Origin of the sequence: Rhizobium sp. F40D2 (genome assembly GCF_051810745.2) — a bacterium.
Lineage (GTDB): Bacteria > Pseudomonadota > Alphaproteobacteria > Rhizobiales > Rhizobiaceae > Rhizobium.
In genome coordinates, this window is record NZ_CM131436.1 from 113,890 (window position 1) to 226,829 (window position 112,940).

Here is a 112,940-nt window from a genome sequence, read left to right on the forward strand (position 1 = left end):
GATGAGCCGGCGTTATCTCGGCGATATCTTCGACATCCATGGCGGCGGGCTGGACCTGATCTTCCCGCACCATGAAAACGAGATCGCCCAGTCGCGTTGCGCCCATGGCACCGAGGTGATGGCGAATGTCTGGATGCACAACGGCTTCGTGCAGGTCGAAGGCCGCAAAATGTCGAAATCCGAAGGCAATTTCGTCACCATTCACGATCTGCTGCACACGCGGATTTTCGGCGGCCGCAAATGGCCGGGCGAGGTGCTGCGCCTTGCCATGCTGATGACGCATTACCGCGAACCGATCGATTTCTCGATCAAGCGGCTGGAAGAGGCCGAACGCCTGATTGCCAAATGGCCGGCGGCGGAAGCCGGCGATGCCACGCCTGATGAAACCGTGCTGAACGCGCTCGCCGACGACCTCAACACGGTCGCGGCGGTGCAGGCCTTGCATGCGCTGGCGCAGGCCGCCCATAACGATCCCGCCGCGGCCGCCCGTTTTGCCGCGACGGCTGCTTTCCTCGGCATATTGCCGAAGAAAGCCGAAATCGACGAAGCCGTCGCAGCGGCGGTCGATGCGCTGGTCGCCATGCGTCTTGAAATGCTGAAGGCGAAAAACTTCGCCGAAGCCGACAAGATCCGCGACGAACTGACGGCGAAGGGCATCCAGCTGAAGGACGGCAAGGATGCAGCGACCGGCGAGCGGGTGACGACCTGGGGGGTCAAGCGGTGAGACCAGTGTCTTCGGATAAGGCCCCTCCCCAGCCCCTCCCCACAAGGAGGAGGGGCTACGACGCCGTACTGCTCCGAAGCGACGCCACCGCAAACGCAAACATTCGAGGCGGGAATGAAGGCGGCGCCACGAGAAAGCCCTCCCTCTTGTGGGGAGGGTTGGGAGGAGTTTTCTTTTTCGCATTCCCATTGTTGCGGAGGGATTGTCCATGACCACCTATACCGGCGGCTGTCAGTGTGGTGCGGTACGTTTTCGCGCGAGCGGCGAACTCAAGGATTCGTCGATCTGTCATTGTCGCATGTGCCAGAAGGCGTTTGGCGCCTATTATGCGCCGCTGGTCTCGGTGCGCGGCGCCGATTTCGCGTGGACGCGCGGCGAGCGGAAAAAGTTCCGCTCTTCCAATTTCGTCGAGCGCGGCTTCTGCGGCGATTGCGGGACGCCGCTCTCCTACGAGGCGCCTGACGGGGTTGCGATTGCCGCAGGCGCCTTCGACGATCCTTCGGCGTTTCCGCCGGTGGTGCAATACGGTATCGAGGGCAAGATCGGCTTCGTCGATCAGTTGCACCAACTGCCGGGGCACCGGACGGAAGAGGATGCGCAAGCCGCCCCCTTCGTGCTCGAACTCGTCTCCTACCAGCATCCCGATCATGAGACACAGGCATGGCCACCCAAGGAGCCCAGATGACAGCGGACGCGGACAAAAACGGCGGGTGCCAGTGCGGGGCGGTGCGTTACCGCGCCGAAGGCGAAGTCGGTTATCCCCATCTTTGCCATTGCCGCATGTGCCAGAAAGCGGCCGGCAATTATTTCATGCCGCTTGGCGGCGTGAAGCACAGCAATTTCACCCTGACGCGCGGCGCGGCGAAATGGTTCCACTCCTCCGACCTCGTACGGCGCGGTTTCTGCGGTGATTGCGGCACGCCGCTGTTCTACGATATTCCGGGGACGGATTTCATCAACATCACGCTCGGCTCGCTGGATGATCCCGACGCGGTCATGCCGGTGATGCAATCGAACACAGGCCGCAAGATGTCCTGGTTTCACGCGCTTGACGGCCTGCCGCTCGAACCAGAGCCTGAAACGCCTGACCGCGAGGATGCGATTGCGGCAAGCAACCATCAGCATCCCGACCACGACACGAAAAGCTGGCCACTCGGAGAAAGCTCATGACGGACACGATAAAAACAGGCGGTTGCCAATGCGGCGCCGTGCGCTTCCGCATCTCAGGCAAGCTGGGACGCCCCTCGATCTGCCATTGCCGCATGTGCCAGAAGCAGTTCGGCGGCTTCTTCTCCGCGCTGGTCACCGCGCCTGAGGAAGGGATGGAATGGACGCGCGGCGCGCCGAGCTACTTCCAGTCCTCGGTCAATATCGACCGCGGCTTCTGCAGCGATTGCGGTACGCCGATGACCTATCGCCATCCGGGCGGCTTGGAGCTTGCGATCGGCACTTTCGACGACCGCAGCGATCTGGCGCCGCTGATCCAGGTAAATTACGAGGCCCGCCTGCCCTGGGTCGAGCAAATCTTCGAGGCGCCGGTGCTGAAGGATCAGGATTTCTACGCACGGCAGGAGGCGATCATTTCCTTCCAGCATCCCGATCACGATACCGAAGTCTGGCCGGCAAAAGGCGTGAAAATATGACCGAGATTCCGCGCACGCTCTATCCCGAAATCGAACCCTATGCCGCAGGCCATCTCGATGTCGGCGATGGTCATGTGATCTATTGGGAGCGCTCGGGAACGCCTGGCGCCAAGCCGGCCGTCTTCCTGCATGGCGGCCCCGGCGGCGGCTTCTCGCCCGCCCATCGCCGGCTTTTCGATCCGGCCCTCTACGACGTCATGCTGTTCGACCAGCGCGGTTGCGGCAGGTCGGCGCCGCATGCGGAGCTCAATGCCAACACGACCTGGCACCTCGTCGCGGATATCGAGCGGCTGCGAGAAATGACCGGCGTCGACAGCTGGCAGGTGTTCGGCGGCTCCTGGGGTTCGACACTGGCGCTCGCCTATGCCGAGGCGCATCCGGCGCGCGTCTCCGAACTCATTCTGCGAGGCATCTATACGCTGACCAAGGCCGAGCTCGACTGGTACTATCAGTTCGGCGTCTCAGAAATGTTCCCGGACAAATGGGAGCGCTTCATCGCTCCCATTCCGCCCGAGGAGCGGCATGAGATGATGCATGCCTATCATCGCCGCCTGACGCATGAGGACAGAAGGTGCGCCTTGCAGCCGCAAAGGCCTGGAGCATCTGGGAAGGCGAAACGATCACGCTGCTGCCCGAGCCTTCGACGAGCGGCAAGTTCGAGGAACCGGAATTCGCCTATGCATTCGCACGCATCGAGAACCATTTCTTCGTCAATGCCGGCTGGATGGACGAGGGACAGCTGATCCGCGATGCCGGCCGGCTGAAGGATATTCCCGGCGTCATTGTCCATGGCCGCTACGACATGCCCTGCCCGGCAAAATATGCCTGGCTCTTGCACAAGGCCTGGCCGAAGGCGGAATTCCACCTGATCGAGGGTGCGGGTCATGCCTATTCGGAGCCCGGCATTCTCGATCGGCTGATCCGAGCGACGGACAAGTTTGCCGGGAAGCCGGACTGATTGTTTCAGGATTGAGGCAGCCCCTCACCCCAGCCGTCTCCCCGCGCGCGGGGAGAGGGGACGTGCCCTGCGATACGGCGCGGCATCCGCACCACAACAACACCCGCTTGCCGGGAGGAAACGACATGAAAGAACGCATCTATCTCTTCGACACGACGCTCCGGGACGGGCAGCAGACGCCCGGGATCGATTTTTCGGTCGAGGACAAGATTGCGATCGCCGCGATGCTGGACGAATTCGGCATCGATTACGTCGAGGGCGGATATCCCGGCGCCAATCCGACCGACACCGCCTTTTTCAGCGAGAAGCGCACCAGCCAGGCCCAGTTCGTCGCCTTCGGCATGACGAAGCGGGCGGGCGTTTCGGTTTCCAACGATCCCGGCATAGCCGGGCTGCTGCAGGCGAAATCCGACGCCATCTGTTTCGTCGCCAAGAGCTGGGATTATCATGTCGCGGTGGCGCTCGGCTGCACCAATGAGGAAAACCTCGAAAGCATCGCCGAAAGCGTCAAGGCGGCGGTCGGCGCCGGCAAGGAAGCTATCGTCGATTGCGAGCATTTCTTCGACGGCTTCAAGGCCAATCCGGCCTATGCGCTCGCCTGTGCCATGACCGCCTATGAGAGCGGTGCCCGCTGGGTCGTGCTCTGCGATACCAATGGCGGCACGCAGCCGCCCGAGGTACGCGCCATCGTCGAGGCGGTGATCGCTTCAGGCATTCCCGGCCGCTGTCTCGGCATCCATGCCCACAACGATACCGGCCAGGCGGTCGCCAATTCGCTGGCTGCCGTCGAAGCCGGCGTCCGGCAGATCCAGGGCACGCTGAACGGCATCGGCGAGCGTTGCGGCAACGCCAATCTGGTGACGCTGATCCCGACCTTGGCGCTGAAGAGCGCCTATAACGCACGTTTCGAAACGGCGATCGACGAGGAGCGGCTGCTCAACCTCACCCGCCTTTCACATGCCTTCGACGAGCTGCTCAACCGTTCGCCCGATCATCAGATGCCCTATGTCGGCGCCTCCGCCTTCGCCACCAAGGCCGGCATCCATGCATCGGCGCTGCTCAAGGATCCGAAGACCTACGAACATGTACCGCCTGAGAGCGTCGGCAATTTCCGCAAGGTCATGGTGTCGGACCAGGGCGGCAAGGCGAACTTCATCAACGCGCTGAAGCGGCGCGGCATCGTGGTCGCCAAGGACGATCCGAAGCTCGATCTGCTGATCTCGATCGTCAAGGACCGTGAATCGATCGGCTATGCCTATGAGGGCGCGGATGCGAGCTTCGAACTGCTGGCGCACCGCACGCTCGGCACGATCCCAGAATTCTTCACCATCGAAGGCTTCCGCGTGATGATCGAGCGCCGCTTCGACAGTCTCGGCCGCGTGAAGATCGTCTCGGAGGCGGTGGTCAAGATCACCATCGACGGCCAGACGCTGATGTCGGTTGCCGACGCCGAAGGGCCGGTCAACGCGCTTGACCTGGCGCTGCGCAAGGATTTCGGCAAATACCAGCACGAGATCGATGACCTAGTGCTCGCCGATTTCAAGGTGCGTATCCTCAATGGCGGCACGGCAGCGATCACCCGCGTGCTGATCGAATCCACCGACAGCGACGGCGTGCGCTGGTGGACGGTCGGCGTTTCCGAGAACATCATCGACGCTTCGTTCCAGGCGCTGATGGATTCCGTCATCTACAAGCTCATGAAGAACCGGCAACTGGCCGGCAAGATCGCGGCGGAATAATCTGTTCCGCCGGTTCGGCTAACCGCGGGCAAACGCCGCCAGCGTCTCGCCCGCCATCCTATAGCGGATCCACTCCTTCTGCGGCTCCGCGCCAATCGCCTCGTAGACACGGATCGAGGGTTCGTTCCAGTCGAGCACGCTCCATTCGAAGCGGCCGCAACCCTTCTCCAGCGCGATCTGCGCCAGACGCCGCAGCAGCGCCTTGCCGGCGCCCGAACCGCGCGCGTCCGGCGTTATGTAGAGATCCTCCAGATAAAGACCGTTCTTCGCTTGCCAGGTCGAATAGCTGAAGAAATAAACCGCCATGCCGATGGCTTGACCGTCGCGTTCGCAGATCAGCGCATCCGTGACTGAACCGTCCCCGAAGATCGCCGCACGCGTGCTCTCCTCGGTCGCCTCGACCTCGTGGATCGCCTTTTCATAATCAGCCAATTCGCGGACAAATCGCAGGATCGTTGCCGCGTCTGAAGGCGTTGCCGGGCGTACGGTGAGGGTCATGTGAGAGGCTCCTGGTCTGGCGCTTGGCGTTCCAGATGAAAGAACCTGCCGGGCCTGTCAACTGAATGCGCAGATCATCAGCGGGGTTTGCGAGTTTGTTCCCTCGATTGGTCCACCTGTCGCCCGCTCGCGGTAGTCTGGAACAGGATTCGGGTTTTTGGAGGCCGATATCAGCCTTTGCCGCTATCATCCGTTCATTCTTCCCCTATCCGCTTCAAATCCTCTTAGCCTTTATTCAACGAAATGAATTGGCCTATTCACGGCGCTTAAGCTAGGCCGGATCAGAAGAAGAACAAAGATGGAAACACCCCGATGTCAACCGATGCATCCGTTCCCTTGGCCAAGAACGAAGACAGTCCGCGCGGTTTTGCCTTCGCGCTGACAGCCTATCTGCTCTGGGGCTTCCTGCCGATCTACATGAAGGCGGTGGCGCATATCTCGCCGGCAGAAGTGATCGCCCACCGCATCGTCTGGTCGCTGCCGCTGGCCGGCATCGTGCTGATCGTGCTCGGGCGCACAGCGGATATCGCCACGGCGCTGCGCTCGCCGCGCATGCTGGCGATGGCGGCGCTGACGGCGTCGCTGATCACCGTCAACTGGGGCACTTATGTCTGGGCGATCGGCGCCGGCCATTCGCTCGACGCGGCACTCGGTTATTTCATCAATCCACTGTTCAGCATCTTCCTCGGCGCGGTGCTGCTGAAGGAGAGGCTGCAGCCGCTGCAGATCGCGGCGATCGCACTGGCAGCACTTGCCGTCGCCATTCTGGCATTCGACAGCGGCGGCATTCCGTGGGTGGCGCTGACGCTGGCGATCAGCTGGGGTTTCTATGCCTTGCTGCGCAAGACGCTGCCGCTCGGGCCAAACCAGGGCTTCTTCCTCGAAGTGCTGATCCTCAGCGGTCCTGCCCTGCTCTATATCCTCTATCTCGAATTCGGCAGCGGCCAGGGCCATCTCTACCGCACCGGCCTTGCCGACACGACGCTGCTGCTCGGCTGCGGCGTCATCACCGCCGTGCCGCTGATGATCTATGCCAACGGCGCCAAGCTGCTGAAGCTGTCGACGATCGGCATCATGCAGTATATCGCGCCGACGATGATCTTCCTGATCGCGGTCTTCATCTTTCACGAGCCTCTCGGCACGGCGCGCATGATCGCCTTCCCGCTGATCTGGGCGGGGCTGTTCCTCTATAGCTGGTCAATGCTGAAGGAAGCCGCGGGCGCTGAAGCCGTAGGAGCCGTTCGCCTACATCTTCGAGATCACCGCGTCTTCGCCGTCACGATCGGCGGCGAGCTGGGCTGCCTGGGCCATGATTGCCGGAATGATGCCGGAGATCTCATCGACGACGAGCGGCTGCACTCGGTGGGCGGTGTGCAGAAAGCCCTCTTCGGTCATGTGACGCATCAGCTCCATCATCGGATCCCAGAATCCGTTGACGTTGGCAAAGACCATCGGCTTTTCGTGGCGACCGAGCTGCGCCCAGGTCATGATCTCGACGATTTCCTCCAGCGTACCGATGCCGCCGGGCAGCGCGACGAAAGCATCGGAACGCTCGAACATCGTATGTTTGCGCGCATGCATGTCAGGGGTTACAATAAGTTCGTTAAGCTGACCGAGCGAGTGGCGGGTGGCTTCCATATCGATCAGGAATTCGGGGATAATGCCCGTGACCTGACCGCCGCCTGAAAGCGCGCCGCTGGCAACCGCGCCCATGATGCCTTTGGTACCCCCGCCATAGACAAGGCGCAGGCCGTATTCGGCGATCTCTCGTCCGAGAGCACGCCCGGCCGCCATGTGGGAGGGATCGCGTCCCGGCCTTGAGCCGCAGTAAACGCAGATGGATCGAATCGATACAGATTGGTCGGTCATAGAGGCAAACAACTATTCCATTTCAATGCAGTCAAGAAAATTGACTGAAAAGCAGCCTACCTAGCTTGCCGAATTGCTTTGAATGCTTGGGAAAAGCAACGGGAATCGCTAGCAATTTCGGTTACTACGGCAAATTGCCGTCTTGGGAGACAGAATGATGAAGAACCGTGCCGGCTTGCTGGCCCTTGCAGTGCTCGTAATCGCAATCCTACTGATGGTTTTTTTCGTCATGCCGCGCATCGGCGGCGATGCAGCCAAGGTCGGCGACGCTATCAATCAGGCAAGCACGGAGCTCAAGGACACGGTTAACGAGTCGGCAAAGACATCGCGCTCGGCTGTGGCCGACGCGGCCGGCGTCGCCGACAAGGTGGGGCGCCTATCGGCCAATGCGAGTGTGTCGCTTAGCGAACTCAAGGCGCTGTTTGCTGACGGCAAGGGCCCCGCCGACGACGTCTTCACCGCTGCCAAGACCAAGGCCGTCGACGCGCTGACCGCGCTTGCCGGTTTCGCAATTCCCGATGGACTTGATCCGGCGACCCAGGCACTTGCCGTCATGGCGAAGGACGGCGGCACGAAGGCGCTCGCCATTGTCCAGTCGCTGCCGGAGAACATTACCGATGCGCTTGCCGCGATCGCTAAGGCCGAGGCTGCGCTGACCGGTGCGCCTGAGCCCGCGGCGAGCACGGCAGCGGCGAATGCCGGCCCGAAGCTTCCCGCCTTCGACGTACTGCGCGTCGAGCCCGACGGCTCGACGGTGATTGCCGGCTCCGCAGAACCGAACGGCAAGCTCGAAGTGCTTGACGGCGAAAAGGTTGTGACGACAGCGAATGTCGATGCCAGCGGCGATTTCGCCGCCGTACTCGACGATCCGCTTCCGGCGGGCGACCACCAGCTGGTGCTCAAGTTTACCGGCAAGGACGGCAAGAGCACGCTTTCCGAAGAAGTCGCGACCATTTCCGTGCCGAAGGACGGCAACGGCGCCAATCTGCTCGCCATGGTTTCCAAACCTGGCGCGGCGAGCCGCATCATCACCGCGCCGAAGGCCGGCACCGAAGTCGCCGATGCCTCCAACCCGATGGCGCCGCCGGCAGACAAGCCGGCAACGGGCGAAGGTTCGGCTGCGCCTGCTGTCACCGCTGCGCCAACCGGCGATCTGGCGCTACAGATGCCTAAGCTCACCGACGCCGCCTCCGGCGACCCGGCGACGGCCATTCCCGGCATCGCCGCAGCCGACAAGTCGAATGCGCCCGATGTGATGGTCAACGCCGTCGAAATCGAGGGCAACAAGATTTTCATTGCCGGCACGGCGCGCGCCAACGCCAAGGTCCTCGGTTACGCCGACGACAGCCTTGTCGGCCAGGACACCGCCGGTTCGGACGGCCATTTCGTCATCGACGGCGTGGTGGCGCTCTCGGTCGGCGACCATAAAATCCGCGTCGACGTCGTCGATCCCACCGGCAAGGTGATCGTGCGTGCAGCGGTGAATTTCAATCGCCCCGCCGGCGACCAGGTCAGGGTCGCGGCGCAATCCGTCCCCGCCGACGCAAACGGTGCCTCCTCGATGGTGCCGCTCGACGAGGGCGAGCTCGGCAAGCGTAAAGCCGAAGTCGGCAAGGCCTTCGGCCTGCTGAAGGGGCTGTTTGCCGATGGCAAGCTGCCCGGCGCCGAACAGCTTGCGGCGGCGCGCTCGGCAACCGAATTCGCCTTGCGCTCGGTCGCAGATTTCCGTCCGGGTTCCGATGCGCCCGACACCTTCAAGCAAGCGTCCGGCGCCGCCTCGCAAACGGCGACCAGCGCATTGAAGATGCTGCAGGGCCTGCCGAAGGATGCAAAATCCGTCGGCGCAGGCCTCGACGGACTAGGGGCGATCGTCGCCGAACTCTCCGCGTCCCCCGCACCGGCGGCACCGGTCGCAAACGACGCGACAGGCAACCAGCCGAAGACGATCGAACAGGCGCCGCTGACGGCAAACAATGCGGCAGTGATTATTCGCCGGGGCGACACGCTGTGGCAGATTTCGCGTCGCACCTATGGGCTCGGCGTGCGTTACACGACGATCTATATGGCCAACGAGGACAAGATCATCGATCCGGATCGTATCCGCCCCGGCCAGATCTTCGGCCTGCCGAAAGATGTGCTGCCGAACGCCGAGGAACTGCACCGCAAGCGCCTTTCCGGCCAACACCTCTAAGCGATAAACAAAATGACGAGGCCGGGCGGGCTCACCGCCCGGCCTGTCTTTTCCTGAACCCCGCATTTGTTGTATTCGTCCGCTCGACACCCTATCTGGCGATGGCGGCTGCGGATTGCGGCAAGTGCTTTCAGGGCACCTACCGGTTCCGTGCTCTTGCCGGCATCGAAGCGCGGCAATCGCCGCAAGCCCATCCGGGCTGGAGACAAGCATGGCAAACGGCAAGACAGTCTCGGAATCCAACCTGCTGCAGACGCTTCTCAACCTCTGGCCCTATATGTGGCCGGCCGGCCGACCCGACCTCAAGATGCGTGTCGTCTGGGCCTCGGTCTTCCTGCTGGTTTCCAAATTCGTGCTGCTGCTCGTCCCCTATTTCTTCAAGTGGTCGACCGATGCGCTGAACGGCAGGATGGATCTGGCCGGCTCGGTGCCGCCGCTGCTCGCCGGCGCGATCGCCCTGGTGATCGCCTATAACATCACCCGCCTGATCCAGCTCGGCCTCAACCAGCTGCGCGACGCGCTGTTTGCCAGCGTCGGGCAGCATGCGGTGCGCCAGCTCGCCTACAGGACCTTCGTGCATATGCATGAACTGTCGCTGCGCTTCCATCTGGAGCGCAAGACCGGCGGCCTGTCGCGCATCATCGAGCGTGGCACCAAGGGCATCGAGACGATCGTGCGTTTCACGATCCTCAATTCGGTCCCGACCGTCATCGAATTCCTGCTGACGGCGGCGATCTTCTGGTGGGGCTACGGCTTCTCCTATCTCGCCGTCACCGCCTTTACGGTCTGGGCCTATATCTGGTTCACGATCCGCGCGTCCGACTGGCGCATCGCCATCCGCCGGTCGATGAACGACAGCGATACCGACGCCAATACCAAGGCGATCGACTTCCTCCTCAATTTCGAGACCGTCAAATATTTCGGCAACGAAGAGATGGAGGCAAAACGCTTCGACAAATCGATGGAACGCTACGAAAAGGCGGCGACCGATGTCTGGACCTCGCTCGGCTGGCTGAACTTCGGCCAGGGCGTTATCTTCGGCATCGGCACGACGATCATGCTGGTGCTGTCGGCACTCGCCGTGCAGCGCGGTGAGCAGACGGTCGGCGATTTCGTATTCGTCAATTCGATGCTGCTGCAGCTTTCCGCGCCGCTCAACTTCATCGGCTTCGTCTACCGCGAAATCCGTCAGGGCTTGACCGATATCGAGCAGATGTTCGACCTGCTGGAGGTCCAGGCCGAGGTCAAAGACGTGCCCGAGGCGGCCGAGCTCCGGATCGGCCAGGGCGCGATCGCCTTCAAGGATGTGCACTTTTCCTACGACCCCGCCCGTCCGATCCTGAAGGGCATTTCCTTTGAAGTGCCGGCCGGCAAGACGGTTGCCGTCGTCGGTCCTTCGGGCGCCGGCAAGTCGACGCTGTCACGGCTGCTCTATCGTTTCTACGATATCCAGAGCGGTGCGATCACCGTCGACGGCCAGGATATCCGCAACGTCACGCAGAAGAGCCTGCGCTCGGTGATCGGTATGGTGCCGCAGGATACCGTGCTCTTCAACGATACGGTCGCCTACAACATCCGTTACGGCCGCACATCGGCGAGCGACGGCGAGGTCTTCGCGGCGGCCGAAGTGGCGCAGATCGCCCATTTCATCGAAATGCTGCCCGAAGGATTCGAAACCAAGGTCGGCGAGCGCGGGCTCAAGCTTTCGGGCGGCGAGAAGCAGCGGGTGGCGATCGCCCGCACCATTCTCAAGGCGCCGCCGATCCTGATCCTCGACGAGGCGACATCGGCGCTCGACACGACGACGGAACGGGAAATCCAGACGGCGCTCGACGTGGTTTCGAAGAACCGCACGACGCTGGTCATCGCCCACCGGCTCTCCACCGTCATCGGCGCCGACGAAATCATCGTTCTAAAAAGCGGCGAGATCGCCGAGCGCGGGACGCATACCGCCCTGCTCGAGCGGAATGGCCTCTATGCCTCGATGTGGAACCGGCAGCGCGAGGCGACACAGGCGGAGGAACATCTGAAGCAGGTGCGCGAAAGCGACGACCTGGGCGTGATCACGCGGCTTGCCCCGGCAAGCTGAGCCGGGAGCGACACGGCCCAAGCTTTTGTTGTTCAGAACTCCGGCGTCGGATCCAGCGCCGGTGCCGCAGCATTGCCCCGGAGACGGTTTTTCGCTAACCAGCAAAAAACGACAACGCAAGGAGACCGGCAGCATGAGCCTGTTCAACACGGTTCGCAACACGATCGTCCCCGTGCATAAGGAGGGTTATCCCTTCGTTGCCGCCTTCTTCGTCGCGTCGCTGATCCTGGGCTGGATCTTCAAGCCGCTCTTCTGGATCGGCATGATCTTCACGCTGTGGTGCGCCTATTTCTTCCGCGATCCCGAACGCGTCACCCCTCAGGACGACGATCTGGTGATCTCTCCCGCCGACGGCAAGGTCTCGGCGATCCAGATGGTGACCCCGCCGGCCGAGCTCGACCTCGGCTCCGAGCCGATGCTGCGCATCTCGGTGTTCATGAACGTCTTCAACTGCCATGTGAACCGGGCGCCGATGCGCGGGCGCATCGTCAGTATCAATTACCGCTCCGGCAGCTTCGTCAATGCCGAACTCGACAAGGCGAGCGAGGACAACGAGCGCAACGGGCTGGTGATCGAAACCCGCCACGGCCAGATCGGCGTTGTCCAGATCGCCGGCCTCGTGGCGCGGCGCATCCTCTGCTGGGCAAACCCCAACGAACCGGTGGATGCCGGCGAGCGCTTCGGGCTGATCCGTTTCGGCTCGCGGCTCGACGTGTTCCTGCCCGCCGGTGCTGCGCCACGCGTCTCGCTCGGCCAGGTGGCAATTGCCGGGGAAACTGTAATTGCCGAATTCGCCTCCGCCAAGGGTCCCATCATCAGCCGCCGCAGCTAAGGCGCGTCGCAATCTTTCAGATTCGCTCCTCGCGCTTTAGCCCTTTGTTTTTACGCATGTCGCTATCGCAAAACCGCTACACAGTTTTGCGCGACATGCTCCAGGTTCAGATTGGAACGCGATATGGAAACGCCCTTTCCGCCTTTCGAGCCCAATGGTCCGGATGATTCCGCCCGTGGCCCGCGCCTGCGCGAAATCCCGCTCCGTCTCGTCTTTCCGAACCTCATCACCATTCTGGCGATCTGCGCCGGGCTGACCGGCATCCGGCTGGCTTTCGAGAACCGTTACGAACTCGCCGTCTCCATGGTGCTGGTCGCCGCCTTTCTCGACGGCATCGATGGGCGCGTGGCCCGGCTGATGAAGGCGACCTCGAAGTTCGGCGCGCAAATGGATTCGCTCGCCGATATCGTCAATTTCGGCGTCGCCCCCGCCCTCGTTGTCTATGTCTTCGCGCTCGACCAGGCGCGCTCGCTCGGCTGGATCGCCGCGCTGATCTATGCGATCGCCGCCGGGCTTCGGCTTGCCCGCTTCAACGTCATGGCTGAACGCGAGAATAAGGCGAGCTGGCAATCGGAATATTTCGTCGGCGTGCCGGCGCCGGCTGGCGCCATGCTGGTGCTGCTGCCGGTCTATCTCGGCTTCCTCGGCCTGGCGACGGACCGCACCTTCGCCTATGTCTCGTCAATTTATACCGTCGTCATCGCCTTCCTGCTGATCAGCCGGCTGCCGGTTTGGTCGGGCAAATCGGAAGGCAACCGGCTGCGGCGCGATCTCGTGCTGCCGATGATGCTCGGCGTCGTGCTCTATGTGGCTCTGCTGATGAGCTACACCTGGGAGGTGATGGTCTTCACCGTTGCCGCCTACCTCATATCGCTTCCCTTCGGCGCGCGGAAATGGCGCCGGAAATATGGGACGCTAACGATCGAGGAACTCGGCGTCGGCGACGACGATATCGGCCGTCACATCTGACGCAAACGCATTTCGTGATTTCTTCGGGTGATGGGATTGCGTCTCTCTTCGTCTCCCGGATCCCCGGGAAAACCGTTGCGCGCTTCTTCCCGGAAAAACGGCCGCGCACTTTTATTGGAACTGCTCGCTTCAGTAAGTATTAGCCAACGTAGGCTTCAGCTAAGCCTCGCGAATTGTGGTGCGCGTTTACAAATCCTGATAGGCTGCGTCCCCGTTTTGGCGTTATTTGTGACCAAACATCAAACGACAAAATACCCTGGGAAGAACCGCGTGAGGAGAGTATCGTGACTTCCAAAAAGAGCAGTAGCGACAAACAGCAGACGGCCAAGCCCGATCTCGCCGCCAACTATCGCCCCGTCGGCCTCAAGGCGGTTGCCGCAGCATCGCTGATGGCGAAGCACAAGCCGACCAGCGTAAAGAAATCCGCTTGAAGCGTCGGCACGACCAAGGAAGAGCGGCGGATAGCGTTCAGAAGAAACTGAGCTGGCCGTCCGCAGGCCGCTTTTCGGGGGCCTTCAGGGGCTTTTCGACGACGACCGGCTGCTGCAGGTCGGGCCCCATATTGGCGACCTTGTTGACTTTGTCGGAGACCGGGACGGCCTCGAAAAAATCGTCCTGAACCGGCCGCATCACGTCGGCCACCTCGCGCGGTTCCTGCATCTTGCAATCCAGCCAGCGCGCAAAATCTTCAGGTTTGATAACGACGGGCATGCGATCGTGGATCGCCGATATGCCTGAATTGGCCGATGTCGTCAGGATCGCGCCGGTGTCGACTTCGGACCCATCCGCCGAGGACCATGTCTCCATCAGCCCGGCAAAAGCAACGACCCCGCCCTGACGCGGCCTGATCCAATAGGCCTGCGGCCGCTCTCCGCTTTCTTTGGACGGGCGACGCCATTCATAAAAGCCGGAGGCCGGGATGAGTATGCGGCGATGACGCATGGCCGCCCGGAAGGAGGCCTTGCCGATCGCGGTTTCGGAGCGGGCGTTGATCAACAGCGGGAAGTCCCTCGGGTCCTTGACCCAGGTCGGAGTGAGACCCCAGCGCACGAGCACGGCGCGGCGGTCGGCCAGGTTGCTGCCCTTCTCCCGGCCCTCGCCTGCTATGACGACAAGGATCGGCTGCGTCGGCGCGATGTTGTAGCGCGCCGGAAACTCATCGAGATCGAGACCGGAGAAAAATTCGCGCAGGTCGGCGCTGGAGCTTGTCAGGGCGAAACGTCCACACATCGGCTTGTCTTTGCACCCGGCTTGAGTCCGGTCAAGGCGCGTCAGCCTCTCGGCCCAAAGAGGATAATGCTCGTTCCCGCAAGGCAGACCAGCGCCCCGCCAATATCATAGCGATCAGGCACGCGGCTTTCGACCAGCCAGAGCCAGAGCAGTGAAGCGGCGATGTAGATGCCGCCATAGGCCGCGAAAGTGCGGCCGGCAGCCTCGCTCGGCACCAGCGTCAGAAGCCAGGCAAAAAGCGCCAGCGAGACCATTCCCGGCGCCAGCCACCAGACGGGCTTTCCAAGTCTCAGCCACGCCCAGAAGGCGAAGCAGCCGGCGATCTCGAAGACGGCGGCAAAGGCATAAATGATGTAGGTCACGGAAGCACCTTTCGCGCCTTCGCATTTCTTCGGCAGTATTCATCGGGTAGGATGGGCCATCACAGCAAGAGCCATTTCATGATCTCCACCGCCAAAGCCGCCTCCTCCGCCATTCTCGAACGCGACGGACGATTCCTTCTGGTGTTGCGGCGCAATCCGCCTTCTGCCGATATGTATGCGTTTCCAGGCGGCCGCGCCGAACCGGGCGAGACACCGGAGCAAACGGCGTTGCGCGAATTCCGTGAGGAAACCGGCATTTCGGTGCGCAATCCGCAGCTGTTTTCGACCTATGACCTGAAAACCCATGCAGCCGATGGCAGCCTCAGCAGCCATTTCTTCCTGTCGGTCTTTCGCGTCGAGGCGGATCGGGAACTGGTGGCTGAGGCCGCCGACGATGCGGCGGCGCTCGGCTGGTATACGGTTGAGGAAATCCGGCGGCTGCCTGTGCCGCAGAGCGTGCTCGAATGCGCAGAGCGGCTAGAACAGGATGATTGAGGCCGGCCTATAATCTGAATCCTGTTCTGAATCAAAGTTAGAGCACGATGTCGTCCGAGAACCGCTGCACTTTTCGGCATGATGCTCTGGCGGGCGGCGAATAGGAGTGGAAACTCTCAAGGCCCGCCTTGTTGCCGTCATGCTCAACGTATCAACTGGGAGCATGATTCCCATTCGACGCGTTCTCCTGTCCCTGCTCGTGCTCGCCGGCCCCACCATGGCGCAGGGCAAGATCACGCCGCCTCCACGGGAGGAGGAGATTGCGCCGCCGCCCGCGGTGACGGTGCCCTATGACGACAAGCTGGCACGGCTCGCCGAGGTGTTGGGCTCAGTGCATTATCTGAGAACGCTCTGCAAGGCGGCAGGCGGCGACGAGTGGCGAAACGGGATGCAGCAACTGCTCGATTCGGAGACCGGCAACGCGCCGCAGCGCAAGGAAAGGCTGACTGCCGCCTTCAATCGCGGCTACCGCGCCTTCGCCTCGGTCTATACGGATTGCACGGCAGCGGCCATCGTGGCAGAAGAGCGCTACCGTAACGAAGGTGCAACACTTGCCACAGAAATTACCTCGCGTTTTGGAAATTGACGTTTAATTAACCTGTTTTCGCATGTGGACGTGTCGTTTTGGGAAAAGGCTGTTAGTGTTGTTAACGGTGCAGTAAGACATGAGAAGTTCTGAGGAAAAGACAATGGAAGCAAGCCTCAACGAGATCGACGACATGATCGTCCACGAGAAGATGCAGGCGGCTCTGGAGTACCAGAACGAGGCTTGGGCCGACGGCATGGCCGACGGAATCGAGCCTGAGATCATCGCTGATGCAGCTATTGGGCATGCCTTGCGCGAGACGATCAGATTGCACGGGGAAAGCAGCGCCGAAGCCTTGCTGGATTCGCTGCGTGAACGCATGCTTGCCGGCGAATTCTCCGCGAACCGCACCCTGCAATAATTGTTATCAGAGAGTTTGATGCATACCGGTAAAGAGAAAATTTCGCGAATTCCGCTCGCGCCGGTGCTGCTTGCGTTCAGCCTTGCCGCCGGCAATATTTTCCTTGCCCCGGCAGCCTACGCGCTTTCCGAACTGCACAAGATCCCCGGCCAGGCTGCCAACGACGCGCCGGCTGCGGCGGGAAGCGCTCAGGGACAGAGCCAGCCGCAGGGCGGGACCGCTCCCAGCGTTCCGATGGCCGATCCGCTGGTCAACAGCCAGAGCAATCAGGGTGTCGACAAGACGCCGGGCGCCCAGGATGCTTCCAAGCCCACCGAAGTGATTTACGACATCAGCAAGGTGCCCGAGCCGGTTCGCAAGATGCGCGAGCAGATCGTCGAGGCGGCTGCCTCCGGCGATCTCGAACGCTTGCGACCGCTGATGGGCACCGGCACCGAGCAGACACAGGTGACTGTGGGCGAGCCCACGGAGGATCCGATCGGCACGCTGAAGGATCTTTCGGGCGATCCCGACGGAGACGAAATCCTCGCCATCATGCTCGACATCGTTTCGACCGGCTTCGTGCATGTCGGCCAGGGTACGGCAGACGAGATGTATGTCTGGCCCTATTTCGCCGAGAAGGACCTAAAGTCGCTGACACCGCCTGAGCGTGTCGAATTGCTGCGCATCGTCACCGCCGGCGATCTTTCCGATATGCAGGAATTCGGCGGCTATAATTTCTACCGCCTCGGCATTACGCCGCAGGGCAAATGGAAATTCTTCACGGCGGGCGATTGACGTCCACCACGCTTGCGCCTTTGGCGTTTCGCCTTTAGGTGGGACGCTTGCGATCCACCTCATGAAGACATACCTCTGAGCGATGACCAACGCGACAGGTTCCGCCATGCCAGCCGTATTCCTGAAAGACCGCTCACTTCTCTCCATCAGCGGCGTGGAAGCTCAATCCTTCCTGCAGAACCTGATCACCACCGATATCATCTCGCTTGAGGCCGGCGAGGCGCGGCCCGGGGCGCTGCTGACGCCGCAGGGCAAGATCCTGTTCGACTTCATGATCTGGCGGGAGGGCGACGGCTATACGATCGAAACTGACGCCGGCCAGCGCGATGGCCTGCTGAAGCGGCTGACGATGTACAAGCTGCGCGCCGCCGTCACGCTCGCGCCGCGCGCCGAAGAGGGTGTCACCGTTTCCTGGGGCGAAGGGGCCATGGGTGGTGAGAACAACCAGGGCGTCCGGGATAGTCGCTTCGCCAAGGCAGGCGTTACGTTGATCCGCCAGCCCGGGAAACACGGCGACGGTGAAGAAGCGCTCTACGATGCGCTGCGCATCGCGCACGGCATCGTCACGTCAGGATCGGACTTCGCCTTGCAGGATGCCTTTCCGCACGACGTGCTGATGGATTTCAATGGCGGCCTCTCCTTCAGGAAAGGCTGCTATGTCGGCCAGGAGGTCGTTTCGCGCATGCAGCACCGCGGCACCGCGCGCCGGCGCGTCGTCACAGTGTCCGCTGCTACGGCTCTGCCGGAGACCGGGACGGAGATCTCCGCCGCCGGCAAGCCTGTCGGGACACTCGGTTCGGTCGAAGGCGACCATGGATTGGCGATCGTTCGCATCGACCGCGCCGGGGCGGCAATGGCCGCCGGCACGCCGCTGCTGGCCGGCGAGACACCCGTTTCCCTCGTCCTGCCGCAATGGTCCGGCCTTGTCTTTCCCACCAGCGCCGACGAGGCCAGTGCGTGACGACGATGAAAGCTCCGCGCGCCTGGCAACGCATGCTATCCGGGCGCAGGCTCGACCTGCTTGACCCCTCGCCGCTCGATGTGGAACTGATCGACATTGCCCACGGGCTGGCGCGTGTTGCCCGCTGGAACGGCCAGACATCGGGTGATCATGCTTTTTCGGTGGCGCAGCACAGCCTCGTCGTCGAAGACATTTTCCGCCGCGTCAATGATGCGTCCCCACAGGACTGCCTGATGGCGCTGCTGCATGATGCGCCCGAATATGTGATCGGCGATATGATCTCGCCGTTCAAATCGGTGGTCGGGGGCGGCTACAAGACGGTGGAAAAGCGTCTGGAGGCCGCCGTGCACCTGCGCTTCGGCCTGCCGCCGCATCCCTCGCGGGACCTCAAGGACCGCATCAAAAAAGCCGATACGATCGCCGCCTATTTCGAGGCGACGGTGCTCGCCGGTTTCACACCCGCCGAGGCACAGAAGTTCTTCGGCCAGCCGCGCGGCATCAGCAGGGAGATGCTGATGATCGAGCCGCTGCCGGCAATCGAAGCGCAGCGGCTGTTCTGCGAGCGCTTCGCGGCGATCGAGACCGCGCGGGAGATGGTCTCGTGAGTTTCATCGTCGTCTCGCCGCTGTCGCGCATCGCGGAGATGGCGGTGCGCCACAAGGCGCGTGACATGATCAGCCTGATCGCCAAGGAGCAGGCCTTTCACCGGCCGGGCGTGATCGTGGCCGACCGCCATCTGACGCTTGCGATGAACGACATCACCTTCAAGGGCACCGGCGGCCTGGTGGCGCCCGACGAAACCCATGTGCAGGGGATTATCGACTTTGCCGCGTCGTGGCGGCAGGAGACGCCGCTGCTCATCCATTGCTGGATGGGCGTCTCGCGCTCGCCGGCAGCAGCCCTGATCGCCGCGCTGTCGCTTGCGCCGGATCAGAGTGAGGAAACGCTTGCGCGCCGGCTGCGGTCGGCCTCGCCTTTCGCGACGCCGAACGCCCGGCTGATCGAGATCGGCGACGCGCTGCTAAATCGCAGCGGCCGGCTTGTTGCGGCAGTGCAGGCGATCGGGCGCGGTGCCGATGCCGACGGCAACGCCCCTTTCGTGCTTGCGATCGGCGAGCCCGCCTGCGGTTGACGCTGCCGCCATCTGCCCCATCTAGGCCCGACCACGTAGAAAAGGCCAGATCATGCAACAACAAGCAGCCGACGTCCTTCTTGCCACGCAAACGGCGCTCAGCCAGGCGAGCGCGCTGGCGGTGCAATATTCCTTTTCCGTCCTTGGGGCCGTGATTCTGCTCGTTCTCGGCTGGGCGCTTGCCGGTTTTGCCAGCCGCTGGGCCTATGAGGGCCTGTCCCGCGTCCATGGCATTGACGAGACGCTGGCGCGCTTCTTCACCAATGTGCTCCGATACGCGCTGCTCATCCTGGTGTTCATCACCGTGCTCGGCCAGTTCGGCGTCCAGACCGCCTCGATCATCGCGACCCTCGGCGCAGCCGGCCTGGCAATCGGACTGGCGCTGCAGGGAACACTGCAGAATATCGCCGCCGGCATCATGCTGCTGATCCTCAGGCCGTTCCGGGTCGGAGAATACATCGAGACCAGCAGCGTGGCCGGTACGGTGCGCGAAATCGGCCTGTTTGCGACCGAACTCAGAACCGCCGACGGGCTCTACCGGTTGGCGCCGAATTCGACGCTATGGAATACGCCGATTACCAATTTCAGCCGCGAGGCGACGCGGCGGAACGAGTTGAAGATCAAGGTGGAGGATGACATCGATCAGTCGATGGAAACATTGATGGGCCTTGCCAAAGCCGATTCCCGGGTGCTGAAGTCACCGGAACCGAGCGTCTTCGTCGACGGCCTCGGTGACGGCGCGATCTTCGTGACGCTGCGCTATTGGGCAAAGACCGGTGACTGGTGGACGGTCAGCCGGGACATGACGAAACGCGTAAAACTCGCCTTCGACGAGAACAATCGGGCCGCGTTGCCGGATGCGCCGAATGCCGCGCCGGCAAAGACGTCCAACGGCAGATCGGCCGCCGAAAAGCCGGCACTGACGCGGCAATGAGACAGTGATCCAGGAACTGATGCAGCAGACTATTGAATGACGCCGCAGGATAGTCTTTCCCCCGCATCTCCCGAGGGCTGGCTGCGATAGTCATCCGAGTTGGCGTGCACCACCAATGCGCGGCCGCGAATGCCGTCGGTCTTGCCATCGAGCGTGACCATGCTGTCGAAGACCTGCGCCCTGAGCACGCCGTCCTGCCCGACATATTGATTGGGCATATCGCCGGCATGCGGTCCCTTGGCGGCAAGGATGCCATGCTCGGCCTTCTCAGGGTTAAAGTGACCGCCGGCCGACTCGTGATGGGTGGCGGCGTCGCATCGGCCTGTCTCATGAACATGGAAGGCCACCCATTTGTTCGCCGGCAGTCCTGATATCTCGACTTCGATCAGCACACCGCCGGTGGCGGCAGCCGTCAGTTGCGCGCGGCCGTCCTCCTTGCCGTCCTTGCCGACGAAATTGGCGACCGCCGTCTGCTTGTCCTGGGCACCCGCCGGCAACGCAACGGCAAGCAGGCTCAGGGCGGCGATGGTGCACATGGCTTTCATGGAGATCTCCTTCCGTCCGGTTGTCCTTCTGAACGTATCAACCTGGAAGCTGTTCCTCATTTAAAGCGCCGCGTGTCCGACAGGAGGCTCTATCACTTGGAAGTGGCGCTATGCGCAGGGAGCGCAGAACTGGAAAAGCCGGCCAAACGGCCGGCTTGCAGATGACCGGATTCGGGAGCGGCTCAGGCGACGGCGCTGAAGTCGAACTGGCCGTAAGTGTTGCGGTAGAGATCGTCCCGTTGATCGTCGGTCGTCGGCGCCGTCTGCTGCAACGGATAAGGGACGGCGATGCTGCTGTCACGCGAGTCCATCATCAGCGCAATCAGGCTGCCGGAAAATTTCGGCTGCGTCTCGCTGGTGTTGTCCTCCTCCAGGAGTTCCTTGATGATGCCGGGCTTCTCATCAGCGGCACGTTCGCCGCGGCTGAGTACACCATCGCCATTGGCATCAAGCCGCGAGAGTGTCGCCAGATATGCATATGACGTATCGGAAACGGATGTGGTGCTGGTCATACAAACCTCCATTCACCGCCTTTTGCCGGTGGTGTTTGTACGCAATACGAACGTGGAAAATCACTGATTGACTCGCTGGTTAAACTGATTTGCGCGGTGCGTCAATAAGTTGTTAACTTCTCATTAACGATGATTGACAACGGTTAACGAGACGGCCCGAGGCTGAACGTCCGCCGGCGCCACGCGAGGAGGCTCTGCGGTATTTCAGCAATTTTTCACATATAAAACAAATGTCTAACGACGCGAAGCCGCTGCTGCACTGCAACCGAATATTAATCCCGCCCGTCCAGAATGAGCGTCACAAGATACCACCTGGACGTTTAGTTTATGAAAAATCAATTTTATGGCCACTTTTGGAAGAGTTTTCAATGCGATGAGGTACGTCCATCAAGTGACGGCGATTGCCTTCGCGGCCGCCCTGCAGAGGCCTCGCCATGAAAGCTGAAGCGCTCTTCTGGCAGCAATGCAGCCAGGCCATCACCGCCGATGGATCGGTGGACGCACAGCGTCTGATGGAGCTTGTCATCGCGACCTATCGTGTCCATGAAAGCGACTATGACGAGATCGAAAGAAGCGCGGAAACGCTGCTGAGGGAGAACCATGCGCTGCGAGGCAATATGTCAGCCCTCAGCCAGGCATTCGACGGCCAGCAGAGACTCTTCGAAATCATCCTCAACAACCTGCCACTCGGTCTCAGCGTCTTCGACGCAGATCAGCGGCTGACGCTTTCCAATATTCGCTTCGGTCAGCTCTTCGGCCTCACCCAGGCCGATGTCACTCCCGGTGCGACAATCGCCGATCTCATCGACAAAATGCGCGGTTCGGAAGGCACTGGCGCCAAGCCCGGCCGGCGAGCCGGCCGACATTCCTCCGCAGCCGCAAAAAGCAGCGGTATCCGTCGGCGCGAATGGCTGATGGACGACGGCCGCGTCATCCAGAGCATGGTGACCATCCTTGCCGACGGCAGCAACATCGCCATTCATGCCGATATTACCGAGGATCGAAAGGCGGCCGAGCGCATCACCTATCTCGCCCACCACGACCCGCTGACCGGTCTTCCAAACCGCATCCATTTCCGCGAGCAGGTCGATTCAGCACTCGCAGAGCGCAGACGGGACGAGCAGCTCGCCCTCATTCACCTCAACCTCGACCGGTTCAAATCGATCAACAACATGATGGGCGTGTCCGCCGGCGACACGATCCTGCAGCAGGTCGCCGCGCGCATCCGGGCCTCGGCCGGTTCGGAGAACACCCTGGCGCGGCTAGGTTCGGACGAATTCGCCATCCTGCAGACAGGCAGACAGCAGCCGTGGAACGTGACGGCGCTGGCCGAGCAGATCCGCCGCGAGCTTTCCTTGCCAATCCTGCACGGCGAAAAACAGATAGAGCTCAGCGTCTCGATGGGGATCGCAGTCGCCCCGGGGGACGGTGATGAAACCGATATCCTGCTGAAGAATGCCGGCGTGGCGCTGTCCCACGCCAAGGCGGACGGGCGCAAGCGCGAGCGTTTCTTCGCCGGCGAGATGGAAGCGCAGATGCAACTGCGCCACGCGCTGGAGGCGGACCTCAGAGCAGCCATCGAGAAGGAAGAATTCGAGCTGCATTACCAGCCGCTCTATGACCTTTCGCAGCGGCGCATCTGCGGCTTCGAGGCCCTGATCCGCTGGAACCATCCGATCCGCGGCCGTGTTGCGCCAATAGATTTCATTCCGCTCGCCGAAGAGGTCGGCCTCATCGTCGATATCGGCCGCTGGGTTTTGCGCCGTGCCTGCAACGATGCAGTAGAATGGCCTGAAGACATCAAGGTCGCGGTTAACGTTTCGGCGATGCAGTTCAGCAGCAGCGACCTGACCAGGGATGTCGGAGAAGCGCTGGCGGCCGCCTCATTGTCGCCGCTGCGGCTGGAGCTCGAAATCACCGAAAGCGTGCTGATGGAAAATCTCGGCGAGGTGCTGCCGATCCTGCATGCGCTGAAGGAGCGCGGCATCCGCATTTCGATGGACGATTTCGGCACCGGCTACTCCTCGCTGAGCTATCTCTCAAGCTTCCCCTTCGACAAGATCAAGATCGACAAATCCTTCGTCAACGACATCGTCGACAACAAGGAAGCGCATGCGATCATGCACGCGATCATTCTGCTCGGTGACGCGCTCGGCATGCGCGTCACCGTCGAAGGCGTCGAGACGGCCGAGCAACTGGCGCTGCTCGAATGCGAGGAATGCGACGAGATCCAGGGCTATCACATCAGCCGGCCGAGACCGGCCTGCGACGTGCCCCACCTTCTCTCCCTGCCGCCGAAGAATGGTGGCGTAATGCATCTTCCAAGGTGCTGAACGGGCTTCAATTGCGACTCGCGCGACAAGCGGCTACACAATCGGCAACGGTCCCCGAGCCTTCGTTGTCGCGTGCTTCGACCGAGATGCCGTATCCGCTTCCGCTCCGATGCCCTATCGACGGAAAAGATCATCCTCTTAACAGGTGGCGCAATGTTCGAGGCTGAAGCCTTCTTTCCTCATGAGACACTCGCTGCGGCGCTGATCGCACACGCGGCCGATGGCGACGACGGCTCGCATGACCTTGCCCATATCCTGCGCGTCTTCCGCAACGCCATGCGCATCCATGCTGGAGAAGGCGGAGACGATCGGGTGCTTGCCGCTTCCGTGCTGTTGCACGACTGCGTCGCCGTCGAGAAAAATTCGCCGCTGCGGTCAAAAGCATCGGCTTTGGCAGCGGAAAAGGCATCGGAGATCCTGGCGGAACTCGGCTGGAGCGAGGCGGATATCGAAGCCGCGGCTCACGCCATCACCGCGCATAGTTTCTCGGCCGGGGTGGCGCCGCAGACGCTGGAGGCAAAGATCCTGCAGGATGCCGACCGGCTGGACGCGATCGGCATGATTGGCGCGGCACGCTGCTTCTATATTGCCGGGCGGCTGGGATCCGGGCTCTACGATCCGTTCGACCCGGCGGCGGCGGAGCGCCCGCTCGACGACAAGCGTTATGCGATTGACCATTTCCGGACGAAGCTTTTCAAACTGGCGGACGGGTTCCAGACCGAGACCGGCCGCAGTCTGGCGGCTTCGCGCGACAAAAGCCTGCGCGATTTCCTCCAGGCATTCATGGACGAGATCTAAAGCGCGTCGCGATCTTTCAGATCTGCTTCTCGCGCTTTAGCTTCTTGTTTTTGCGCATGTCGTTGCCGCAAAAGCGCTTCGCGCTTTGCCTGGGAAAACCGCTGAACACTTTTGCGCGACATGCTTAGGAGAACCGTATGCATATCAGCGACCTCTTCATCTACCCGCTCAAGAGCGCCCGCGGCATTGCCCTGCCTTCGGCCGACATCGATGCCTATGGGCTTCCCGGCGACCGGCGGGCGATGATCACCGACGCACACGGGCACTTCATCACCCAGCGCGAATTGCCGGACCTGGCGCGCATCGAGATCCGGTCGGAGCCCGGCGCCTTCCGGCTGCTGATGCAAGGAAAGCAGGACATATCCGTGCCGCCGCCTCGGCCTGACACCCGCATGGATGTGAGCGTGTGGAAATCGACCGTCAGCGCCGCCGTCGCCGATCGCGAGAGCAACCGGCAGCTTTCCGAATGGCTCGGCTGCGAGGTGCAGTTGGTCTTCTTCGACGGCCAGGCACGGCGGACGGCGAATGCCGAATGGGCCGGCGAAGGCACGCCGGTCACCTTTACCGACGGGTACCAGATCCTGGTGACGACGACCGGCTCGCTGAAGGCTTTGAACACCGATCTCGTCGCCCATGGCGAAGGCCGCGTCGGCATGGAACGTTTCCGTCCGAACATCGTCATCGATATCGACGAGGCCTGGCCGGAGGACCGCTGGGCAGCGATCGAGATTGCCGGCATCCGCTTCGATCTCGTCAAACCATGTTCGCGCTGCATCATGACAACGCAGGACCAACTGACCGGTTCACGCGAGGTGCCGAACCCGATGCCGGCGATGGGCCGCATCCGCATGTCGGCCGACCGGCGTGTACCCGGCCCGCTCTTCGGCTGGAACGTTACGCCGCGCGGCAGCGGCAGGATCACGATCGGTGACACCGTCCGCGTCGTCGAAGAAAGGCCTGAGGGCTGGGCGTTGAAGGTTCGTGCGCGAGCGTAGGTCGAATTGCGGAAGGCTGCTTGACGGGGCTTCTTTACACACGCAGCAACGTTCTCCCTCACCAAGTCAGTTTATGGAGGGAGCAAGAGGAGATGCGACCTGCGCATTGTCGCGGGTGGATGCGGTGGGATGCTCGGCTCAAGGCCGAGCATGACGGAGGGTGGGGCTGCCCACACTAACTCATTCAGCCCCATGACAAGCTGGGGCTGCTGTCTGGACTCTACCATCACGAGATGCCGCCGCACGACGATTGGGAGCGGCGGGGTCGGATCTGACGCCAAGTCTCTGGCGGGTGAGCTGTCTCCAGCGACTTTAGCCCCACTCTCCGTCATGCTCGGCCTTGAGCCGAGCATCCACGTCGCACCCATCGGCAGTCGTGGCATGGATCCCAGGCTCGAGGCCTGGGATGACGGAGAGGGAGGGTGCGTTTAGGCCAAACTCGCCATCAGTGCAGCGGATGAGGCGTCACCGTTCCTGGTCGAAGGCGGTGCCGCGCAGTCCACCTCCTACCCGCGAGCGAGTGCGGCGTCGATCCCCGCCATGACTTCGGCCGGCAGCGGTCCCTTTTCCAGTGCGCCGGCATTTTCCTCCACCTGGGCGACGGTGCGGAACCCTGGAATGGGCAGGGTGCGCAGCGACTTTGCCCAGAGCCAGGCGAGCGCCCCTTGCGTCAGCGTGCGGCCGCCCGAGGTCAGGAGATCGCGAACGGCGTCGAGTCTTGCGGCAAATTCCGGGGCCATGCGCCCGTCCTTGAAGTAAACCATCCAGTCGAGGGCCGCGCCGCGTACATCCTTGGCGCCGACAGCCTTGTCGGCGGTGAACTTGCCGGTCAGGAGCCCCATGGCCAGCGGACCGCGATTGATCGAGATCAGCCCCTGCCTTTCGATCACCGCGATCATCTCCGGCACCGGATCGAAGACGTTCATCGTATGCTGCACCGAGACATAGCCCTGACGGCTGGCATGGCGGGCGGCGCGATCGGGAAAATCGGTGCTCCAGCCGAATGCGCCGATCTTGCCTTCGGCGCGCAGCGCCTCCAGCACGTCGAAGACGGCATCGGACTGTTCCAACGGAAAATCATTGATGTGGAACTGTAAGAGATCGAGACGGTCACGCTTGAGGCGGCGCAGCGAGGTCTCGACCGAACGGCGGATGAAGGCCTCATCGGCGAAGGCGCCGGTTGCCTGCTTGGTGTCCGGGTCGGTGGCAAAGCCGAATTTGGTGGCAACGGTAATATCGTCGCGATTGCCGATTGCCCGGCCGAGAACGTCTTCGGAATGGCCGGCGCCGTAATTCGAGGCGGTATCGAAGAAGCGGATGCCGAGTTCGATGGCGCGGCCGATCGCTTCGACGGATTCATCGTCGTCGACCTCGCCCCAGCCGAGCGGCGTGTCACCGGCAAAGAAGGGGCCGCCGATTGCCCAGCATCCCATGCCGAGACGCGGAATTTCGCGGCCGTTCCAGAGGGTGATCGTCGTCGGTGTTGCGGTCTTGGTCAGCATGGGATCCTCCTTGGCTGGCAGTCTTCCAAGACATAGGAAGGGCTCCCATGCGGGTAAACCGCCAAATCCGGAGGATGTTTTGCACCGGTAAAAAACGGAGGTCAGGCGGAAATATCATTCGGACCGGAAAGCGTCCGCAATGCTGGATTGAGCGCCTTGAGTGCCGCCTGGACGAAGCCGTCGCGGGCTGCCGCGGCTTCGATGCCGCGCGGTTCATAGACATGGCGATGCAGAAAGAACCCCGTCAGGCGGAATGCCGCCGCGAGACTATCGAAGTCGGCCGCGTGATTGCCCTCGATAGCGAGAAACGGTGGCAGGAGCAGCATCTTGTCCGCCCAGGGGGCACCAGCGCTGCGGCTGACGGCGCGGCCGGATTTCGGCGAGACATAAACGAGATCGGAACGGGCGCCGGTCGCAGCGCATTCGGCGAGATCGAGGCCGAAACCGAGATCGTTCAGCACTGCAAGCTCGAAACGCACGAAGAGTTCGCCGGCATCGGCCGGGTTGTGCAGGTGGTCGAGGATAATCTCCAGCGCTTCGAAGAGGTGCGGATGCGGGTCACGCTCCGGCAGCAGCCGCAGCAGCGCACCCATCGCCTGAACGCCGTAGACGGCGGTCGCCGTTTCCATCAGGCGGGCGGCGCGCAACGTCACCGGCTCGACGCGGAATTCGCCGAGATGTTCGTCCAACCTGGCGCGCCAGATGACCTCCACGGCATTGCCGGCCTGCAGGACCGGCTGCATGGCGCGCGACCGGCCGGAGCGCACCAGGCCGAGATGGCGGCCGCGATCGCGCGTCATCACCTCGGCGATGACACTCGTCTCGCCGTGGCGCTTGACGCCCAGGATGATCGCATGATCCTGCCACTGCATCGAAAGAAGTCCTTGCGGCTGACGAATCCATCCTAGAGCATGATGCCGAAAATGGGAAAGGCCTAGCTGCTGTCACGGACCGCGTCAGGCGACAGCCGGGAATAGCCTCAGCAGGAACTGACGCATCGCCGTTTCGTCGAAAGGCTTCACCAGAAGCGGAATGTGCTGCAAGTCCGGCGGGAAATCGCCGGTATCGGAATAACCGCTGACGAAGCCGAAGGGAATGCCGAGATCGAGAAGATGACGGGCAAATCCAAAGCTCATGCCCTCGCCGAGATTGACGTCAAGAAGGGCGAAATCATAAGTCTCCGCAGTGACGGCAGCCCTCGCCTGCTCCACACTGCCGACGATATCGATATTCTCGACGCCGGCCAGGCGCAAAATATCCTCCGCCTCCATCGCGATAATCAGGCTGTCTTCAAGAACCAGAACACGGATTGCGCTCATGATTCCCTGCCCTCCGTCGGGCGCCAGTCGCAGCGCCCCGGCCGTTTCGCCAACATCAATGCCCTCCGGTGCCCCGCATGGCACGCTGTCGGTGAATTCCGCCACCATTTCTGAATGAACCATTTTTCTGCCCGGTCGATAAGAATCAAATCGGAGGAAAGACGACGACCGAGCTTATTTTCCCTGATGCTAATGCGCATTTAAAAAAGACATAAGCCCGGCGCTAGATGAAGGGACGTTTACTCTCTCCGAGCCCTTCCCAGCCGGCAATCGCCATCAATTCCTCGCCGTTCAGAACCTCGCAGCCGCGCTCCTGCCAGCGGATCAACCCGCGTTCACCGAGCTTTTTCAAGGTCTTGTTGGTGTGGACGATGGAAAGGCCGAGCGTATCGGCAATGTGTTGCTGGGTGATGGGGATGAATTGGCGGCCATTGAAGAGATTAAGCTTCCGGCCGCGCTCAAACAGAAAAGCGATCAGATAGGCTGCTCTTTCCAACGCCGTGCGACGGCCGATGCTGAGCAGGTGTTCATCCAAGATTCGCTCCTCGCGCGCCGCGATCCAGGTGATGTCGAAGGCAAGCGAGGGGTGTTTGTTATAGAGCGTCATCAGCCTGTCGCGCTCGAAGACGCAGAGAGAAACCGGTGAAAGCGCTTCGACGGAATGCTGCATCTCGCCGGCGATCGTTCCCTGCAGGCCGATCAGATCGCCCGGCATGATATAATTCAGGATCTGGCGGCGCCCATCCTCCAGCATCTTGTAGCGAAAGCCCCAACCGGCAAGCACGGTGAAAAGATGCGCGCTATGCGCGCCCTCGACGAGGATGGTGGAGCCGGCATCGACGGCAAGTTCACCTCTCTTGAAATTGGAGACGAATTCCAGTTCGTCGCGGCTGAATTCCCGGAAATGCGGCAAGGGCCGCAAAGGACATTGCTGGCAAGGGGTCTTGAAGGAATTGACCGATCTCGACGTCACCATACCCGCCCCTGCCGTCGCAAAACTGGCGCGCCGTCTTTGGCGCGCCGTTCATGAAGGAATGCACAAGTTACCGAATTGTTCCGTGAGCGATGCGGTTTTTTTATTTGGAAACAAGGGGCTGGCAGCCGAATGACCAAACTCTTGTCATCCCTTATTTCGGGAAATCGAGACCCATTTCGCGGAATCGTTCGGGATCATCACCCCAATTCTCGCGAACCTTGACGAACAGGAAGAGGTGGACCGGCTGCTCGAGGATCTCCGACAATTCCTTGCGGGAAGCCGTCGAGATCGCCTTGATGGTCTCACCACCCTTGCCGAGCGCTATCTTCTTCTGGCTGTCGCGCTCGAGATAGATCACCTGCTCGATCCGCACCGAGCCGTCTTTGCGCTCTTCCCACTTCTCCGTTTCGACATGCGAAGCGTAGGGAAGCTCCTGGTGCAGCCGCAGGAACAACTTCTCGCGGGTGATCTCGGCAGCGAGCTGGCGCATTGGCAGATCGGAGATCTGGTCTTCAGGATAATACCACGGCCCCTCCGGCAGCGTCGCGGCCAGATAATCCATGACATCGTCGCAGCCGGAGCCGTTTTCGGCCGAGATCATGAAGGTGCGATCGAAGGCGATCTTCTCATTGGCAGCGGCCGCGAGGGCCAGCAGATCCTCGCGGTTGACGCGGTCGATCTTGTTGAGCAGCAGGATCTTCGGCTGCCGGACTTCCTTGAGGCCTTCGAGGATGGCTTCGGCGTCGCCGCGCAGGCCGCGCTCGCTGTCGATCAGCAGCACGATCAGATCGGCATCCCTCGCGCCGCCCCAGGCGGAGGTCACCATGGCGCGGTCGAGCCGGCGGCGCGGCTTGAAGATACCGGGTGTATCCATGAAGACGATCTGGGCGTTGTCGTGGATCGCGATGCCGCGAACGATGGCACGTGTCGTCTGCACCTTATGGCTGACGATCGAGACCTTGGCGCCGACCAGGCGGTTCACCAGCGTCGACTTGCCGGCATTGGTCGGTCCGATCAGCGCGACGAAGCCCGAATGCGTCGGACCATTGGTTTCTGCAGCAGCTTCGGCCGCGATATCTTCTTCTTGTGTCATTGTCCCGTCAGTTTCCGGCAGGCGATTGCTGCCAAATGCCTTCGCGCTCAAGCATCTTCGTCGCCGCAACCTGTTCGGCGGCGCGCTTCGACCGCTCTACGCCGGTTTCCGGCTTTATGCCAGCAACTTCCACCGTCACCCTGAAACGCGGATCATGATCCGGTCCGCTGCGTTCATCAACCCGGTAGTTTGGTGTGACGCCGAATTTCGCGTGCGACCATTCCTGCAACTCGGTCTTGGCGTCGCGCTTGGCGCCATCGGCCCTGACCGCCCTGCCCTGCCAGTAGCGCAGGATGAAGCGGCGGGCAACTTCGAGGCCGCCGTCGAGATAGATCGCAGCGATCAGGCTTTCGACCACGTCGGCGCGCACGTTCATCATCCGCTTGCCGGTCAACTTCTTCACGTCGGCGCCGGTGCGGATATAAAGATGAAGATTGAGTTCGTCGGCGACCGCAGCGCAGGTTTCGGCGCTGACCAGCTGGTTCAAACGAACCGAGAGCTCGCCTTCCCCCGCCGTGCCGAAGGTGCGGAACAGAAGCTCGGCGATGCAGAGCCCGAGAACCCTGTCGCCGAGGAATTCCAGCCGTTCGTAGTTGCCGCCCTTCTCCGTGCGGGCGCTGGCATGGGTCAGCGCCCGGTCCAGGCGTTCCTTCTCGGCGAAGTCGTGACCGATCAGGCCTTCAAGCTTTGCGCGGTCTGCCGCAGAAAGCGTCTGCGCCTTGCTCATTCAACAACCTTGAAGAGGCGGTCCCAGCGCATGTTCGTCGGCCACTTCCAGATTTCGCGGAAGGAGGTGTCGTTGCCGAGCGAGAAGAAGATGACGCTGGCGCGGCCGACAAGATTTTCCGCAGGCACGAAGCCGACGTCGAAGCGGCTGTCGAGCGAGTTGTCGCGATTGTCGCCCATCATGAAATAATGGCCTTCCGGCACGATGAATTCACGGGTGTTGTCACCGCGCGACACGGGAGACTGATCGAGCGTGTCGTAAGTCTTGCCGTTATCGAGCGTTTCGCGGAAGACCGGCACATCCGCGCCCGGATCGAGCTTGTAATCCGACGTGAAGGTACCATCGGCCACCTTCGGAACCGGTTTGCCGTTGACATAGAGCACGCCGTCGGTGACCTGGATATGGTCGCCCGGCAGGCCGATGCAGCGCTTGATGTAGTCGATCTCGGGGTTCGGCGGGAAGCGGAAGACGACGATATCGCCGCGCTTCGGGTCGGCACCGAACAGGCGGCCGCTGAAGATGTCAGGCGAGAAGGGCAGCGAATATTTCGAATAGCCGTAAGCGAACTTATTGACGAAGATGTAGTCGCCGACGAGCAGCGTCGGCATCATCGAACCGGACGGAATGGTAAAGGGCTGGAACAGCACCGTACGGATCACCATCGCCAAAATCAGCGCCTGGATGATGACTTTGATATTTTCCCAGAGGGCGTTCGGCTTGGCTTCGACTTTTTCGGACACGCAGTCTTATTCCTTCAAGACGCCGCGGCGGCGCAATTCTTTCTGTCGTTCTCTCTAGCGACTTCGGCCGGTTGCGGCAATGGTGACAACGCCAAAAGCGACGAGAGGTCGCGATCGACAGCTCCCGGGACCGCGACGACAGCCCCGAGGTCGCGATCAGAGGCCCTCGGGCAACGCCTCGATAATCACGAAGGCCTGCGCCAAGGGATAATCATCCGTTATTGTCAAATGAATGGCGGGCCTGTGGCCCGCAGGCAGTATCGATTCGAGGATCAGGGCGGCGGCACCCGACAAAACCATGGTCGGCTTGCCGCTCGGCAGGTTGACGACCCCCATATCCTTCCAGAAGACGCCCTGGGCTATGCCGGTGCCGAGCGCTTTGGAACAAGCCTCCTTGGCGGCGAAGCGTTTGGCATAGGAGGCGCCGCGATTTGCCCGGCGGTCGGAACGGGCGCGCTCGATCTCGGTAAAGCAGCGATGGGTGAAGCGCTCGCCGAAGCGCTCGATGGATTTTTCGACGCGGCGAATGTCGATCAGATCGCTGCCAATGCCGATGATCATGCCGGAACCTTCCGTCGCTTAAGATTTCTTGACCAGGTTCATACGCTCGGCATGTCGCCGGCCGGGCCGGCCAGACGCAGACGCGCCCGCTCCAGCAGCCGTGTGTGGCGGCGCGCCTGAAAACCCCTCACGGTGTAGAATGTCAGCGCATAGAGCGCAACGGAGGTGACGATCCCCGGCGGAATGGCGCCGACGAGCATCGGTTCCAACACCGGCCTCCACAATTCGGTGAAGTTCAGCCTGTGAAAGAGGGCGGCCAGATCCACCGCCTGACCAGCCAGATGATCCTCACGGCTCAGCAGCAGATGTCCGATCTCCCAGGTGATGCCCCAGATAAACGGATAGGTCAGCGGATTGCCGAAGGCCGCGCAACCAAGGGCGGCGGCCACCATACTACCGGAGAGAAAATAGGTAATGACGAAGGCCATGACGAAATGCACGCCGATGAACGGCGTCCACGAGACGAAGACACCGGCAGCGACGCCGGCCGCAACCGCATGCGGCGAAGCGCTGAGGCGCAGGATGCGCATTGTCAGGTAACGGAGCGGGCGAAGGAAACCTTTGCGAGGCCATAGAAGCTCTCGCATCTTTTCCTTGAAGCCCGCGGGCTTGCGACGGCGAAACAACATGGCCGGTATTTAGTGCAGCGCACATCACCATGACAAGAGCGGCAAATGATACCGCCGAAAAAACAGCTCAGTCCTCGCAGCAGGGAAGAGCATTGTCATGCCGAGGGGCGTCCGAACGTCCCTCACTCGCCTCAAGTATAAAGTTCAGTATTAGCGCGTGCGGAACAGACCGCGGTCGACCTGGCGCTGACGAAACTCGAGATCAATACGATCGAGCGAGCCGTTGAGATATGCCATTTCACGTTCCTGCGTGGTCGGAGCGCGGAACGCGCGAGCGATTTTCCTGATAGGGTCAAACATTGTTTAGTCTCATCTTCTGTTTACGTTTCGATGACCAGAAGATAGGCCTGGCAGGGGCCAATTACTACAGCCGCAACATGGAGACAGCCATGCGCTCAATGCATTGCTTGCCTTTCTAGCGTACCACTTCACCATAAAACGATCATAAAATGTGCAACTCTGGGCTCAAATTTCTGAGGCTTGGCAAAAGCTCACTCGTAGAGCCGCCGGACCGTGGCGATACAATCCAGTTCCTTCATCTGGGCGAGCAGCTGATTGAGCTGACGCAGGTCCCAGACCTCGACCTCGAGCATCATTTCGGTGAAATCCGCCGCGACCCGCACCGTATTCAGCAAACGGATATTGACGTCGAGGCTGGCGACCGTCTGGGCGACCTTGGCAAGCGTGCCGGGCTCATTCAACCCGTTCACCATGATGCGCGCCATGAAACGCGACTTGTTGGCTTCGTCGAGATCCCAGCGGACGTCGATCCAACGGTCGGGCTGATCGTCGAATCGCTGCAGGCTCGGCGACTGGATCGGATAGATGGTGATGCCCTTGCCTTGGTCCATGATGCCGACGATGCGATCGCCGGGGACGGCGCCTGTCGACGCAAACTTGACGTCGACATTGCCGGACAGGCCGCGGATCGGCCCGATATCGGCGTCGGTGTCGATGTCCGAATGGCCGCCGTCGAGCCCAGGCTTTGTCTTGCCAGGGATCTTGAAGATCATACCAGCCGCACTGCGGACGTTGAACCAGCCGTCGTCGCCTGAGGGTTTCACCGTGACGCGCTCATCCTGATGGTCGGGATAGACGGCGCGCAGCACATCGAGCGAGGACATCTCGCCGCGGCCGACGGCGGCGATCGCATCCTCGACATCCTTCTGGCCGAGACGATGCAGCGCCGGCTTCATCGCCTCGCGTGAGAAGATCTTGCCGGCCCTGTCGAAGGTGCGCTCGAGAATGCGGTGGCCGAGGCCGGCATATTGTTTGCGGATCGCCATGCGGGTGGCGCGGCGGATGGCGGCGCGCGCCTTACCGGTGACGACGATCTCCTCCCAGGCGGCGGGTGGGACCTGCACGCCGGATCGGATGATCTCGACCTCGTCACCGTTGGCAAGCCGCGTCACCAGCGGCATGATGCGGCCATTGATCTTAGCGCCCACCGTGGTATCGCCGATATTGGTGTGCACCGCATAGGCGAAATCGATCGGCGTGGCGCCACGCGGCAGAGCAATCAGCTTGCCCTTCGGCGTGAAGCAGAAGACCTGGTCCTGGAAGAGTTCGAGCTTGGTGTGTTCGAGGAATTCTTCCGGGCTGTCGCCCTCGGCCAGCGCCTCGATCGTATGGCGCAGCCAGGAATAGGCGTTGGATTCACGCGACAGGATGTCGCCGTCGGCATTGGTGGCGCCGTCCTTATAGAGCGTGTGGGCTGCGATGCCGAATTCGGCGATTTCGTGCATGCGTTTGGTGCGGATCTGCAATTCGATGCGCTGGCTGGACGGACCGACGATGGTGGTGTGCAGGGAACGGTAATCGTTCTGCTTCGGCGTCGAGATATAATCCTTGAAACGGCCGGGCACAACGCGCCAGCGGGTGTGGACGATGCCGAGCGCCCGGTAACAGGACGGGATATCTTCGACGATGAGCCGAAAACCGTAGACATCGGAAAGCTGCTCGAAGGAAAGCGACTTCGACTGCATCTTGCGGAAGACCGAATAGGGCTTCTTCTGCCGGCCCTTGACATAGGCGCTCGTCAGGCCGCTGGCGACCAGCAGGTCGCGCAGTTCGGCCTCGATCTTCTTGACGATGCCCTCATTGCGCTTGGAAAGCTCCTCCAGCCTTTTGGTGACGGTCTCGTAGGCCTCGGGGTTCATATGGCGGAAGGAGAGCTCTTCCAGCTCCTCGCGCATATCCTGCATGCCCATGCGGCCGGCGAGCGGCGCATAGATTTCCATCGTCTCCTCGGAGATGCGGGCACGCTTGTCGGCCGACATATGATCCAGGGTACGCATATTGTGCAGGCGATCGGCAAGCTTGACGAGCAGCACGCGCACATCGTCGGAAATGGCGAGCAGCAGCTTGCGCAGGTTTTCCGCCTGCTTGGCCTTCTTGGTGACGAGATCGAGCTTCTTGATCTTGGTCAGACCCTCGACCAGGCGGCCGATATCCTCGCCGAAGAGTTCGTCGATCTCGGCACGCGTCGCCGTCGTATCCTCGATCGTATCGTGGAGCAGCGCGACGGCGATCGTCGATTCATCGAGATGCATGTCGGTGAGGATGGCGGCGACTTCGAGCGGATGGGAGATATAGGGATCGCCGCTGGCGCGCTTTTGCTGGCCATGCTTCTGCATGGCGTAGACATAGGCTTTGTTCAGCAGTGCTTCATTGGCATCGGGCTTGTATTGCTGAACCCGCTCCACGAGCTCGTACTGCCGCATCATTCCAAAGCCACTCCGGTAAAAATAAAAGCGCGCCAATCAACGATTGGCGCACACATGGGCAATAATATGCCTAAGCAATAAAGGCGCAAGATTGACGATTGGTAATCATCGCTCTTTCGCATCGCATGAAACTTTTCCAGTTCGCATGCGACCGGGATCACATACGACCGGGGATCAGCCCGCGCGCTTAGTAGTCGTCGCTCTTTTCCGGCGGCACCAGGCCTTCGATGCCGGCAAGCAGCTCTTCTTCCGACATCTGGTCGAAAGTGATCGTTTCCGGCAGGTCGTCCTGCTCTTCGCTGTCGGCTGCGGCGACACCGCCTGCGGCGATCAAGCTGGCCGGATCGGGCTCTGGCTCGTCGACTTCGACATGCTTCTGCAGCGAATGGATCAGATCTTCCTTGAGATCGTCGGGCGAAAGCGTCTCGTCGGCGATTTCGCGCAGGGCGACGACCGGGTTCTTGTCATTGTCGCGATCGATGGTGATCGAGGCGCCCTGGGAAATCAGCCGGGCGCGGTGGCTGGCGAGCAGAACCAGCTCGAAGCGGTTCTCCACCTTGTCGATGCAATCTTCAACTGTGACACGGGCCATTGCCTGTCCTTTACGGTCGTCATTTCGGGATTAGCACGCCCGATACAATTAAAACCGGGCAAATACAAGTTTTTCATTCCGGCTCCCCTCGTCTTTATAAGGAGCCGATCTAATTTATAAGGAGCCGATCTAAATTTCCATGGAGAATGTCACAATTCCACCTGGGGTTGCTTGGAATATGCCGAATCGTGCCCTAAGTCTTTCATATATGAATAATTGTTAAAGTATGGATCAGAGCAAAAACCAAAACACAAATCATTGATTTTATTGGATTTTTGTCCCGAGGATTTCGATTGCTCTCATTGGATTGGTAAGCGATGTTTGACCCACGCGAAAAAATTGCACTCTTCATTGACGGCGCCAACCTCTACGCTGCATCCAAGAGCCTCGGCTTCGACATCGATTACCGCAAGCTCTTGAAAGCATTTCAGAAACGCGGCTATCTCCTACGGGCCTACTATTATACCGCTCTGATCGAGGATCAGGAATATTCCTCGATCCGGCCGCTAATCGATTGGCTCGACTATAACGGCTATAAAGTCGTCACCAAGCCCGCCAAGGAATTTACGGATTCAATGGGCCGCCGAAAGATCAAGGGCAACATGGACATCGAGCTTGCGATCGACGCCATGGAACAGTCCGAAACGGTCGATCATCTGGTCATATTCTCGGGCGACGGCGACTTCACCAATCTGGTCGAGGCGCTACAGCGCAGAGGCCGCAAGGTCTCGGTGATCTCGACGATGGCGACGCAGCCGCCGATGATTGCTGACGACCTGCGCCGCCAGGCCGATCATTTCATCGATCTCTTGTCTTTGAAGGCTGAAATCGGTCGCGATCCCGCGGAGCGGGCGCCACGCCAGGTCGAAGTCGTCGCCGCCCCGGCCAGCGATTTCGAGGACTGATCCGGGATGATTGCCGCGCGAAACGGCAATCCCAAGCGGCGAGATCAGCCATTATCCTTCAGCAGGCGGCTCTTCTGCCGGTTCCAATCGCGTTCCTTCTCGGACTCGCGCTTGTCGTGCAATTTCTTACCCTTGGCGAGCGCCAGCTCCATCTTCGCCCGACCGCGGTCGTTGAAATAGATCTTCAACGGGATCAGCGTCATGCCCTCGCGGTTGACGGCAGAGCGAAGGCGGTGGATTTCACGCCCCGAGAGCAGGAGCTTGCGGCGCCGGCGCGGCTCGTGATTGAAGCGGTTCGCCTGCAGATATTCCGGCAGATAGGAGTTGATCAGCCAGATCTCGCCGCCCTCATCCGACGCATAGGATTCGGCGATATTGGCCTTTCCCTCACGCAGCGACTTGACCTCCGTGCCCATCAGCACGAGGCCTGCCTCGTAGGTATCGATGATCTCGTAGTTGAAGCGGGCCTTGCGGTTTTCGGCCACGACCTTGTTCACCACGCGCTGGCTGCCTTTGGGGGCCATGACAATATTCCCTTCGAGGCGCGGGAAAAGCCGCGCCCTCATTGCTTGCCCTTTATGTAGGGGAACGACCCGGCCTTGTGAAGACGGCCGGCCTTCTCAGTTCAGCAGTCCGGCATGGCGCAGGGCGGCGTCGATTGCCGCTTCCGTTGCCGGCTCCAGCGTCGACAGCAGCGGCGAGCGGACGTTGCGGCTCATCCGCCCAAGCCGCGACAGGCCGTATTTAGCGCCGCAAAGACCGGGTTCCAGGAAGATCGCCTTGTGCAGCGGCATCAGCCGATCCTGATATTCCAGCGCACCGGCATAGTCGCCTTTCAGCGTCGCCGCCTGGAAATCGGCGCAGAGGCGCGGGGCGACATTGGCCGTGACCGAGATACAGCCGACGCCGCCATGGGCGTTGAAGCCGAGCGCCGTCGCGTCCTCGCCGGACAGTTGCCGGAAATCCTTGCCGCAGGTGATGCGCTGTTCGGAGACGCGCTCGATTTTGCCCGTCGCATCCTTGACGCCGACGATGTTGCCATGCGCCTTGGCAAGCGCACCCATCGTTTCCGGCGTCATGTCGACCACCGAGCGGCCGGGGATATTGTAGATATAGATCGGCAGATCGACGGCCCTGGCAATCGCCGAAAAATGCGCGATCAAACCCTTTTGCGTCGGCTTGTTGTAATAAGGCGTGACGACCAGAACGGCATCCGCACCGACCTTTTCGGCGTGCTGAGCGAGTTCGATCGCCTCACCTGTATTGTTCGAGCCGGCGCCGGCCATGACGGGAACGCGCTTTGCGGCAACCTCGATGCATAATTCCACGACCCGTTTGTGCTCGGCATGCGACAGCGTCGGGGATTCGCCCGTCGTGCCGACAGGAACGAGACCGCTGCTGCCCTCCTTGATCTGCCAGTCGACATGCGCGGCGAAGCTGTCTTCGTCGATCAGTCCGGCATCGGTGAAGGGGGTGACGAGGGCGGGAATGGACCCATTGAACATGCAAAGCTCCTCACGGCCAAATCCTTGCTTCGGCCGCATTCCATGAATATTTTGCGCACCATAGAGCGCCGAAATCATCGCGACAAGCGCGGAGAGTTCGGTTTAGGGCAAATTCCGATAGCAGATGTGAATGAATTTTACCTGGTACGGTAAGGTTTCGTTAAGATGCCTCTAGCCAAATGGCAGGGCGTGTTTTCGTTGCGAGATCCCGGATGAAGAAAGCTGTCCTGATTCTGTCCGCCTTCGGCATTATTGCCGCCGCGTGGAGCAGCGTAGCGTCGCCGCTGCCCGGCGAAAGCACGGCCATGCCCGCCGTGAAGCCACTCGGCTTCATTCCCGAGACAGCCATGCCGGAATCGATCACAACAGGGGCCATTCCGCGCAATCCGGCCGTTGCGCCCGTCAACAGCGACCTGAAAGCCGGCCTCGACGCACTTTCCGACAAAGACCCGCGCCTGGCGCTGTCGATCCGGGACAATATGCGAGACGGTACACTCGATCGCCATATCCTCACCTGGGCGATCGCCGTTTCCGGATTGAAGGGCGTTCCCTCCTATGAAATCGCCAGTGCTGCGCAGGAACTCAAGAGCTGGCCGGGCCTTTCGCGGCTGCGCGCCTATTCCGAGCGCGCGCTCTATGACGAAAACCCCGCCCCATCAGCCGTGCTTGGCGCCTTCGGCGATACCGCGCCTGAGACGATGCAAGGCGCCGTTATCCTCGGCCGGGCGCTGGTTGCAATAGGAAAGCAGGCGCAGGCGGCGAAATATATCCGCAAGGTCTGGCGTGGAGAGGCTCTCGACAAGGCGACCGAGGACAAAATCCTCATCGAATTTTCCGCGTTGTTGACGCCGGCCGACCATAAGGCACGGATGGACTATCTGATGTATCGCGGCCGGGTGGCGCAGGCCAAGCGCTTCGGCGACATGGGCCAGGCGCAGTCGCTCTACAAGGCATGGTCCGCCGTCGATGCCAAAGCCGGCAATGCCGGCGCGCTGCTTAACGCCGTCGATGCGAGATGGCGCAGCGATGCCGGCCTGCTGTTCGCGCGGATCGAATATCTGCGCAAGCAGGACAAATATGCCGAGGCGGCGGCACTGCTGGAACAGATGCCGCCCGAGCGCAGCGAGCTCGTCAATTCCGGCGAGTGGTGGAACGAACAGCGCATCGTCAGCCGTGGCCTCGTCGACCAGGGACAGTTCAAGCCTGCCTATCGCATCGTTTCAAACTACGCCGCAACGAGCCCAACGGATATTGTCGAGGCTGAATTCCATGCCGGATGGTACGCGCTTCGCGGCCTGCAGGATCCGGCAACGGCGGAAAAGCACTTCCGCAAGATCCTCCAGATATCGAACGGGCCGATTTCGGTTTCACGCGCCTGGTATTGGCTGGGACGCGCGGCGGAGGCCGGCGGTCCTGGCAAATCCAGTGAATTCTATGCGAAGGCTGCAACGTTTCCCGGCACCTTCTATGGCCAGCTCGCAGCAGAACGGCTGGGGCGAAAGACGCTGAACGTTACCTATCCCTCGCCGAGCACGGCCGACCGGCAAAACTTCCAGGCACGCGAAGCCGTACAGGCAATCGCCCGACTGGAAGCGGCGGGCCATGGATGGCGGGCCGACATTCTCTATCTCGCTCTCGCCGACCAACTGCAGAGCCCCGGTGAACTGGCCGTGCTTGCGGCACAGGCCGAGCAATCCGGCGATCATCATCTGTCGCTGCAGATCGGCAAGATCGCCTATGGTCGCGGCATCGATGTCGCAGCGCTCGCCTTTCCGGTCGGCGTCATCCCGGCGAATGCGAATATTTCAGGCTCCGGCAAGGCACTCGCCTATGCCATTGCCCGGCAGGAAAGCGCCTTCAATCCCGCCGCGGTTTCGGCGGCGAACGCACGCGGCCTGCTGCAGCTTCTGCCGGGAACCGCCCAGGCGGTGGCCAAGCGCCACAACATCGCCTATTCGAAAGACAAGCTGACGGCCGATGCCGGTTATAACGCCACACTCGGCGCGCATTATCTCGGCGAGCAGATCGATGCCTTCGGGGGCTCCTATATCCTCACCTTCATCGCCTATAATGCCGGGCCGAAGCGCGTACCGGAATGGATAGGCCGCTACGGCGATCCGCGCGGCAAACCAATCGACGAGATCGTCGACTGGATCGAGCGCATCCCCTTCCCCGAAACGCGGAACTACGTCCAGCGGGTGATGGAGAATTACGAGGTCTACAAGGCCCGCCTCGGCCAGTCGACCGATATAGAGCGCGACCTCATCGGCGGCCGCAGCGCCTCCTGACGCTGTTTGGCGCGGCTCGAAAAGCAGGCTACATCTTCGGGATCAACAATTCTCGAGGGATGCGATGCCGGATACGGATGCAGGCGGTTTCCAGGAACGATTTTACACCTCTTTCGACGGGCTGACGCTTTATGCCCGCGACTATCGACCCGGCGAGGCGGCAAGCGAGGGACGACTGCCGGTCGTCTGCCTGCCCGGCCTAACCCGCAATACGCGTGATTTTCATCCGCTTGCGCTACTTCTCTCCCGGGACACGACAGCCGCACGCAGGGTGATCGCGCTCGATTCGCGCGGGCGGGGAAACTCGGCATGGGATGAGAACAAGGCGAACTACAATCTCGCTGTGGAGGCCAGCGACGTCGTTACCGCCTGCGCGGCCCTCGGCGTCGAGCGGGCGATCTTCATCGGCACGTCCCGAGGCGGGCTGATCCTGCATCTGATTGCAGCGACACGGCCGGATCTTCTCGAAGCCATCATCCTTAACGATATCGGGCCCGTGATCGAGCCCGAGGGGCTGGCGCGGATCCGAGATTATCTCAACGCCCGCAGAAGGCCAGCGAACTGGAACGACGCGGCCGATATATTGAACGAAAATCATGGCGCGTCGTTCACCGCGCTTGGAAGAGAGGACTGGCGCGAGATGGCACGTGCCATCTATCGTGACACCGGCGGAGGACCGGTCGCAGATTTCGATCCGGCGATCGCGGAGGCACTGAAATCGGTCGATCTCAGCCAACCGCCACCCGATCTCTGGGGGCAATTCGAAAGCCTGTGTCGATTTCCCCTCATGCTGATACGTGGCGAGAATACGTCTCTACTCTCAAAGGAAACGGCCGATGAAATGGCCCGCCGGCATCCGAACTTGATCTGGCATGCTGCCGAAGGGCAAGGGCATGCCCCCCTCCTGCATCTCAGCAGCATTCCCGCAGCTATTCGAGCTTTTCTCGCCACCTGCGGATAGTCTGATTGACGCCGGACACCCGGCAGCGATCCCTGCCATTTATCAAAAGACAAAAAGCCCGGCTCGAGAGCCGGGCTTTCCTGATTTACCGAAATCAGATCAGATTAGAACGAACGCTGCAGACGGAAGTAGCCCGTCGTGGAGTCGTCTTCATCTTCCGGATCGAGGTACTGAACCGAAGCCTTGGCGTAGAAGTTGTCGACGATCTGGTAATCAACCGTCAGACCAACCTTCCAGGCATCGCCGTCAGCGAAGTCGCTGCCGTCAACACCGTAGTCGCCGTAGTACTGAACAGCCGGGGTGATCTTCAGCTTGTCAGTCGCCTTGATGGCGTATTCAGCAGCGACGGCCCATTCAGCAGCGTTGTAGTAGGCGTTCGGGTTGGTGGAGTACACAGCGGCGAGGCCGAGCGTGCCGGGGCCGATTTCAACCGTACCCATTGCGCGGACGGCGCCTTCTTCGTTGTCGGTGTCATAACCAGCAGTGATCTGGTAGCTGAATGCACCGGCAGTACCACCGAGACCGACGGCAACGCCCCAGTTGTTGGCTTCTTCGCCATCATAGAACGGGCTGTCTTCCAGCTCGTCAAGGCTGATGCCAGCGTAGAAGGTGCCGCTCTCGTACTGATAACGGATGGAGTTATGCAGCGTGACCGGAGAACCGATATCGTCGGTTTCGCCGGAGAGGCCGTCGTCCCACCAGCTGTAGAACAGACCAGCGCGGAAGCCGGCGACGTCGAGGTAAGCGGAGTCGAGCTTGGCTTCCTGATCGGTGGCGTTGTCAGCATTGAACTGCATGACGATCACGCCGGTCAGCGGACCATACTCGGTGTCGCTCTTGGCCGTGAACTGAACCTGACCGCGGGTAACCGCATCCCAATCAGAATCGCCGCCGACATCTTCGCCGATGTTAACCTGGAAACGGATGTAGCCTTCGATCTTGAGGCAGGTTTCGGTGCCCGGGATGTAGAAGTAGCCGGTGCCGTAAGCGTCGCAGACGCGAACATATTCAACCGGTTCCGGCTCGGCAGCAACGATAGCGTCAGCAGCCTGAGCACCGGAAACTACTGCGAGAGCAGCAGCGGAGCCGAGAAGAAGGCTCTTGATGTTCATAAATGACCTCCAATTCAAAGTTTCGATCGGGTTTGGGATCTTTCGCTGAGCAGCGTTCCCTGCCCCATTCCCGTGTTTCAAGAAGTGGACGATCAGTCGCCCTCGCTTCCGATGTTGAAAATACAAGACGGAAGCCGTCACGCAATCACCAACTTACTCGGATGGGGGTTTGAGGGAGCCTTCCCGCCTTTCTGTTGCTCAAAGGACACAAGTCGGGCAGCCGGCCTCGATTTCCTTTATGCTTTGTTAAGAAAACCCTGATTTTGCGGCGCCTTAGGTCGGCTCAACAGTGAGCGACACATGGGCTGCGCGGCACATGTGCGACGCTTTTTTGACAAAATCCGGATGCTGAAGGGATATCGCCACTGCAACAAGCGTAACCGGACATGCACAGATCCGGTTACGCTGCCTGCCGGCGGCATGGGAGCGGGCGGTGATTCCCTGCCGGTGATTCTCCCACTCAAGGCGGCGCGATTTCTCATTGCGCGGCCACGAAGCATGACCGTCCAGCGACCAGCAGACATAACCGCCTAAGCACAGGTGGTTGTCTGGCGCACGATGAGGATTGAACTGAGCTGGGAAAAATCAAAGTGGCGGAGAAGATGGGATTCGAACCCACGATACGCTTTTGACGTATACTCCCTTAGCAGGGGAGCGCCTTCGACCACTCGGCCACCTCTCCGGTGCGGCCTAACTATGGTGACCGGTCTGTGAATGCAAGGGTTTTTTCAGGTTTCACCAGAAGAAATGCAGTGGCTGGCATTTCGGACGGTTGCGTAAACAGACCGCATTTCCAGGCGTGATCGGGAAAATTTGATCGCGCTTCGTTCTTCGACGGTAAAGCTGAGCTTTGCCGTCCAGCGTCCGATAGGATTGGAGATACCAACACGGCGTCCCCGCCGGGGCGATTCCTTGCGGAATCGGCTCCCGGCTCAGCCGAGCAGGCGCTTGAGATCGGCCGAGGGGTCGGCGAGAATCGATCTGTCGGGGTTGGTCCCGGATTCCAGCAGCTTTTTGCCGGTCACATAGGCTTTGGCGTCGTTGATGGCATCGACGGCAATCAGCAAACCTTCTTTGAAATACCAGATAGAATGGGCGCCTTCGCGGGCGCCGGGGCGCTGCAGCGTTTCGTCATAACCGAGATTGAAGCCGGCGATCTGCAGCTTGACATCATACTGGTCGGACCAGAACCATGGCTTCGGATGATAGGGCTCGCTGCCGCCGGCGATGACGGCTGCCGCCGCTTCGGCCTGATCGACGGCGTTCTGCACCGATTCGAGCCTGATGCGGCCACCCTGCCAAGGAAGGGCCGCGCAATCGCCGGCGGCAAAGATCGCCGGATCGGAGGTGCGGGCGAATTCGTCGACGACGATGCCGTTGGCGACTTCGAGGCCGGCTTCCTTGGCGAGCTGGTCATTCGGCACGACGCCAATGCCGACGACGGCAAAGTCGATGTCGATAATCGATCCGTCGGACAGTGCGGCGCCAGTGACGCGTCCGTCCTTGCCGACCAGATGCTTGAGCCCGGTCTTCTCGCGGATCACCACGTCGTGGGACTCATGGATCCCGCGCATGATGTCGGCCGTCTCCTTCGCTGCGACGCGCTGCAGGATGCGGTCGGCCATTTCGATGACGGTGACCTCAAGGCCGAGATGGCGGGCCACGGCTGCCGCCTCCAGGCCGATATAACCGCCGCCGATGATGAGCACGCGCCGGCCGGGACGCATCTCCTCGGCGAGCAGATCGGCATCGCGCTTGTCGCGGGCGACATAGACACCTTCAAGATCGCCGCCGATTGCGGCCGGCAGCCGGCGCGGCGTCGAGCCGGTGGCGAGGGCCAGCGTGCCGTAGTCGAGAACGGAGCCATCCTGCAGCAGAACCTGCTTGCTGTCCGGCTTGATCTGCTCGGCCCATGTGGAAAGGCGAAGGTCGACGTCATTATCGCCATACCAGTGCTCGTCGCGGAACAGCAGGCGGTCGAAACTCATTTCGCCGAGCAGATATTTCTTCGAAAGTGGCGGGCGCTGATAGGGCGCGACGTCTTCGGCGCCAATAAGGGCGATCGGGCGCGTGTCCTTCAAGGCACGTAGCTTGGCCGCCATTGCGAAGCCGGCCTGCCCCGCGCCGATGATAACCAGTCTATCCGTCACGATCTCACTCCTGAAACGAGGCCCGACACCCATGCCAAGGCCTATCCCCTGCCCCATGCGCCGTCAACGGAAAGCGGCTTCTTACCTTCAGCCGATCTCGATCCAGCGACGCTCGTGGAAGGACTGTGCCATGGCATGCACCGACTTCTCTATCCTGAGACCGTCTTTAAATGTCACGATCGACGACGGCTCGCCCGATATTGCCCGGATCAGCTCGCGGCATTCGATGATCTTCAGATCGTTGAAGCCGAGACCGTGGCCGGGCGCCGGGATAAAGCGATCATAAGGCCGATGGGCGGGCGCCGCCAGTATCTTGCGGAAACCCTGTTCGGAGCCGCGACCCTCGGCCTGATAGAGCTCGAATTCGTTCATGCGCTCCTGGTCATAGACGATCGAGCCTTTCGAACCATAAATCTGCAGGGCGATGCGGCCCTTGCGGCCCCAGGCGGCGCGGTTGGCCATCAACACGGCGGAGATGCCGCCGCCAAGCCGCATCAGCACGTTGGCGGCATCGTGATTTTCGACGGCACGGCGGCCACCCTCGCGCAGCGGGCGGTCGGCATAGGGTTTCACCATGTCGGTAATGACGGCCTCGACATGGCCAAAGAGATACCAGAGCAGCGACAGCGGGTGCACGGCGAAATCGTCGAGCGCGCCGTAGCCGGCGGAAAGCTCGCTCTTCCAATAGAAGAAGACATCGGGATCGGCCATGAAATCCTCATCCATCTCGACGCGGATATGATTGACCGTGCCGATGGCGCCCTCGCCGACAAGCGTCTTGATGTGCCGCATGACGGGATTCTGAATGTAATTATAGCCAAGGGCGGCAACCTTGCCGGAACGCTTCGCCGTTTCCAGCATGCGCTCGGCATCGGCATAGGCCGGCGCCATCGGCTTTTCACACCAGACGTGTTTGCCGGCTTCAAGCGCTGCAATGGCCATCTCGGCGTGGAACTGATTGGGTGTGGTGACCGAAACGATATCGACCTCGGGGTCGGCGATCAGCGCCCGCCAGTCGGCCGTCGCCTTCTCGAAGCCAAATTCACCGGCCCGCGCCTCAGCGAGCCCGGCATTGGCTTCGGCCAGATGCACGAGACGCGGACGCTCGACATCGCCGAACACCGTCTTCACCGCATTCCATGCCAGCGCGTGGCACTTGCCCATATAGCCGGTGCCGATCAAACCGATGCCGAGTGGCTTCATTTCCGTCTCCTCCAGAGTTGCGCGCGGATTTTTGGAATATTTGGATCATTTTGACAAGAGACCCATCCACGGTCATCGGCACCATATTTTGGGAGAATCGTCTAAAAGCCTTGAATTACAGGCGATTAAAAACAATTAGGCGTGTCGTTTGAAATCGTCTATGCTCGGCGATATGGAATATTTGTTTCATCTCGTGAGCCGCAAGCATGGATAACGACCCCCAGAGGCAGGCGCGTGTGCCACGCGATTTCGAAAGCCTGCGCAGCACCATCATCGAGCGCAAGGCGAGCATGCCGAAGCGGCTGGCGCAGGTCGCCGCTTTCGCGCTCGGCAATCCCGACGAGATCGCCTTCGGCACGACGGCGAGCATCGCGGCCGCCTCCGACGTCCAGCCCTCGACGCTGGTGCGCCTGGCGCATCATCTGGGTTACGGGGGCTTTTCCGACCTGCAGAGCATCTTCCGCGAAAGATTGCGCGACCGGACGCTGAGCTATGAAGAGCGGCTCGTCACGCTGGAACAGGCAAGCGGCGACGACGAGGACGCCAATCTGCTGTCCGGCTTCATTGCCGCGGCCAGCCAATCGGTCAACCGGCTGGCGGCGACAGTGCAGAGCGACACATTCACGAAAGCGGTGGATATCCTTGCCGCCGCCGAGACGATCTATCTGATTGCCAAACGGCGCTCCTATCCGCTGACGGCGCATATGACCTACGCTTTTTCCAAGCTCAACATCCGCCACCAGATCGTCGCCTCGCCGAACGGCGTCGATCCTGAAATGGTGCAGTTCGCGACACCGAAGGATGCGGCGATCGCCGCGAGCTTCTCGCCCTATGCTGCCGACAGCCTCAACCGGAGCCAGGAACTCGCAGACCGCGGCGTCCCCGTCGTCGCCATTACCGATTCGGCCTTCTCGCCGCTTGCCGCCTGCGCCACGCACTGGTTCGAGGTGGCCGAGGCCGATTTCGCCGGCTTCCGCTCGCTCTCGGCCTCGATGGCGTTGACCATGGCGTTGCCGGTCGCCATCGCCGAACGGCGGCGCAAGCGCCAGCATTCAAAAGCTGGGAAAGCGAAAATGGAATAAACATTCCGAATTGACAAAATATCGGAACCAATGTTTCATTATTCACAAATTCGCAGGCACTGGAAGCCGGGCAAAATCTAGCGGGAGGACATCATGGTACAATCGAATCCGGGTTCACGGCCGGAGCCGGCGCTTGATGTAATCACGATCGGCCGTTCCTCGGTCGATCTTTACGGCCAGCAGATCGGTTCGCGGCTGGAGGATATCGACTCCTTCGCCAAATCCGTCGGCGGCTGCCCGGCCAATATCGCCATCGGCACGGCGCGGCTCGGCCTCAAATCCGGCCTCATCACCCGCGTCGGCGACGAGCAGATGGGGCGCTTCATCCGCGAGCAGTCAGCGCGAGAGGGCGTGGCAACAGATGGCATCGTCACCGACAAGGAGCGGCTGACGGCGTTGGTGCTGCTTGCGGTCGAGGCCGAAGGCGTGTCGCCGATGATCTTTTATCGCTCCGACTGCGCCGACATGGCGCTCGACGAAGGCGATATCGACGAGAATTTCATCCGCTCGTCGCGCGCCGTCCTGGTTTCCGGCACGCATTTCTCCAGGCCGAATACCGAGGCCGCCCAGCGCAAGGCGATCCGCATCGCCAAGGCGAACGGCCGCAAGGTGATCTTCGACATCGACTACCGGCCGAACCTCTGGGGCCTTGCCGGCCATGCCGAAGGTTTCGAGCGCTACGTGAAATCCGACCGTGTTTCCTCGAAGATGAAGGAGACGCTGCCGGATTGCGATCTCATCGTCGGCACCGAAGAGGAAATTCTGATCGCTTCCGGCGCCGACGACGTGCTCGGCGCACTGAAGGAGATTCGCCGCCTGTCGCCGGCGACGATCGTGCTCAAGCGCGGCGCCATGGGCTGCATCGTCTATGACGGGCCGATCGCCGACGACCTCGAAGCCGGCATCGTCGGCGAGGGTTTTCCGATCGAGGTGTTCAACGTGCTCGGCGCCGGCGATGCCTTCATGTCCGGCTTCTTGCGCGGCTTCCTGCGCGACGAGCCGCTGAAGACCTGCGCCACCTGGGCCAATGCCTGCGGCGCCTTCGCCGTCTCCCGGCTGCTCTGCTCGCCGGAATATCCGACCTGGGCGGAGCTCGACTACTTCCTGAAGACCGGCAGCCAGCATCGGGCGCTGCGCAAGGACGAGGCGATCAACCATATTCACTGGGCATCGACCCGGCGCGGCGAAATCCCGCTGCTCATGGCGCTGGCGATCGACCACCGTTCGCAGCTCGTCAGCGTCGCCGACGAGCTCGGCGTCGGCCATGAGAAGATCGTCGCCTTCAAACGGCTGGCAGTCTCTGCAGCGGCACGGGTTTCGAATGGCCGTGACGGCTACGGCATGCTGATCGACGAACGTTTCGGCCGCGACGCCTTCTTCGACGCGGCGACGAAGAATTTTTCCTGGATCGGCCGGCCGGTGGAACTGCCGGGCTCGAAGCCGCTGCGTTTCGAATTCGGCCAGGATATCGGCTCGCAGTTGGTGGAATGGCCGCTCGGCCATTGCATCAAGTGCCTGTGCTTCTATCATCCCGACGATCCGGCGGAATTGAAGAGCGAGCAGCAGGAGAAGCTGCGCACCCTGTTCGAGGCCGCCCGCAAGGTTGGGCGCGAGCTGCTGGTGGAGATCATCGCCGGCAAGAACGGGCCGCTGACGGATGAGACGATCGCCACCGCGCTGGAGGAACTCTATGCGCTCGGCATTAAGCCGGACTGGTGGAAGCTCGAGCCGCAGGCATCGAGCGAAGCCTGGAAGAAGATCGATGCGGTGATTGCCAAAAATGATCCATGGTGCCGCGGTATCGTGCTCCTGGGGCTCGAGGCGCCCGCCGACGAGCTGATCTCCTGCTTCGAGGCGACGCTGGCTGCCCCTTCCGTGAAGGGCTTTGCCGTCGGCCGAACCATCTTTGCCGATGCGGCGCGCGCCTGGCTTTCGGGCGCAATGAACGATGAGGAAGCGATCGCCGACATGGCCGGCCGCTTCCGACAGTTGACAGAGGCGTGGCTGAAGACGCGCGGCCGTCAGTAGGAAATAGGAAGAAGACCCCTCCCCAATCCCTCCCCACAAGGGGGAAGGACTTAACTTGAGGCACCGCCTCCGCCATAAGCAAGCATCCTGCGGATGAAACCTTGCGGCGCGAACGCAGAGAGCCGAAAAGGGTAGTCCCTTCCCCTTGTGGGGAGGGGTTGGGGAGGGGAAAACAGACAAAGTGTCAAAAGTCCGGGAGGCCCCGATGGGCAAGACGATACGGTTGACGATGGCGCAGGCCGTCGCGCATTTCCTCAAGAAGCAGATGACTGTTGTCGACGGCAAGAAGGTGCCGATTTTCGGCGGCGTCTGGGCGATCTTCGGCCATGGCAACGTCGCCGGCATGGGCGAGGCGCTCTACCAGGTGCGCGGTGAATTGACGACCTATCGCGCCCACAACGAACAGGGCATGGCGCATGCCGCCATCGCCTATGCCAAGGCGAATTTCCGCAGCCGCTTCATGGCCTGCACGACCTCGATCGGCCCCGGCGCGCTGAACATGGTGACGGCCGCGGGCGTCGCGCATGTCAACCGCATTCCCGTTCTCTTCCTGCCGGGCGACGTCTTCGCCAACCGCGTGCCCGATCCGGTGCTGCAGCAAATCGAGGATTTCGGCGACGGCACGGTTTCGGCCAATGACGCCTTTCGCCCGGTTTCGCGCTATTTCGACCGCATCACCCGGCCCGAGCAAATCATTTCAGCGCTGAAGCGCGCCATGCAGGTCCTGACCGATCCGCTGGATTGCGGCCCGGTGACCTTGTCACTCTGCCAGGACGTCCAGGCTGAGGCCTATGATTATCCGGAAAGCCTGTTCGATGAAAAAGTCTGGACGACCCGCCGGCCGCAGCCGGATGCGGACGAGCTGGCCAATGCCATCGCGCTGATCAAGGCCTCGCAGAAGCCGGTGATCGTTGCCGGCGGCGGCGTGCTGTATTCGCAGGCGACGAAGGAGCTAGTCGCCTTTGCGGAGGCCCACGCCATTCCGGTCGTCGTCACCCAGGCCGGCAAATCGTCGATCAACGAAACCCATCCGCTGGCGCTCGGCTCGGTCGGCGTTACCGGCACGTCGGCGGCGAATGCGATCGCCGAAGAGACGGATCTCGTCATCGCCGTCGGCACCCGCTGCCAGGATTTTACCACCGGCTCCTGGGCGCTGTTCAAGAACGATAGCCTCAGGATGGTCGGTCTCAATATCGCCGCTTACGACGCGGTGAAGCACGACAGCCATCCGCTGGTCGCCGATGCCCGCGAAGGGCTGAAGGCGCTTTCGGCGGGGCTTTCCGGCTGGAAGACGCCAGCGGCACTGACAGAGAAGGCGGTTATCGAAAAGAAGGTCTGGATGGAAGCTGCGGCGAAAGCCATGGCGACGACCAATGCCGCCCTGCCCTCCGATGCGCAGGTGATCGGCGCGGTGGCGCGCTCGATCGGCGGCGAGAATACGACGCTGCTTTGCGCTGCGGGCGGTCTTCCCGGCGAGTTGCACAAGCTCTGGCCGGCGACGGCGCCGGGCAGCTATCACATGGAATATGGCTTTTCCTGCATGGGCTACGAGATCGCCGGCGGGCTCGGCGCCAAGATGGCGCATCCTGAACGCGATGTCGTCGTCATGGTCGGAGACGGTTCCTACATGATGATGAATTCCGAGATCGCCACCTCGGTCATGCTCGGCCTCAAGCTCAACATCGTCGTGCTCGACAATCGCGGCTATGGCTGCATCAACCGATTGCAGATGGGAACCGGCGGCGCCAACTTCAACAATCTGCTCAAGGACTCCTATCACGCGGTGATGCCGGAGATTGATTTCCGCGCCCATGCCGAAAGCATGGGCGCCATCGCCGTCAAGGTCGCCTCGATCGCGGAGCTGGAGCAGGCGATCATTGATTCGAAGAAGAACGATCGCACCTCGGTATTCCTCATCGACACCGATCCCTTGATCACCACCGAGGCCGGCGGCCACTGGTGGGATGTCGCAGTGCCGGAAGTCAGCCCGCGCGCAGAAGTCAACGAAGCGCGTAAAGGCTATGTCGAAGCGCGCGCTTCCCAGCGCATCGGCTGATTCGGCTGCCATCATTTTCCGGAGGAGCGACCCACACCTCCGCACTATTTTTAAGGAGACTATAGATGAAGGCCAAACTTGGCATGTCGCCCATCGCCTGGTGGAACGACGATCTTCCTGAACTCAGCGACGACGTGTCCCTCGAGGAATGCCTGCGGCAATCGCGCAGCGCCGGTTTCACTGGGATGGAACAGGGCCGTCGTTTCCCCAGCACCCCCGAGGAAATGCTGCCCATTCTGCGCGCCGCCGACGTGACGCTCTGCGGCGGCTGGTTCTCCGGCACGCTGGTCAATGAGGAGCTTGCCGCCAACAAGGACCGCATCGCCCCGATGATCGAATTGTTCAAGGCGGTCAATGCGCCCTGCATCGTCTACGGCGAGGTCGGCCGCTCCATCCAGGGCGACCGCTCCAAGCCGCTCGCCACTAAGCCGCGCCTTGCCGACGACGAGATGAAGGCCTATGCGCGCCGCGTCACGGAATTCGGCGAATGGTGCGCCGAGCAGGGCATGCCGCTCTCCTATCACCATCATATGGCCGCCGTTGTCGAAACCGAGCCGGAACTCGACGCCTTCATGCGCTCTTCGGGCGAAGGCATTCCGCTGCTGCTCGATGCCGGCCATCTCGCCTTTGCCGGCGGCGACGTGCTGCGCGCCATCGACAACCACCACGCCCGCATCAACCATGTTCACGTCAAGGACATCCGCAAGTCCGTCGTCGACGGGCTGGACCGCAGCCGGCAATCCTTCCTCGACGCAGTGGCGCTCGGCGCCTTCACCGTCCCGGGCGACGGCTCGCTCGATTTCGGCGCCATCGTCCAGCGGCTCGCCGACCACGGCTATGAAGGCTGGTTCGTCGTCGAGGCCGAGCAGGATCCGCGCAAGGCACCGCCGCAGAAGATGGCCGAGATCGGCCATGCCGAATTGATGCGCGTCATGACGGCCGCCGGTTACACGGTGGAGACCGAAGGTTTCCCGAAGGGATAACGGAAAAGAAAACCCCTTCCCACCCCCACAAGGGAAAGGGATTTAATTTGAGGCATCGTCTGCTCCAGACAGCGTCACCTTGCAAAAGGAACGCCGCAACATGGGTGAGACAGCGCCGCAGATTAAGCCCCTCCCCCTTGTGGGGAGGGTTGGGACGGGGAATTTCAACGTACGAGGAGAACCACCAATGCCAAACCTCAAGGTGAAACCATCGGGCACGCATGGCCGCGTCACGCATGTCACCCCTGAGAATGCCGGCTGGACCTATGTCGGCTTCGATCTGCACCGGCTAAAGCCGGGCGAGACGGTTTCGGGAGAGACCGGTGATCGGGAAGTCTGCCTCGTCTGGGTTACCGGCAAGGGCAAAGCATCGGCCGGAACCAGGGATTTCGGCACGCTCGGCGGCCGCATGAACCCGTTCGAGGGCGCGCCGCATGCGCTCTACATTCCGATGGAATCGACATGGTCGGTGACTGCGGAGACCGATCTGGAGCTCGCCGTCTGCTCGGCGCCCGGCGGCGGCACCTATCAGGCAAAAGAAATCCCGCCCGGCACGCATCCGCAGGTGACGCGTGGCAAGGGTACGAATGTGCGCTACGTCAACAATATCATGCCGGAGGACGACAGCTCGGCGCATTCGCTGCTCGTCGTCGAGGTGATCACGCCGGGCGGCCACACCTCCTCCTATCCGCCGCACAAACACGACCAGGATGACCTGCCGAACGAAAGCTTCCTGGAAGAGACCTATTACCATCGCCTCAACCCGCCGCAGGGCTTCGGTTTCCAGCGCGTCTACACCGATGATCGCTCGCTCGACGAAGCGATGGCGATCGAGAACGGCGACGTGACGCTGGTGCCGAAGGGCTACCATCCTTGCGCGGCGACGCACGGCTACGATCTTTACTACCTCAACGTCATGGCCGGGCCGAAGCGGATCTGGAAATTCCACAATGCCGTCGAGCACGAATGGCTGATCAAGGCGTGAGGACTGCCTCAGATCGCTAAATAATCTGACAGCGCCGAGCCGCCGCTGATGGTTCACTGCCTCCATCCAACAAGGATGGAGGATCATGATGAATAGCTCGAATATTACCATTGCAGGCCGCAACGTCCGCTCTTCGCATCACAGGCCCGGCCTGTTGCCTGCGGCAGTCACGGCCGTCCGCTGGCTGGCACGCAAGATCGGCGAACGGCGCAACCGCAATGCGCTGATGGAACTTTCCGACGATCAGTTGAAGGATATCGGCCTTTCCAGGGGGCAGACGGAAAGCGACGTTCACGTCTATAGTCGCTACTGAACACAGGCAACAGTTGTGATACTGTGCCGCGGGTCGCCTCGTCGGCGGCCTGTCCGGCTGGGAATATAAGATGTCGCAGTTTTCAACAGCCTTGCTCCTGCAAACGAAGACCGTCGCCATTCGTGACATCGTCTGCGATGGCGGCTGCCGCCATAAGGGCAACGAGGAATGCGCTCACAAGACGAGCCTCGTCTATCCCTATCGCGGCGTCTTCATGCGGCATGTCGGCCGCAATGATACGGTGGCCGAGGCCAATCAGATGCTGTTGTTCAATGCCGACCAGGGTTATCGGATCAGCCATCCGATCGAAGGAGGCGACGCCTGCATCGATCTGGCGATCGACGAGACCATGCTCGAAGAGCTCGCGCCGAAGGACCAGGTGCGGCCGGGTGCGGCCTTTTCATTCCGTCGCCAGCGCCGGCGGATCGATCCGCGCGCGCAGGCACTGGTCGCGCTCCTGCGTCATGGTCTCCGCCGCAACGTCGCCGAGACGCTGGAAGCGGAAACATTGGCGCTGACGCTGGTGCGCCGCTCGCTCGGCGAGCGCACATCGCATGCGGCGGGCGCCAGCGTCGGTCGGCAGAAACTCGTCGACCGGGCAAAGCTGGTGCTTTCCTCCGATCTCGCCCGGCGCTGGACACTTTCGGAAATCGCCTCCGAAGTCGGCGTCTCGCCTGTTTATCTCACCCAGGTCTTCCAGCAGGTCGAGGCGACGCCGCTTTACCGCTATCAGCTGCGGCTCAGGCTTGCCCGCGCACTCGATCTGCTCGGCCAGTATGAAGATCTGACCGCGCTCGGCCTCGATCTCGGCTTTTCCAGCCACAGCCATTTCAGCGCGTCCTTCAAACAGTCCTTCGGGCAGACGCCGGCCGAATTCCAGCGCTCGGCGCGGTTGCGGCGCAAGTAGTGATCCCGATCGATCGCTAAAGATTTCGACAGCGGCGATGCGGTCTTCGATGATCTGATGAGCCTGTCCCGATCCGGGGACGATCAATGGAGGATCATCAAATGAAGAAGACCACATGCGCTGCCTGTGACTGCGAACTCGGCGCGGAGACCATCACCGTCAAGCTCGGCGGCAAGACTGTCGAGGTTTGCTGCCAGGAATGCGCCGAGGCGCTGAACGAGGCTGAAGCCGCGACATCGGCCGCTTCGGCGGGCAAGGAATAGACGGCATCGGGCAAGAGCCGCGCTCCCGAGCGCGGCTCTTGCGACTCAGGCGGGCAGAAGCCCGTAGCGCCAGCCGCGGTGCCTGGCGTTCTGCGACAGCACCAGAAAGGCAGGGATGAACATGCCTGCCTCGGCAAAGACCGGTACCATCCAGATTCCTTGCTCGCCGAAGGCGAAGGGCAGCAGGAAGGTGAGCGGAAGGGTGAAGAGATAGGGCCGCGACAGGCCGAAGATCGCCGCGCGCGGGGCATCGCCGATCGACTGGAAATAGGACGACAGGATCAGCATCTGCCCGAAGAGGAAATAGGCGGCGATCGTCCAGGGCAGGATTCGCCTGACCTCGGCGACAATGGCGGGGTTGGCGACGAAGACGGCGCCGAGGCGGCCGGCTAGCAGCTCGACGGCGATCTCGACCAGACTGCAATAGACGAGCGCCGAAAGCATGGCGATCTGCAGGCTGCGGCCGACGCGAAGACTAAGGCCGGCGCCGTGATTGTTGCCGGCAATCGTCTGTAGGGCGATGCTGAGACCAAGCAGGGGCAGATAGGTGAAAGTCATGATCCGGGTGATAATGCCGTAAGCGGCGACCGTCGCGACATGATTATGGGTGCTCCAGAGTGAGATATTGACGAGAATGGCGGCGGATGCCAGCGATATGCCGATGAAGCCGAGGCTCATCGGCGCGCCGAAAGCGACGATGCCGCGCCATTCGGAAAAGGCGAATCCTCGGTAAGGCCTGAGTGCCGCCGGCCGGCGCCAGCGATAGGCGAGCACGGCGGCGAGACAGACGAATTGCGAGGCAATGGAGCCGGCGGCCGAACCGAGCACGCCCCAATGCATTACTGCCATGAACAGCCAGTTGGCGAGGATGTTGAGCAGCGAGGCCGACAGCGTCACCAGCGTCATGAAGCCGATCTTGCCCTCGCAGCGCAATCCGTCGAGATGCAGCGACAGGAAGAAGCTCACCGGCGCAAAGGCGATCATCGCGCCCATGAACAGCATGGCGCCATCGGCCACGGCGGCCGTGCCGGCGCCGGCGTCGATGATCTGCCGGCCTAGGGTCCAGTAGAGGATGTTGAGGATGAGGGTGACGGCCAGCGCCAACATATGGGCGCCGGCAAATAGCCTGCTTGCGCCCTGGCGATCGCCGGCCCCAAGCCGACGGGCGAGGATGCTCGCCATGCCGTTCGAAACGAGCGATTGCAGGGCGATCAGCAGCATCAGCCCCGGGAAAATCAGGCTGACGGCGGAGAGCGCGTCGGGGCCGACATAGGCGCCGAGGAAATAGGCGTCGACGACGGTGAAGAGGCCGTTGACGGTGGTGATCGCGACGATCGGCGCCGCCGTCCTGATGAAGACGCCCGGCAACCAGCCGGTGAGAAAGGCATTGTCTTCTGAAAGATCGGTCATGGAGAAATCCGTGCGGTATGGCGAGGTCCGATCCGGGTAGAAAACATCCGGATACAGGCGGCCTCAAAAGGAATCAAAAGTGATTTAGAGATCGAGCACCAGATGCGGCACGCCGTTCGAGGTCTTCCTCGGCGAGACGCCGTCGGCATCGATTTGCGCGGTCACACGCCGGCGAAAGGCTGAAAAGCTCTCGAAGGTCACGACATCCACCGCTTCGTCGAAATGGATGGTGATCCGGTGGAGTTCGCCGCCCGGCAAGGCCGAGAGCGCCAGGACTTCGCCGGTGAACGGCTGATTGAGATAACGGCCGCGAATATGCGCGCCCACGAAGAGGGGCGTCTTCGCAGCCGCATTGGGTTTTGCCGCTAGCGCCGCCAGCGTATTCCAGTCACGCGCGCCGTGCTGGCAGGCAATCATTTCCAGGGCGGCACTGTGGGTCAGCGCGGTGCCGCGATCGTTCATCGCCTGGCGCAAGCGCCTGGCCTGGGCCTTCAATTCGTCAATGGCAGGATAGGTCTTCGTCATGGAGTGAGCCTTCGCAAGGCATGCTCTTCGACTGTAGATGGGAGCCCGCATTGCCGCCAGTCAGCATGCACAACGGCCGTGACCATGATCGCGAGAACTTCACCATGGATTTTCATCCGCGAGCGGCCGGTGCCTCGAACCGGCCTTTGTATGCGCGAAGGCCACCGATATGTCAACAATGGCCGATATGCGCCGGGCATGAACAAATTTGGGGCAAAACTGCCCGAAATCGGTGCGATTTTCCCGCAAGTCCCCAATAAGCATTCAATCTTAACGATGTTCTTCAGCAATCGTCAGCATTCTTCAACTAATATCCCATGGTAGAACAAGCGGAGGCTAAAAGGGCCTTTCAGATGCACCTCGACACAGAACACCCCAAGCCGGAACGTGCTTACAGGGAATTCAAGCTCGACAGGCCCGGCAATATCATCTTCGTCGGCCATCACCTCAGCACCGGAACGCAGGTGCGCTGCCTGATCCGCACGATCACGCTTGCCGGCGCACTGCTCGAAGTCAGCCCGAACCTGGAAATGCCGAGCCATTTCTTCCTCGAAATCCTCGGCATCCATGACGAGATCGGCGCGACCATGGTCAAGCGCGAAGGCGAATGGGTGACGGTCAGCTTCAACATGCTGCTCAATCCGGAATTCCTGCACCACGTGCTGCGGCTGAGCTTCGAAACCTGAGGCTTCGTCCAACCTGCGCCTTGTGGCGGCGCGGTCTCCTCGTCTCGCCTCTTCTCGAGGCCAGATAAGCCATGATCGGAATGATCCAGAGAAGGCCGCGCCATTCCGGGCCATCGAGCGGGTCGGCCATGGGATCGCGGCGCATGCGGCGATTGCGGGCTTCCACTTCCTCGAACAGAACGATCCAGTTGAGAAGCATTGCTTCATCCTCCATCTATTGCTGGAGCACTTGAGCTAGGCCTTCACGCCTCTCCGATGTAGAGGCGCTGGGGAAAGGGGGTTTTCATCCATGAAAGATGCGAGCTGGGACGATCTGCAGCTTTTCTTCCATGTCGCGACGGGCGGCGGGCTTTCGGCGGCAGCCGCGCGCACCGGCCTCAGTGCGCCGACGATCGGCCGGCGCATGCTGGCGCTTGAACGGGTAACGGGCCGATCGCTGTTCAGCCGCGGTCCCACCGGTTATCTGCTGGCGAAAGATGGGCAGGAACTGCTCGACCGCGTGCGGCTGATGCAGGATGCGGCGCGGGCGATCTCCGACTGGCGCGGAGAGGTGCTGACACTGCCGATCGTCTCGACGGCCGCCGACAGCTGGACCTCGCGCTTCATCGCCGATCATCTCGCCAGCGTCTGGACACAGAAAGACAGCTTCCGCATGTGCTACAAGACCTGCGATACAGGCGTCGACTTCACCTATCGCGAGGCGCATATCGCCGTTGGCCACACCCGGCCGGACAGCGGCAACGTCGCGATCCGCCGCTCGGTCAAGGTGGCGCATGCGGCTTACCAGGCAGCGGATTATGACGCGGCCAACTGCAACTGGATCTCGCTCGGCACCGATGCCGCCGTCACGCCGGCGGACAAATGGACGTTCGAACAGCCGGACTATTGGATCACCAGTTGGACGAACACGCCGCATATGCTGTTTCATCTGATCCGCGGCGGCGCCGGCCGCGGCGTGCTTCCCTGTTTTATCGGAGATCAGGACCGCAAGCTCGTCCGCGCCGGGCCTCTCATCGACGCGCTGACCTACGATATGTGGATCGTCGCGCATGACGACGAGAGGCAGCGGCCGGAGGTCAGGATCGTCATCGACCGCCTGGCAGCGCTGTTTGCCGATCATGAAGACCTGTTTGCCGGGCAGAGGCCGGCGATATAAAGCGAAAACGCGGGCCGTCAGACCCGCGTTTCCCCTATCGCCTTGTTTTGAATGTCTGGGAGATCGACTTGCCCTTAGGCAGCGAGATGCCGCTCGATCTCGTCCACCGGCATATTGGTATAATCCTTTGCCACCTCAGCGGTAATCGCGGCCTGGGTGTCGGCACGGAGCGCCGGCCGCAATGTGCCGAGTGCCTTCGGCGGGGCAACGATAACGATGCGACGGGCGTTCTTCTTCTGCACCAGCTCGTCGAGCTTTTCCGCCACCTCTTTCAAAAATTCGGCTTCGGCCTGATCCTGCCAACTGGTCTCCTCGACAGCGCTGCCGCTCAAGCCGTCTGCGGCATGGGTCCGGCCCGGCTTATCGGCGCCAATCTCGCGATCCGGCGCGCTCGGCTGCGTCAGGGTTTCAAGCACCTTCAGGTTCATCAGCTGAGCGTCGCCAGCATTCTGCATGATCAAAGCCTTGGCTCCGTCGCAGACCACGACCCATGATTCCCAGGGGATTTTGACGTTGGTCATTTTCAACTCCTCGCTGTCGTCATTTGAAGCGCGCCGTGCTTCATCGATCAAGGCAGAACGCCCGGCCATTGAAAGAGTTCGCAAAAATTGCCGCGAAATCGATCGGACAGCGATCCGATCGGCCTTTGCTGCGTAGAATGGCAGGTTCGGAGATCGACTATGAAGACAGCATTGTGTGCTTATGCCGGCACCTTTCTCACCCTTCTCGTCTGCGACGGGATATGGCTTGGCGTTGTGGCGCGCAATTTCTATCGCGACCAGCTGGGAGCGCTGATGTTGCCCTCGCCCAATCTTGCAGTCGCCGCGCTGTTCTATCTATTCTTTGCCGCCGCGGTGGTTGTGCTTGCGGTGCTGCCGGCATTATCGGCGGGCTCGATCGGCACGGCCCTTCTCCACGGTGCCATTCTGGGACTGGCGGCCTATGGCACTTACGACATCATCAATCTCGTAACGCTTCGCAACTGGCCGCTCACGATGAGCCTCATCGACATGGCCTGGGGCACGTTGCTGACGATGCTGACTGCCGTCGGCGGATATTTTGCCGTCAGAATTCTTGGTTGAAACGAGATGTGCAGATGAATGCCCGCGTCCCGATAACGAACATCGGGGCGTCCCGCTTGGGAACAAAGTTTGAACTCGTTAAAATTGTAATTTTATCCTTGACGAATGTGCAAAACATTCATGTGACCTTCATCGTGATCAAGACCCCGCTTGATCGTGATCAAGACCGCTCGCTTGTGATCAAGACCCGCTTGCTTGTGATGAAGACCCCAAATGCGTCCTGACTGACGGAGAATGTGAATGTCTATGCTCCGCGCCACACACCTTGCCACGGTCAAATCCGCTGTCTACGACCAGCGCTGGGAAGAATTCAGCGTCAAGCGGCCAGCCCGTATCGTCGCCGTCCGGCCCTGCCTCACCGGCGTCTCGATGCGAAGCGCCGAGATCATCGATATCTCCCAAGGCGGCGCTACGTTCATCGTGTCGACCACCGCCGGCCTGCCAAAACATTATTATCTCAACATTCTCGGCCTCGCCTACCGGATCGGCTGCGCCGAGGTCTACCGGCACAAGGAACGCATCGGGGTGCGGTTCATCAATATCATGGATCCCGAGGTTCTGCGCCGCGTCGTCCGCACTGATTTCCTTGTCGGCAACATGGAAGCAATCGCCGCCCGGCGGGCGCCGATCTTCCGCGCGTAAACAGGCTGGCTGCAGAAATAATCTTGCTTGCGTCGGCGATGCCCGGGCCTATTGTTGCGCCGATCATCAATATATCCGGGAAACCGCCTTCGCATGTCCGCCTTTTCGCGCTTCACGCCTCTTGCCCGCGCCCTGCCCTCCACAGTTCCTTTCGTCGGTCCCGAGGCGATCGAGCGCCAGCGCGGGTTTGCCGTTTCGGCTCGCATCGGCGCCAATGAGAACGGCTTCGGTCCCGCTCCTTCGGTGTTTGCAGCGATGCGCGAGGAGGCTGGCAATATCTGGAAATACAATGACCCGGAGAATTTCGCGCTCCGGCAAGCGCTTGGAGACCATCTCGGCGTCCCGGCCGCCAATATCGCCATCGGCAGCGGCATCGACGAGTTGCTCGGCCAGATCGTCCGGCTGGTGATCGAACCCGGCGCGCCCGTCGTCACCTCGCTCGGCGCCTATCCGACCTTCAATTTCCACGTTGCCGGCTTCGGCGGCCGGCTTGTGACCGTTCCCTACGCTAACGACCGCGAGGATCTCGACGGCTTGCTCGATGCCGTCAAGCGTGAGAACGCGCCGCTCGTCTATTTCGCCAATCCCGACAATCCGATGGGAAGCTGGTGGGATTCAGACAAGATCGTCGCTTTCGCCCGGGCGCTGCCCGAGACGACGCTGATGGTGCTCGACGAGGCCTATAGCGAAACGGGGCCGGCAGGGTCGCTGCCGTCGATCGCCTCGCTGATCGAGCTGCCGAACGTCGTTCGCACCCGCACCTTCTCCAAGGCCTACGGACTGGCCGGCTCACGCACCGGCTACGCGATCTCGACAGCCGGAACGGCGCAGGCTTTCGACAAGATCCGCAATCATTTCGGCATGAACCGGCTGGCGACGGCGGCGGCACTCGCCGCTCTCAAGGACCAGGCCTACCTCGCCGAAGTGGTCGGGAAAATCCAGGCGGCGCGGGAGCGAATCGGCGGCATTGCCCGGGCTAACGGGTTTGAGCCCCTGCCCTCGGCAACGAATTTTGTGGCGATCGACGCCGGCCGGGACGGCGCCTACGCGCGGGCGATCGTCGACGGGCTGATGGAACGCGGGGTTTTCATCCGCATGCCCGGCGTGGCGCCACTCGATCGCTGCATTCGCGTCAGCGTCGGGCCGGAGCCGGATATGGCCCTGTTCGAAAACGCACTGCCGCAGGTGCTGAAGCAGATCGGCTGATGAAGCGTGATGCCCGAAAAGCGTCAGCGGTTTTCGGGCATCATGCTCACTCTTTGATGTGACACAACAAGAACCGCGGCCGGTGGAGGATCCGGCCGCGGTTCCGTTCTCCTGGCGTCGGGCCTGTTGAAGGCGCCCTGCCGGCTCCCCTCGTTCCGAGGTTCTTATATCTATTCCCACCATGTCGGCAGGATAGGTTCAGTGGACCGTCATCCACTCTCGGGCGGCGCGCAGCGCTGCCACGATCTGCATCTTGTCCATGGCGGCGGCCACATCCGCACGAAGCTCGGCGGCGCGGTCGTTGCCCTTGATTGCGGCGATGTTCAGCCATTTGTGGGCTGCGACGAGATCGACTTCGCAGCCGCGGCCGGTCGCATACATCAGACCCATTTCACAGAAGACATCGGCGCTGTTGTCGCCACCCATGGTGGCCGTTTCAGCATTGTGCATTTCAAAGCGTGCCATCGGTTTTATCCCTGTTAGCCTGTTTATGACTTACCCTGTTTTACCTCCGGGCCTTGCCGTCTATTGCGGCTTGCGGCCCTTGCGGTCCGGCGGGTTTGCCCCGCTCGTTTGATGGGTTCACTATGCCGAACGGCTTTCAAAAAACGCCTAAAATCCATGATTAATTCTAGACAAACAAAGTGCAAATGCTTGGTAAATTTGGGTTTTTGTTAAACATCAGATGCCTTGCAGCTTAAGGACTTTCGCTCGAATTTTACGAAAGATTCAGATCTGAAAATAAAGGGATCGTTCATCATGAAATCATCAGCCGATATTTTAAAAGGCCGCCGCAGCGGACTTTTTCTCAGCAGTTTTTCCGCCTCTAAAGCTCGTCGCATCGAATTTGATTCATGCAACGCGCTTTAGCTTGTTGTTTTTATGCATGTCGTTATCCCGGAACCGCTGCACACTTCCGGTCGACAGGCATTGGCACGGAAAATGACCACGCATATTTACCTTTACGTTCGCGTCAGTTATTTTCGCGCCCGATCAGGGACATCATGGAGGAAAAGATGATCCGCAGCTTCGTTCTCGCCAGCGCCATAGCGATAATCGCGGGCGTCGCCCATGCTGAAGAGCCGATCATCGGCAACTGGAAGACAGCGGCCGGCGATACGGCAATGATCGTCTCCTGTGGTGGCAGTTATTGCGTGACGTTGAAGACCGGTAAATATGCCGGCCGGAAGATCGGCACGCTTGCGGGAACCGGCGGCAGCTATGCCGGAGAGATCACCGACCCGGCCGCCGACAAGACCTATAGCGGCTCGGGCAAGATTTCCGGCAATTCGCTGAGGATGCAGGGCTGCGTGATGAAAGTGCTCTGCAAGTCACAGACCTGGACGCGGCTCTGAGCGCATAAGGCAGCTGGACGACGATCATCGGACGCGGGGATGCCGATGCACCGGCATCCCCGCGGCCTTTCCCACCCCTCGCCCGGGCGATCCGGCAATGCCGAACACGTTGAGCGTGGCTTGGCAAACCCTCGTAAATTCTCCCCCAATCCAGCCCCGAGCGTGCCCCGCAAGGTGAACGGTGGATGAACCGGCGTCTCAGCACTCGTTCAGCCGCCCCATGGCAAAACTCTTATCACGATAGAGTTGCGTATCGGGGGCAACGGCGATGGACATGTATATTCTGGCAAGACGGTTCAGCATTATCACACTGTTTGCGGCGATCTTCGCGATCACGTTTTCGGCGGTGGTGGTGCATAATGGCGGCGGTGGCGCACAGTCGCATTTTGGGGCGAGCTATACCTGCCTGGAGCGAAACGGCACTTTCTGCGCGCCATCGGTGCAGTGACGCTAACCGACACCAAGGAGGATAAAATAATCGGATTCCGCCGGCGCGCGTCGTTTGCTTGTCAAAAACAACTCTCTATAATGCGTCATGAACAAACGAATCTCCCCTTTGTCGCCTCTCGACATATCTTCGCCACCTCCTTTCCAGCCTCAGAGCTTTGATGATCCCGCCAAGGCGGTGGAAGCGCTGACGGCGCTTTACGAGCGCAATACGGCGTTCCTGATCAAGAGCTTCTCCGAGCTTGCGCAAGGCGCTCCGATCTCCTCGCGCTACCGTGCTTTCTATCCCCAGGTCAGCATCGAGACGACAAGCTTCGGCCACGTCGATTCGCGCCTTTCCTACGGCCACGTCACGGCACCGGGCATCTATACAACGACGGTCACCCGACCGAAGCTCTTCAAGCATTATTTGAAGGAGCAGCTGGCGCTCCTGGTGAAGAGCCACAATGTTCCGGTCATCGTCTCGGAATCAGCGACGCCGATCCCCTTGCACTTCGCCTTCGGCGAGGGTGCGCATGTCGAGGCATCGACCAACGCCTTTATCGACATTCCGATGCGCGATATTTTCGACACGCCCGATCTCAACACCACCGACGACGAGATCGCCAATGGCGAATATATCCCGCCGCCGGGAGAGCCCTCGCCGCTTGCGCCGTTCACCGCGCAACGCATCGACTATTCGCTTGCCCGTCTGTCGCATTATACTGCGACGCATGCCGAGCATTTCCAGAATTTCGTGCTGTTTACGAACTACCAGTTCTATATCGACGAATTCTGCAGCTGGGCGCGCAAGCTGATGGCAGAGGGCGGCGACGGTTACACCGCTTTCGTCGAGCCCGGCAACATCGTCACCCTGCCCGGCTCGATGGCGCCGGAAACGGATGCCGCACTTACCCGCCTGCCACAGATGCCGGCCTACCATTTGAAGAAGAAGGGCCATGCCGGGATCACCATGATCAATATCGGCGTCGGCCCCTCCAACGCCAAGACGATCACCGACCACGTCGCGGTGCTGCGCCCGCACGCCTGGCTGATGCTCGGCCATTGCGCCGGCCTGCGCAACAGCCAGCGGCTGGGCGACTATGTGCTTGCCCATGCCTATATGCGCGAGGACCATGTTCTCGACGACGACCTGCCGGTCTGGGTGCCGATCCCGGCGCTCGCCGAAGTACAGGTGGCGCTGGAGGCAGCCGTTGCCGAAATCACCGGTTACGAGGGCTTCGAGCTGAAGCGCATCATGCGCACCGGCACCGTGGGGACGATCGACAACCGCAACTGGGAACTGCGCGACCAGCGCGGGCCGGTGAAGCGGCTCTCGCAGGCGCGCGCGATCGCGCTCGACATGGAATCGGCGACGATCGCCGCCAACGGCTTCCGCTTCCGCGTGCCCTACGGCACGCTGCTCTGTGTCTCCGACAAGCCGCTGCACGGCGAATTGAAGCTGCCGGGCATGGCGACGGCCTTCTACCGCACGCAGGTCAACCAGCATCTGCAGATCGGCATCCGCGCCGTGCAGAAGCTTGCCGCCATGCCGACGGAAGCCCTCCATTCGCGCAAACTGCGCAGCTTCTTCGAAACCGCCTTCCAATAGGCCGTTTCCTCACCGTCCCGCCACAACAGGTGCTGGGTGATCCGCAAGCATCTGCGGTCTGCCGGCGGCGGCATTCAGCCCTGCTATCAGCAGGGTGAAGGCGACGAAGGCGAAAGCGGTGCGCTGGAGAATCTTCAGCCCGTCGCTTTCGTCGAACTCCGACTGACGCTTTTCATGGCGGCGTGCCCAGATCTGGCTTGCCAGCGCGATTTCAAGAATGCTCATTGCCGTCCTCCTCGACAGGTTTCGATGAAGCGTTGTCGAGTGCTGCCTTGCGATTTCGACAGCTGACCGGCACAAGAATTCTTTCCGGCGCTGTCGAAATGCACGGAGGTCGTTCGTCCAGGCGTATGGAACACGGCAAAGGAGGCTTTCTGCGATGAAATATCTCTGTCAGGTATGGTTCGACGGCGCGATACTCGACGCCATGACGAAAGAAGAGAAGGCCGAGCTCGACGCGAATTCGCTGAGCTACGACAAGGACCTCGCCGGAAGCGGGAACATGATCGTCGCCCAGGCGCTGCAGCCGCCAAAATCGGCAGTGACGGTCCGGATGCGCAGCGGCGAAATGTCGGTAACGGACGGTCCCTTCGTCGAGACCAAGGAGGCGCTCGGCGGCTTCATCCTCATCGATGCTAAGGACCTCAACGATGCGATCCGCATTGCCGCCGGCATCCCGCTTGCCAGGCTCGGCGCGATCGAGGTGCGGCCCATCCACGAATTCGCAGCTCAATGAGGAGGTATCAATGAAGTTTCTATGCCAGATCTGGTTCGACACGGAAAAAAGCAAACTGGTCCCTCAGAGCGAATGGGATGCGCTCACACAGGAGTGCATCGCCAGCGACAATCGCTGGCGCGAGAGCGGTCATCTGCAGGCGGCGTTTGCCTTGCATGAGCCGTCGACGGCGATCACGGTCCGCCTGCGCAATGGCGAAGTCTCCGCGACCGATGGCCCGTTTGCCGAAATCAAAGAGCATCTCGGCGGTTTTGTGTTGATCGAAGCCGGGAATATCGAGGAGGCGAAGACCATCGCGTCCAGTTTTCCCATCCTCAAATATTGCTCGATCGAAGTGCGCCCGGCCTATTCCATTCAGGATGGGAGATAGGCATGCGCTACATCTGCCTGATCTACAATTGCGCCGATACCGACGGCACGCTGACACCTGATGAAACCGATGAACTCATCAAAGCGCATTTCGCCTTCGACGAGGAACTGCGTCGCGACGGCATCATGATCCATGCCGATGCGCTCGAAATGCCCGACAAGGCGACCGTGCTGCGTGTCCGAAACAATGCGCTGTCTTCAACCGATGGCCCCTATGTCGAGACGAAAGAGCATCTGGCTGGCTTCTACGTCATCGAGGCGCCCGACATGGCGGCGGCAAAAGAAATTGCCGGGCGGATCCCCTCGGCGCGCTTCGGCGCGGTCGAGCTGCGACCCGTGCGGATGCTGACGCTGCCGGACTGAGGTGCCAGATTGGAAAACGTGATCGAGGAGATCTACCGTACACAGTCTCGGCGGGTGCTGGCGACGCTGATCCGCCTGCTCGGCGATTTCGACCGGGCCGAGGAAGCGCTCCACGACGCCTTTGCGGCGGCGGCGCGGACATGGCCGGCGGACGGCATTCCCGGCAACCCTTTCGCCTGGCTGGTCTCGGCGGGCCGCTTCAAGGCAATCGACACGATCCGGCGGCGGGCGCGTTTCGATGCTTCCCAGCATCACATCGAGGACAGCCTCTATACGCCTGAAGCAACTTACATCGGCGACATGGAACCGATCGAAGACGATATGCTGCGGCTGATCTTCACCTGCTGCCATCCCGCCATTCCGGCCGATGCTCAGATGGCAATGGCGCTTCGGGAAGTCTGCGGACTGACCACCGAAGAAATTGCCCATGCCTTCCTCGTTCCGGCGCCAACGGTCGCCCAGCGGATCGTCCGCGCCAAAGGCAGGATCCGGGCGGAGAAGATCCCCTACGAGGTGCCGGGCCACGAGGCGCTGCCGCAGCGGCTCGACCAGGTGCTGCACGTGATCTACCTCGTCTTCAACGAGGGCTATTCCGCTTCTTCGGGCGAAGACGTGGTCCGTGCCGATCTGACCGCAGAGGCTATACGTCTGGCGCGGCTGCTTCTGGCGCTGCTGCCGCATCCCGACGTCTCCGGCCTGCTGGCGCTGATGCTACTGCAGGAGTCCCGCCGCGCCGCCCGCAACAGCGGGCGGGGGGCGCTGGTGCTGCTTGCCGATCAGAACCGCTCGCTCTGGGATCATGCGAAGATTGCGGAAGGCCTGGCGCTGCTTGCCGAAGCCATGAGAGCGGGAGAGATCGGCACGTATACACTGCAGGCGGCGATCGCCGCCGAGCACGCGAGGGCCCCCGTTGCGGACGAGACCGACTGGCGGCGGATTGCTTTCTATTACGATCTGCTTCTGGCGGCCCAGCCCTCCCCGATCGTCGAACTCAACCGGGCCGTGGCGATCGCGATGGCGGAGGGGCCGGCGAAGGGGCTGGAACTGATCGATGCCATTCTGGAACGCCGGGAGCTGCAGACCTATCATCTCGCCCATTCGGCGCGCGCCGATTTCCTGCGCCGCCTCGGCCGGCGGCAGGAGGCGATCGCAGCCTATGAGAAAGCGCTGTCGCTCTGCCGGCAGGAGCCGGAGCAGGCATTTCTCAGAAAACGGATTTCAGAGCTTGCCGCGACGCCCGAGCGGCAGTGAGATCGCCGTGCCGGTGAGCGCCGAGACGATGATCAGCAGGTGGGCGTTGACGCTCGCTTGGGCCAACGCGGCCAGGGCCAGCCGCTCGCTCGAAGCCCCGAGAGCAATGGCGCCGGCGGTGATGCCGGCCGGATAGGTGCCGACGCCGCCCGGCGCATGGACCGGCAGCACGGAGGAAAGCTCGCCGCCGAGCGCACCGCCGAAGCTTGCCGCCATCGGCAGCACGCCCATCAGGCCGAGAGCCCAGGCCAGCACCATGACCTTCACCAGCCAGTTGACGATGGTCATCGCCCAGGCGCGGGCAAAGGCGACGGCATCGAGCGGCAAACCGTTTTCGATCTCGGCGACGAATTTCTGCGCCTTTTCCGGCAGCAGCCTGGCGGCGAGGCGCAGCAGCGGCTTGCGGGCGGCAAAGGCTGCGACCGGCAGCAGCAGAAAGCCGGTCCAGAGCGACCAGGCAACGATCGGATCGGCGGAGGCAACGGCAAAACCGATGCCGGCGGCGGCGACAAGCGCGTGCAGGTCGAGCAGCCGCATGACCAGGAGTGCCGAGGTCGCACGCGTCAGCGGAATGCCGAACTCCGAGCGCATCAGCAGCGGAAAACTGGTCTCGCCGGTGCGGAAGGGCAGCATGATATTCAACAGGTTGTGGATCTGAGTGACGCGGAAGAGGACCGCGAACCGGCCGGCCGTCTCCTTCGGAAAGTAATCATAGATGCGCCAGGTGCGCAGGAAATAGGTGCTCGTCAACAGCACCAGTGCGCCGATCACCGGGCCGGCACCGACGTCGGCCCACTGCCGGATAATGACAGGCCAACCCCAGAACCATTGGATGAAGAGGGCATAGGCTGCGACAATGACGACCGTCAGCACCGTCATGCGATTGCGCATAAACCAGGATTGCCGGCTTTCAACGATCGAACTCTTCATGTAGTAGGCATTCCTCGCTTGGCGTCGGCATCGGCCCCGTTCGCCAGGCCTTTTAGGAGAAATGACGGTTGCGCACAACGGCGGAGTTGATGGGGCGATGGCGGCGAAGCCGCTTCCCTGCCGACGATCCGAGCGCTGACCGGTAAATCACTCGCCTTGCCGGCTTGACGTGGAGATCGATGTTGGAGCGGATTACCAGAAGCATTCCGAGCGCGAGCCTTTTTCTGGCAGCCTATTTCCTGCTCAATATCGCGCTTCGCATTGCCTTGCCGCATACGCTCGATCTCGACGAGGCTGAGCAATCCTTCTACTCACAATACCTGCTTGCCGGCTACGGCCCGCAGCCGCCCTTCTACAACTGGATACAATATGCCATCGTTTCGGTGACCGGCATATCGATGTGGGGGCTCTCGGTTCCCAAGAACATCATTCTCTTCGGTTGCTATGTGTTCTACGGACTTGCCGCCCGCGAGGTGCTGAAGAACCGTTCGCTCGCAGCCGTCGCCATGCTGAGCCTGATTACGCTGCCGCAGGTGGGTCTGATGGCGCAGCGCGAGTTGACCCATACCGTCGCGCTCTTGTTTGCGACCTCGCTCTTCCTCTTCGGTTTTTTCCGCACGCTGCGCCAGCCGACGATGACAAGCTTCCTCGTCATCGGCATCGCCACCGGCATCGGGCTGATCTCGAAATATAATTTCGCCATCCTGCCGGCCGCAGCCTTCATCGCCGTGCTGCCGGATCGGGAGTGGCGCAGCCGTCTCATCGACTGGCGTTTGCTGCCGGCGATCGTCGTCGCCATTCTGATCGTGCTGCCGCATGCGCTCTGGCTGCCCGACAATCTCCTCAGCGCCTCTGCGCCGACGCTGGAGCGGATGACCGCCGAACATGTGGCGCCTGCCGGCATCCCCCGCATCGGGCAAGGCCTGTTATCTCTCATCATCGCCGTCCTCGGCTTCGTCGCATTGCCGATCGTTCTTCTTGCCGCCGCCTTCCGGCGGGATTTCTTTCGCGCGCTCTCCTCGTCCAGCCCGATGATCCGGGTGGTCGAGCGGATGATGCTCGTCAGCCTGCTCGCTTTCGTCGGCGTGATCCTCGTCGCCGGCGCAAGCGATATCCACGAGCGCTGGCTTGACCCCTGTCTGCTCGTCCTGCCGATCTATCTGTTCCTGAAACTGAAAACCGCAGATCTCGATCTTTCCGCCGGCCTTGCGCGCTTCCGACCCGTCGTGCCGGTGTTCATGGTCATCATCCTGTCGATCCTTCTCTTCCGGATCATCGGCATTCAATACATCGGCACCTATACGAGAACGAACGTCCCCTTTGCCGGCTACGTCGCCGAACTGACCGCGACCCGCAAGCCGGTTCTCATCGTGGCTGGGACAAAGTTCGTCGCCGGCAATATGAGGCTTCAACTACCCGATGTTCCGGTGGTGATACCGTTCTTCCCAGGCTCCGGGGTTCCCGAATATGCGACCGCGAAGGGGCCGGTGCTGGTTATCTGGCGCGGCGAGACCGCCGAGGACCCGACAATCTCCCCCGGTTTTGCCAACGATCTGGTGAGATCGGGCATTCATCTGCAGGAGTTGAACACGCTGACGCTGCCCTATCTCTTCGGTGACGGCAAACGCAGTTTCTCCATCGGTTATTCCTGGGTAGAGGGGGGCGCGAAATAGCGTTCCCACAGGTCAGCCGATTGCGGGGAAACCGGCATTGCCCGCTGGCAACCGGTGGACACTTCATGTACTAGCCTTCCGCAAGCGCGGCGGCGGCAGTAAGGATTGCCTGGCCGTCCGGCCTTTTGGAGATGAAAGTTGCAGACAACCGTTGAGCCCATGCGCGGTACGAATGATCCGGTACAATCGCTCGAGCTGTCGCTGGTCGTGCCCATTTTCAACGAAGAGGAAAGCGTCGGTCCGCTCGTCGAGCGTGTCGTGGCTGCGATGGCCGGCTATCCCCATCGCTGGGAGCTGATCCTCATCGACGATGGCAGCACGGATGCGACGCTCGTCAACGCCCGCAAATTCGTCGGACGCGATGGGCTGACGCTCAGGATCGTCGAGCTGCAGCGCAACTTCGGCCAGACTGCCGCCATGCAGGCCGGTATCGACACCGCCCAGGGCCGCCTGATCGCAACGATGGACGGCGACCTGCAGAACGATCCGAAGGACATTCCTTCGATGGTCGCCGAATTGGAACGGCGTGAACTCGACCTCCTTGTGGGATGGCGCAAGAACCGCAAGGACGGCCTGTTCTTGCGCAAGATTCCCTCCTGGTGCGCCAACTACCTGATCGGCCGCATCACCGGCGTCAAGCTGCACGATTACGGCTGCAGCCTGAAGATCTACCGTGCCTCGATCATCAAGCAGGTGAAGCTGATGGGCGAAATGCACCGCTTCATCCCGGCCTGGGTGGCCGGCGTCGTCCCGAGCTCGCGTATCGGCGAGATGGCCGTCACCCACCACGCCCGCGAACACGGTGTTTCGAAATACGGCATTTCGCGCACCTTCCGCGTCATCCTCGACCTGCTGTCGGTGATGTTCTTCATGCGCTACAAGGCGCGGCCCGGGCATTTCTTCGGCTCGCTGGGTCTCGGCCTCGGCGCGGTCGCCATGCTGATCCTCCTCTATCTCGGCTTCGACAAGTTCATCATGGGCAATGACATCGGCACGCGCCCGATGCTGATGGTCGGCGTCGTGCTGCTGCTATCGTCGGTGCAGATGATCACCACCGGCATCCTGGCGGAGATGATCGCGCGCACCTATTACCGCGACGACGCCTCTCCGAATTATATCGTGCGGCAGATCTTCGACGATCGAAGCCAAGCTTAAGCCGGCAGCACGATGCTGGAGCGCGCGACGAGGACGATCAAAACCGCGGGCCTGCTGCTTGCGGCTTATTTCGTGCTCAACATCGTGCTGCGCATCGCGCTTCCGCATTCGCTGGAGCTCGACGAGGCAGAGCAATCTTTCTTCTCGCAATATCTGCTGGCGGGCTACGGCCCGCAGCCGCCCTTCTACAACTGGATGCAATATGCCGTCGTTTCGGTGACGGGCATGTCGATCGGCGCACTGATCGTGCCCAAGAACATCCTGCTGTTCCTGTGCTACCTTTTTTACGGCCTTGCCGGGCGCGAAGCCTTGAAGGACCAGGCGCTTGCCGCCATCGCCATGCTGGCGCTGATCACCCTGCCCCAGGTCTCCTTTATGGCGCAGCAGGATCTGACCCACACAACGGCGCTGCTCTTTGCCAGCGCATTATTTCTCTACGGTTTCTTCCGCACCCTCGACCGGCCCGATATCGGCAGCTATCTACTGCTCGGGCTTGCCACAGGCATCGGGCTGATCTCGAAATATAATTTCGCGCTGATGCCAGCCGCCGCCTTGATCGCTATCCTGCCGGATGCCGAATGGCGGCGCAGGGCGTTCGACTGGCGCATGCTGGCGGCGATCGCCACCGCGCTCTTGATCATACTGCCGCACGCGATCTGGCTGCGGGACAATCTCGCATTCGCCTCCTCCGATACTTTGGTGAAGATGGCGGCCGGCAACGAACCGCCCGGCATCGCGCGAGCCGGCAAAGGCCTCATCGCCTTTGTCGTCGCCATCATCGCCTTTGCGGCCCTGCCGGTCGCCATCTTTGCCGCCACCTTCCGCCGGGATTTTGTCCGTGCTCTTTCGGCCGGCAATCGCTGGACCGGGATGATGGAGCGGATGATGCTCGCAAGCCTTGCCGGCATCGTTCTCATCGTGCTCTTCACCGGTTCCACCACTGTGCGGGAGCGCTGGCTCGACCCGTTCCTGCTGGTGCTGCCGATTTATTTCCTGGCGAAGATGCAGGCGGCCCGCATCGCCCTTTCCGCCGGGCTGCGGCGCCTCCGGCCGGTGCTGCCGGTGCTGATGGCCTGCGTGCTGATCGCACTCGGCCTGCGTGTCGTCGGCGCCGGGGTGATCGGCGTCTACAGCAGGCCGAACGTGCCGATGGCGGGCCTTTCCCGCGAAATGACGCGGCAGGCGGAACCGGCGCTGGTGATCGCCTCCGACACCTATATCGGCGGAAACATGCGGCTGCAATTTCCCGATGTGCCGGTGGTCATCCCGGATTTTCCGGCACCGGGCATTCCCGCCTATGCCGAGGCGAAGGGACCGGTGCTCGTCGTCTGGCGCGGCAAGAAGACGGCGACGGCCGCCGATGCGGTCATGCCGGAACGATTTTCATCGGCATTGGCAACGGCGGGCATCGCACCGCAGGAGATAGGCTCGCTGTCGCTTCCCTATTATTTCGGCCGCCAGGGCGACAATTTCGCGCTGGGCTATGCCTGGGTTCAGCCGGGGATCAGATAGATGACCGAGACCGACAGCCGCGACATCCGCTGGATTTTCCTCCTGCTGGCCGCCTATTTCGTGCTTCAGATCGGCGTGCGGCTGGCGACCTCGCATTCGCTCGATCTTGACGAGGCCGAACAGGCCTTCCGCTCGCAATGGCTTGCGGCCGGCTACGGCCCGCAGCCGCCCTTCTACAACTGGCTGCAATACACCGTCTTCCAACTTACAGGCGTCTCGCTTGCCGCACTTTCGGTGGTGAAAAACCTTCTGCTGTTTATGTCCTACCTGCTCTACGGCCTGACCGCGCGCCTTCTCCTGCGCGACAAGGCGCTGGTGGCGATATCAACACTGGGGCTGCTGACCATCCCGCAGATGGCTTTCGAGATGCAGCGCGACCTCACGCATACGGTCGCGGTGTTCTTCTCGGCCAGCATCTTCTTCTACGGCTTCATCCGCAGCCTGAAGCAGCCAAGCCTTGCCTCCTATCTGATCGCCGGCATCGGCATCGGCTTCGGCCTGCTGGCCAAATACAATTTCGCCATCCTGCCGGCGGCAGCGCTGATTGCCGCGCTGGCGGATGCGCGCCTGCGGCCGCGGATCTTCGATAATCGGCTGGTACTGACGGCTGTCGTGGCGCTTATCATCGTCCTGCCGCATCTCTTCTGGCTGAAGGACAATCTCGATTTCGCCACCGCCCGCACGCTGGAGAAGATGACCGCGAGCGGCGATGCGAGCTATCTCATGCAGGTCACCATGGGGGTCAGCTCGCTTGTTCTCGCCATCATCAGCTTTGCCGGATTGACGGTGGCCGTCTTCGCCATCGTCTTCGGCAAGGCTCTTCGTCAGGCGCTCACCGCCGGCTCGGAATGGACGCGGCTCATCGGGCGGATGATGCTCGTCTTCCTCATCGGCATTTTGTTTCTGATCGTCTTCGGCGGTGCGGCCGGCATCAAGGACCGCTGGCTGGTGCCGATGCTCTTCATCCTGCCGCTCTATTTCTGCCTGAAGATCGAGGCCGCCAGCGTCACGACAGGCCGGGCCTTCCAGCGTTTCATGGTCGCCGTCGCCATCATCATGATCGGCGTGCCGGCCGCCCTTTACGGCAGTGTCGCGGCGGCACGCTTCACCGGTCATTACGAACGATTGAACAGGCCCTATGCCACGATGCTGGAAAGCTTGCGCAAACAGGCCGAGCCGATGGCGATCCTTGCCGGCGACAGCCTGCTTGCCGGCAATCTCAGGCAGGATATTCCCGGCGTGCCGGTCTTGTCCGTCGATTATCCCGGCTTCCATCCGGATCTGACCGGCCGACGACCGCTTCTTCTCGTCTGGCTGATACCGCCGAAGGGCGGCAGCGAAGCACTCCCGCCGGCCATGGCTCAATGGCTCCAAGCCAATCTCGGCGCCTCCGCGCCTGGGGCTTCGGTGATCGACGTGCCCTATTTCTACAGGCGCGGCGATGACAGCTACCGTTTCGGCTATGCCTGGATCAACCAGCCGAACTGACCGCAGTCACGATTTCAGCTCCTTCCAGGCCAAATCCAGCGCCAGCCTGGTAATCCTTGCCATCTCGTCCACCTCCGCATGGCTGATGACGAGCGGTGGCGAGGCCAGCATGCGGTCGCCGGTGGCCCGCAGCACGAGGCTGTTGGCGAGCGCGTGGTTGCGCACCAGGGCCCCGATCTGATCGGGCTTGTCGAAACGGGTGCGCGTGCTCTTGTCGGCGGCAAGCTGCAGGCCGCCCATCAGGCCGATACTCTCGGCCTCGCCGACCAGATCATGGTCGGCGAGCGCCGCCCAGGCCTTGCCGAAATAGGGGCCGATATCGTCGCGCACGCGCTCGACCAGTTTCTCCTCCTCGATGATGCGCAGGTTTTCGAGGGCGGCGGCGGCGCAGACCGGGTGGCCTGAATAGGTGAAGCCGTGATTGAACTCGCCGACCTCGTTGATCAGCACATCGGCGATGCGGTCGCTGACGAGGACGCCGCCGATCGGCAGGTAGCCGGAGGACAGCCCTTTGGCGATCGGCGCGAGATCGGGCTCGACGCCGAAATGCTGGTGGCCGAACCAGGCGCCGAGACGGCCGAAACCGCAGATCACCTCGTCCGTCACCAGCAGGATATTGCGCACCTTGCAGATGCGGTCGATCTCCGGCCAGTAGGTCTCCGGCGGGATGATGACGCCGGCAGCGCCCTGCACCGGCTCGGCGACGAAGGCCGCAACATTCTCCTCACCCAGCTCGTCGATCTTCGCCTCGAGCTCGCGGGCAACCTTGAGGCCGAATTCAGCAGGCGAGAGATCGCCGCCCTCGCCGTACCAGTATGGCTGGCCGATATGGACGATGCCTGGGATCGGCAGGTCGCCCTGCTCGTGCATATATTTCATGCCGCCGAGGCTGGCGCCGGCGACGGTGGAACCGTGATAGCCGTTCTTCCTGGCGATCACGATCTTCTTCAACGGCTTGCCGACGGCGCTCCAGTAGACGCGGGCCATGCGGAACCAGGTGTCGTTCGCCTCCGAGCCGGATCCGGTGAAGAAGATATGATTGAAACGTTCTCCGGCATGAGAGGTGACCCTCTGCGCTAGCAGCGTCGCCGGCGCCGAACTCGTGCCGAAGAAGGTGTTGTAATAGGGCAGCTCGTTCATCTGCCTTGCGACGGCGTCAGTGATCTCCCGGCGGCCATAGCCGATATTGACGCACCAGAGGCCGGCGAAACCGTCGAGATATTTCCTGCCGCGATTGTCGAAGATGTGGACGCCCTCGCCGCGCTGGATGATGCGCGTGCCTTCGGCGTTCAGCTTCTTCATGTCGGCGAAAGGATGCAGGTGGTGCGCGGCGTCGATCGCCGCAAGGTTCGAGCGTGGGTAAGTATCGGGCATTAGGTGAAGACCCTCGCGGATTGAAAGGCTGCTATCGATGGGATAGGAGCTTGGCCTTGTCCAGGAGGATTTTCAAGGTCATGGCGAGCGACAGGATGGACGGCAAGGCCGAGGGCGGCGATCCGCGTTTCGAAATCCTGATCGTTGGCATGAACGGCGATCTGCGCGGCAAGCAGCTTCCATCCGGCGCCGAAGGCAAGGTCTGGGCCGGCGAGATCCGCCTGCCGACCTCGACGCAATCGCTCGACATCTGGGGTGACGACAATGACGACATTACCGGCCAGTCGCTGACGATTGGCGACCCCGACGGCATGGTCGTTGCCGACCGGCGCAGCCTCGTGCCGATGCCCTGGGCGCCGGAGGGTTCGATGCAGGTGCTCGCCACCATGCACGAATTCGACGGCAGCCCGAGCTTCATGGACCCGCGCGCCATCCTGGCTTCGGTGGTCGAGCGCTACCGCGTGCGCGGGCTGACGCCTGTCGTTGCCACCGAGCTGGAATTCTACGTGATGTCGGGGGACTGGCGCCAGACCGGGCGCCCTTCCCCGCCTGAAAGCCTTACCTATCGCGACGAGCCGAACGGTTTCCAGCTCTACGACATGAGCGCCGTCGATGCGCTCGACGGCTATCTGCAGACGCTAAGAGCCTATGCGAAGGCGCAGGGACTGCCGGCGGATGCGACCACGGCGGAATTCGGCCCGGGCCAGTTCGAGGTCAACCTGCTGCATCGCCCCGACGCGCTGGCTGCCGCCGACGATTGCCTCTATCTCAAGCGTATCGCCGAGCAGGCAGCGCGCCGCCACGGGCTGAAATCGACCTGCATGGCCAAGCCCTATTCCGACCATGCCGGCTCCGGCCTGCATGTACATGCGAGCGTCATCGACAGCCAAGGCCGCAACATCCTCGATGCCAAGGGCGGCGAACCGACGCGGCTGAAATCGGTGACGGCAGGCCTGCTCGACACGATGCGCGCGGCGCAGTTGATCTTCGCCCCGTTCGCCAATTCCTATCGCCGCTTCCAGCCGGGCTCGTTTGCACCGGTCGATCTCACCTGGGGCAGCGGCCATCGCGGCACGGCGATCCGCATACCCGACAAGGACGGGCCGGCCGCCCGCATCGAGCACCGCGTCGCTGGCGCCGATGCCAATCCCTATCTGCTGCTGGCGGCGATCCTCGGCGGCATGCTGCTTGGCCTCGACAGCGAACTCGACCCCGGCGAGGAGACGACACCCGGCCACACGCCTGCCAATGCGACGCGGCTGACCCATGATTTCCTCAGCGCGGTCGAGACCTTCCGCACCTCGCCCTTCATCGCCGATATCTTCGGCGCAGGCTATCAGGCGCTCTATGGCGACACCAAACGGAAGGAGGCGCTTGCGCATCTGCGCACCGTCTCGGATTTCGATTATCGCACCTATCTGCCGCGGCTCTGAAGCTCACGCCGCGGCCGACTTACGCGGCGGGCTCGCGCCGTTCGGCCGCATCCACCTGCGCCGCCAAACCCTGCTTGACGAGAACCTTCAACTCGCCCGGATGCAACCGGATCGAGACATTGCGTTCAAGCGGGAGCAGCTCGCCGTCCATCACGCAATTGGCCTTGGAGCGCAGTTTCGGGAAATGCAGGTGCACTTCAGCCGGGTGCATCACCATAACGTCGGCGTTTTCGCGGACCTTGCCGCGCAGCATGTCCATAGCGAGGCGGGCGACACCGAGGGGCCTCAGGGGGTTTGCCGTATAGAAGCCGAGTTCGCCGCTTCTAAGATTATCGGCATAGAGAAGCGCGTTTTCGCCGAAAGGATTGTTGGAGACCGAGATCGCCGACACCCAGCGGCGCTCCCGCATGCCGGCCGCCTCGAACTCGACTTCGAATTCCGGCGGATTGAACACGACGCCCAAGGCTGCCTTCGTGCTCGCACGGATCTTACCCAGCCTGGAGCGATAGCTGTAGGCGTTGCGGTAGCGCACCATACGGGCGTGCAGGCCGGCGGAAAACTGGTGGATAAAGGGGCGGCCGTTGGCGCTGGCAATATCGACATTGTCAATCTCGCCGGTGGCAAGCACATCGAGCGCCTGCCAGATATCGAGCGGCACACGCAGCGAGCGGGCAAAAAGGTTCATGGTGCCAGCGGGCACGACGCCGAGCGCAATACCGTTTTTCCAGGCGATCGATGCCGCGGCCGAAATCGTGCCGTCGCCACCGCCGGCGACAATGCCGTCGATATCGTCACGCTTGGCCGCCCGCTCCATGGCGGGAATAATCTCCTTTCCGGAGAAGACGATGGCGTCGAAATCGTGCCCCGCTTCGCGGAACGCCTCCTCCGCCCTCTTTTCGTAGGCCGGCATGTCGGTGGTCCTGAAGGTGCCGCCGTCGCGATTGAAAAAGCCTACAAGCTTCATAAGGGCTCCCGTCCCTGGCGCGGAAATGGTCCTGCCTTTGCCTTGAGATGGTTGCGGCATTCGCGATTTCAAGCGCATCCGTCTTTCCGAGGGAATGACAGAAATGCAAATATTGCAACGGACATATGCACATAGCAGGACGCTGCACTGCGAAAAATGCACTCGACGCCTGCCCGCCCATCACGGATAGATCAGATATCGGAGAGATCGTCTCCACTTCCCGCCATATACCACGATCGCCTCGCGGCCGCGCTTGCGCCGGAGGCCATTGCCAAGCAGAAAACCGTCCCGAGGAGCGCTCGTGAGTGAGATCGCCATCAATGATTCCGTCGGAAGCCAGCCGGATGACGAGCTGCCGGCGGCAACGACCGTCGCCCTGGTTCAGCTGGCGCTCGCCTGCGGCGGCTTCGGCATCGGCACCGGCGAATTCGCGATCATGGGCCTGCTGCCGAATGTCGCCGAGACCTTCGCGGTGACGACGCCGCAGGCCGGGTACGTCATCAGCGCCTATGCGCTCGGCGTCGTCATCGGCGCGCCCGTTATCGCCGTGCTCGCCGCGAAAATGGCGCGCCGAACGCTGCTCCTGACACTGATGCTGATCTTTGCCGCCGGCAATATCTTCAGCGCCATGGCGCCGACCTTCGAAACCTTCACGCTGCTGCGCTTCGTCAGCGGCCTGCCGCATGGCGCCTATTTCGGCGTGGCGGCGCTGGTCGCCGCCTCGATGGTGCCGGTGCATCGCCGCGCGCGGGCTGTCGGCCGCGTCATGCTCGGCCTCACCGTCGCGACACTTCTCGGCACGCCCTTGACGACGTTCTTCGGCCAGTCGCTCGACTGGCAGATCGCATTTTTCTCCGTCGGCGTGCTCGGCCTGCTGACGGTGGTGCTGATCTGGTTCTACGTTCCCCAGGACAGGGTTTCCGAAGAGGCAAGCTTCCTACGCGAACTCGGCGCCTTCCGCCGGCCGCAGGTGTGGTTGACGCTCGGCATCGCCGCCGTCGGTTACGGCGGCATGTTCGCGATGTTCAGCTATATTGCTTCGACGACGACCCAAGTGGCAATGCTGCCGGAAACGGCCGTTCCGATCATGCTGGTGCTCTTCGGCGTCGGCATGAATGCCGGCAATTTCATCGGCTCGTGGCTTGCCGACAAATCGCTGCTCGGCACGATCGGCGGCTCGCTCGTCTATAATATCGTCGTGCTGACCACCTTCTCGCTGACCGCCGCCAACCCCTACATGCTCGGCCTCTCGGTCTTCCTCGTCGGCTGCGGTTTTGCCGCTGGCCCGGCGCTGCAGACCCGGCTGATGGATGTCGCCGCCGATGCGCAGACGCTTGCTGCCGCCTCCAACCATTCCGCCTTTAACATCGCCAATGCGATCGGCGCCTGGCTCGGCGGCCTCGTCATCGCCTGGGGTTACGGTTTCGCCGCAACCGGTTATGTCGGCGCAGCACTTTCCTTCCTAGGCCTCTTCGTCTTCGCAGCCTCAGCACGGCTGGAGCACCGCAACCGGCGCACGCAGGCCGCGTAAAGCATCTCCGCTCGCAATGCGCGGAGGTGCGACATTCTAGCGTTAAGCATTTACCCCGCTTGACTTATTCCGCGTTCGAGACCACCTAGCATCACACGTGGACGACACTTGTCTTCCACGGATTTCAACGGAGCCATCACTCAGATGCCAAGCGACAGTAGCAGTCGATTGCCTTTGCCGTACGCGGCCCTCGTGCGCTGACCGACTCCTGTCGGCTCGCCCGTTCGGGACGCTACGGCGGATCGACGGAAAGGCGAGCCTCAATGAACATCAATCGCTTCCCACTTCGGGCAGGCCATGCTGCCCGTGCCTTCATCAACAACAGCCGCGGTGCAACGATCGCCGAACGCGTCGATGCATTGAACGCACTGACCGTCCAAGAAGCCGGCCGTGTGCTGACCGGCATGCCGCTCGACTATGCCGTCAATATTCTCGACCGGCCGGAGCTTCGCAACGCCGCGCAGATCCTGGCGCTGATCAGTGCCGAGGATGCCGCACGGCTGCTGCACGGCATGTCCAACGACCGTGTCGCCGACGTGCTGCTCGAACTCGACGGCGAGACCCGCGCCCGCCTGTTTGCCAGCCTCGACGAACCGGTGCGCATCGCGATCCAGCACCTGATGGGCTATCCGCCGCGCACGGCCGGCGGCATCATGACGACGGAGTTTGTCAGCGTGCCGGGGAACTGGACGGTTGCCCAGACACTCGACCATGTGCGCCAGGTCGAACGCTCGCGCGAGACCGTCTATGCGATCTATGTGCTCGACGAGGTCAGCCATGCGCTCATGCATGTGGTGACGCTGCGCCGCCTCATCACCGGCGAGCCTGAGGCTTCCATCCTCACGGTGGCGCAGAAAGGCACGCCGGTTTCGGCCGATCCGCTGATGAAGCAGGAGGATGTCGCCCGGCTGATCCGCAAGCACGACCTGCTCGCCCTGCCGGTCACCGACGACCATGGGCAGATGCTTGGCATCGTCACCGTCGACGACGTGATCGATACGATGATCTCTGACACCACCGAAGCGGCCCAGAGGTTCGGCGGCATGGAGGCGCTCGGCCAGCCCTATATGAAGATCGGCTTCGCCGGCATGATCCGCAAGCGCGCCGGCTGGCTCGCCGCCCTGTTCCTCGGCGAGATGTTGACGGCAAGCGCCATGCAGCATTTCGAAGGCGAGCTGGAAAAGGCCGTGGTGCTGACGCTGTTCATCCCGCTGATCATGAGCTCGGGCGGCAATTCCGGTTCGCAGGCGACCTCGCTGATCATCCGGGCCTTGGCGCTCGGCGAGCTGAAGCTTTCCGACTGGTGGAAGGTGCTATTGCGCGAACTTCCCACAGGTATCGTGCTTGGCGCGATCCTCGGCCTCGTCGGCTTCACGCGCATCGTCTTCTGGCAGTCGGCCGGGCTCTATGATTACGGCCCGCATTGGCAGATGGTCGCCATCACGGTGTTTGCCGCCCTGATCGGGATCGTCACCTTCGGCTCGATCTGCGGCTCGATGCTGCCCTTCGTGCTGCAGAAGCTCCGGCTTGATCCGGCCAGCGCCTCGGCCCCCTTCGTCGCCACGCTGGTGGATGTCACCGGGCTCGTCATCTACTTCACGGTGGCACTGCTCATCCTCAGCGGGACGCTTCTGTAGAGCCAGCAAGCCCGAGGGAAATCATTTTCCCTCGGGCAGCTTCAACGGTCCGTGTGTCTTGATGCTGCGGATGGCGAAGTTCGAGCGGATGTCGCTGACATTCGGCAGGGTCAACAGCGTTTCCGTCAGAAGCCGCTCGTAGGCGGCGAGGTCCTCCACCACCACTTCGGCGAGGAAATCGGCGGTGCCCGAAATCAGGAAGCAGGAGACGATCTCGGGGATGGCGAGCAGCGCCTTCTGCTGCGCCTCGGAATTCTCGCGGCTATGATGGACGACCTTGAACTCGACGAAGACGGTCAGGCCGAGGCCGACTTCCTTGCGGTCGATATCGGCGGTGTAACCGCGGATGATGCCGGAGCGTTCGAGATTGCGGATGCGGCGCAGGCAGGGCGACGGCGAAAGGTTTACCTTCTCGGCGATCTCGACATTGGTGGCACGCGCATCCTCCTGCAGGCACTTGAGGATGGCGATATCGAATTTATCGAGATTTGGCATTTTCGCGATTCCTGTTGGCGTCGTTTGGCAGAAGATTGCGCGTATCATGATTTTTGAGCCAGAGATAGCAAGGACATGCCCTGCCGTCTCGGACTAATCTTTTCCTCGACCGGAACGCTCCGGATGAAGGAAGGGACAGGACGATGACCACAATTGCATTTACGAACGACAAATCGCCATCGCAGGCCCTGGGTTATGCCGGCGGCACTGTTACCGTACTGATCTGGGCGACATGGTTTCTTGTCACCCGCCACAGCGCCGCAACGCCGCTCGGCTCGATCGACATCGGGCTGATCCGCTTCGGAATTCCCGCACTGGTGCTTTCGCCGGTCTGGCTGAAGACAGGTCTGCTGCCGAAGTCCATGCCGCTGCACCTGCTGGCGATCATGGTGTCCGGCTCGGGCGCCGTCTTCTTCCTGCTGACCACGCTGGCAATTCATTCGACGCCAGCTGCCTCTTCGGGCATTCTGCTCGGCGGCTCGATGCCGCTCGCAGCGGCTCTGATCGGCATCGTGCTGTTTGGCGAAAGACCCGATACCACCCGTATCGCCGGGCTTGCGGCGATCGTCGCCGGCGTGCTCGTCCTGCTCACGCACAGCCTTGCAGATGCCTCGCTGCCATGGACGAGCTTCCTGCTGCTCCCGGCCGGCGCTGTTCTCTGGGCGAGCTATACGCACGCCTTCCGCCGCTCGGGCCTGACGGCTGTGCAGGCAAGCGCGCTGATCGCCGTCTGGTCCTTCCTGATCATGGGCGTGCTTGCCCTCATCTTCGGCATCTCGCTGCCGCAGGCGCCTCTCCCGGAAATCGGCCTGCAGGTTCTGAGCCAGGGTATTCTTTCCGGCCTCGTCGCCATGCTGGCCTACGGCACCGCCGTCAGAACCCTCGGCGGAACTCAGGCCGCAGCCTTCACGGCGCTGACACCGGTGCTGGCAACGCTGGGTGGCGGTTTCCTGCTTGGCGAACCGATCGGGCTGACGGAAATCAGCGCCGCCGTGATCACCGGCATCGGCGTGGCACTTTCCACAGGGATCGCCGCCCGGCACCGCTGACCACCGGCCGAAGCCAACAAAGTCGAAGGCCGCCGACAGCCATCGCTGCGGCGGCTTTTTCAATGAAGGTAATTTGGGTCGCTCAAGCCTGGATGACGACGACCCTGGCACCGACTTCGACACGGCTATAGAGGTCGATCACGTCGTGGTTCATCATGCGGATACAGCCGCTCGACATGGCAAGACCGATCGATTGCGGCTGGTTGGTGCCGTGAATGCGGAAATGCGTGTCGCCGCCGCCGCGATAGAGATACATGGCGCGTGCGCCGAGCGGGTTGTTCGGGCCGCCCGGCATGCCGCCGGCGAGCTTGCGATAGCGCTCTTCGCGGCGCTGCATGTTTTCGGTGGGCGTCCAGCTCGGCCACTCCGCCTTGCGGCCGATATAGGCGTTGCCGGCAAAGGCCAGTCCCTCGCGACCGACGCCGACGCCGTACCGCACCGCCCTGCCGTCACCGAGGACGTAGTAGGCGCGGCGCGCTGGGGTATCGACGATCACCGTGCCGGCTGCATGGGTGGTTTCATAGGCCATTTCCTGGCGGCGGAGCTCCGGCTTGATCTTGTCGATCGGCACCTGCTTCAACGGGAATTTTTCATCCGGAAGTGCGGCGTAATTCGTCTGGCTGTTCAGGCCGGTCGAAGAGCAGCCGGCGACAAAAAGCGGCAGAGCGATCAGAAAGCCCCGGCGGGAGATCGTCATGAATGTGTCCTTAGTGCGTCAACAAGATGTCGCAAGCTAAGGAAATTATGGTTAACGAACGGCTAACGGCAGCCGGCACCAAGTGATCACGAAGGCGTCAGCACGTAAAAATTGTCGGCGGTGGGGATAGTCCGCCTCACATATTCGGATAGACCGGCCCCTCGCCGCCCTGCGGCGGCACCCAGTTGATGTTCTGGTTGGGGTCCTTGATGTCGCAGGTCTTGCAGTGCACGCAGTTCTGGGCGTTGATGACGAAGGTGTCCTTGCCGTCCTTCTCAACCCATTCATAGACGCCGGCCGGACAGTAGCGCGTCGACGGGCCGGCATAGATGTCGTGTTCCGAACGCTTCTGCAGGCCCATGTCCTTGACCTGCAGATGCACCGGCTGGTCCTCCTCGTGATTGGTGTTCGACAGGAACACCGAGGACAGACGGTCGAAGGTCAGGACGCCATCCGGCTTCGGATAGGCGATCGGCTTGTGCTGTGCGGCTGGTTCCAGCGACTGCGCATCGGTCTTGCCATGACCAAGCGTGCCGAAGACGGAAAAGCCGAACAAGGTGTTGGTCCACATGTCGAAGCCGCCGAGCGCCACGCCGAGCGCCGTGCCGAACTTCGACCACAGCGGCTTGACGTTCCTCACCCGCTTGAGATCCTTGCCGATGTCGCCCTGGCGCCATTCGTTCTCGATCTCGGCCACCTCGTCATGGCTGCGGCCGGCCGTAATTGCCGCCGCGATCTTCTCGGCCGCCAGCATGCCCGACAGCACCGCATTGTGGCTGCCCTTGATGCGGGGAACGTTGACCAGGCCGGCCGAACAGCCAATCAGCGCCCCGCCCGGGAAGGAGAGCTTCGGCACCGACTGGTAACCGCCCTCGGTGATGGCGCGGGCGCCATAAGAGAGCCGCTTGCCGCCCTCGAAGGTACCGCGGATCGCCGGATGGGTCTTGAAGCGCTGGAACTCCTCGAAGGGGTAGAGGTAGGGGTTCTTGTAGTTCAGATGGACGACGAAGCCAACGGCGACCAGATTGTCTTCCAGGTGATAGAGGAAGGAGCCGCCGCCGGTCTTCATGCCGAGCGGCCAGCCGAAGGAGTGCTGCACCAGGCCCTGCTTGTGGTTCTCGGGCTTGACCTGCCAGAGCTCCTTGATGCCGATGCCGAACTTTTGCGGCTCGCGGTCCTTCTGCAGGTCGAATTTGGCGATCAACTGCTTGGCGAGCGAGCCGCGCACGCCCTCGCCGATCAGCACATATTTGCCGAGCAGTTCCATGCCGCGGGTATAGTTCGGGCCGGGCTCGCCGTTCTTCTCGATGCCCATGTCGCCGGTGGCAACACCGATCACCGCGCCCTTGTCATCATAGAGCACTTCGGTGGCGGCAAAGCCCGGATAGATCTCGACGCCGAGCTCCTCGGCCTTAGTAGCCAGCCAGCGACAGACGAGCCCGAGCGAGACGATGTAGTTGCCGTGATTGTTCATCAGCGGCGGCATCAAAAAATTCGGCAGGCGGATCGAGCCGGCAGGGCCGAGCAGCAGGAAGTGGTCGGCGTTGACCTCAGTCTTGAAGGGATGATCGGCTTCCTGGCGCCAGCCGGGCAGCAGTCTATCGATGCCGATCGGATCGACGACGGCGCCCGAGAGAATATGGGCGCCGACTTCCGAGCCCTTCTCCAGCACGACGACCGAAAGCTCCGGATTGACCTGCTTCAGCCGGATCGCCGCGGACAGACCGGCCGGACCTGCGCCGACGATCACCACGTCGAATTCCATGCTCTCGCGTTCGGGCAACTCAGTCGTCTCGGTCATTCATTCATCTCCGCTCGGCGGCACACGGCCGTCATCCTCATAAGCACTTTCTTGTCAAAACGAGAAAGCGTTGTCGAGCCGGGATACGACAGCCAATCTTCAATTCGCACAACGATAGGCCTTGTGTGTTCAAATTATATAACGCTTACGTCAACGTCAATTAGTAAACCCCGCCGAACCGATCACACTGCCTTTCCTTTTCCGCCGCTTGCGCCTTATACATCGCTCAAAGAGTTTGGAGGACAATCATGGATCTCGGCATCGAAGGCAAACGGGCGCTCATCCTCGCCTCCTCGCGCGGGCTTGGCCTCGGCATCGCCGTAGCGCTGGCGCGCGAAGGCGTTAACGTGCTGCTTTGCGGGCGCAGCGGCGAGCAGCTGGAGGCCAATTGCAAGGCGATCAACAGCGAAGGCAAAGGCCGGGCCGACTGGATCTGGGCCGACCTCGGGGATGAACGCTTCGTCGAGACGGTGACGAGCGCAGTGAAGGAGAAGTTCGGCGGGCTCGATATCCTCGTCAACAATACCGGCGGGCCGACGCCTGGCACGACCGAGGACATGACCGGTGAAAAGCTCGAGACCTATTTCCTCTCGATGGTCGCCCGCGTTATCACGCTGACCAATGCGCTGCTGCCCGGCATGAAGGCACAGGGCTGGGGTCGCATCCTGACGGTCGCCTCCTCAGGCGTGATCGAACCGATCGCCAATCTGGCGCTGTCGAATACGCTGCGCCCGGCGCTTGCCGGCTGGAGCAAGACACTTGCCTCCGAAGTGGCGGGCTTCGGCGTTACCACCAACCTGCTTTTGCCGGGCAGCATCCTGACAGGCCGTCTCGACGATCTCGACGGGGCGGCGGCAAAGCGGACGGGCAAGAGCCTCGAAGAGATCCGCACCGACAAGGAAGCGCGCATTCCGGTCGGCCGCTACGGCAGGGTCGAGGAATTTGCCGCAGCGGCTGCCTTCCTGTGCAGCCAGCCGGCAAGCTACATCACCGGCTCGCTGATCCGCTGCGATGGCGGCGCGGCCCGATCCGTCTGACGGCTGCTTTAAAGGCGTCGCAGCAAACTTGCTTCATGCGACGCGCTTTAGCTCTTTGTTTTATGCATGTCGTTATCCCGGAACCGCTACACACGTCCGGGCGACATGCTTTAGCCGACATGGGCGGCCGCAGCCCATGTCGCAACATTTTGGACCATCAATCCGACATGGGCCGGATCGTCTGCGAGTTCAGCGAGCTCGGAAAGACGATGGAAGCCCGTCAGGATCGCAATGCGCCGTCGGTCGAGCTTGTGTCCGGTCAGCATTTCATAGGCCGATACGATGCGTGCGGTCAGATCCGGTGAGATGAAATTCGAGTAGATGAATTCCTGGTGCAACGGGCCAAAACCTGAATCGGCGAAATCGTAAATGCCGTTGAGCCTCCCTTGCGCATGGTCGAAGGCCATGTTCCAGCCATGGCCGTCGAAGAAGCCGAATACCGTGCCGTGGGGATCGGGCGGCAAGGTTTCGAAATCGGCAATGACGGCCTCGGCAAAACGACTGACGTCGGGCGGCAGTAGCGGCAAAGCCTTCGTTCGCACCGCGTCGGGCGATTGCCATGGCGGGATGGCTCCGATCCCGGCTTGACGCAGACGATCGGCATCAAGCACGTGCAGCTCGGCGTAAAACCGTGCTAGGTCATCGGCGAGGTGCCGGCGAACGCCCTGCCCCAGCGCCTCGTAATCTTCGGCAATGAGATGTTCGCCTTCGAGCTTGGCATGGCTGGAAAAGATCGGTGGCCCGTCGTGAATGTGCATGTCGGGAACCGCCATCGACAACGACGGCCTGATGATGTCGAGCAGGGCGGCTTCCTTCACAAGCGCTCTTTCCGCGGCTGGATGGCGGGGAAACTTGAAGATCAGCGTGTCATCGACGTCGACGGCAAGTGAATCCCAGCTCTTCGCCGCCAGTTTGAAGACGGAGCCCGTGAGTTTAGGAAACACGCTGATGATGAGAGAGCGAAATTCGCTGGCGTTCAACTCGGTCATGACGACCTGCCTTCTCTGGTTTTATCCCGTGTTTTTCGCCGGGCAACGAGCGGCACGCGGACCGATTTCGTCTTGTCGCGAACCGCCTGCCCGTCGGCCGTCAAACGGCACCGGATTACACTGGCCCTATATTAGTACAGTTTGAATATTACGGAATATTCATTACAAAAATTTAAGCCGTTATAACCACTTAGTGATTGCGCCCCGGGAATTATGTCTTTTTTGCGCCGCAATATAAGCGGCTCAATCCGGGCATAAAAATCGCCCCCCCGTTCAACACCCCGGTCTCGCCCATGAAGAAATTTTGGATCACTGTCAGCGTTATAGCAGTTGCCGCCGTCGGCGTCTGGCAATTCGGGAATCTGATCCCGTATACCTCCCGCATCCCCTACCTCTCGCAGTTCATCAAGCAGCCGGACGGCGGCAATGGCGGGCAGCAAGGACAGGGCGATCAGGCGCAGGCCGATCAAGCGCAAAACGGTGGGCAACATCAGGGCGGCGGGCGCAGACGCGGCGGCGGTGGCCCGACAGTCGTGAAGACCGTCGCAGCCTTAAAAACGACGCTGCCGACGGATGTGACGGCGTCCGGCTGGGCCGATGCCGACGACAACACCACCATTGCCGCGCAGGAACAGGGCCTGATCGTCAGCATCAATGGCCAGGATGGGGCGACCGTCAAAGCCGGCGACCTGATCGCCAAGCTCGACGACCGGACGGCCAAGGCCGCGGTCGACAAGGACAATGCGATGATCGTCCGGGATACGGCAACGCTTTCGGAATCCGAAACCGCGCTGGTGCGTGCGCAGGACCTCTTCGACCAGAAAGCCGGCACCCAGCAGAGCCTCGATCAGGCGAGAGCCGCCCGCGATACCGCCGCCGCGACGGTCGATGCCGATAAGGCGACGCTGGCCTCCGATCAGATCATCCTCGATAATACCGATATCCGAGCCCCCTTCGACGGCCGGCTCGGCGATATCGCCATCAGCAAGGGCGCCTTCCTCAACGCCGGCTCGGCGATCGTCACCATCGCCAAATACGATCCGATCTATGTGAAATTCCACCTGCAGGAACGCTATCTCAGGGAATTGAAGACCGCGCTCGCAGCCGGCCCGGTCGAGGTCAGCACGGTTCCCGCTTCCACCAAGGGGCATGTCCGCAAGGGCGAGATCAGCTTCTACGACAACACCGTCGACACCGCCTCGGGCACGATCCTCGCCAAGGCGAAATTCGAGAATGCCTCCGGCGCGCTCTGGCCAGGTCAGTCGGTCAACGTCGTCGTGCATTTCAACAATGACGAACAGCAGGTGGTGGTGCCGACGGTTGCCGTCAGCCCCGGCCCGGAGGGCTTCTTCGCCTTCGTCGCCAAGGACGGCAAATCGCATCTGACGCCGGTCACCGTTGCCCGCGCCAATGGTGGTTTCACCGCCATCGCATCGGGTCTTTCGGAAGGCGACCATGTTGTCGTCGAGGGCCAGGGCCAGCTCAGCGACCAGCAGGCGATCAACGAGCAGTTCGACGAAAAAGCGCTTGATGTCGCCTCCGCCGACGAGCCTCGGCAGACCCAGCAGTCCGAGACGATCGCGGTGGGAGCTCAGCAATGATCCCGAATTTCTGTATCCAGCGCCCCGTCGCAACAACGCTGCTCGCCATCGGCGTCATTCTGGCCGGCCTTGCCGGTTACCGGCTGGTGCCCGTCGCGGCTCTGCCACAAGTCGATTTTCCGACAATCAACGTTTCGGCGCAGTTGAGCGGCGCCTCGCCGCAGACGATGGCGACCTCGGTTGCCACGCCGCTGATCAAGCAGTTCGAGACCATTCCCGGGATCAGCGAAATCAGTGCCTCGAGCTCGCTCGGCAGCAGCAGTATCGTGCTGCAGTTCGATCTCAACCGCGATATCGACGCGGCCGCAGCCGACGTGCAGGCGGCGATCTCGCATGCCACCCGGCAGTTGCCCGACAATCTGACGACGCCGCCGAGCTATCGCAAGACCAACCCGGCCGATGCGCCGGTCATGCTGCTCTCCGTGCAGAGCAACACAATGCCGCGCAGCAAGCTCGACGAGATCGCCGAGGACATCATCTCGCCATCGCTGTCCACGCTTCCCGGCGTTGCCCAGGTCAGCGTCTACGGTGCGCAGACCTATGCGGTGCGCGTCGAGGTCGATCCCAACAAGTTGCTCACCCGCGGCATCGGCATCGATACCGTCAACAAGGCGCTTGCTGCCGCCAACAGCCAGCAGCCGGTGGGAACGCTGCAGAACAATTCGCAGAGCATGACCATCACGGCGAACACGCAGCGCACCAATGCCGAACAATTCCGCTCGCTGGTCATCGCCAATCCGAACGGCGCGCCGATCCATCTCGGCGATGTCGCCGATGTGCAGGACAGTGTCGAGAACCAGTATACCGGCAGCTGGTATGACGGCCAGCGCGGCATCATCCTCGCCATCCAGCGTCAGCCGGATGCCAACACGGTCGATGTCGTCGATGCGATCAACGCCAAGCTGCCGCAGCTCCACGCCGAAATCCCGCCTTCGGTGAACACCGTCGTCATGAACGACGCGGCAAAACCCATTCGCGCCGCCATTTCAGACGTGAAGTTCACACTGTTCCTGACGATCGGTCTCGTCGTTCTCGTGATCTATCTCTTTACCGGCCATGCCACGGCAACGATCATTCCGGGACTTGCCGTTCCGCTGTCGCTGATCTCGACCTTCGGCATGATGTATGTGCTCGGCTACAGCATAGACAACATCTCGCTCTTGGGGCTGACGCTCGCGGTGGGGCTGGTTGTCGACGACGCGATCGTCATGCTGGAAAACATCCTGCGCCATGTCGAGGAAGGCATGCCGGTGCGGGAAGCGGCGATCAAGGGGGCCGGCGAGGTCAGCTACACCATCATCTCCATGTCGGTTTCGCTGATTGCGGTGTTCATCCCGATCCTCCTGATGGGCGGCGTCGTCGGCCGCGTGTTCAACGAATTCGGCATGGTGGTCGCCATCGCCATCATCTCGTCGGCGATCGTCTCGCTGACCGTGACGCCGATGCTCGGCTCGCGGCTCTCCAACAACCACAGCCGCCCGCCGCTCCTCATCCGCATCTTCGATGCCGGTTTCGAACGGACGCTCAACGGCTATGACAGGGCGGTCGGCTGGTGCCTTCGCCATCGCCTGACGATCCTCGGGGTTTTCGTCGGCTCGGTGGCGCTGACGATCTATTTCTTCATGACGCTGCCGACGAGCTTCTTCCCGCAGGAAGACATCGGCCGGCTGACCATCAGCACCCAGGCGCGCCAGGATATTTCCTATACCGCCATGGAGGCGCTTCAGCAGCAGGCGGCAGCCGCCGTCAAGGCGAACCCGGCGGTCAACCACGTGATGTCGACGATCGGCGGCAACCCGAACAAACCGCAGAACAACGGCTCGATGTTTGTCGAGCTCAAGGACAAGAAGGAGCGCCCGCCGCTAGACCAGACGCTGCGCGAGTTGCGCACGGCGATCAACAAGATCCCCGGCTTGCAGGCCTTCGTGACGCCGAACCAGAGCCTGCGCTTCGGCGGCCGCCAGACCGCCAGCCAGTATCAGCTGGTGGTGCAGGCTCTGAACGCCGACCAGACCAACCTCTGGGCCGGCAAGATCCAGGCGGCGATGCGCAGCGACCGAGGCCTGTTCACGGATGTAACCTCGGACGCCCAGAACAACGCCCTGCAGGCCAATATCGTCATCGATAGCGAGCGGGCAGCCGCCTACGGCATCGACAACGACACGCTGCGCACGACGCTGCAGGAATCCTTCAGCGGCTATGCGGCCGCGGAAATCCAGTCGACCGGCGACAGCTACGACGTCATCGTCGAATACGATACCAGCAAACCCTGGGACGACCAGAAGCTGTCGGAAATCCGTGTCGCCTCCGCCAATGGCAGCCTGGTGCCGCTGTCGAACTTCGCCCATGTACAGCGCACCACCGGGCCGGTCACTATCAACCAGACGGGCCAGCTGGTTTCGACCACGGTATCCTTCAACCTGCCGGAAGGCGTGTCGCTCAGCAATGCCACGGCGGCAATCGAGCAGATCAAGAAGGACATCAGCGTGCCGGCCGACGTCTTCACCTCCTATGGCGGTACGGCGGAGATCTTCCAGCAGTCGCAGGGCAATACGCCCTATCTGATCCTGGCGGCGGTGCTGACCATCTATGTCGTGCTCGGCGTGCTCTATGAGAGCTTCATCCATCCGCTCACCATCCTCTCCGGCCTGCCGGCCGCGGCCTTCGGTGCGCTGCTGGCGTTGAAGATCATGGGCTTCGATCTGTCGATCATCGCCCTGATCGGCCTGTTGATGCTGATCGGCATCGTCAAGAAGAACGCGATCATGATGATCGACGTGGCGGTGGAGACCATGCGCACGACCGGCGAAAAGGCGACGGCGGCGATCCACGAGGCCTGCGTGCGGCGCTTCCGGCCGATCATGATGACGACCTTCTGTGCCCTGCTCGGCGCCCTGCCGATCGCGCTCGGCACCGGCGCAAGCTCGGAGCTGCGCCAGCCGCTCGGCATCGCCGTCGTCGGCGGCCTCATCGTCTCGCAGATGCTGACACTGTTCATCACCCCGGTCATTTTCGTCGAGATGGACCGCTTCGGCGATTTCCTCGGCCGCCTGATCGGCGGAAGGAAAGTCGAGGAGCCGGTGGTGCACGAGGCAAGGGCTATGGCTGCCGAATGATGACGGCCCTCTGAGTTCAGTATCGCCAAGCCTTGCGGCGCACTTCTTTTCCCCGACTGGGAGAAGAAGTGCGCCCGATCACTTCAGCTTTCGATCCTCTTGAATGTGTCGCGCCTCTGTGGCATCACCCGCCCTCCTGAATCCGGGGCGTGCTTACGTCCCTTCGCGGAGCCACGCTCCGTCTCCAATAACAATCGGCATGAAGAGGTGCGGGCATGGCTCAGGCGCTGGGTTTGGACTTTGGCACGACGAATACGGTGCTTGCCAAGGCGGATGGCGGGGCGACGCGCTCGATGGCATTCACGAGCACAGAAGGCACGGCCGACAGCATGCGCACGGCGCTTTCCTTCATGAAGGATGCGCAACTCGGCGCCTCGGCACTAAAGGTGGAGGCGGGTCATGCGGCGATCCGCCAGTTCATTGACAATCCCGGCGAATGCCGTTTTCTGCAGTCGATCAAAACCTTTGCGGCGAGCCCGTTGTTCCAGGGCACGCTGATCTTCGCCAAGCGGCATAATTTCGAGGATCTGATGGAGGTTTTCATCAGACGGCTGCGCAATTACGCCGGCGACAACTGGCCATCCAACGTCAGCCGCATCGTCACCGGCCGGCCGGTGCATTTTGCCGGAGCCAGCCCCGACCCTGATCTTGCGACCGAACGTTATAACGAGGCGCTGTCGCGCTTCGGCTTTCCCGAAATCCACTATGTCTACGAGCCTGTCGCCGCCGCCTTCTACTTCGCGCAGAACCTGAAGCAGGACGCGACCGTGTTGGTCGCCGATTTCGGCGGCGGCACGACCGACTATTCGCTGATCCGCTTCGAGACCCACGCCGGCAAGCTGACGGCAACGCCGATCGGCCATTCCGGCGTCGGCGTCGCCGGCGACCATTTCGACTACAGGATGATCGACAACATCGTCGCGCCGCAGATCGGCAAGGGCAGCCATTTCAAAAGCTTCGACAAGATCCTTGAAGTCCCGTCCAACTACTATTCCAGCTTCGGCCGCTGGAACCAGCTGTCGATCTTCAAGACGACGCGCGAATTCGAGGATCTGAAAAAGCTGGTGCGCACCAGCCTGGAACCGGAAAAGCTCGAAATCTTCATCGACCTCATCGACCATGACGAGGGCTATCCGCTCTATCAGGCGGTGTCGGCGACGAAGATGGCGCTGTCGGCCGCCGAAGAGGCGCCTTTCGATTTCGCGCCGCTTGGCCGCGGCGGACATCGCAGCATCCGTCGCAGCGATTTCGAAGGCTGGATCGCCGAGGATCTCGCCCGCATCGAGGTCGCGCTCGACGACGTGCTCGACAAGACCAAGACGAAGCCAGGAGAGATCGACAAGGTGTTTCTCACTGGCGGCACCTCCTTCGTGCCGGCGGTGCGGCGGATCTTCAACGAGCGCTTCGAGCGCGACCGGATCGAAAGCGGCGGCGAGCTTCTGTCGATCGCTCACGGCCTGGCGCTGATCGGCGAGCGCGACGACATCGCGCAATGGACTGTGCAATAGAGCTTGCAAGGGCGGCCAATGTGTCGCCTGCCCTTTCAATGCCCATTTCTCTTCGTTAAGCTTGCCGCATGATTTCCGCCAACGACCTTTCCCCAGCCGAGCTTGCAGCGCTTCTGCATTTCCATGCGGATGCCGGCGTGGAGTGGCTGCTCGAGGAAGAGGCGATCGACCGCTTCGCCGAGTTCGAAACGATGAAGGCGGCCCGCCGTCCAGCGACACAGGCGCAGCCACAACCTTCCGCCGCCGGGGAACGTGCCGCGCCCGGCGAAAGCCGGACACCGCCGCGCCCGACTGCAGCGGCACGCCCAGCCCCGGCCGAACGCGCCGCTTCCGGCCCGCAACCGGCGATCCCGGACGGCGAGGCAGTGCAGCAGGCGCGTTTCGTCGCCGAATCCGCGCGGTCGCTGGCAGAGCTCAAGACCGCGATTGAAGCCTTCAACGGCTGCAATCTCAAGCACAGCGCCCGCTCGACCATCTTTGCCAGCGGCGATGCCGAAAGCGGCATCATGGTGATCGGCTCGGCGCCGGGCGCCGAAGACGATCGCGAAGGCATACCCTTCTCCGGAAAATCCGGCCAGTTGTTCGACAAGATGCTGGCTGCGATCGGGCTGACGCGTTCGGCCATTCTGCTGACGCAGGTCATCCCCTGGCGGCCACCCGGCAATCGCGCGCCCTCGGCAGCGGAAATGGATATCTGCCGGCCGTTCATCGAACGGCAGATCGCGCTGGCCGAACCCAAGGCGATCCTGCTGCTCGGCAATTTTTCGGCCCGCTTCTTCTTCGGTGATAACGACACGATTCATGGCCTGCGCGGCCGTTGGAAGGAAATTGCCGCTGCGGACTGTGTCATTCCTGCCATAGCCAGCCTGCATCCGCAGGATCTGTTGACCGCGCCCGTCAACAAGCGGCTGGCTTGGAACGACCTGCTTGCCTTTCAAGCGAAGCTTAAGTCCCTATCTTTGCTCAGAAATTAGCCAAAGTTCAATAATTTATGAATCGATCTATGCGCTTGGCGCATGGCTGCATCCCGCCGTGATGCATTGCGGAATCAATGCTGCACCGCAATATGAGGTGGTGTCTTGGGAGGAACCACAGGAACCAAGGCCATGAACAAGCATTTTCGTCCTATCCATAGCGGGTTTGAAACCCTTCGCCTCGCCGGCGACCAGTTTCGTTCCACCCACGGCTACAGCCGTTTCGGCTTTGCCGCCAACGAACAGATGACTGCCCGCGGCACCGGTATCAACGGCCGCACGGCGCGCCCTGACGCGATTTTCTCGGACTTCCAGCAGTATTGATCGGCAGGCGCTTCGCCTGCCTTCAAGAGTAAAAAGCAACAAGATGACCATCCTGATATCGCTTCTGCGCAACATCGAAACCTTCGAGCATTTCCGCGCCGCGGTCTCCGCCGCGCGGGAGTATGAACGCGAGCTTTCGGTGAAGCCGGCCGATACCGGCAGTGATGGCCCAAGTGCCGCGGCAATCGTTCTCTGATCAGACGGCCATTTCCTCGAACTGGGCTTTCGCCCATTCGAAGGCTTGGTCGACATAGGCGAACTTGACCGCCTGCCAGGCGCAATATTGCTCGACGAAATCCCGTGATATCCAGAGATGTGCCTTGCGTGGTTCGTCATCCCAGCCGACGCAGCCGCGCTGCGCCGCCTTTGCCAAGAGCCGCTGCAGATGGGTGCGCGACATCATAAAGTCGGCCGCAAGCGCACGGGTTTCGATGCGGCCGACGGAATACCTCCCCGGTTCGCTGCTCTCTATATCCATCCGGGCGATGAAGTTGTCGACGACGAGGCCGCCGGCTTCCGTCCAGAGGAACAGCGCCACCTGTTCCGGCGGCTCGCGCCAGGCGGCGTCTTCCAGGCAATGGCGGGCGATGCGCGGCTGAACCAGCCGCATCAAGGATGGGTTCGCCTGAAAAAACGCTGCCCTTTGACCGCCGTCAAGCAGATCGAGCGCGCCGAGATTGGAATGAATCCAGGCAAACATCGCCTGATGGCTGACGTCGGCCGGCTCGAAATGACGCGGCCGCCGCCGCTCCTCGCCGGGTGTGTGGACAATGAAGCGGTAGGTATAAAGCTCTTCGATGAAAGCGAGCACCGTGTTGCGGCTCGCCACCTTATGCGCGGTAATGCGTCCGGTCAGCCGAACGGCGGTGAAACCCGAGGTCGGGTCGCGCGGATCATATTCCAGGTTGAGGGCATAGGCAGTCTGGGTCAGAAGCCAGCGCTGATGCGAGGCGAGCAATCGCGCCAAACGCGGGCCGGCATCGAACATGCCGCGCATCTGCCCAGCCAAAAAGCGGATGCTCAGCAGAAAGGAACAGTTTCCCGCCAATTGCTCCGCCGTGAATGCCATTACGCTTTTCTCCACCTCCCCTCGCCTGCCGGCGGTCGGAGCAACGACACCGAGCGCTCTTCCGGCATCAGCGGCCATTCAGACATGCACAGCTTCGAATAAATGATACTCTCTCATCTTCAACAAACATATTCCGGGAAACAGGGATATCCCAAGAATTCACCATTCTTTTCGCTCGCGGCGAGCAATTTCAAGTGCGGCAATCCTCGCATTAAACCCTTTCATATCATTAACTTGCGGCGTCAGGCCGGCGGCGTCGTGGCTTTGCGCGCCTCCCGCTGCTCGATGCCCAGCTGATGCTCGCGATAGATGATGAAGATGCCGGCGGAGACGACGATGAGCGTGCCGATCAGCATGGTCACGCTCGGCACGTCGCCGAAGACGAAATAGGCGACGATGCCGCCGAGCAGGATCGAGGTATATTCGAACGGCGCGATGGTGGAGACATCGGCATGGCGGTAGCTTTCGGTCAGCAGGATCTGCGCGACGCCGCCGCAAAAGCCGGCCGCGATCAGATAAAGCGCCGACGGCCATGGCAGGATGAGCCAGCCGAACGGCAGGGAGGCCAGCGAGAAGACCGAAGCGGTGAGCGAGAAATAGAGCACGATCGTCGCCGTCTTCTCCTCCTCGACGAGACGGCGCACCTGGATCATTGCCATGCCGCCGAGAACGGCCGAGATGAGCACTGCGAGCGCGCCGATGGCCTGTTCGGCTTCCATGCCGCCATCGCGGAACAGCGTCAGTTTCGGCCAGGAGACGATGGCGACACCGACGATACCGACCAGGACGGCGCTCCAGCGATAGATGCGTACGGTCTCGCCGAGAAAAACCGCGGCGAAGATAACGGCGACGAGCGGCAGCGCATAGCCGAGCGCGATCGCCTCCGGCAGCGGCAGATGCAGGAGGCCGTAGAAACCGAAAGCCATCGACATGATGCCGATCGTGCCGCGCTTGAGGTGGCCGACCGGATTGGCAGTGTAGAAAGCGGCGCGCAGCTGCCGGATATAGGCGAGATAGGCGATGATCGGAAAGAGCGCGAAGAAGGACCTGCAGAAAGTGACCTGACCCGGCGGGATGTCCGAGCCCGCCAGCTTGATGAAGGTCTGCATGGCCAGGAAGACCACGACCGACGAGACTTTCAGCGCAATGCCTCTCATCGGGTTTTTGAGAACCGCGTGCATGATCCTGGCTCTTGATACCGACTTAACAGGAACGGGAAGACGCGTTCGACTCGGGAACGCTGGGGATGACGTCTTCTATCGTAGCGGAAGAAAATCCCGATTGGCGAAAAATCGCAAGCAGCGCGGAAGAATCACCAAATTGCTTTCCGCCGCGGGCTCGACGATGCGGCAATGCGCGCCCTCGCGTCGAATTTTCGCTCTCTTCAGCCATTCACCCCGAAATGTTTACCTCTGACCGCTCGGTGTTAACCAATTGAAAACCATAGGCACGCATCGTTTTTGCTGATTTCGAAATTTCTTCGCCCCCCAGACAATTGCCCGCCCTTCCAGGATCATTTGATGAAGCCGCTCAGCGCCGAAACCATTGCCCAGTCGCAGAATGCGACACCGCGCTCGATGCGCGTCGTCACTGACGGCATCAGCACCGACCTTGAGCGCTTCAGCGCCGACAACACCAATATCGTCAAGCAGATCAAGCTGCTCGCCATCAATGCGCTGATCGAAGCGGCAAGAGCAGGTGAGACCGGAAAGGGCTTTGCGGTCGTTGCCAATGAGGTGCAGCGGCTGGCGCAGATCGCAACCGACATCACCGGCAGGTTCGAGAGCAATGTGCTCGGCCGCATCGGCCTCAGCCGCGCCATGGCGGATTGCCTGGTCGAAGAGATGGAGGGCGTCCGCCTCACCGACCTGGCGCAGACGCTGGTGCAGCTCATCGTCCGCAACCTTTTCGAGCGCACCGCCGATGTGCGCTGGTGGGCGACGGACCCGGCACTCTGGCAGGCGCTGCAGAACCCCGATCGGGACACCGTCGCCTTTGCGGCGGAGCGTCTCGGCGCCATCAACCGCTTCTATACGGTCTATCTCGATCTGGTCGTGACCGATCTCTCGGGCAAGGTGGTCGCATCCGCCAACCCCAAGTTCCAGCGCAAGATCGCCGGGGCGAGCCTTGCCGGCGATCCTTGGTTCCGCGCGGCGTCTGCATGCTCCACCGGTGACGCGTATAGTGTCGACGAGGTCAAAGCGAGCCCGCTTCACGACAACAGGCATGCGCTCGTCTATGCCACCGGCATCCGCGAGGGCGGCAAAATCGACGGACGGCTGATCGGCACGCTCGGCGTCTATTTCGACTGGCAGAACCAGGGCCAGGCGATCGTCGAAAAAGAGGCGAACCTGCCGCCGCAGCTGGCGGAGAAAACGACGGTCATGCTGCTCGACGGCAAGAGCCGGGTCATCGCCACCACCAATTCCGCCCTGCTGTTTTCCCATTTCGCCCTCGCCAATCCATCCGGCCGGGCCAAGGGCAGCTACTACGACAATAGCGGCTCGATCGTCGCCTTCGCGCGCACCCTCGGATACGAGGATTACGACGGGCTCGGCTGGTACGGCGTCGTCGTCCAGCGGACGGAAAATGACGCGACGATCAAGGCAGCGCTCAATCTGAAATAGCGCCTTCTAGCCGGCAGCGGCGCTCATCCGCTCCAGACAGGATATTTTGCCTGCGAACTTGGTGTTCGCGGGCAATTTGCTTTAACTTTAGTTCAGACTTTAATGTAATCATGCCCGGCAAATTTATGGCAGAGTGCGCCCGCCTCTGTATTCCGCGGTTGTCAAATAACGGTCTTCAGGAAACACCATGCGAACAGATACCGGCCAGGTCATTCATCTGGCAGATTACCGTCCCACCGACTTCGTGCTGGAACGCGTGGACCTGACTTTCGAACTTGATCCGACGGAAACAAAGGTCGAGGCACGCCTGATCTTTCATCGCCGCCCGGGCGCCGATCCGGCAGCGCCGATCGTGCTCGACGGCGACGAGTTGACGCTGTCGGGGCTGCTGTTCGACCAGGTCGAGCTCGACCCTTCGCGTTTTGACGCAACAGCTGAAAGCCTGACCGTTCGCGGCCTGCCGGAAAGCGCGCCTTTCGAGCTGACGATCACCACGGTCATCAACCCCGAGGCCAACACCCAACTGATGGGCCTTTACCGCACCGGTGGCATCTACTGCACGCAATGCGAGGCGGAAGGCTTCAGGCGCATCACCTATTTCCCCGATCGCCCCGACGTGCTCGCACCGTTCACGGTCAATATCATCGCCGACAAGGACGCCAATCCGCTGCTCTTGTCGAACGGCAACTTCCTCGGCGGCGCCGGCTACGGCCCCGGCAGGCATTTCGCCGCCTGGTTCGACCCGCATCCGAAGCCGAGCTATCTCTTCGCGCTCGTTGCCGGCGATCTCGGCGTCGTCGAAGACACGTTCACTACCATGTCCGGCCGCGAGGTGGTGCTGAAGATCTATGTCGAGCACGGCAAGGAGCCGCGCGCGGCCTATGCGATGGACGCGCTGAAACGCTCGATGAAATGGGACGAAGAGAGGTTCGGACGCGAATACGACCTCGACATCTTCATGATCGTCGCCGTCTCCGACTTCAACATGGGAGCGATGGAGAACAAGGGCCTCAACGTCTTCAACGACAAATACGTCCTTGCCGATCCGGACCTCGCGACCGATGCCGACTACGCCAATATCGAAACGATCATCGCGCATGAATATTTCCACAACTGGACCGGCAACCGCATCACCTGCCGCGACTGGTTTCAGCTCTGCCTCAAGGAAGGCCTGACGGTCTATCGCGACCATGAATTCTCGTCCGACCAGCGCTCACGCCCGGTCAAGCGCATCGCCGAGGTGCGTCACCTGAAATCGGAGCAGTTCCCGGAAGATGGCGGCCCGCTTGCTCATCCGGTGCGGCCGACGAGCTATCGCGAGATCAACAATTTCTACACGACGACGGTCTACGAAAAGGGCAGCGAGGTCACGCGCATGATCGCGACGCTGCTCGGCAAGGACGGCTTCAAGAAGGGCATGGACCTCTATTTCGATCGTCATGACGGCCAGGCCGTGACGATCGAGGATTTCGTCAAATGTTTCGAAGATGCGAGCGGGCGCGATCTCACGCAATTCTCGCTCTGGTACCATCAGGCCGGTACGCCGCTCGTCACCGCATCGGGCAGCTATGATGCGGCGGCGGCCACCTTCACCCTGTCGCTCGAACAGATGATCCCGGCAACGCCCGGCCAGCCGAGCAAGGAACCGATGCATATTCCGATCAGCCTGGCGCTCTTCGGCGAAAACGGCGGTAAGATCGAGCCGAGCTCGGTCGAGGGCGCGGAATATGCCGGCGAGGTGCTGCATCTCACCGGCCGCACGCAAACGGTAGTGTTCCATGGAATCGGCTCGCGGCCGGTCGTTTCTATCAACCGCAGCTTCTCGGCGCCGATCAACCTGCATTTCGATCAGAGCCCGGCCGATCTCGCCCACCTCGCCCGCCATGAGACGGATCACTTCTCCCGCTGGCAGGCCCTGACCGATATGGCGCTGCCGAACCTCCTCAAAGCCGCGCGCGATGCCCGCGAGGGCAAGCCTGTCGTCTGCGAGGCGACCTTCGTCGAGACGCTGATTGCGGCCGCCGCCGATGAGAGCCTCGAGCCCGCCTTCCGCGCCCAGGCGCTGGCACTGCCGAGCAGATCCGACATCGCCCGCGAACTCGGCGGCAACAACGATCCCGATGCCATCCATGCCGGCCGGCAGGCGATCCTGAAACAGATCGCCGAGGCCGGAAAGGATGTTTTTACTGGCCTCTACGCCGCGACGACGACATCAGGCGCGTTCAGCCCGGATGCGAAAAGCGCCGGTCTGAGGGCGCTGCGCAATACGGCGCTGACCTATCTCTCGCATGCCGAACAGACGCCGGCCCGCGCCAAGGCGGCCTTCGATGCGGCCAACAACATGACCGATCTCAGCCATGCGCTGACGATCCTCGCCCATCGTTTCCCCGACAGCGCCGAGACCGGCGAGGCGCTCGCCGCTTTCCGTGAGCGCTTTGCGGAGAATGCCCTCGTCATCGACAAATGGCTTGCGATCCAGGCCGGTATTCCCGGCGCGAAAACCCTGGATCGGGTCCGCGCCCTGATGGACGATCCGCTGTTCAAGCGGACCAATCCGAACCGGATGCGGTCGCTGGTCGGCACCTTCGCCTTTGCCAATCCGACCGGCTTCGGCCGCGCCGACGGCGAAGGCTATCGTTTCCTCGCCCGCCAGATTCTCGATATCGACGAGCGCAACCCGCAGCTTGCCGCCCGCATTCTGACTTCGATGCGCTCCTGGCGCTCGCTCGAACCGGCGCGCGCCGATCACGCCCAGGCGGCGCTGAACGAGATCGAGCAGGCTGCCGCTCTTTCGACCGACGTGCGCGATATCGTCGAGCGCACGCTTAAGGGGTAATTTGCTTCGGCCGGCCGCCGCGAAACATTCGGCGGCCGGTTGCCGTGCAAATCGAATTGCCCGAAAAGCACGCGATTTTAAATAGTTAACGGATTTTTACCTTTGCCTCTGGACAAGGCGAATCACCCATGATTCTCTAGGTCAGGTTCGAGCGAGCGGCGCGCGAATCACACGAGGGACAAGGCGAAGAGATGATGGACGTGCGGCGGGCAACCGTGGCCGGAGGACGGCTGCGTGTCGATTTTGACGGGTTGAAAGCCTGGCGAGACAGCCTTTCCGGCCATGCAACATCGGACCCGCTTCTCCGTCATCTGCCGAAGGCAGAACTGCTGTTGAAGCGCGCCATTCCGGCGCTGATCGTTGCCTTCCTCTTTGTCGTCGCCGCCTCGCATTTCTTCGGCATGGTCAGCGAATATTCCCGCCTGGAAGCCTCGGCCCGCCATGCCACCGCGCTTTCGGCCGCGACCGCCTCCGCGGTATTTGCCGATACATCCGACATTTTCGACAGCGGCGATGCCGCAGAAGCGCAGGTGCGGCTCGCCAGGTTCCTGCCACAGGACCGGCTCGACAGCGGCGCCTTCGTGCTGCTCGTCCAGGCAAGCGGCAAGGTCTTTGCCGCAACGACCGCCGGACTTTCGTATGTCGGCAGCAATGTCGGCGATTTCTTTCCCGAGGTCTCGGCGATTCGGCGTTTCGGCGATCGCGCCGGCGTCATCGAAACGACGATCGGCGGCGTACCGCATTACGCCGAGATCACGCTGATGGGCAATGCCGGCGGTTATATCGTCGCCGCCACCTCGCTCGACGAGATCAGCCGGCTCTGGCGCGAGCAGCTCGCCCTCAACGTTACGTTGTTTGCCGGCATCTCCTCGATCCTGCTGGTCATCCTCTATGCCTATTACACACAGGTGAAGCGCGCCCGTGACGCGGACGACATCTTCCTGGAATCGAACCTGCGCGTCGAGACAGCGCTGTCGCGCGGCCGCTGCGGCCTTTGGGACTTCGATTTCGAGAACCGCGAATTCTTCTGGTCGCGCTCGATGTACGACATGCTCGGCCTGCCGGGTTCCGACAAGACGATGGGCTTCGGTGAAGCCGCGCGCCTGATGCATCCGGATGACGGCGGGCTCTATGAGATCGCGCGCGCCATCGCCAAGGGCCACTCCGGCCAGGTCGATCAGATCTTCCGGATGCGCCATGCCGGGGGCCACTATGTCTGGATGCGCGCCCGCGCCCAGGTGATCCGCAGCAATTCCGGCCGCGTGCACCTGATCGGCATCGCCATGGACGTGACCGAACAGCATCGGCTTGCCCAGCGTTACGCCGAAGCCGACCAGCGCCTTGCCGACGCCATCGAATGCACCTCGGAGGCCTTCGTGCTCTGGGACAAGAACGATCGGCTGGTCATGTGCAACACGCATTTCCAGCAGGCTTACGGCCTGCCGGACAGTGTGCTCGTGCCCGGCACCGAGCGCTCGATCGTCAATGCCGCCGCTGCCCGCCCCGTCATCGAACGGCGGATTGCCGATGCCGACGGCCCCGGCTATTCGCGCACAACGGAAGTACAGCTTGCCGACGAGCGCTGGCTGCAGATCAACGAGCGGCGCACCCGCGACGGCGGCAGGGTCTCGGTCGGCACCGACATCACGCTGATGAAACGTCATCAGGAGCGGCTGCGCGAATCCGAACGACGGCTGATGGCGACGATCGGCGATCTCTCCGCCTCGCGCCAGACGCTGGAGATCCAGAAATCCGAGCTTTCGACGGCGAACGCCAACTACCAGGCGGAGAAGGAGCGCGCCGAGGCCGCCAACAAGGCGAAATCGGAATTCCTCGCCAATATGTCGCATGAGCTGCGCACGCCGCTCAACGCCATCCTCGGCTTCTCGGAAATCCTGCAGAACCAGATGTTCGGGCCGCTCGGCTCGCTGAAATACGACGAATATGCCCGCGATATCCATGACAGCGGCAAACATCTCCTCAACGTCATCAACGACATTCTCGACATGTCGAAGATCGAGGCCGGCCATCTCAGGCTGCACTGCGAGCGCATCGATCTGGTGCCGCTGATCGAGGAAAGCCTGCGCTTCACCGCCATTCCGGCGGCCGAGAAGAACATCGTCATCGATCAGCGCATCTCATCCGGCCTGGCGCTGACGGCCGACCGCCGGGCGATGAAACAGGTGCTTCTCAACCTGCTCTCCAATGCGGTGAAGTTCACCGACAATGGCGGCCGCATCGCGGTGCGCACACGCCGCATCGACGGCGCCGTCCTCGTCACCATCGCCGACACCGGTATCGGCATTCCCCGCTCGGCACTGTCGAAGATCGGCCAGCCCTTCGAGCAGGTGCAGAGCCAATATGCCAAGAGCAAGGGTGGTTCCGGCCTGGGCCTCGCCATCTCCCGCTCGCTGACCGCACTGCATGGCGGCCGCATGAAGATCCGCTCCCGCGAAGCCGTGGGCACGGTGATCTCGCTGCGTATTCCGGACGATGTCTAAGGAACGGCGTCGTCGCGTCGATGCGTCAAGCCTTCACGACACTCAGGAAGATCTTCCTGACCGCTTTCGAAAGCCGCTTCACCTCGCCTTCCAGCGTCTTGATATCAGGGCAGTCGCCGGCGCGGCAGACCAGTTCGACGAGCCCGGCCGGCGCGTCCTTTGGATCGAACAGGCCGTCGATGCAGAGGCGGATGAGCTGAGAAAGACTGGTGTAAAGGGCGAAGGCCTCGAGGCATATGTCGAGATCGGCCGTCGTCATCAGCCTGTCGCCCAGCACCTTCAAGGCCTCGCCAGTGCTCAGCCCGTTGACGGCAGTGGCGACGCCATTGGTGGGGGCAATCAGCGCCAGATATTGAGCGATGAATTCGAGGTCGATGACGCCGCCGGGAATCTGCTTCAAATCCCATAGGCCCGATGGCGGCTTCTCCCTGTCGATCAACTCGCGCATTTCGGCGACGTCATGCGCCACCTTGGCAGTGTCGCGATCTGCAGTCAGCACCTCGCGGATGATGTGTTCCGCCTCGGCAACCAAGCTGTCATCGCCTGAGATCAACCGGGCGCGGCTCAGCGCCATATGCTCCCAGGTCCACGCCTCTTCACGCTGATACTTGCCGAAGGCATTGATGCGGGTGGCGACCGGCCCCTTGTTGCCGGATGGGCGCAGCCGCATGTCGACCTCGTAGAGCACACCTTCGGCGGTCGGCGCCGACAGGGCGGCGATCAGCCTCTGGGTCATGCGGGTGAAATAACGCGTCGCGTCGAGCGGTTTTGCCCCATCGGATTCGGAAGCCGCATCGTCATAGTCATAGAGCAGGATCAGATCGACGTCGGACCCTGCCGTCAGCTCGAAGCTGCCGAGCTTGCCCATGCCGGCGACGGCGATGCGCCCGCCGGGATAATCGCCGTGCGCGGCCCGCATCTCGCTGACCACGGCCTCGAGTGCGGCTGCGATGATAAGGTCGGCTAGATGAGTGAATGCGCGGGCGGCCATCTGGCCGTTGATCGCGCCGGTGAGCAGACGGATGCCGATCAGGAAGCGCTGTTCGGCGGCGAAGATGCGCAGCCGGTCGAGCACCTCCTCATAGTGGCGCGCCTGGGCAAGCGAGCCCTTCAGCCGCTCGCCGAGATGATCGCGCGTCGGCAGTTCGGCCATCACGCCGGGATCGAGCATGCCGTCGAAGACATGGGGCTTCGCGGCAATCACCTCGGCAAGGCGAGGCGCCGCGGACATGATGTTGACGATCAGCGACAAGAGCGCCGGGTTGCTGCCGAGCAGCGAGAACAGCTGGATGCCTGAGGGAAGGCCGGAGATGAAGCTGTCGAACCGCAGCAGCGCCTCGTCGGCGCGCTTGCTTTCGCCGAAAACCCGCAAAAGCTCCGGCGCCAGCTCGGTCAGCCTTTCGCGCGCCTCGACCGATTGGGTCGCGCGGTAGCGGCCATAATGCCAAGTGCGGATGATGCGGGAAATGTCGGACGGCCTGTTGAAACCGAGCTTCTTCAGCGTTTCCAGCGTATCCGGATCGTCGCCCTGGCCGGTGAAGACCAGGTTTCCGGTACCGGTGGAAAGCTTGCTCTCCTGTTCGAACAGATGGGCATAACGCCGCTCGACCGTCTTCAGCACGCCGACCAGCCGTTCGGCAAAGCTCGGCGTATCGGTAAAGCCCATCATGAAGGCGATGCGCTTCAGGTCGGCATCGGTCTCCGGCAGCAGGTGGGTCTGCTCGTCGCGCACCATCTGGATGCGGTGTTCGACATCGCGCAGGAACCAGTAGGCCTCCGTCAATTCGTCCCGGGTCTCGGCGTCGATCCATTTCGCCTTGGTGAGTTCGCCGAGCGTCTCTTCCGTCGCCCGCCCGCGCAGTGCCGGCATGCGGCCGCCGGCGATCAGCTGCTGGGTCTGGACGAAGAATTCGATCTCCCGGATGCCGCCGCGGCCGAGCTTGACGTTGTGGCCCTTGACCGCGATGGCACCGTGGCCCTTATGCGCGTGGATCTGCCGCTTGATCGAATGGATATCGGCGATCGCCGCATAATCGAGATATTTGCGGAAGACGAAAGGGGAAAGCCCGCGCAGGAAATCGTCGCCCGCCGCAAGGTCGCCGGCAACGGCGCGCGCTTTGATGAAGGCGGCCCGCTCCCAGTTCTGGCCCCTGCCCTCATAATAGATCATTGCCGCCTCGACCGGGATCGCCAGCGGCGTCGAGCCGGGATCGGGGCGCAATCTCAGATCGGTGCGAAAGACATAACCATCAGCCGTGCGCTCCTGCAGGATCCGTACCAGCCGCCGCATCATCCGGGGAAAGATCTCGATCGTGTCGTCCGGATCGGGCACGATGCCCGCCTCTTCATCGAAGAAGATGACGAGGTCGATATCGGAGGAATAGTTGAGCTCGCAGGCGCCGAGTTTGCCCATGCCGAGCACGATCAGTCCGGAGCCGTCGCTCGGCGACGCCGGATCCCGCAGCCGCAGCTTTCCACCCTCATGGGCCGCCAGCAGCAGGTGGTCGATCGCAGCGGCGACCGAAGCCTCGGCAAGCTCGCTCAGCCAAGCCGTCGTCGCCCGCCCGTCGAAGATGCGCGAGAGATCGGCGAGCGCGACGAGGAAGGCGACCTTGCGCTTGATGATGCGCAGCCTGGTCATCACCGCCGATTCCGCCGGTGTGACCCCCTCGCCTTCCGGCCGCCAGCAATCGCGCGCCTCGGCGACCAGCGCCTCGATCTGTGGCTCCAGCGGCTCGGTGATGGCGCCGGCGAGGACGGTGGGATCGAGATTGGCGATTTCACGCAGATACGGCGACAGCGTCAGCGCAGCGGCAATGAAATCGCGAAGCGGGCCTTCGGTCTTCAGCATCGCAGCCACCGACGGCTCTTGACTGCCGGCCTCCTGGAGGTCGGCCAGCGCCAGCTTCAGCTCCGTCTGGCTCAGCGGACGCAGCAGCCCTTCGGCCACATCCTTCAGGCCATGCGTCGATTTCGTCAGCATGCGCTCTCCCTGGCTTTCGGCGGAAGGAGCGACCACGTCGAATCGCGAACTCACTCCTTCGGTCGGGATTAAACTAGGGTCTTGGCGCCAAACCGCCAATACGCGATTCAGCCCATCGGATTTCGGCGGAAAAGATCACGCCGCCTTGGCCGGGAAGATCATGCTGACGGTCAAGCCGCGCTGTTCGGGCTTGTCGGGATCGGTATCAGAGAGCTCCAGCCGGCCATTGTGCAACTCCATGACGGCTTCCACCAGCGAAAGGCCGAGCCCGGTGCCGGGCTTCGAACGGCTTTCATCGAGGCGCACGAAGCGCTTCACCACGTCGTCGCGCCGTTCGGCCGGAACGCCCGGGCCATGGTCGGCGACCGAAAGGCAGATGCCGTCCGGGCGGCGGGCAAGCTTCAGCGACACTGTGCCGGCGCCTTCGGTATCGGCGGAATATTTGATCGCATTGTCGAGCAGGTTGAAGATCGCCTGGCCGATCAGTTCGCGATTGCCCTGGACCTCGACGCCCGGTTCGACGCTGGCGCTGAGGCCGAGCCCGGCTTCCTCGGCCGCCGGCTCGTAAAGCTCGGCGCTGTCGGACACGATCGCTGAAAGCTCCACCGGCGACATTTCCGCCGCCACCGATCCGGCCTCGACGCGGGAGATCATCAGCAGCGCATTGAAGGTGCGGATCAACTGGTCCGATTCGGAAATAATGCCTTCGAGCGCTGTGCGCCGCGTCTCGCCATCGGCCATATCAAGCGCATCGGCCGCCTTGTTGCGCAGCCGCGTCAGCGGCGTCTTGAGATCGTGGGCGATATTGTCGGAGACCTGCCGCAGGCCCTCGTTCAGCTTTTCGATGCGCTCCAGCATGGTGTTCAGAGACATGGACAGGCGGTCGAACTCATCGCCGGAGCCCACGACCGGCAGGCGCTGCGACAGGTCGCCTGCCATGATCTTCTTGCTCGCATCCGACATGCGGTCGATGCGTTTCAGCGCATTGCGACCGATGGCAAACCAGATGATGATCGCGCCAAGCCCCATGATCGCCAGCGCCACCATCAGCGCCTGGCGCACCAGGAGACGGAAACGCTCGGGATCGCCGAGGTCGCGGCCGATCAGGATCCGCAAGCCGTTGTCGAGCACGAAAATATTGGCGATCGCCTTGTGGCGGCGCTCGACGCCGCTGTCGGTATAACGCTGATAGATGAAGGGCGCCGAAGTCCAGCCGATTTCCTCGAAGACACCGGGCTGCACCGAGGCGACGTTGCCGGCGAGAATATCGCCGGAGGGACCGGCGATGATATAGAGATTGGCGCCCGGCTGGCGGGCGCGCCGCTCCATCGTGCGCAACAAAAGGTTCATGCCGCCGGTGTCATAGGCGCGCTGCACCTGCTCTACCTCCTGCTTGACGGCGTCGCGGATCTGGCCGGTCAGCAGCCGTTCCGACATCGCCGTCACATAGAAGACGAGCGTCGCGGCGCAGATGGCGAAAAGCAGGATGTAGAGTGCCGAAAGACGGACTGCAGTGGACTTGAAGAGAACCCTGAAGCGGCTCATCCCTCATCCTTGATCATGTACCCCGCGCCCCGGATGGTCTTGAGGAGCGGCTGGCTGTAGTCCTTCTCGATCTTCGAGCGCAGGCGCGAGACATGGACGTCGATGACGTTTGTCTGGGGGTCGAAGTGATAGTCCCAGACATTTTCGAGCAGCATGGTGCGGGTTACCACCTGGCCGGCATTCTTCATCAAGTATTCGAGCAGGCGGAATTCGCGCGGCTGCAGCGGGATTTCCTTGCCGCCGCGGCGCACCTCGTGGGAAAGCCGGTCGAGTTCGAGATCGCCAACACGATAGACGACGTCCTGCTCCGGCGTGCCCTTGCGCCGGCCGAGCACCTCGACGCGCGCCAGCAATTCGCTGAAGGCATAGGGCTTCGGCAGGTAGTCGTCGCCGCCGGCGCGAAGGCCGGTGACGCGGTCATCGACCTGGCCAAGGGCGGAAAGGATGAGAACCGGCGTGTGGATGCCCTTGCGGCGCAGCTCGCTGATGACGGAGAGCCCGTCCCGACGCGGCAGCATGCGGTCGATGACGATGACGTCGTAAGTGTTCTCCGACCCCATGAACAGACCGGCCTCGCCGTCGCTGGCGTGATCGGCGACGATCCCCGCCTCGCGAAAGGCTTTCGTGAGGTAGACCGCGGCTTCGAGATCATCTTCGATGATGAGAATCTTCATGCGGCCGACATTACCCACCGGCTGCGTTTCGGCAAGGCTCAAAGCATCTTCCTGCGGGGCGGCGCTCATCGCGATCATCCTTCAGAGGTCAGAACAATCAAGCCGCGCGGATTTTCATCCGCACGGCTCCTGTTTTCTTAAGCGATCAGCCCTGGCCGTTGATCGGAAGTGCGACGAAACGGCTTCCTTGGCTCGACTGGATCTGGAAGAGCGCGCGGGTGCGGCCGTCCTTCTTGGCCTGGTTCAGCACCTTGACGACATCGGCTGCAGTGGAGACCTCCTGGTTATTGACCGAGGTGATCTTCTCGCCTTCCTTGATGCCCTTGTCGGCGGCGTCGGAGTCGGGGTCGATGCCAGTGATCGCCAGGCCCTTGCCGTCATCGGAAGGACCGACCGTCAGGCCGAGATCGGCAAGCGCCTTTTCGGACGCCGGTGCCTCGGGCTGCTGCGGCTGGCTGTTGTCCTCGGCGTTCGCATCCTTCTGGTCGGCCGGCAGCGTGCCGAGCTCGACGGTCAGAGGCTGGGCCTTGCCGGCGCGCCAGACCGAAAGCTCGACCTTGCTGCCCGGCTGCATCGCGCCGATGCGGCGGCTGAGATCACGCGCATCCTTGATCGTTTCACCGTTCAGCGCGGTAACGACGTCGCCAGCCTTCATGCCGGCCTTATCGCCAGGCGACCCGGCCTGCGGGGCGACGACAAGGGCGCCGCTCGGCTCGGAAAGGCCGATGGATTCGGCAATATCCTTGGTCACCGGCTGGATCTGGACACCCAGCCAGCCGCGCGAAACCTGGCCATCCTTCATCAGATCGGCGACGACATCCCTGGCTGTCGAAGCGGGAATGGCGAAGGCGATGCCGACGCTGCCGCCGGACGGCGAGAAGATCGCGGTGTTGATGCCGACGACTTCGCCGCTGAGGTTGAAGGTCGGACCGCCGGAGTTGCCGCGGTTCACGGCAGCATCCACCTGCAGGTAATCGTCATAGGGGCCGGAGCCGATGTCGCGGCCGCGGGCCGAGACGATGCCGGCCGTGACCGTGCCGCCGAGGCCGAAGGGGTTGCCGACGGCGACGACCCAGTCGCCGACGCGGACATTGTTGTCATCGGCCCAGTTGACGTAGGTGAACTTCTTGCCCTTGCCGTCGACCTTCAGCACGGCGAGATCGGTGCGCGGATCCTTGCCGATCAGCTTGGCATCGAGCTCGGTGCCGTCATTCATGACAGCGACAAAGGCCTGGCCATCGGAAACGACGTGGTTGTTGGTGACGATATAGCCGTCCTCGGAGATGAAGAAGCCCGACCCTTGAGCGACCGGACGCAGACGGCCCTTGCCGCCGGGGCCGTTCTGGCCAAAGCGCCGCTGATGGCCCTGCTGATCATTCGGATCCTGGCCGAACTGCTTGAAGAAGCGCTTCAGCGGGTGATCGTCGGGAAGATCGTCGAAGCCGCGGCCGTTGAAGTCGAAGGAGAAGCCGTCATTGTTATTGTCGGAGACGGGATTGACGCGGTTTTCGACCCGGACGGAAACGACGGCCGGCGAAACGGCATCGACGACATTGGCGAAGCTCGGGACGGAGGGCGCCTGAACCTTGACAGCTTCGGCGTAAGACCGGGTGATTTCCAGCGGAACGCCGGTTGCAAGCACAGCGGCTGCGATACCGGCGACGGTAGACGCCTTGAGCACGGTGGCGAGGGACGGACGTCCGTTGAAATTCTTAAGCATTGGAGCACCTTCTCTTGTTCTTAAATCTTCAGCCCGGCAGCGCCGGGTCAGTCGATGCATCAAGATATAGGATGGCGCACATTACTGCGAACTGTCCGGCCAATGAAAAATTGGTAATGTATGAAAACGCTTGGTCGCGGCGGGCGATTGCCGCCGGCGGAACGTTACTTTTCCAAAAGCTCGCTCAACTTGGCCTGTTCGTCCGCCGTCAGCTTGCTGCCCGTTGGCTTGCCTGACCGTCTGCGGGCAAAGATCAGCAATGAGAGCCCGCCGGCGAACACCAGCAGCGCCGGGGCACCCCAGAGCAGGCCGGTCTTGATACTAAACCGCGGTTTCAGCAGCACGAATTCGCCGTAGCGCGAGACGATATAGTTCAGCACCGCCTCGTCGCTGTCGCCGTCGGTGATGCGCTCGCGCACCAGCAGGCGCAGATCCTTGGCGAGATCGGCATTGCTATCGTCGATCGACTGGTTCTGGCAGACCATGCAGCGCAGCTCCGCCGAAAGGGCGCGCGCCCGCGCTTCCAAAGCCGGGTCGGCGAGCACCTCGTCCGGGTTGACGGCGAAGGCGGGCGCGGCCAACAGCAGCAAGACGAAAGCCAGCAGGAGACGCCGCATCATTCCGCCGGCTCCATTGCAGGCTCTACAGGCTTTGCCGCCTTCGCCTTCCGGCGCGGAGCACCGACGCGCAGGCGCCGGTCGGACAGCGAGACGAGGCCGCCGGCAGCCATGATCAGAGCGCCGCCCCAGATGCAGAGGATGAACGGCTTCCACCAGATGCGCACGACAATGCCGCCATCCTTGGTGGCGTCGCCGAGCGAGACGTAGAGCTGGCTGAGGCCGAAGGTCAGGATGCCCGCTTCCGTCGTCGGCATCTGGCGGGCGGTGTAGAGGCGCTTGGCCGACCAGGTGTCGGCGACCGCGACGCCGGCGCGGCGGATGGTGAAGTGGCCGCGCTCCTCAGTGTAGTTCGGCCCGGTCGCCGGCTGCATGCCGTCGAAATGCAGGCTGTAACCGCCGGCGTCCGTGGTCTCGCCGGGCTTCATCTCGATGACGTGCTCGGTCTGGAACGTCGTCACGGCAACGATGCCGAGCACGGTGACGCCGAGCCCGGCATGGGCAAAGGCGGTGCCGAAGGCCGAACGCGGCAGGCCGGTCAGGCGGCGCCAGGCGACACTGCCCGCAACCTTGCCGATGCCGGCGCGATACCAGAGATCGGCAACGGCGCCGAAGACCAGGAACAGCCCGGCGGCGAGGCCGAGCACCGAAAGCACCGGCCCGCCATGCTGCAGATAGAAGAAGATCACCGCGGCAGTGAAGGCGATGCCGGCGACGACATAGAGCCGCTGCAAAGCGCCGAGCAGATCGCCGCGCTTCCAGGCGAGCAGCGGCCCGAAGGGCACGATGACGATCAGCGGCGCCATCAGCAGACCGAATGTCAGGTTGAAGAAGGGCGGCCCGACGGAAATCTTGTCGCCGGTCAGCGTCTCCAGCAGCAGCGGATAGAGCGTGCCGGTCAAGACCGTGCCGCAGGCGACCGTCAGGATCAGATTGTTGACGACGAGCGCGCCCTCGCGCGAAATCGGCGCAAACAGCCCGCCGGCCGAAAGCTTCGGCGCGCGGAAGGCAAACAGCGACAGCGCGCCGCCGATGAAGATCAGCAGGATGCAGAGAATGAAGACGCCGCGGGAGGGATCGCTGGCGAAAGCATGCACCGAGGTCAGCACGCCGGAGCGGACC

The 112,940-nt window shown here is 61.9% G+C and carries 107 protein-coding genes, 1 tRNA gene and 2 pseudogenes (2 of these 110 only partly in view); 65 read left to right on the plus strand and 45 right to left on the minus strand.

Annotation, left to right across the window (positions count from 1 at the left end):
• From cysS to cimA, 6 genes and pseudogenes are all read left to right on the plus strand, one after another.
• Positions 1–724: the 3' portion of a cysteine--tRNA ligase gene (cysS, locus tag ACS4RS_RS00560; RefSeq protein WP_439009167.1), read on the plus strand. Its footprint begins 668 nt before the window's first position; the window shows 724 of its 1,392 coding nt (coding positions 669–1,392); the start codon falls outside the window, past its left edge; its stop codon occupies positions 722–724.
• Between the two features lie 208 nt (positions 725–932).
• Entirely contained in the window at positions 933–1,409 is a 477-nt protein-coding gene (locus tag ACS4RS_RS00565) for a GFA family protein (RefSeq protein ID WP_439009166.1), read from the plus strand.
• Positions 1,406–1,894: a GFA family protein gene (locus ACS4RS_RS00570; RefSeq protein ID WP_439009165.1), complete on the plus strand. Its 489-nt coding sequence runs from the start codon at positions 1,406–1,408 to the stop codon at positions 1,892–1,894. Before ACS4RS_RS00565 ends, ACS4RS_RS00570 begins: the two co-directional genes overlap by 4 nt.
• Entirely contained in the window at positions 1,891–2,367 is a 477-nt protein-coding gene (locus ACS4RS_RS00575; protein WP_439009164.1) for a GFA family protein, read from the plus strand. The genes ACS4RS_RS00570 and ACS4RS_RS00575 overlap by 4 nt, the downstream gene beginning before the upstream one ends.
• Positions 2,364–3,325 (plus strand): annotated as a pseudogene (gene pip, locus ACS4RS_RS00580) (prolyl aminopeptidase). The gene ACS4RS_RS00575 and the pseudogene pip overlap by 4 nt, the downstream one beginning before the upstream one ends.
• Positions 3,326–3,450: 125 nt before the next feature.
• Positions 3,451–5,064, plus strand: coding sequence for a citramalate synthase (gene cimA / locus ACS4RS_RS00585; RefSeq protein ID WP_449313830.1), 1,614 nt, complete (start codon positions 3,451–3,453; stop codon positions 5,062–5,064).
• An 18-nt stretch (positions 5,065–5,082) separates the two neighbouring features.
• On the opposite strand, the gene ACS4RS_RS00590 is transcribed toward cimA, so the two are convergent.
• Complete coding sequence (locus ACS4RS_RS00590) at positions 5,083–5,562, minus strand: GNAT family N-acetyltransferase (RefSeq protein ID WP_439009162.1); 480 nt, start codon at positions 5,560–5,562, stop codon at positions 5,083–5,085.
• A gap of 312 nt (positions 5,563–5,874) precedes the next feature.
• On the opposite strand from ACS4RS_RS00590, the pseudogene rarD reads away from it, so the two are divergent.
• Positions 5,875–6,783, plus strand: a pseudogene (rarD, locus tag ACS4RS_RS00595) (EamA family transporter RarD); the annotation flags it as partial.
• A 24-nt stretch (positions 6,784–6,807) separates the two neighbouring features.
• On the opposite strand, the gene ACS4RS_RS00600 reads toward rarD, so the two are convergent.
• Positions 6,808–7,431: an LOG family protein gene (locus ACS4RS_RS00600; protein ID WP_449313982.1), complete on the minus strand. Its 624-nt coding sequence runs from the start codon at positions 7,429–7,431 to the stop codon at positions 6,808–6,810.
• Positions 7,432–7,585: 154 nt separating this feature from the next.
• On the opposite strand from ACS4RS_RS00600, the gene ACS4RS_RS00605 reads away from it, so the two are divergent.
• The 5 genes from ACS4RS_RS00605 (at position 7,586) to ACS4RS_RS00625 (ending at position 13,943) form a co-directional block, all read left to right on the plus strand.
• The gene (locus tag ACS4RS_RS00605) at positions 7,586–9,622 is read left to right on the plus strand and encodes a LysM peptidoglycan-binding domain-containing protein (RefSeq protein WP_439009160.1); all 2,037 of its coding nucleotides are present in this window, start codon (positions 7,586–7,588) and stop codon (positions 9,620–9,622) included.
• A gap of 211 nt (positions 9,623–9,833) precedes the next feature.
• Entirely contained in the window at positions 9,834–11,711 is a 1,878-nt protein-coding gene (locus tag ACS4RS_RS00610) for an ABCB family ABC transporter ATP-binding protein/permease (protein ID WP_449313831.1), read from the plus strand.
• A 133-nt stretch (positions 11,712–11,844) separates the two neighbouring features.
• On the plus strand, positions 11,845–12,543 hold the full coding sequence (locus tag ACS4RS_RS00615) for a phosphatidylserine decarboxylase (RefSeq protein WP_097626889.1): 699 nt from the start codon (positions 11,845–11,847) through the stop codon (positions 12,541–12,543).
• Between the two features lie 123 nt (positions 12,544–12,666).
• Complete coding sequence (gene pssA, locus ACS4RS_RS00620; RefSeq protein WP_439009158.1) at positions 12,667–13,512, plus strand: CDP-diacylglycerol--serine O-phosphatidyltransferase; 846 nt, start codon at positions 12,667–12,669, stop codon at positions 13,510–13,512.
• 284 nt (positions 13,513–13,796) lie between these two features.
• On the plus strand, positions 13,797–13,943 hold the full coding sequence (locus ACS4RS_RS00625; RefSeq protein WP_439009157.1) for a hypothetical protein: 147 nt from the start codon (positions 13,797–13,799) through the stop codon (positions 13,941–13,943).
• Positions 13,944–13,980: 37 nt separating this feature from the next.
• Here the strand turns inward: ACS4RS_RS00625 and ACS4RS_RS00630 are convergent, their stop codons facing one another.
• Together ACS4RS_RS00630 and ACS4RS_RS00635 are read right to left on the minus strand one after the other, a co-directional pair.
• Entirely contained in the window at positions 13,981–14,742 is a 762-nt protein-coding gene (locus ACS4RS_RS00630) for an SOS response-associated peptidase family protein (protein ID WP_439009156.1), read from the minus strand.
• A gap of 41 nt (positions 14,743–14,783) precedes the next feature.
• Positions 14,784–15,104, minus strand: a complete 321-nt coding sequence (locus ACS4RS_RS00635) for a YnfA family protein (RefSeq protein ID WP_054181939.1) — start codon at positions 15,102–15,104, stop codon at positions 14,784–14,786.
• Between the two features lie 78 nt (positions 15,105–15,182).
• Here ACS4RS_RS00635 and ACS4RS_RS00640 point away from each other — a divergent pair, with 78 nt between their 5' ends.
• From ACS4RS_RS00640 to ACS4RS_RS00675, 8 genes are all read left to right on the plus strand, one after another.
• Complete coding sequence (locus tag ACS4RS_RS00640) at positions 15,183–15,599, plus strand: NUDIX domain-containing protein (RefSeq protein ID WP_439009155.1); 417 nt, start codon at positions 15,183–15,185, stop codon at positions 15,597–15,599.
• Positions 15,600–15,738: 139 nt separating this feature from the next.
• Positions 15,739–16,185 carry a TIGR02301 family protein gene (locus ACS4RS_RS00645; protein WP_449313983.1) on the plus strand — a complete coding sequence of 149 codons (447 nt, stop codon included), beginning with the start codon at positions 15,739–15,741 and terminating at the stop codon, positions 16,183–16,185.
• 103 nt (positions 16,186–16,288) lie between these two features.
• On the plus strand, positions 16,289–16,546 hold the full coding sequence (locus ACS4RS_RS00650; protein WP_439009154.1) for a hypothetical protein: 258 nt from the start codon (positions 16,289–16,291) through the stop codon (positions 16,544–16,546).
• 18 nt (positions 16,547–16,564) lie between these two features.
• Positions 16,565–17,323, plus strand: coding sequence for a hypothetical protein (locus tag ACS4RS_RS00655; RefSeq protein WP_439009153.1), 759 nt, complete (start codon positions 16,565–16,567; stop codon positions 17,321–17,323).
• A 106-nt stretch (positions 17,324–17,429) separates the two neighbouring features.
• A complete protein-coding gene (gene ygfZ, locus ACS4RS_RS00660) occupies positions 17,430–18,284 on the plus strand; it encodes a CAF17-like 4Fe-4S cluster assembly/insertion protein YgfZ (protein WP_439009152.1) in 855 nt (284 codons plus the stop codon).
• Positions 18,281–18,889, plus strand: coding sequence for a YfbR-like 5'-deoxynucleotidase (locus ACS4RS_RS00665; RefSeq protein WP_439009151.1), 609 nt, complete (start codon positions 18,281–18,283; stop codon positions 18,887–18,889). Before ygfZ ends, ACS4RS_RS00665 begins: the two co-directional genes overlap by 4 nt.
• Positions 18,886–19,416 (plus strand): tyrosine phosphatase family protein, encoded by a 531-nt coding sequence (locus ACS4RS_RS00670; RefSeq protein WP_439009150.1) that lies wholly within the window; start codon positions 18,886–18,888, stop codon positions 19,414–19,416. The genes ACS4RS_RS00665 and ACS4RS_RS00670 overlap by 4 nt, the downstream gene beginning before the upstream one ends.
• Before the next feature lie 52 nt (positions 19,417–19,468).
• Positions 19,469–20,350, plus strand: a complete 882-nt coding sequence (locus tag ACS4RS_RS00675; RefSeq protein WP_439009149.1) for a mechanosensitive ion channel domain-containing protein — start codon at positions 19,469–19,471, stop codon at positions 20,348–20,350.
• Between the two features lie 29 nt (positions 20,351–20,379).
• Here ACS4RS_RS00675 and ACS4RS_RS00680 read toward each other — a convergent pair whose 3' ends face one another.
• A complete protein-coding gene (locus ACS4RS_RS00680; RefSeq protein WP_439009148.1) occupies positions 20,380–20,895 on the minus strand; it encodes a superoxide dismutase family protein in 516 nt (171 codons plus the stop codon).
• 182 nt (positions 20,896–21,077) lie between these two features.
• On the minus strand, positions 21,078–21,407 hold the full coding sequence (locus ACS4RS_RS00685; protein WP_439009147.1) for a hypothetical protein: 330 nt from the start codon (positions 21,405–21,407) through the stop codon (positions 21,078–21,080).
• Positions 21,408–21,841: 434 nt separating this feature from the next.
• On the opposite strand from ACS4RS_RS00685, the gene ACS4RS_RS00690 reads away from it, so the two are divergent.
• The 3 genes from ACS4RS_RS00690 (at position 21,842) to ACS4RS_RS00700 (ending at position 25,533) form a co-directional block, all read left to right on the plus strand.
• Positions 21,842–23,740, plus strand: coding sequence for a putative bifunctional diguanylate cyclase/phosphodiesterase (locus ACS4RS_RS00690; RefSeq protein WP_449313832.1), 1,899 nt, complete (start codon positions 21,842–21,844; stop codon positions 23,738–23,740).
• A 153-nt stretch (positions 23,741–23,893) separates the two neighbouring features.
• Positions 23,894–24,538: an HD domain-containing protein gene (locus ACS4RS_RS00695; protein ID WP_439009145.1), complete on the plus strand. Its 645-nt coding sequence runs from the start codon at positions 23,894–23,896 to the stop codon at positions 24,536–24,538.
• Between the two features lie 137 nt (positions 24,539–24,675).
• The gene (locus ACS4RS_RS00700; protein WP_439009144.1) at positions 24,676–25,533 is read left to right on the plus strand and encodes an MOSC N-terminal beta barrel domain-containing protein; all 858 of its coding nucleotides are present in this window, start codon (positions 24,676–24,678) and stop codon (positions 25,531–25,533) included.
• Between the two features lie 506 nt (positions 25,534–26,039).
• Here the strand turns inward: ACS4RS_RS00700 and ACS4RS_RS00705 are convergent.
• The 12 genes from ACS4RS_RS00705 to rpoZ all read right to left on the minus strand — a co-directional run bounded on the left by ACS4RS_RS00705 (position 26,040) and on the right by rpoZ (position 36,398).
• Positions 26,040–27,035, minus strand: coding sequence for an aldo/keto reductase (locus tag ACS4RS_RS00705; RefSeq protein WP_439009143.1), 996 nt, complete (start codon positions 27,033–27,035; stop codon positions 26,040–26,042).
• Between the two features lie 101 nt (positions 27,036–27,136).
• Positions 27,137–27,907: a DNA repair protein RecO gene (gene recO / locus ACS4RS_RS00710; RefSeq protein ID WP_439009142.1), complete on the minus strand. Its 771-nt coding sequence runs from the start codon at positions 27,905–27,907 to the stop codon at positions 27,137–27,139.
• A gap of 84 nt (positions 27,908–27,991) precedes the next feature.
• Positions 27,992–28,477, minus strand: coding sequence for a hypothetical protein (locus ACS4RS_RS00715; protein WP_439009141.1), 486 nt, complete (start codon positions 28,475–28,477; stop codon positions 27,992–27,994).
• Between the two features lie 100 nt (positions 28,478–28,577).
• Positions 28,578–29,330, minus strand: coding sequence for a cyclic nucleotide-binding domain-containing protein (locus ACS4RS_RS00720; protein ID WP_439009140.1), 753 nt, complete (start codon positions 29,328–29,330; stop codon positions 28,578–28,580).
• Between the two features lie 151 nt (positions 29,331–29,481).
• Positions 29,482–30,423 carry a GTPase Era gene (gene era, locus ACS4RS_RS00725; protein WP_184377804.1) on the minus strand — a complete coding sequence of 314 codons (942 nt, stop codon included), beginning with the start codon at positions 30,421–30,423 and terminating at the stop codon, positions 29,482–29,484.
• A gap of 7 nt (positions 30,424–30,430) precedes the next feature.
• The gene (rnc, locus tag ACS4RS_RS00730; protein WP_439009139.1) at positions 30,431–31,150 is read right to left on the minus strand and encodes a ribonuclease III; all 720 of its coding nucleotides are present in this window, start codon (positions 31,148–31,150) and stop codon (positions 30,431–30,433) included.
• Entirely contained in the window at positions 31,147–31,890 is a 744-nt protein-coding gene (gene lepB, locus ACS4RS_RS00735; RefSeq protein ID WP_003587590.1) for a signal peptidase I, read from the minus strand. The genes rnc and lepB overlap by 4 nt, the downstream gene beginning before the upstream one ends.
• Before the next feature lie 156 nt (positions 31,891–32,046).
• On the minus strand, positions 32,047–32,451 hold the full coding sequence (gene acpS, locus ACS4RS_RS00740) for a holo-ACP synthase (protein ID WP_439009138.1): 405 nt from the start codon (positions 32,449–32,451) through the stop codon (positions 32,047–32,049).
• A 38-nt stretch (positions 32,452–32,489) separates the two neighbouring features.
• Positions 32,490–33,080, minus strand: coding sequence for a DUF2062 domain-containing protein (locus tag ACS4RS_RS00745; RefSeq protein WP_439009137.1), 591 nt, complete (start codon positions 33,078–33,080; stop codon positions 32,490–32,492).
• Positions 33,081–33,230: 150 nt separating this feature from the next.
• Positions 33,231–33,380 (minus strand): DUF3563 family protein, encoded by a 150-nt coding sequence (locus tag ACS4RS_RS00750; protein ID WP_071090092.1) that lies wholly within the window; start codon positions 33,378–33,380, stop codon positions 33,231–33,233.
• A gap of 191 nt (positions 33,381–33,571) precedes the next feature.
• A complete protein-coding gene (locus ACS4RS_RS00755) occupies positions 33,572–35,806 on the minus strand; it encodes a RelA/SpoT family protein (RefSeq protein ID WP_439009136.1) in 2,235 nt (744 codons plus the stop codon).
• Between the two features lie 187 nt (positions 35,807–35,993).
• Positions 35,994–36,398: a DNA-directed RNA polymerase subunit omega gene (gene rpoZ, locus ACS4RS_RS00760; RefSeq protein ID WP_439009135.1), complete on the minus strand. Its 405-nt coding sequence runs from the start codon at positions 36,396–36,398 to the stop codon at positions 35,994–35,996.
• Between the two features lie 317 nt (positions 36,399–36,715).
• On the opposite strand from rpoZ, the gene ACS4RS_RS00765 reads away from it, so the two are divergent.
• The gene (locus ACS4RS_RS00765) at positions 36,716–37,303 is read left to right on the plus strand and encodes an NYN domain-containing protein (RefSeq protein ID WP_439009134.1); all 588 of its coding nucleotides are present in this window, start codon (positions 36,716–36,718) and stop codon (positions 37,301–37,303) included.
• Between the two features lie 44 nt (positions 37,304–37,347).
• Here ACS4RS_RS00765 and smpB read toward each other — a convergent pair whose 3' ends face one another.
• On the minus strand, positions 37,348–37,827 hold the full coding sequence (smpB, locus tag ACS4RS_RS00770) for an SsrA-binding protein SmpB (RefSeq protein ID WP_012557117.1): 480 nt from the start codon (positions 37,825–37,827) through the stop codon (positions 37,348–37,350).
• 96 nt (positions 37,828–37,923) lie between these two features.
• Positions 37,924–38,808, minus strand: a complete 885-nt coding sequence (gene dapA, locus ACS4RS_RS00775) for a 4-hydroxy-tetrahydrodipicolinate synthase (RefSeq protein ID WP_439009133.1) — start codon at positions 38,806–38,808, stop codon at positions 37,924–37,926.
• Positions 38,809–39,020: 212 nt separating this feature from the next.
• On the opposite strand from dapA, the gene ACS4RS_RS00780 reads away from it, so the two are divergent.
• On the plus strand, positions 39,021–41,096 hold the full coding sequence (locus ACS4RS_RS00780; protein ID WP_439009132.1) for a transglycosylase SLT domain-containing protein: 2,076 nt from the start codon (positions 39,021–39,023) through the stop codon (positions 41,094–41,096).
• Positions 41,097–41,160: 64 nt separating this feature from the next.
• A complete protein-coding gene (locus tag ACS4RS_RS00785; RefSeq protein WP_439009131.1) occupies positions 41,161–42,057 on the plus strand; it encodes an alpha/beta fold hydrolase in 897 nt (298 codons plus the stop codon).
• A 104-nt stretch (positions 42,058–42,161) separates the two neighbouring features.
• Here ACS4RS_RS00785 and ACS4RS_RS00790 read toward each other — a convergent pair whose 3' ends face one another.
• From ACS4RS_RS00790 to ACS4RS_RS00805, 4 genes are all read right to left on the minus strand, one after another.
• A complete protein-coding gene (locus tag ACS4RS_RS00790) occupies positions 42,162–43,169 on the minus strand; it encodes a porin (RefSeq protein WP_439009130.1) in 1,008 nt (335 codons plus the stop codon).
• 591 nt (positions 43,170–43,760) lie between these two features.
• Positions 43,761–43,851: transfer RNA gene (locus tag ACS4RS_RS00795), tRNA-Ser, on the minus strand.
• Between the two features lie 250 nt (positions 43,852–44,101).
• Entirely contained in the window at positions 44,102–45,319 is a 1,218-nt protein-coding gene (locus ACS4RS_RS00800; RefSeq protein WP_439009129.1) for an FAD-dependent oxidoreductase, read from the minus strand.
• Positions 45,320–45,406: 87 nt separating this feature from the next.
• The gene (locus ACS4RS_RS00805; protein WP_439009128.1) at positions 45,407–46,522 is read right to left on the minus strand and encodes a Gfo/Idh/MocA family oxidoreductase; all 1,116 of its coding nucleotides are present in this window, start codon (positions 46,520–46,522) and stop codon (positions 45,407–45,409) included.
• A gap of 206 nt (positions 46,523–46,728) precedes the next feature.
• On the opposite strand from ACS4RS_RS00805, the gene ACS4RS_RS00810 reads away from it, so the two are divergent.
• The 8 genes from ACS4RS_RS00810 to ACS4RS_RS00845 all read left to right on the plus strand — a co-directional run bounded on the left by ACS4RS_RS00810 (position 46,729) and on the right by ACS4RS_RS00845 (position 55,139).
• Positions 46,729–47,604, plus strand: a complete 876-nt coding sequence (locus ACS4RS_RS00810) for an SIS domain-containing protein (RefSeq protein WP_439009127.1) — start codon at positions 46,729–46,731, stop codon at positions 47,602–47,604.
• Between the two features lie 93 nt (positions 47,605–47,697).
• Complete coding sequence (locus tag ACS4RS_RS00815; protein WP_449313833.1) at positions 47,698–49,632, plus strand: bifunctional 5-dehydro-2-deoxygluconokinase/5-dehydro-2-deoxyphosphogluconate aldolase; 1,935 nt, start codon at positions 47,698–47,700, stop codon at positions 49,630–49,632.
• Between the two features lie 205 nt (positions 49,633–49,837).
• A complete protein-coding gene (iolD, locus tag ACS4RS_RS00820; protein ID WP_439009125.1) occupies positions 49,838–51,688 on the plus strand; it encodes a 3D-(3,5/4)-trihydroxycyclohexane-1,2-dione acylhydrolase (decyclizing) in 1,851 nt (616 codons plus the stop codon).
• Between the two features lie 65 nt (positions 51,689–51,753).
• Positions 51,754–52,671, plus strand: coding sequence for a myo-inosose-2 dehydratase (gene iolE / locus ACS4RS_RS00825; protein ID WP_439009124.1), 918 nt, complete (start codon positions 51,754–51,756; stop codon positions 52,669–52,671).
• 187 nt (positions 52,672–52,858) lie between these two features.
• Positions 52,859–53,656 (plus strand): 5-deoxy-glucuronate isomerase, encoded by a 798-nt coding sequence (gene iolB, locus ACS4RS_RS00830; protein WP_439009123.1) that lies wholly within the window; start codon positions 52,859–52,861, stop codon positions 53,654–53,656.
• Positions 53,657–53,744: 88 nt separating this feature from the next.
• A complete protein-coding gene (locus ACS4RS_RS00835) occupies positions 53,745–53,969 on the plus strand; it encodes a DUF1127 domain-containing protein (RefSeq protein ID WP_439009122.1) in 225 nt (74 codons plus the stop codon).
• 70 nt (positions 53,970–54,039) lie between these two features.
• A complete protein-coding gene (locus ACS4RS_RS00840; RefSeq protein ID WP_439009121.1) occupies positions 54,040–54,876 on the plus strand; it encodes a helix-turn-helix domain-containing protein in 837 nt (278 codons plus the stop codon).
• 101 nt (positions 54,877–54,977) lie between these two features.
• Entirely contained in the window at positions 54,978–55,139 is a 162-nt protein-coding gene (locus ACS4RS_RS00845; protein WP_003587616.1) for a hypothetical protein, read from the plus strand.
• A 45-nt stretch (positions 55,140–55,184) separates the two neighbouring features.
• Here ACS4RS_RS00845 and ACS4RS_RS00850 read toward each other — a convergent pair whose 3' ends face one another.
• Entirely contained in the window at positions 55,185–56,549 is a 1,365-nt protein-coding gene (locus ACS4RS_RS00850; protein WP_449313834.1) for an MATE family efflux transporter, read from the minus strand.
• 84 nt (positions 56,550–56,633) lie between these two features.
• Positions 56,634–57,074, minus strand: coding sequence for a glyoxalase superfamily protein (locus ACS4RS_RS00855; protein ID WP_439009119.1), 441 nt, complete (start codon positions 57,072–57,074; stop codon positions 56,634–56,636).
• Between the two features lie 353 nt (positions 57,075–57,427).
• Here ACS4RS_RS00855 and ACS4RS_RS00860 point away from each other — a divergent pair, with 353 nt between their 5' ends.
• Complete coding sequence (locus ACS4RS_RS00860; RefSeq protein WP_439009118.1) at positions 57,428–57,760, plus strand: hypothetical protein; 333 nt, start codon at positions 57,428–57,430, stop codon at positions 57,758–57,760.
• Here the strand turns inward: ACS4RS_RS00860 and ACS4RS_RS00865 are convergent.
• Complete coding sequence (locus ACS4RS_RS00865; RefSeq protein WP_439009117.1) at positions 57,711–57,959, minus strand: hypothetical protein; 249 nt, start codon at positions 57,957–57,959, stop codon at positions 57,711–57,713. The genes ACS4RS_RS00860 and ACS4RS_RS00865 overlap by 50 nt on opposite strands.
• Before the next feature lie 90 nt (positions 57,960–58,049).
• Here ACS4RS_RS00865 and ACS4RS_RS00870 point away from each other — a divergent pair, with 90 nt between their 5' ends.
• Complete coding sequence (locus ACS4RS_RS00870) at positions 58,050–58,916, plus strand: LysR family transcriptional regulator (protein ID WP_439009116.1); 867 nt, start codon at positions 58,050–58,052, stop codon at positions 58,914–58,916.
• Positions 58,917–58,990: 74 nt separating this feature from the next.
• On the opposite strand, the gene ACS4RS_RS00875 is transcribed toward ACS4RS_RS00870, so the two are convergent.
• A complete protein-coding gene (locus tag ACS4RS_RS00875; protein WP_439009115.1) occupies positions 58,991–59,437 on the minus strand; it encodes a baeRF12 domain-containing protein in 447 nt (148 codons plus the stop codon).
• 159 nt (positions 59,438–59,596) lie between these two features.
• Between ACS4RS_RS00875 and ACS4RS_RS00880 the strand changes: the two genes are divergently transcribed.
• The 4 genes from ACS4RS_RS00880 to ACS4RS_RS00895 all read left to right on the plus strand — a co-directional run bounded on the left by ACS4RS_RS00880 (position 59,597) and on the right by ACS4RS_RS00895 (position 61,846).
• Positions 59,597–59,998 carry a DUF2177 family protein gene (locus ACS4RS_RS00880; protein WP_439009114.1) on the plus strand — a complete coding sequence of 134 codons (402 nt, stop codon included), beginning with the start codon at positions 59,597–59,599 and terminating at the stop codon, positions 59,996–59,998.
• 14 nt (positions 59,999–60,012) lie between these two features.
• Complete coding sequence (locus ACS4RS_RS00885) at positions 60,013–60,222, plus strand: hypothetical protein (RefSeq protein WP_449313835.1); 210 nt, start codon at positions 60,013–60,015, stop codon at positions 60,220–60,222.
• Positions 60,223–60,238: 16 nt separating this feature from the next.
• Positions 60,239–60,640 carry a PilZ domain-containing protein gene (locus ACS4RS_RS00890; protein ID WP_439009112.1) on the plus strand — a complete coding sequence of 134 codons (402 nt, stop codon included), beginning with the start codon at positions 60,239–60,241 and terminating at the stop codon, positions 60,638–60,640.
• A 93-nt stretch (positions 60,641–60,733) separates the two neighbouring features.
• The gene (locus tag ACS4RS_RS00895) at positions 60,734–61,846 is read left to right on the plus strand and encodes a pyridoxal phosphate-dependent aminotransferase (protein WP_439009111.1); all 1,113 of its coding nucleotides are present in this window, start codon (positions 60,734–60,736) and stop codon (positions 61,844–61,846) included.
• A gap of 198 nt (positions 61,847–62,044) precedes the next feature.
• Here ACS4RS_RS00895 and ACS4RS_RS00900 read toward each other — a convergent pair whose 3' ends face one another.
• Positions 62,045–62,311: an SEL1-like repeat protein gene (locus ACS4RS_RS00900; RefSeq protein WP_003569238.1), complete on the minus strand. Its 267-nt coding sequence runs from the start codon at positions 62,309–62,311 to the stop codon at positions 62,045–62,047.
• 551 nt (positions 62,312–62,862) lie between these two features.
• On the opposite strand from ACS4RS_RS00900, the gene ACS4RS_RS00905 reads away from it, so the two are divergent.
• From ACS4RS_RS00905 to ACS4RS_RS00915, 3 genes are all read left to right on the plus strand, one after another.
• The gene (locus tag ACS4RS_RS00905) at positions 62,863–63,201 is read left to right on the plus strand and encodes a DUF2147 domain-containing protein (RefSeq protein ID WP_439009110.1); all 339 of its coding nucleotides are present in this window, start codon (positions 62,863–62,865) and stop codon (positions 63,199–63,201) included.
• A gap of 268 nt (positions 63,202–63,469) precedes the next feature.
• Entirely contained in the window at positions 63,470–63,649 is a 180-nt protein-coding gene (locus ACS4RS_RS00910; protein WP_164010299.1) for a hypothetical protein, read from the plus strand.
• Between the two features lie 87 nt (positions 63,650–63,736).
• Entirely contained in the window at positions 63,737–65,239 is a 1,503-nt protein-coding gene (locus tag ACS4RS_RS00915; RefSeq protein WP_449313836.1) for an AMP nucleosidase, read from the plus strand.
• A 9-nt stretch (positions 65,240–65,248) separates the two neighbouring features.
• On the opposite strand, the gene ACS4RS_RS00920 is transcribed toward ACS4RS_RS00915, so the two are convergent.
• The gene (locus ACS4RS_RS00920; RefSeq protein WP_439009109.1) at positions 65,249–65,464 is read right to left on the minus strand and encodes a hypothetical protein; all 216 of its coding nucleotides are present in this window, start codon (positions 65,462–65,464) and stop codon (positions 65,249–65,251) included.
• A gap of 154 nt (positions 65,465–65,618) precedes the next feature.
• On the opposite strand from ACS4RS_RS00920, the gene ACS4RS_RS00925 reads away from it, so the two are divergent.
• The 4 genes from ACS4RS_RS00925 to ACS4RS_RS00940 are packed head-to-tail and all read left to right on the plus strand — an operon-like array spanning position 65,619 to position 67,958.
• Positions 65,619–65,975, plus strand: a complete 357-nt coding sequence (locus ACS4RS_RS00925; protein WP_439009108.1) for a YciI family protein — start codon at positions 65,619–65,621, stop codon at positions 65,973–65,975.
• Positions 65,976–65,985: 10 nt separating this feature from the next.
• Complete coding sequence (locus ACS4RS_RS00930; RefSeq protein WP_439009107.1) at positions 65,986–66,345, plus strand: YciI family protein; 360 nt, start codon at positions 65,986–65,988, stop codon at positions 66,343–66,345.
• Positions 66,346–66,347: 2 nt separating this feature from the next.
• On the plus strand, positions 66,348–66,707 hold the full coding sequence (locus tag ACS4RS_RS00935; RefSeq protein WP_439009106.1) for a YciI family protein: 360 nt from the start codon (positions 66,348–66,350) through the stop codon (positions 66,705–66,707).
• Between the two features lie 9 nt (positions 66,708–66,716).
• Complete coding sequence (locus ACS4RS_RS00940) at positions 66,717–67,958, plus strand: DUF6596 domain-containing protein (RefSeq protein ID WP_439009105.1); 1,242 nt, start codon at positions 66,717–66,719, stop codon at positions 67,956–67,958.
• On the opposite strand, the gene ACS4RS_RS00945 is transcribed toward ACS4RS_RS00940, so the two are convergent.
• The gene (locus tag ACS4RS_RS00945; RefSeq protein WP_439009104.1) at positions 67,926–68,888 is read right to left on the minus strand and encodes a lysylphosphatidylglycerol synthase domain-containing protein; all 963 of its coding nucleotides are present in this window, start codon (positions 68,886–68,888) and stop codon (positions 67,926–67,928) included. The two genes, ACS4RS_RS00940 and ACS4RS_RS00945, sit on opposite strands and share 33 nt — an antisense overlap.
• 179 nt (positions 68,889–69,067) lie before the next feature.
• On the opposite strand from ACS4RS_RS00945, the gene ACS4RS_RS00950 reads away from it, so the two are divergent.
• The 4 genes from ACS4RS_RS00950 (at position 69,068) to ACS4RS_RS00965 (ending at position 74,716) form a co-directional block, all read left to right on the plus strand.
• Entirely contained in the window at positions 69,068–70,561 is a 1,494-nt protein-coding gene (locus ACS4RS_RS00950) for an ArnT family glycosyltransferase (RefSeq protein WP_449313837.1), read from the plus strand.
• A gap of 138 nt (positions 70,562–70,699) precedes the next feature.
• Complete coding sequence (locus tag ACS4RS_RS00955; protein ID WP_439009103.1) at positions 70,700–71,716, plus strand: glycosyltransferase; 1,017 nt, start codon at positions 70,700–70,702, stop codon at positions 71,714–71,716.
• A gap of 12 nt (positions 71,717–71,728) precedes the next feature.
• Complete coding sequence (locus tag ACS4RS_RS00960) at positions 71,729–73,228, plus strand: glycosyltransferase family 39 protein (protein ID WP_439009102.1); 1,500 nt, start codon at positions 71,729–71,731, stop codon at positions 73,226–73,228.
• A complete protein-coding gene (locus ACS4RS_RS00965; protein WP_439009101.1) occupies positions 73,229–74,716 on the plus strand; it encodes a glycosyltransferase family 39 protein in 1,488 nt (495 codons plus the stop codon).
• A gap of 6 nt (positions 74,717–74,722) precedes the next feature.
• Here the strand turns inward: ACS4RS_RS00965 and ACS4RS_RS00970 are convergent, their stop codons facing one another.
• Positions 74,723–76,090 carry an aminotransferase gene (locus ACS4RS_RS00970; protein WP_439009100.1) on the minus strand — a complete coding sequence of 456 codons (1,368 nt, stop codon included), beginning with the start codon at positions 76,088–76,090 and terminating at the stop codon, positions 74,723–74,725.
• A gap of 80 nt (positions 76,091–76,170) precedes the next feature.
• Between ACS4RS_RS00970 and ACS4RS_RS00975 the strand changes: the two genes are divergently transcribed.
• A complete protein-coding gene (locus tag ACS4RS_RS00975) occupies positions 76,171–77,523 on the plus strand; it encodes a glutamine synthetase family protein (RefSeq protein ID WP_439011778.1) in 1,353 nt (450 codons plus the stop codon).
• A gap of 19 nt (positions 77,524–77,542) precedes the next feature.
• Here the strand turns inward: ACS4RS_RS00975 and ACS4RS_RS00980 are convergent, their stop codons facing one another.
• Entirely contained in the window at positions 77,543–78,487 is a 945-nt protein-coding gene (locus tag ACS4RS_RS00980) for a diacylglycerol/lipid kinase family protein (protein WP_449313838.1), read from the minus strand.
• Positions 78,488–78,788: 301 nt separating this feature from the next.
• Between ACS4RS_RS00980 and ACS4RS_RS00985 the strand changes: the two genes are divergently transcribed.
• Both ACS4RS_RS00985 and mgtE read left to right on the plus strand, forming a co-directional pair.
• Positions 78,789–80,018: an MFS transporter gene (locus ACS4RS_RS00985; protein WP_439009099.1), complete on the plus strand. Its 1,230-nt coding sequence runs from the start codon at positions 78,789–78,791 to the stop codon at positions 80,016–80,018.
• Between the two features lie 263 nt (positions 80,019–80,281).
• A complete protein-coding gene (mgtE, locus tag ACS4RS_RS00990; protein WP_439009098.1) occupies positions 80,282–81,655 on the plus strand; it encodes a magnesium transporter in 1,374 nt (457 codons plus the stop codon).
• A gap of 21 nt (positions 81,656–81,676) precedes the next feature.
• On the opposite strand, the gene ACS4RS_RS00995 is transcribed toward mgtE, so the two are convergent.
• Entirely contained in the window at positions 81,677–82,198 is a 522-nt protein-coding gene (locus tag ACS4RS_RS00995) for a winged helix-turn-helix transcriptional regulator (RefSeq protein WP_439009097.1), read from the minus strand.
• A gap of 95 nt (positions 82,199–82,293) precedes the next feature.
• Between ACS4RS_RS00995 and ACS4RS_RS01000 the strand changes: the two genes are divergently transcribed.
• Positions 82,294–83,199, plus strand: a complete 906-nt coding sequence (locus ACS4RS_RS01000) for an EamA family transporter (protein WP_439009096.1) — start codon at positions 82,294–82,296, stop codon at positions 83,197–83,199.
• Positions 83,200–83,281: 82 nt separating this feature from the next.
• On the opposite strand, the gene ACS4RS_RS01005 is transcribed toward ACS4RS_RS01000, so the two are convergent.
• A complete protein-coding gene (locus tag ACS4RS_RS01005) occupies positions 83,282–83,896 on the minus strand; it encodes a L,D-transpeptidase family protein (protein ID WP_439009095.1) in 615 nt (204 codons plus the stop codon).
• A gap of 136 nt (positions 83,897–84,032) precedes the next feature.
• A complete protein-coding gene (locus ACS4RS_RS01010) occupies positions 84,033–85,697 on the minus strand; it encodes a 4Fe-4S dicluster domain-containing protein (RefSeq protein WP_439009094.1) in 1,665 nt (554 codons plus the stop codon).
• A gap of 248 nt (positions 85,698–85,945) precedes the next feature.
• Here ACS4RS_RS01010 and ACS4RS_RS01015 point away from each other — a divergent pair, with 248 nt between their 5' ends.
• A complete protein-coding gene (locus ACS4RS_RS01015; RefSeq protein ID WP_439009093.1) occupies positions 85,946–86,734 on the plus strand; it encodes an SDR family oxidoreductase in 789 nt (262 codons plus the stop codon).
• Between the two features lie 110 nt (positions 86,735–86,844).
• Here the strand turns inward: ACS4RS_RS01015 and ACS4RS_RS01020 are convergent, their stop codons facing one another.
• Entirely contained in the window at positions 86,845–87,723 is an 879-nt protein-coding gene (locus tag ACS4RS_RS01020; protein ID WP_439009092.1) for a phosphotransferase, read from the minus strand.
• A 293-nt stretch (positions 87,724–88,016) separates the two neighbouring features.
• Here ACS4RS_RS01020 and ACS4RS_RS01025 point away from each other — a divergent pair, with 293 nt between their 5' ends.
• The 6 genes from ACS4RS_RS01025 to ACS4RS_RS01050 all read left to right on the plus strand — a co-directional run bounded on the left by ACS4RS_RS01025 (position 88,017) and on the right by ACS4RS_RS01050 (position 95,442).
• A complete protein-coding gene (locus tag ACS4RS_RS01025; RefSeq protein WP_449313839.1) occupies positions 88,017–89,324 on the plus strand; it encodes an efflux RND transporter periplasmic adaptor subunit in 1,308 nt (435 codons plus the stop codon).
• A complete protein-coding gene (locus ACS4RS_RS01030; protein ID WP_439009091.1) occupies positions 89,321–92,440 on the plus strand; it encodes an efflux RND transporter permease subunit in 3,120 nt (1,039 codons plus the stop codon). The genes ACS4RS_RS01025 and ACS4RS_RS01030 overlap by 4 nt, the downstream gene beginning before the upstream one ends.
• Before the next feature lie 215 nt (positions 92,441–92,655).
• Positions 92,656–93,948, plus strand: a complete 1,293-nt coding sequence (locus ACS4RS_RS01035) for an Hsp70 family protein (RefSeq protein ID WP_439009090.1) — start codon at positions 92,656–92,658, stop codon at positions 93,946–93,948.
• Positions 93,949–94,016: 68 nt separating this feature from the next.
• The gene (locus ACS4RS_RS01040; RefSeq protein WP_439009089.1) at positions 94,017–94,922 is read left to right on the plus strand and encodes a uracil-DNA glycosylase family protein; all 906 of its coding nucleotides are present in this window, start codon (positions 94,017–94,019) and stop codon (positions 94,920–94,922) included.
• 132 nt (positions 94,923–95,054) lie between these two features.
• A complete protein-coding gene (locus ACS4RS_RS01045; RefSeq protein WP_439009088.1) occupies positions 95,055–95,246 on the plus strand; it encodes a hypothetical protein in 192 nt (63 codons plus the stop codon).
• A gap of 43 nt (positions 95,247–95,289) precedes the next feature.
• Positions 95,290–95,442: a hypothetical protein gene (locus ACS4RS_RS01050; RefSeq protein ID WP_449313840.1), complete on the plus strand. Its 153-nt coding sequence runs from the start codon at positions 95,290–95,292 to the stop codon at positions 95,440–95,442.
• Here ACS4RS_RS01050 and ACS4RS_RS01055 read toward each other — a convergent pair whose 3' ends face one another.
• Entirely contained in the window at positions 95,443–96,315 is an 873-nt protein-coding gene (locus tag ACS4RS_RS01055; protein WP_439009087.1) for a hypothetical protein, read from the minus strand.
• Between the two features lie 242 nt (positions 96,316–96,557).
• Complete coding sequence (locus ACS4RS_RS01060) at positions 96,558–97,496, minus strand: EamA family transporter (RefSeq protein WP_439009086.1); 939 nt, start codon at positions 97,494–97,496, stop codon at positions 96,558–96,560.
• 339 nt (positions 97,497–97,835) lie between these two features.
• Between ACS4RS_RS01060 and ACS4RS_RS01065 the strand changes: the two genes are divergently transcribed.
• The 3 genes from ACS4RS_RS01065 (at position 97,836) to ACS4RS_RS01075 (ending at position 104,279) form a co-directional block, all read left to right on the plus strand.
• Positions 97,836–98,942 (plus strand): methyl-accepting chemotaxis protein, encoded by a 1,107-nt coding sequence (locus tag ACS4RS_RS01065; protein WP_439009085.1) that lies wholly within the window; start codon positions 97,836–97,838, stop codon positions 98,940–98,942.
• Between the two features lie 187 nt (positions 98,943–99,129).
• Positions 99,130–101,778: an aminopeptidase N gene (gene pepN, locus ACS4RS_RS01070; RefSeq protein ID WP_449313841.1), complete on the plus strand. Its 2,649-nt coding sequence runs from the start codon at positions 99,130–99,132 to the stop codon at positions 101,776–101,778.
• A gap of 191 nt (positions 101,779–101,969) precedes the next feature.
• Positions 101,970–104,279, plus strand: a complete 2,310-nt coding sequence (locus ACS4RS_RS01075) for an ATP-binding protein (protein WP_439009084.1) — start codon at positions 101,970–101,972, stop codon at positions 104,277–104,279.
• A 25-nt stretch (positions 104,280–104,304) separates the two neighbouring features.
• Here the strand turns inward: ACS4RS_RS01075 and ACS4RS_RS01080 are convergent, their stop codons facing one another.
• From ACS4RS_RS01080 to ACS4RS_RS01105, 6 genes are all read right to left on the minus strand, one after another.
• Positions 104,305–107,262 (minus strand): bifunctional [glutamine synthetase] adenylyltransferase/[glutamine synthetase]-adenylyl-L-tyrosine phosphorylase, encoded by a 2,958-nt coding sequence (locus ACS4RS_RS01080; protein ID WP_439009083.1) that lies wholly within the window; start codon positions 107,260–107,262, stop codon positions 104,305–104,307.
• 135 nt (positions 107,263–107,397) lie between these two features.
• A complete protein-coding gene (locus ACS4RS_RS01085) occupies positions 107,398–108,807 on the minus strand; it encodes an ATP-binding protein (RefSeq protein ID WP_439009082.1) in 1,410 nt (469 codons plus the stop codon).
• Complete coding sequence (locus ACS4RS_RS01090; RefSeq protein ID WP_449313842.1) at positions 108,804–109,559, minus strand: response regulator transcription factor; 756 nt, start codon at positions 109,557–109,559, stop codon at positions 108,804–108,806. The genes ACS4RS_RS01085 and ACS4RS_RS01090 overlap by 4 nt, the downstream gene beginning before the upstream one ends.
• Positions 109,560–109,626: 67 nt before the next feature.
• Entirely contained in the window at positions 109,627–111,201 is a 1,575-nt protein-coding gene (locus ACS4RS_RS01095; protein WP_449313843.1) for a Do family serine endopeptidase, read from the minus strand.
• Positions 111,202–111,365: 164 nt separating this feature from the next.
• The gene (locus tag ACS4RS_RS01100) at positions 111,366–111,821 is read right to left on the minus strand and encodes a cytochrome c-type biogenesis protein CcmH (RefSeq protein ID WP_439009080.1); all 456 of its coding nucleotides are present in this window, start codon (positions 111,819–111,821) and stop codon (positions 111,366–111,368) included.
• A protein-coding gene (locus ACS4RS_RS01105) for a heme lyase CcmF/NrfE family subunit (RefSeq protein WP_439009079.1) crosses the window boundary here: on the minus strand, positions 111,818–112,940 show its 3' portion. The gene runs 875 nt beyond the window's last position; 1,123 of the gene's 1,998 nt are visible here — the last part of the coding sequence; the start codon falls outside the window, past its right edge; the stop codon is at positions 111,818–111,820. Before ACS4RS_RS01105 ends, ACS4RS_RS01100 begins: the two co-directional genes overlap by 4 nt.

Bases quoted from the DNA above. Each gene is read 5' to 3' on its own strand.
- ACS4RS_RS00565 (WP_439009166.1), top strand. From the start codon at position 933: ATGACCACCTATACCGGCGGCTGTCAGTGTGGTGCGGTACGTTTTCGC.
- ACS4RS_RS00570 (WP_439009165.1), top strand. From the start codon at position 1,406: ATGACAGCGGACGCGGACAAAAACGGCGGGTGCCAGTGCGGGGCGGTG.
- ACS4RS_RS00575 (WP_439009164.1), top strand. From the start codon at position 1,891: ATGACGGACACGATAAAAACAGGCGGTTGCCAATGCGGCGCCGTGCGC.
- cimA (WP_449313830.1), top strand. From the start codon at position 3,451: ATGAAAGAACGCATCTATCTCTTCGACACGACGCTCCGGGACGGGCAG.
- ACS4RS_RS00590 (WP_439009162.1), bottom strand. From the start codon at position 5,562: ATGACCCTCACCGTACGCCCGGCAACGCCTTCAGACGCGGCAACGATC.
- ACS4RS_RS00600 (WP_449313982.1), bottom strand. From the start codon at position 7,431: ATGACCGACCAATCTGTATCGATTCGATCCATCTGCGTTTACTGCGGC.
- ACS4RS_RS00605 (WP_439009160.1), top strand. From the start codon at position 7,586: ATGATGAAGAACCGTGCCGGCTTGCTGGCCCTTGCAGTGCTCGTAATC.
- ACS4RS_RS00610 (WP_449313831.1), top strand. From the start codon at position 9,834: ATGGCAAACGGCAAGACAGTCTCGGAATCCAACCTGCTGCAGACGCTT.
- ACS4RS_RS00615 (WP_097626889.1), top strand. From the start codon at position 11,845: ATGAGCCTGTTCAACACGGTTCGCAACACGATCGTCCCCGTGCATAAG.
- pssA (WP_439009158.1), top strand. From the start codon at position 12,667: ATGGAAACGCCCTTTCCGCCTTTCGAGCCCAATGGTCCGGATGATTCC.
- ACS4RS_RS00630 (WP_439009156.1), bottom strand. From the start codon at position 14,742: ATGTGTGGACGTTTCGCCCTGACAAGCTCCAGCGCCGACCTGCGCGAA.
- ACS4RS_RS00640 (WP_439009155.1), top strand. From the start codon at position 15,183: ATGATCTCCACCGCCAAAGCCGCCTCCTCCGCCATTCTCGAACGCGAC.
- ACS4RS_RS00645 (WP_449313983.1), top strand. From the start codon at position 15,739: ATGCTCAACGTATCAACTGGGAGCATGATTCCCATTCGACGCGTTCTC.
- ACS4RS_RS00650 (WP_439009154.1), top strand. From the start codon at position 16,289: ATGGAAGCAAGCCTCAACGAGATCGACGACATGATCGTCCACGAGAAG.
- ACS4RS_RS00655 (WP_439009153.1), top strand. From the start codon at position 16,565: ATGCATACCGGTAAAGAGAAAATTTCGCGAATTCCGCTCGCGCCGGTG.
- ygfZ (WP_439009152.1), top strand. From the start codon at position 17,430: ATGCCAGCCGTATTCCTGAAAGACCGCTCACTTCTCTCCATCAGCGGC.
- ACS4RS_RS00675 (WP_439009149.1), top strand. From the start codon at position 19,469: ATGCAACAACAAGCAGCCGACGTCCTTCTTGCCACGCAAACGGCGCTC.
- ACS4RS_RS00680 (WP_439009148.1), bottom strand. From the start codon at position 20,895: ATGAAAGCCATGTGCACCATCGCCGCCCTGAGCCTGCTTGCCGTTGCG.
- ACS4RS_RS00685 (WP_439009147.1), bottom strand. From the start codon at position 21,407: ATGACCAGCACCACATCCGTTTCCGATACGTCATATGCATATCTGGCG.
- ACS4RS_RS00690 (WP_449313832.1), top strand. From the start codon at position 21,842: ATGAAAGCTGAAGCGCTCTTCTGGCAGCAATGCAGCCAGGCCATCACC.
- ACS4RS_RS00695 (WP_439009145.1), top strand. From the start codon at position 23,894: ATGTTCGAGGCTGAAGCCTTCTTTCCTCATGAGACACTCGCTGCGGCG.
- ACS4RS_RS00700 (WP_439009144.1), top strand. From the start codon at position 24,676: ATGCATATCAGCGACCTCTTCATCTACCCGCTCAAGAGCGCCCGCGGC.
- ACS4RS_RS00705 (WP_439009143.1), bottom strand. From the start codon at position 27,035: ATGCTGACCAAGACCGCAACACCGACGACGATCACCCTCTGGAACGGC.
- recO (WP_439009142.1), bottom strand. From the start codon at position 27,907: ATGCAGTGGCAGGATCATGCGATCATCCTGGGCGTCAAGCGCCACGGC.
- ACS4RS_RS00715 (WP_439009141.1), bottom strand. From the start codon at position 28,477: ATGGTTCATTCAGAAATGGTGGCGGAATTCACCGACAGCGTGCCATGC.
- ACS4RS_RS00720 (WP_439009140.1), bottom strand. From the start codon at position 29,330: ATGGTGACGTCGAGATCGGTCAATTCCTTCAAGACCCCTTGCCAGCAA.
- era (WP_184377804.1), bottom strand. From the start codon at position 30,423: ATGACACAAGAAGAAGATATCGCGGCCGAAGCTGCTGCAGAAACCAAT.
- rnc (WP_439009139.1), bottom strand. From the start codon at position 31,150: ATGAGCAAGGCGCAGACGCTTTCTGCGGCAGACCGCGCAAAGCTTGAA.
- acpS (WP_439009138.1), bottom strand. From the start codon at position 32,451: ATGATCATCGGCATTGGCAGCGATCTGATCGACATTCGCCGCGTCGAA.
- ACS4RS_RS00745 (WP_439009137.1), bottom strand. From the start codon at position 33,080: ATGTTGTTTCGCCGTCGCAAGCCCGCGGGCTTCAAGGAAAAGATGCGA.
- ACS4RS_RS00750 (WP_071090092.1), bottom strand. From the start codon at position 33,380: ATGTTTGACCCTATCAGGAAAATCGCTCGCGCGTTCCGCGCTCCGACC.
- ACS4RS_RS00755 (WP_439009136.1), bottom strand. From the start codon at position 35,806: ATGATGCGGCAGTACGAGCTCGTGGAGCGGGTTCAGCAATACAAGCCC.
- rpoZ (WP_439009135.1), bottom strand. From the start codon at position 36,398: ATGGCCCGTGTCACAGTTGAAGATTGCATCGACAAGGTGGAGAACCGC.
- ACS4RS_RS00765 (WP_439009134.1), top strand. From the start codon at position 36,716: ATGTTTGACCCACGCGAAAAAATTGCACTCTTCATTGACGGCGCCAAC.
- smpB (WP_012557117.1), bottom strand. From the start codon at position 37,827: ATGGCCCCCAAAGGCAGCCAGCGCGTGGTGAACAAGGTCGTGGCCGAA.
- dapA (WP_439009133.1), bottom strand. From the start codon at position 38,808: ATGTTCAATGGGTCCATTCCCGCCCTCGTCACCCCCTTCACCGATGCC.
- ACS4RS_RS00780 (WP_439009132.1), top strand. From the start codon at position 39,021: ATGAAGAAAGCTGTCCTGATTCTGTCCGCCTTCGGCATTATTGCCGCC.
- ACS4RS_RS00785 (WP_439009131.1), top strand. From the start codon at position 41,161: ATGCCGGATACGGATGCAGGCGGTTTCCAGGAACGATTTTACACCTCT.
- ACS4RS_RS00790 (WP_439009130.1), bottom strand. From the start codon at position 43,169: ATGAACATCAAGAGCCTTCTTCTCGGCTCCGCTGCTGCTCTCGCAGTA.
- ACS4RS_RS00805 (WP_439009128.1), bottom strand. From the start codon at position 46,522: ATGAAGCCACTCGGCATCGGTTTGATCGGCACCGGCTATATGGGCAAG.
- ACS4RS_RS00810 (WP_439009127.1), top strand. From the start codon at position 46,729: ATGGATAACGACCCCCAGAGGCAGGCGCGTGTGCCACGCGATTTCGAA.
- ACS4RS_RS00815 (WP_449313833.1), top strand. From the start codon at position 47,698: ATGGTACAATCGAATCCGGGTTCACGGCCGGAGCCGGCGCTTGATGTA.
- iolD (WP_439009125.1), top strand. From the start codon at position 49,838: ATGGGCAAGACGATACGGTTGACGATGGCGCAGGCCGTCGCGCATTTC.
- iolE (WP_439009124.1), top strand. From the start codon at position 51,754: ATGAAGGCCAAACTTGGCATGTCGCCCATCGCCTGGTGGAACGACGAT.
- iolB (WP_439009123.1), top strand. From the start codon at position 52,859: ATGCCAAACCTCAAGGTGAAACCATCGGGCACGCATGGCCGCGTCACG.
- ACS4RS_RS00835 (WP_439009122.1), top strand. From the start codon at position 53,745: ATGAATAGCTCGAATATTACCATTGCAGGCCGCAACGTCCGCTCTTCG.
- ACS4RS_RS00840 (WP_439009121.1), top strand. From the start codon at position 54,040: ATGTCGCAGTTTTCAACAGCCTTGCTCCTGCAAACGAAGACCGTCGCC.
- ACS4RS_RS00845 (WP_003587616.1), top strand. From the start codon at position 54,978: ATGAAGAAGACCACATGCGCTGCCTGTGACTGCGAACTCGGCGCGGAG.
- ACS4RS_RS00850 (WP_449313834.1), bottom strand. From the start codon at position 56,549: ATGACCGATCTTTCAGAAGACAATGCCTTTCTCACCGGCTGGTTGCCG.
- ACS4RS_RS00855 (WP_439009119.1), bottom strand. From the start codon at position 57,074: ATGACGAAGACCTATCCTGCCATTGACGAATTGAAGGCCCAGGCCAGG.
- ACS4RS_RS00860 (WP_439009118.1), top strand. From the start codon at position 57,428: ATGCACCTCGACACAGAACACCCCAAGCCGGAACGTGCTTACAGGGAA.
- ACS4RS_RS00865 (WP_439009117.1), bottom strand. From the start codon at position 57,959: ATGCTTCTCAACTGGATCGTTCTGTTCGAGGAAGTGGAAGCCCGCAAT.
- ACS4RS_RS00870 (WP_439009116.1), top strand. From the start codon at position 58,050: ATGAAAGATGCGAGCTGGGACGATCTGCAGCTTTTCTTCCATGTCGCG.
- ACS4RS_RS00875 (WP_439009115.1), bottom strand. From the start codon at position 59,437: ATGACCAACGTCAAAATCCCCTGGGAATCATGGGTCGTGGTCTGCGAC.
- ACS4RS_RS00880 (WP_439009114.1), top strand. From the start codon at position 59,597: ATGAAGACAGCATTGTGTGCTTATGCCGGCACCTTTCTCACCCTTCTC.
- ACS4RS_RS00885 (WP_449313835.1), top strand. From the start codon at position 60,013: ATGAATGCCCGCGTCCCGATAACGAACATCGGGGCGTCCCGCTTGGGA.
- ACS4RS_RS00890 (WP_439009112.1), top strand. From the start codon at position 60,239: ATGTCTATGCTCCGCGCCACACACCTTGCCACGGTCAAATCCGCTGTC.
- ACS4RS_RS00895 (WP_439009111.1), top strand. From the start codon at position 60,734: ATGTCCGCCTTTTCGCGCTTCACGCCTCTTGCCCGCGCCCTGCCCTCC.
- ACS4RS_RS00900 (WP_003569238.1), bottom strand. From the start codon at position 62,311: ATGGCACGCTTTGAAATGCACAATGCTGAAACGGCCACCATGGGTGGC.
- ACS4RS_RS00905 (WP_439009110.1), top strand. From the start codon at position 62,863: ATGATCCGCAGCTTCGTTCTCGCCAGCGCCATAGCGATAATCGCGGGC.
- ACS4RS_RS00910 (WP_164010299.1), top strand. From the start codon at position 63,470: ATGGACATGTATATTCTGGCAAGACGGTTCAGCATTATCACACTGTTT.
- ACS4RS_RS00915 (WP_449313836.1), top strand. From the start codon at position 63,737: ATGAACAAACGAATCTCCCCTTTGTCGCCTCTCGACATATCTTCGCCA.
- ACS4RS_RS00920 (WP_439009109.1), bottom strand. From the start codon at position 65,464: ATGAGCATTCTTGAAATCGCGCTGGCAAGCCAGATCTGGGCACGCCGC.
- ACS4RS_RS00925 (WP_439009108.1), top strand. From the start codon at position 65,619: ATGAAATATCTCTGTCAGGTATGGTTCGACGGCGCGATACTCGACGCC.
- ACS4RS_RS00930 (WP_439009107.1), top strand. From the start codon at position 65,986: ATGAAGTTTCTATGCCAGATCTGGTTCGACACGGAAAAAAGCAAACTG.
- ACS4RS_RS00935 (WP_439009106.1), top strand. From the start codon at position 66,348: ATGCGCTACATCTGCCTGATCTACAATTGCGCCGATACCGACGGCACG.
- ACS4RS_RS00945 (WP_439009104.1), bottom strand. From the start codon at position 68,888: ATGAAGAGTTCGATCGTTGAAAGCCGGCAATCCTGGTTTATGCGCAAT.
- ACS4RS_RS00950 (WP_449313837.1), top strand. From the start codon at position 69,068: ATGTTGGAGCGGATTACCAGAAGCATTCCGAGCGCGAGCCTTTTTCTG.
- ACS4RS_RS00960 (WP_439009102.1), top strand. From the start codon at position 71,729: ATGCTGGAGCGCGCGACGAGGACGATCAAAACCGCGGGCCTGCTGCTT.
- ACS4RS_RS00965 (WP_439009101.1), top strand. From the start codon at position 73,229: ATGACCGAGACCGACAGCCGCGACATCCGCTGGATTTTCCTCCTGCTG.
- ACS4RS_RS00970 (WP_439009100.1), bottom strand. From the start codon at position 76,090: ATGCCCGATACTTACCCACGCTCGAACCTTGCGGCGATCGACGCCGCG.
- ACS4RS_RS00975 (WP_439011778.1), top strand. From the start codon at position 76,171: ATGGCGAGCGACAGGATGGACGGCAAGGCCGAGGGCGGCGATCCGCGT.
- ACS4RS_RS00980 (WP_449313838.1), bottom strand. From the start codon at position 78,487: ATGAAGCTTGTAGGCTTTTTCAATCGCGACGGCGGCACCTTCAGGACC.
- mgtE (WP_439009098.1), top strand. From the start codon at position 80,282: ATGAACATCAATCGCTTCCCACTTCGGGCAGGCCATGCTGCCCGTGCC.
- ACS4RS_RS00995 (WP_439009097.1), bottom strand. From the start codon at position 82,198: ATGATACGCGCAATCTTCTGCCAAACGACGCCAACAGGAATCGCGAAA.
- ACS4RS_RS01000 (WP_439009096.1), top strand. From the start codon at position 82,294: ATGACCACAATTGCATTTACGAACGACAAATCGCCATCGCAGGCCCTG.
- ACS4RS_RS01005 (WP_439009095.1), bottom strand. From the start codon at position 83,896: ATGACGATCTCCCGCCGGGGCTTTCTGATCGCTCTGCCGCTTTTTGTC.
- ACS4RS_RS01010 (WP_439009094.1), bottom strand. From the start codon at position 85,697: ATGACCGAGACGACTGAGTTGCCCGAACGCGAGAGCATGGAATTCGAC.
- ACS4RS_RS01015 (WP_439009093.1), top strand. From the start codon at position 85,946: ATGGATCTCGGCATCGAAGGCAAACGGGCGCTCATCCTCGCCTCCTCG.
- ACS4RS_RS01020 (WP_439009092.1), bottom strand. From the start codon at position 87,723: ATGACCGAGTTGAACGCCAGCGAATTTCGCTCTCTCATCATCAGCGTG.
- ACS4RS_RS01025 (WP_449313839.1), top strand. From the start codon at position 88,017: ATGAAGAAATTTTGGATCACTGTCAGCGTTATAGCAGTTGCCGCCGTC.
- ACS4RS_RS01030 (WP_439009091.1), top strand. From the start codon at position 89,321: ATGATCCCGAATTTCTGTATCCAGCGCCCCGTCGCAACAACGCTGCTC.
- ACS4RS_RS01035 (WP_439009090.1), top strand. From the start codon at position 92,656: ATGGCTCAGGCGCTGGGTTTGGACTTTGGCACGACGAATACGGTGCTT.
- ACS4RS_RS01040 (WP_439009089.1), top strand. From the start codon at position 94,017: ATGATTTCCGCCAACGACCTTTCCCCAGCCGAGCTTGCAGCGCTTCTG.
- ACS4RS_RS01045 (WP_439009088.1), top strand. From the start codon at position 95,055: ATGAACAAGCATTTTCGTCCTATCCATAGCGGGTTTGAAACCCTTCGC.
- ACS4RS_RS01050 (WP_449313840.1), top strand. From the start codon at position 95,290: ATGACCATCCTGATATCGCTTCTGCGCAACATCGAAACCTTCGAGCAT.
- ACS4RS_RS01055 (WP_439009087.1), bottom strand. From the start codon at position 96,315: ATGGCATTCACGGCGGAGCAATTGGCGGGAAACTGTTCCTTTCTGCTG.
- ACS4RS_RS01060 (WP_439009086.1), bottom strand. From the start codon at position 97,496: ATGCACGCGGTTCTCAAAAACCCGATGAGAGGCATTGCGCTGAAAGTC.
- ACS4RS_RS01065 (WP_439009085.1), top strand. From the start codon at position 97,836: ATGAAGCCGCTCAGCGCCGAAACCATTGCCCAGTCGCAGAATGCGACA.
- pepN (WP_449313841.1), top strand. From the start codon at position 99,130: ATGCGAACAGATACCGGCCAGGTCATTCATCTGGCAGATTACCGTCCC.
- ACS4RS_RS01075 (WP_439009084.1), top strand. From the start codon at position 101,970: ATGATGGACGTGCGGCGGGCAACCGTGGCCGGAGGACGGCTGCGTGTC.
- ACS4RS_RS01080 (WP_439009083.1), bottom strand. From the start codon at position 107,262: ATGCTGACGAAATCGACGCATGGCCTGAAGGATGTGGCCGAAGGGCTG.
- ACS4RS_RS01085 (WP_439009082.1), bottom strand. From the start codon at position 108,807: ATGAGCCGCTTCAGGGTTCTCTTCAAGTCCACTGCAGTCCGTCTTTCG.
- ACS4RS_RS01090 (WP_449313842.1), bottom strand. From the start codon at position 109,559: ATGATCGCGATGAGCGCCGCCCCGCAGGAAGATGCTTTGAGCCTTGCC.
- ACS4RS_RS01095 (WP_449313843.1), bottom strand. From the start codon at position 111,201: ATGCTTAAGAATTTCAACGGACGTCCGTCCCTCGCCACCGTGCTCAAG.
- ACS4RS_RS01100 (WP_439009080.1), bottom strand. From the start codon at position 111,821: ATGATGCGGCGTCTCCTGCTGGCTTTCGTCTTGCTGCTGTTGGCCGCG.